Annotated in this window: 72 protein-coding genes; 47 read left to right on the forward strand and 25 right to left on the reverse strand. The window is 66.7% G+C overall.

Translation table 11 applies throughout. From position 1 onward, the window contains the following. Positions 1-246 precede the first annotated feature (246 nt). Both PHP91_RS01220 and PHP91_RS01225 read left to right on the forward strand, forming a co-directional pair. Positions 247-651, forward strand: a complete 405-nt coding sequence (locus PHP91_RS01220) for a PA2779 family protein (protein ID WP_300135718.1) — start codon at positions 247-249, stop codon at positions 649-651. Positions 652-661: 10 nt separating this feature from the next. Continuing rightward, positions 662-1603: a PA2778 family cysteine peptidase gene (locus PHP91_RS01225; RefSeq protein WP_300135720.1), complete on the forward strand. Its 942-nt coding sequence runs from the start codon at positions 662-664 to the stop codon at positions 1601-1603. 48 nt (positions 1604-1651) lie between these two features. Here the strand turns inward: PHP91_RS01225 and PHP91_RS01230 are convergent, their stop codons facing one another. The 7 genes from PHP91_RS01230 to PHP91_RS01260 form a co-directional block, all read right to left on the reverse strand. Next, positions 1652-1972, reverse strand: a complete 321-nt coding sequence (locus PHP91_RS01230; RefSeq protein WP_300135722.1) for a DUF5684 domain-containing protein — start codon at positions 1970-1972, stop codon at positions 1652-1654. Between the two features lie 89 nt (positions 1973-2061). Beyond that, the gene (locus tag PHP91_RS01235) at positions 2062-2718 is read right to left on the reverse strand and encodes a riboflavin synthase (protein WP_300135724.1); all 657 of its coding nucleotides are present in this window, start codon (positions 2716-2718) and stop codon (positions 2062-2064) included. Between the two features lie 69 nt (positions 2719-2787). Then, positions 2788-3552 (reverse strand): transporter substrate-binding domain-containing protein, encoded by a 765-nt coding sequence (locus PHP91_RS01240; protein ID WP_300135726.1) that lies wholly within the window; start codon positions 3550-3552, stop codon positions 2788-2790. A gap of 48 nt (positions 3553-3600) precedes the next feature. After that, positions 3601-4737 (reverse strand): bifunctional diaminohydroxyphosphoribosylaminopyrimidine deaminase/5-amino-6-(5-phosphoribosylamino)uracil reductase RibD, encoded by a 1137-nt coding sequence (gene ribD, locus PHP91_RS01245; protein WP_300135728.1) that lies wholly within the window; start codon positions 4735-4737, stop codon positions 3601-3603. Further along, positions 4709-5167 (reverse strand): cytidine/deoxycytidylate deaminase family protein, encoded by a 459-nt coding sequence (locus PHP91_RS01250; protein ID WP_300135730.1) that lies wholly within the window; start codon positions 5165-5167, stop codon positions 4709-4711. The genes ribD and PHP91_RS01250 overlap by 29 nt, the downstream gene beginning before the upstream one ends. Before the next feature lie 158 nt (positions 5168-5325). Continuing rightward, a complete protein-coding gene (locus PHP91_RS01255) occupies positions 5326-5538 on the reverse strand; it encodes a zinc ribbon domain-containing protein (protein WP_300135732.1) in 213 nt (70 codons plus the stop codon). Positions 5539-5668: 130 nt separating this feature from the next. Further along, complete coding sequence (locus tag PHP91_RS01260) at positions 5669-8185, reverse strand: sigma-54 dependent transcriptional regulator (protein WP_300135733.1); 2517 nt, start codon at positions 8183-8185, stop codon at positions 5669-5671. A 227-nt stretch (positions 8186-8412) separates the two neighbouring features. On the opposite strand from PHP91_RS01260, the gene PHP91_RS01265 reads away from it, so the two are divergent. Next, the gene (locus PHP91_RS01265) at positions 8413-10089 is read left to right on the forward strand and encodes an ATP-binding protein (protein WP_300135735.1); all 1677 of its coding nucleotides are present in this window, start codon (positions 8413-8415) and stop codon (positions 10087-10089) included. 4 nt (positions 10090-10093) lie between these two features. Here PHP91_RS01265 and PHP91_RS01270 read toward each other — a convergent pair whose 3' ends face one another. Then, complete coding sequence (locus tag PHP91_RS01270; RefSeq protein WP_300135737.1) at positions 10094-13141, reverse strand: hypothetical protein; 3048 nt, start codon at positions 13139-13141, stop codon at positions 10094-10096. Positions 13142-13458: 317 nt separating this feature from the next. Between PHP91_RS01270 and PHP91_RS01275 the strand changes: the two genes are divergently transcribed. The 20 genes from PHP91_RS01275 to gltX all read left to right on the forward strand — a co-directional run bounded on the left by PHP91_RS01275 (position 13459) and on the right by gltX (position 34519). Beyond that, positions 13459-13896 (forward strand): response regulator, encoded by a 438-nt coding sequence (locus PHP91_RS01275; RefSeq protein ID WP_300135739.1) that lies wholly within the window; start codon positions 13459-13461, stop codon positions 13894-13896. Positions 13897-13914: 18 nt separating this feature from the next. Further along, on the forward strand, positions 13915-14814 hold the full coding sequence (locus tag PHP91_RS01280; protein ID WP_300135741.1) for a response regulator: 900 nt from the start codon (positions 13915-13917) through the stop codon (positions 14812-14814). Between the two features lie 26 nt (positions 14815-14840). After that, positions 14841-16691: a DASS family sodium-coupled anion symporter gene (locus PHP91_RS01285; RefSeq protein WP_300135743.1), complete on the forward strand. Its 1851-nt coding sequence runs from the start codon at positions 14841-14843 to the stop codon at positions 16689-16691. 81 nt (positions 16692-16772) lie between these two features. Beyond that, positions 16773-16922: a hypothetical protein gene (locus PHP91_RS01290; protein ID WP_300135745.1), complete on the forward strand. Its 150-nt coding sequence runs from the start codon at positions 16773-16775 to the stop codon at positions 16920-16922. A gap of 19 nt (positions 16923-16941) precedes the next feature. Further along, complete coding sequence (locus tag PHP91_RS01295) at positions 16942-17490, forward strand: YIP1 family protein (protein ID WP_300135747.1); 549 nt, start codon at positions 16942-16944, stop codon at positions 17488-17490. A gap of 122 nt (positions 17491-17612) precedes the next feature. Then, entirely contained in the window at positions 17613-17996 is a 384-nt protein-coding gene (locus PHP91_RS01300) for a response regulator (protein ID WP_300135749.1), read from the forward strand. A gap of 17 nt (positions 17997-18013) precedes the next feature. Continuing rightward, positions 18014-20611: a PEP/pyruvate-binding domain-containing protein gene (locus tag PHP91_RS01305; protein ID WP_300135751.1), complete on the forward strand. Its 2598-nt coding sequence runs from the start codon at positions 18014-18016 to the stop codon at positions 20609-20611. After that, positions 20608-22293 carry a PAS domain-containing sensor histidine kinase gene (locus tag PHP91_RS01310; RefSeq protein WP_300135753.1) on the forward strand — a complete coding sequence of 562 codons (1686 nt, stop codon included), beginning with the start codon at positions 20608-20610 and terminating at the stop codon, positions 22291-22293. The genes PHP91_RS01305 and PHP91_RS01310 overlap by 4 nt, the downstream gene beginning before the upstream one ends. Further along, positions 22281-22679, forward strand: coding sequence for a response regulator (locus PHP91_RS01315; protein WP_300135755.1), 399 nt, complete (start codon positions 22281-22283; stop codon positions 22677-22679). Before PHP91_RS01310 ends, PHP91_RS01315 begins: the two co-directional genes overlap by 13 nt. Further along, positions 22676-23599, forward strand: coding sequence for an ATP-binding protein (locus PHP91_RS01320; protein WP_300135757.1), 924 nt, complete (start codon positions 22676-22678; stop codon positions 23597-23599). Before PHP91_RS01315 ends, PHP91_RS01320 begins: the two co-directional genes overlap by 4 nt. Before the next feature lie 7 nt (positions 23600-23606). Then, complete coding sequence (locus tag PHP91_RS01325) at positions 23607-24038, forward strand: response regulator (RefSeq protein ID WP_300135759.1); 432 nt, start codon at positions 23607-23609, stop codon at positions 24036-24038. Between the two features lie 36 nt (positions 24039-24074). Beyond that, positions 24075-25604 carry an ATP-binding protein gene (locus PHP91_RS01330; RefSeq protein ID WP_300135761.1) on the forward strand — a complete coding sequence of 510 codons (1530 nt, stop codon included), beginning with the start codon at positions 24075-24077 and terminating at the stop codon, positions 25602-25604. A 252-nt stretch (positions 25605-25856) separates the two neighbouring features. Then, positions 25857-26402, forward strand: a complete 546-nt coding sequence (locus PHP91_RS01335; RefSeq protein WP_300135763.1) for a Spy/CpxP family protein refolding chaperone — start codon at positions 25857-25859, stop codon at positions 26400-26402. A gap of 172 nt (positions 26403-26574) precedes the next feature. Beyond that, positions 26575-27393: a DUF4405 domain-containing protein gene (locus tag PHP91_RS01340; RefSeq protein WP_300135765.1), complete on the forward strand. Its 819-nt coding sequence runs from the start codon at positions 26575-26577 to the stop codon at positions 27391-27393. A gap of 9 nt (positions 27394-27402) precedes the next feature. Further along, positions 27403-29292 carry an ATP-binding protein gene (locus PHP91_RS01345; protein ID WP_300135767.1) on the forward strand — a complete coding sequence of 630 codons (1890 nt, stop codon included), beginning with the start codon at positions 27403-27405 and terminating at the stop codon, positions 29290-29292. After that, positions 29293-30702 carry a sigma-54 dependent transcriptional regulator gene (locus PHP91_RS01350; protein WP_300135769.1) on the forward strand — a complete coding sequence of 470 codons (1410 nt, stop codon included), beginning with the start codon at positions 29293-29295 and terminating at the stop codon, positions 30700-30702. A 173-nt stretch (positions 30703-30875) separates the two neighbouring features. Beyond that, positions 30876-31502, forward strand: coding sequence for an MBL fold metallo-hydrolase (locus PHP91_RS01355; protein ID WP_300135771.1), 627 nt, complete (start codon positions 30876-30878; stop codon positions 31500-31502). Between the two features lie 101 nt (positions 31503-31603). After that, complete coding sequence (locus tag PHP91_RS01360; protein WP_300135773.1) at positions 31604-32719, forward strand: HDOD domain-containing protein; 1116 nt, start codon at positions 31604-31606, stop codon at positions 32717-32719. Positions 32720-32778: 59 nt separating this feature from the next. Continuing rightward, entirely contained in the window at positions 32779-33000 is a 222-nt protein-coding gene (locus PHP91_RS01365) for a NifU family protein (RefSeq protein WP_300135775.1), read from the forward strand. 121 nt (positions 33001-33121) lie between these two features. Then, positions 33122-34519, forward strand: a complete 1398-nt coding sequence (gene gltX / locus PHP91_RS01370; RefSeq protein ID WP_300135777.1) for a glutamate--tRNA ligase — start codon at positions 33122-33124, stop codon at positions 34517-34519. Positions 34520-34738: 219 nt separating this feature from the next. On the opposite strand, the gene PHP91_RS01375 is transcribed toward gltX, so the two are convergent. From PHP91_RS01375 to allE, 3 genes are all read right to left on the reverse strand, one after another. Beyond that, on the reverse strand, positions 34739-36331 hold the full coding sequence (locus tag PHP91_RS01375) for a gamma-glutamyltransferase family protein (RefSeq protein ID WP_300135778.1): 1593 nt from the start codon (positions 36329-36331) through the stop codon (positions 34739-34741). A gap of 131 nt (positions 36332-36462) precedes the next feature. Continuing rightward, positions 36463-37116: a multiheme c-type cytochrome gene (locus PHP91_RS01380; protein ID WP_300135800.1), complete on the reverse strand. Its 654-nt coding sequence runs from the start codon at positions 37114-37116 to the stop codon at positions 36463-36465. A gap of 178 nt (positions 37117-37294) precedes the next feature. Continuing rightward, positions 37295-38074, reverse strand: a complete 780-nt coding sequence (allE, locus tag PHP91_RS01385) for a (S)-ureidoglycine aminohydrolase (protein ID WP_300135802.1) — start codon at positions 38072-38074, stop codon at positions 37295-37297. Positions 38075-38279: 205 nt separating this feature from the next. On the opposite strand from allE, the gene PHP91_RS01390 reads away from it, so the two are divergent. The 5 genes from PHP91_RS01390 (at position 38280) to PHP91_RS01410 (ending at position 45144) form a co-directional block, all read left to right on the forward strand. Then, positions 38280-39569: a DHH family phosphoesterase gene (locus tag PHP91_RS01390; protein WP_300135804.1), complete on the forward strand. Its 1290-nt coding sequence runs from the start codon at positions 38280-38282 to the stop codon at positions 39567-39569. Positions 39570-40221: 652 nt separating this feature from the next. Continuing rightward, a complete protein-coding gene (locus PHP91_RS01395; protein WP_300135806.1) occupies positions 40222-41151 on the forward strand; it encodes a diguanylate cyclase in 930 nt (309 codons plus the stop codon). Positions 41152-41584: 433 nt separating this feature from the next. Further along, entirely contained in the window at positions 41585-44380 is a 2796-nt protein-coding gene (locus PHP91_RS01400; protein WP_300135808.1) for a PAS domain S-box protein, read from the forward strand. Next, positions 44373-44717, forward strand: a complete 345-nt coding sequence (locus PHP91_RS01405) for an STAS domain-containing protein (RefSeq protein WP_300135810.1) — start codon at positions 44373-44375, stop codon at positions 44715-44717. The genes PHP91_RS01400 and PHP91_RS01405 overlap by 8 nt, the downstream gene beginning before the upstream one ends. A 1-nt stretch (position 44718) precedes the next feature. Further along, positions 44719-45144 (forward strand): ATP-binding protein, encoded by a 426-nt coding sequence (locus PHP91_RS01410; protein WP_300135812.1) that lies wholly within the window; start codon positions 44719-44721, stop codon positions 45142-45144. Between the two features lie 4 nt (positions 45145-45148). Here PHP91_RS01410 and PHP91_RS01415 read toward each other — a convergent pair whose 3' ends face one another. From PHP91_RS01415 to PHP91_RS01440, 6 genes are read right to left on the reverse strand one after another with little or no spacing between them, the layout of a single operon-like run. Beyond that, entirely contained in the window at positions 45149-45946 is a 798-nt protein-coding gene (locus PHP91_RS01415; protein WP_300135814.1) for a PilZ domain-containing protein, read from the reverse strand. Then, complete coding sequence (locus PHP91_RS01420) at positions 45943-46986, reverse strand: glycosyl hydrolase (protein ID WP_300135816.1); 1044 nt, start codon at positions 46984-46986, stop codon at positions 45943-45945. The genes PHP91_RS01415 and PHP91_RS01420 overlap by 4 nt, the downstream gene beginning before the upstream one ends. A 1-nt stretch (position 46987) precedes the next feature. Continuing rightward, positions 46988-48592, reverse strand: coding sequence for a glycosyltransferase family 2 protein (locus PHP91_RS01425; protein ID WP_300135818.1), 1605 nt, complete (start codon positions 48590-48592; stop codon positions 46988-46990). Positions 48593-48623: 31 nt separating this feature from the next. Next, the gene (locus tag PHP91_RS01430; protein ID WP_300135820.1) at positions 48624-51728 is read right to left on the reverse strand and encodes a tetratricopeptide repeat protein; all 3105 of its coding nucleotides are present in this window, start codon (positions 51726-51728) and stop codon (positions 48624-48626) included. Continuing rightward, the gene (locus PHP91_RS01435) at positions 51694-52308 is read right to left on the reverse strand and encodes a tetratricopeptide repeat protein (protein WP_300135822.1); all 615 of its coding nucleotides are present in this window, start codon (positions 52306-52308) and stop codon (positions 51694-51696) included. The genes PHP91_RS01430 and PHP91_RS01435 overlap by 35 nt, the downstream gene beginning before the upstream one ends. Continuing rightward, entirely contained in the window at positions 52305-53009 is a 705-nt protein-coding gene (locus tag PHP91_RS01440) for a tetratricopeptide repeat protein (RefSeq protein WP_300135824.1), read from the reverse strand. Before PHP91_RS01440 ends, PHP91_RS01435 begins: the two co-directional genes overlap by 4 nt. Positions 53010-53743: 734 nt before the next feature. Between PHP91_RS01440 and PHP91_RS01445 the strand changes: the two genes are divergently transcribed. From PHP91_RS01445 to PHP91_RS01505, 13 genes are all read left to right on the forward strand, one after another. Continuing rightward, entirely contained in the window at positions 53744-55318 is a 1575-nt protein-coding gene (locus tag PHP91_RS01445; RefSeq protein WP_300135826.1) for a BCCT family transporter, read from the forward strand. A gap of 118 nt (positions 55319-55436) precedes the next feature. Then, positions 55437-57326 (forward strand): alkaline phosphatase family protein, encoded by a 1890-nt coding sequence (locus PHP91_RS01450; RefSeq protein WP_300135827.1) that lies wholly within the window; start codon positions 55437-55439, stop codon positions 57324-57326. Positions 57327-57471: 145 nt separating this feature from the next. Then, positions 57472-57753: a DsrH/TusB family sulfur metabolism protein gene (locus tag PHP91_RS01455; protein ID WP_300135829.1), complete on the forward strand. Its 282-nt coding sequence runs from the start codon at positions 57472-57474 to the stop codon at positions 57751-57753. 12 nt (positions 57754-57765) lie between these two features. After that, positions 57766-58164: a DsrE family protein gene (locus tag PHP91_RS01460; RefSeq protein WP_300135831.1), complete on the forward strand. Its 399-nt coding sequence runs from the start codon at positions 57766-57768 to the stop codon at positions 58162-58164. Between the two features lie 12 nt (positions 58165-58176). Next, positions 58177-58509 (forward strand): DsrH/TusB family sulfur metabolism protein, encoded by a 333-nt coding sequence (locus tag PHP91_RS01465; RefSeq protein ID WP_300135833.1) that lies wholly within the window; start codon positions 58177-58179, stop codon positions 58507-58509. Positions 58510-58535: 26 nt separating this feature from the next. After that, a complete protein-coding gene (locus PHP91_RS01470) occupies positions 58536-58967 on the forward strand; it encodes an OsmC family protein (RefSeq protein WP_300135835.1) in 432 nt (143 codons plus the stop codon). Between the two features lie 66 nt (positions 58968-59033). Next, positions 59034-59615, forward strand: a complete 582-nt coding sequence (locus PHP91_RS01475) for a hypothetical protein (RefSeq protein WP_300135837.1) — start codon at positions 59034-59036, stop codon at positions 59613-59615. A gap of 107 nt (positions 59616-59722) precedes the next feature. Next, positions 59723-60736 carry a DMT family transporter gene (locus tag PHP91_RS01480; RefSeq protein WP_300135838.1) on the forward strand — a complete coding sequence of 338 codons (1014 nt, stop codon included), beginning with the start codon at positions 59723-59725 and terminating at the stop codon, positions 60734-60736. A gap of 17 nt (positions 60737-60753) precedes the next feature. After that, a complete protein-coding gene (locus tag PHP91_RS01485; RefSeq protein ID WP_300135840.1) occupies positions 60754-61020 on the forward strand; it encodes a hypothetical protein in 267 nt (88 codons plus the stop codon). Between the two features lie 96 nt (positions 61021-61116). Further along, positions 61117-62583, forward strand: coding sequence for a sigma 54-interacting transcriptional regulator (locus PHP91_RS01490; RefSeq protein ID WP_300135842.1), 1467 nt, complete (start codon positions 61117-61119; stop codon positions 62581-62583). Between the two features lie 567 nt (positions 62584-63150). Then, on the forward strand, positions 63151-64116 hold the full coding sequence (locus PHP91_RS01495; RefSeq protein ID WP_300135844.1) for a DMT family transporter: 966 nt from the start codon (positions 63151-63153) through the stop codon (positions 64114-64116). Continuing rightward, on the forward strand, positions 64088-64951 hold the full coding sequence (locus PHP91_RS01500) for a YitT family protein (RefSeq protein ID WP_300135846.1): 864 nt from the start codon (positions 64088-64090) through the stop codon (positions 64949-64951). The genes PHP91_RS01495 and PHP91_RS01500 overlap by 29 nt, the downstream gene beginning before the upstream one ends. A 25-nt stretch (positions 64952-64976) precedes the next feature. Then, entirely contained in the window at positions 64977-65294 is a 318-nt protein-coding gene (locus PHP91_RS01505; RefSeq protein WP_300135848.1) for a TIGR03905 family TSCPD domain-containing protein, read from the forward strand. Between the two features lie 256 nt (positions 65295-65550). Here the strand turns inward: PHP91_RS01505 and PHP91_RS01510 are convergent, their stop codons facing one another. Together PHP91_RS01510 and PHP91_RS01515 are read right to left on the reverse strand one after the other, a co-directional pair. Beyond that, entirely contained in the window at positions 65551-66900 is a 1350-nt protein-coding gene (locus PHP91_RS01510) for a histidine kinase (RefSeq protein ID WP_300135850.1), read from the reverse strand. Between the two features lie 2 nt (positions 66901-66902). Beyond that, a complete protein-coding gene (locus PHP91_RS01515) occupies positions 66903-67877 on the reverse strand; it encodes an ABC transporter substrate-binding protein (protein WP_300135852.1) in 975 nt (324 codons plus the stop codon). Positions 67878-68326: 449 nt separating this feature from the next. Between PHP91_RS01515 and PHP91_RS01520 the strand changes: the two genes are divergently transcribed. Next, positions 68327-68974 (forward strand): response regulator transcription factor, encoded by a 648-nt coding sequence (locus PHP91_RS01520; protein WP_300135854.1) that lies wholly within the window; start codon positions 68327-68329, stop codon positions 68972-68974. Positions 68975-69403: 429 nt separating this feature from the next. Here the strand turns inward: PHP91_RS01520 and PHP91_RS01525 are convergent, their stop codons facing one another. Further along, complete coding sequence (locus PHP91_RS01525; RefSeq protein ID WP_300135856.1) at positions 69404-72226, reverse strand: SIS domain-containing protein; 2823 nt, start codon at positions 72224-72226, stop codon at positions 69404-69406. 265 nt (positions 72227-72491) lie between these two features. Here PHP91_RS01525 and PHP91_RS01530 point away from each other — a divergent pair, with 265 nt between their 5' ends. The 3 genes from PHP91_RS01530 (at position 72492) to PHP91_RS01540 (ending at position 77585) form a co-directional block, all read left to right on the forward strand. Beyond that, positions 72492-75209: an ATP-binding protein gene (locus PHP91_RS01530; RefSeq protein ID WP_300135858.1), complete on the forward strand. Its 2718-nt coding sequence runs from the start codon at positions 72492-72494 to the stop codon at positions 75207-75209. Positions 75210-75440: 231 nt separating this feature from the next. Continuing rightward, complete coding sequence (locus tag PHP91_RS01535; RefSeq protein WP_300135860.1) at positions 75441-75821, forward strand: response regulator; 381 nt, start codon at positions 75441-75443, stop codon at positions 75819-75821. A 24-nt stretch (positions 75822-75845) separates the two neighbouring features. Further along, a complete protein-coding gene (locus tag PHP91_RS01540; protein ID WP_300135862.1) occupies positions 75846-77585 on the forward strand; it encodes an HD domain-containing phosphohydrolase in 1740 nt (579 codons plus the stop codon). Positions 77586-77614: 29 nt separating this feature from the next. Here the strand turns inward: PHP91_RS01540 and PHP91_RS01545 are convergent, their stop codons facing one another. From PHP91_RS01545 to PHP91_RS01565, 5 genes are all read right to left on the reverse strand, one after another. Further along, a complete protein-coding gene (locus tag PHP91_RS01545; RefSeq protein WP_300135864.1) occupies positions 77615-79198 on the reverse strand; it encodes a DUF885 family protein in 1584 nt (527 codons plus the stop codon). A 13-nt stretch (positions 79199-79211) separates the two neighbouring features. Further along, a complete protein-coding gene (locus PHP91_RS01550) occupies positions 79212-80174 on the reverse strand; it encodes a chemotaxis protein (protein ID WP_300135866.1) in 963 nt (320 codons plus the stop codon). A 112-nt stretch (positions 80175-80286) separates the two neighbouring features. Beyond that, a complete protein-coding gene (locus tag PHP91_RS01555) occupies positions 80287-81681 on the reverse strand; it encodes a sigma-54 dependent transcriptional regulator (RefSeq protein ID WP_300135868.1) in 1395 nt (464 codons plus the stop codon). Further along, positions 81678-83108: a HAMP domain-containing sensor histidine kinase gene (locus tag PHP91_RS01560; protein WP_300135870.1), complete on the reverse strand. Its 1431-nt coding sequence runs from the start codon at positions 83106-83108 to the stop codon at positions 81678-81680. Before PHP91_RS01560 ends, PHP91_RS01555 begins: the two co-directional genes overlap by 4 nt. An 81-nt stretch (positions 83109-83189) precedes the next feature. After that, entirely contained in the window at positions 83190-83462 is a 273-nt protein-coding gene (locus PHP91_RS01565) for an acylphosphatase (RefSeq protein ID WP_300135872.1), read from the reverse strand. A gap of 199 nt (positions 83463-83661) precedes the next feature. Here PHP91_RS01565 and PHP91_RS01570 point away from each other — a divergent pair, with 199 nt between their 5' ends. Both PHP91_RS01570 and PHP91_RS01575 read left to right on the forward strand, forming a co-directional pair. After that, complete coding sequence (locus PHP91_RS01570) at positions 83662-84216, forward strand: hypothetical protein (protein WP_300135874.1); 555 nt, start codon at positions 83662-83664, stop codon at positions 84214-84216. A 175-nt stretch (positions 84217-84391) separates the two neighbouring features. Beyond that, positions 84392-84664 (forward strand): hypothetical protein, encoded by a 273-nt coding sequence (locus PHP91_RS01575; RefSeq protein WP_300135876.1) that lies wholly within the window; start codon positions 84392-84394, stop codon positions 84662-84664. Positions 84665-84805: the final 141 nt, after the last annotated feature.

The raw sequence follows: 84805 nt of genomic DNA on the forward strand, positions 1-84805 counted from the left end.
CCTCCCGTACGGTAAGATACGGACTGCCCGGTAAAAGTCAAGCCGTTTTACCGTACGGGAAGGAACGCGGAAGCCTCCGGCCGTGCCCGCGCCGTTGTGACCCGTTGCGGCTTTGGCGCGTATATATAGGATTGGACCGTGCCTGAAAAAGTGCGGATCGGGGAAATTGCAAAAATACACGCGGGATGGCATGTTGAAAATGCGGGGGCGCTGCCCGCCCCGGCCCAAACGTGAAGGAGAAACGACGTGTACCGAGCGATAGTGAAATGGACCTGCTACGTGACCATCGTCGCCATGATGGCGCTGAACGTGTCCGTGCCCATGGCCAGGGCCGAGATGATCTCCACCGAGACCGCCGTTTCCGCCAGCCGGAACGAGCAGAACCGGGCCACGGTCCGCGCCTTCCTGGAGCGCGACGACATGCGCCAGGCCCTGGTCGAGCGCGGCGTGGACGTGAACGAGGCCCAGTCCCGGATCGACGCCCTCTCGGACCAGGAAGTGGCCGACCTGGCGGGGAAGATCGATTCCCTGCCCGCCGGCGGGAGCGCGCTGGGCATGATCCTCGGCGTGGGCCTGATCGTGTTCGTCATCCTGCTCATCACGGACATCGCCGGGGCCACGGACGTCTTCCCGTTCGTCAAGAAGCGGTAGCCCGGCCCCCATGGCGGCATTTCGGCCGCGCGGCGTCCTCCGGGGCGTCGCGGGCCTGCTTATCCTCCTGCTGTCGGCCGTCCTGGGCGGCTGCGCCCTGCATGTCGACGATCCCCTGGCCCTGCCCGATCGGGGGGCGCCCTCCGTGGCGCTCGACGTCCCGTTCTTCGCCCAGGAGGAATACCAGTGCGGCCCGGCCGCCCTGGCCATGGCCCTGGGCTGGAGCGGCGACCCGGCCACGCCGGACGGGCTGGCCCCGGAGGTCTACACCGCCTCGCAAAAGGGGAGCCTGCAACCCGCCATGGTCGCGGCCGCGCGGCGGCACGGCCGGATCGCCTATCCTCTGGCGGGCCATCGCGACCTGGCGGCCGAGCTGGAGGCGGGCAACCCGGTGGTCGTCCTGCTCAACCTCGGCCTGTCCTGGCATCCGGTCTGGCACTACGCCGTGGTCGTGGGCTATGACCGCGCCGCCGGGGAGATCCTCCTCCATTCCGGGGCGACCCGGCTCAAGCGCTATTCCCTCTCGCTCTTCCAGAACGTATGGGCCCGCGCCGACTACTGGGGGCTGCTGGTCCTGCCGCCCGACAGGCTGCCCGCCGCACCGGACGAGGCGGCCTGGCTGTCGGCGGCCGTGGGCCTGGAGCGCGCCGGCCGGACCGGGGCGGCGCTCACGGCCTATGAAACCGCGACCGGCCGCTGGCCAGCGTCCTTCGAGGCCTGGATGGGGGTGGGCAACGCGAGCTACGCCCAGGGCCTGGCCAGCGCGGCGGCCGACGCCTTCGCCCGCGCCGCCGCCATCGAGCCGGGCAACGGGATGGCCTACAACAACCTCGCCTACGCCCTGGCCCGCCTGGGCCGGAAGGCGGAAGCCGTGGCCGCCGCCGAAAAGGCCGTGGCCTGCGGCGGTCCGCTTGCGGAGAGTTTCCGCCGGACCCTGGACGAAATCCGGTAGGGCCGGTTCCCGGCCGCGCCGTTCACTTTCACTCGGCGAACGCCCCGGTCACGCCGGTCGGTAGCGCATCTCGCCGAAGCCGAGGATCAGATAGAAGATGAACGGCAGGAAGAACAGGGCGACGCCGAAGATGAACGGCTGGCCGAAGTTGCGGGCGATGCCGAGACAGAGCAGGAAGAGCACGACCAGGTTCGCCAGCGGGATGAACAGCCCCACGAACCACCACCAGGGCTTGCCCGCGATGCGCACCAGCACCCACAGGTTGTAGAAGGGGATCAGGGCCGCCCAGCCGGGCTCACCGGCCTTGGCGAACACCTTCCACATCCCCGCCAGCCAGACGATGCAGAGCAGAAGCGAAATGAATCCCATGCGGCCTCCCGCGCGTCAGGGTTTGCGATGCTTCCCTGATACAACGGATGCGCCGCCGGGGCAACGGGGCGGGAAAAGGGGGCGCGGGATCAGAATCCCAGTTCGCGCAGCCGCGCCAGGGTCAGGGACGAGTCCTGGTGCTCGTCCTTCCCGGCGGTCCAGGGCTGGACCATGCGCTCCACGTACTTGCCGATGACGTCGGTCTCGATGTTGACCTTGCGGCCCGGCGTCCATTCGGCGATGGTCGTGCCCTTCCGGGTCTCGGGGATGATGTTCACTTCCAGCCAGTCCGGGCCGCAGCCGTTGACCGTCAGGCTGATGCCGTCCAGGGCAACGGACCCCTTGGGGATGACGTAGCGGCCCTGGGCCGGGGAGAAGGTGAGCCGGTAGATGGTGGATTCGCCGGCCGGGCGCGTCTCGGCCACCTCGGCCAGGCCGTCCACATGGCCGGACACGATGTGCCCGCCGAAGCGGCCGCCCAGGGCCATGGCTCGTTCCAGGTTGACCTTGGAGCCTGCGCGCAGTCCGCCGAGGCTGCTCACCGAGAGGGTTTCGCGGCTCGCATAGGCCGTGAACCAGCCTTGGCCGAAGGTCTCCACGGTCAGGCAGACGCCGTTGACCGCGATGGATTCCCCCTGCTCGAAGTCGGGCAGGTCGAACAGCGGCCGGATGCGGAAGCGGGTTTCCGCGCCCCGGTTCTCCGCCGCCTCGATGCGGCCCAAGCCCATGACCAGTCCGGTGAACATGTGAAGCCTCCCTTGCGATGGTGCAAGGGAGTTGTAGCAGGGAGCGGGAGGCCTGTAAATCCGGCCGGGTCAGCGAAAGTAGGTGCGCAGGATGGCCCCGAAGTCCGGCGAGGCGCGCACGGCGTCCAGGGCCTGCTGGAACTGGGCCACGACGGGCTGCGGCACGTCGCGGTGGAAGGCGAAGTAGACCGGGGTCTCGCGCAGGAGGAAGACTGTCTCGAACTGGGCCGGGTCCAGGCCGATCCGGCGGATCAGGCTCGGCCAGGCGTGTTCCTCGTAGGCCACCATGTCCAACCGGTTCTCCATGAGCTTGCGGACGTTCTGGCGCATGTCGGACACGGCATCCAGGATGCACGCGGGGCTCTTGGCCTCCAGGATGGTGTGGGCCACATCGCCCCGCACGATGCCGACGGACCGGCCTGCGAGCTGGCTGAAGTTTTCGATGCGGATTTTCCTGTCCTTTTTGGCGAAGAGCATGAACCGGACTTCGAGGATGGGCCCGGCCCAGCGGAACAGGGATTCCCGCTCCGGGGTCCTGGCCATGCTGAAGAGCATGGTGCCGGGCTGCAGACGGGCGAGCTCGTAGGCTCTTGCCCAGGGCAGGACGTCGATGGGCTGCTCCTGGACCCCGAGCCTGGCCCAGACCCGGCGGAGCAGGTCCACGGAGATGCCTTGGACCTCGCCGTGGTCATTGTGCGTGAACGGGTAATATTCCTCGCTCAGGTAGGAGAGGTTCTCAAACGGACCGGCCTGGGCGGGACGGCCGAATGACGCCGCCAGGGCGGCCAGGCACAGCGCGAGCAGGAGCGGCGTATGGCGACAGGAGAGAACCATGTGTTCCTGTAGCTTGTTTTAACAGGTCTTGTCCAACCTAATGATCGATCAATCGGGCCGCATGGTCAGCAGCAGGTCCGTGCCGGACCGCTCGGTCCGGATGATGCGGAGGTCCATCGTTTCGCTCATGGGCGCGGCGCTGCGGCCCGCATAGGCGGCCGGGGCCTGGTCGTCGCCAAGGACGCGCGGGGCCACGAAGTGGAGAATCTCGTCGGCCAGCCCCTGGGCCAGACAGTGCAGGGCCAGGCGGCCGCCGCCCTCGATGAGGGTGTAGTGGCAGCCGAGGTCGTAGCGCAGCCGCTCGAAGCCCGTGGCCAGGTTCAGGCAGCCCGGGGAGCCGGGCAGGGGCCAGACCGAGGTGCCGCGCTCGCGCAGGTGGTCGGCCAGGGGCGAGCGCGCACTGTCCAGGGTGGTCAGGAACACGGTCCGCTCCGGCCTGTCGCGCAGGAGGGCGAATTGTTCGGGGCGCTCGGGCAGCCGGGAGGCGACGATGACGGCGTACGGCTGGACAAAGCCGTCGGGGAGCGGGTCCAGGCGGCAGGTCAGGCTCGGGTTGTCGGCCAGGAACGTCCCGCCGCCCACCACAACCGCGCCCACGCGGGCGCGCAGCTCCTGGACGCGGGCGAAGGATTCGGGGCAGGACACGGCCTCGGGCCGCCGGAACCGGGAGGCGATCTTGCCGTCCAGGGTGGCGGCCATCTTCAGGATGTTGAAGGGCGAGTGGGTGTCCTGCCAGAGCCGGAAGTCGGCGGTGAGGTCCAGGCACTCCTGTTCGAGCACGCCGGTGGTCACGGTGACGCCGTGCCTGGCCAGTCGCGCGGCCCCGCCCGCGGCCACGGGGTTCGGGTCCATGGCGCCGACCACCACCTCGGCCACGCCCGCCTCGATCAGGGCGTCGGTGCAGGGCGGGGTCTTGCCCGTGTGGTTGCAGGGCTCCAGGGTGACGTACATGGTCATGCCGCGCGGGTCGATTCCCTTCGCGCGCGCGTCGGCCAGGCACTCCCGCTCGGCGTGCGGCCCGCCGTAGCGCTGGTGCCAGCCCTCGGCCGCCACCTCGCCGTCGCGGACCAGGACGGCCCCCACGCAGGGATTGGGCGCGGTGGCCCCCCGTCCCCGGTAGGCCAGCTCCACGGCCCGGGCCATGAAGGTCTCGCGGCTAGGAGAAGTCGCCGTCCATGAAGACATAGTTGACCCCCGCCTCCTGGAGCATCTGCTCGGAAAGTTCGTCCGGGTAGTTCTCGGCGAAATAGATGTTCCGCACCTCGCAGTTGATGAGCATCTTGGTGCACAGGATGCACGGCTTGGTGGTGCAGTAGATGTCGCAGCCGGTCAGGTCCAGGTTGTGGGTGGCGGCCTGGATGATGACGTTCTGCTCGGCGTGCAGCCCCCGGCAAAGCTCGTGGCGCTCGCCGGACGGGATGCCGAGCTTGTCGCGGATGCAGCCCACCTCCTCGCAGTGGGCGATGCCCGAGGGCACGCCGTTGTAGCCGGTGGCGAGGATGCGTTTGCCGCGCACGGCGATGGCGCCCACGGCGCGGCGGGTGCAGGTGGAGCGCTGGGCGACCAGGTGGGCGATGCGCATGAAGTATTCGGGCCAGGGGAGTCTGTCGGGCATGGTCGTCCTCGCGGATTCTGGTGGAGATGACCGGTGCGGTGTAGCACGTCTCTCACCGAAAGTGAACGGCGCCGGCCCCGGCCGGGCCGGATGGTTCCGGCCGCCGGGGGGGCGCGTCGGCATGGAGGCCCCGGACCGGGGCCTTTGGATTACGCGCCTCAGCCGAATCCGCTGTGGCCGCCGCAGGAGCCGGCGGCGGGCATGGGGCCGGGGGAGCTCCCCTCGCCCTCGGGCCGCACGGCGCAGGCGCTCATCAGCTTCCGTGCGCCGGGGGCCCCGCAGTGGGGGCAGGCGGGTGTTTCCTCGTGGGAGAAGACCAGCTCCTCGAACTGGCTGCCGCATTTTTCGCACTGGTATTCATAGATGGGCATGGTGTCGCCTTGTGTGAGTTGAAGGTGTCTATCTATTATAGATGGGGCGCGGCGGGGGAAAGTCAAGCCGCCGGACCCGGCGTCAATGCGCGGGCCCGGCGGCGAAAGGGCGTTGGATGGGCGGCGGGGGCTAGGAAACGGCCACTTCGTAGCGGGTGGACGGGCCCTTGCCCCGCTTGACCAGCAGGCCGCGCTTCACGAAGTCCTGGAGGTCGTAGATGGCGGTGCGGGTGGGCAGGCTGCCGCCGACCATGTCCTGGTACTCCTTGCGCGTGACCTTGCCGTTGCGGAGGATGGCGGGCCAGGCCGCCTTCTGCCGTTCGTTGAGCGGCGCGTCCGGGGAGAAATCGGCGTCCGCGTTCTCGCCCGTCTCCTCGGCCTCGGCCGCGTCCGGGACGTCGGGTTGGCGCTGGGGCGCGAAGCCGGAGGGCTGGGGCGCCACGCGCGGCAGGTCGAACTCGTTCTCCAGGCGGATTTCCTCGGCCTGGATGGTGTCGGTCTCGGCCATGATGGCGGCGCGGGTGATGGAGTTTACCAGCTCTCGGACGTTGCCGGGCCAGTCGTAGGTGGTCAGCTTGGCCAGCGCGCCCTTGCTCAGCCCGAGGTTGGAACGCCCGGCCAACTGTTCGGCCTGCTGCAGGTAGTATACGGCCAGCAGGGTGATGTTCTCACGGTGCTGCCGAAGCGGCGGAGTGGAGATGGAGACCACCTTGAGGCGGTAGTAGAGGTCCTCGCGGAAGGTCTTGTCCTCGATCAGGCTCGGGAGGTCCACGTTGGTGGCGGCCACGATGCGCACGTCCACGGTCTGCTCCCGGTCGCTGCCCAGGGGTTTGATCTTGCGGGTTGCGATGGCCCGGAGCAGCGACTGTTGCACCTTGGGCGAGGCGGACTGGATCTCGTCCAGGAACAGGGTGCCGTTGTCCGCCTCGACGAACGCGCCGTTGCGGTCGTCCTTGGCGTCGGAGAACGCGCCCTTGACGTGCCCGAACAGGGCGTCGAGCAGGAGGTTCTCGTCCAGCGCGCCGCAGTTGATGGAGACGAAGGGGCCCTCCGCGCGGCTGCTGTGGTGATGGATGGCCTCGGCCACAAGCTGTTTGCCCGTGCCGGTCTCGCCGGAAATCAACACGTCCACGCCGGTCTGGGCGGCCTTGAGAATGTTCACCTTCATGCTGGAGATGGCCGGGCCCTGGCCGATGATCTCTGGAATGCGGCTGACCTCGGCCTCGGCCAGCACGGCCCGCTCCCGTCTGAGGGAGGCGCGCTCGCGGTTGTTGACGTTGAGGATGGCCTCATCGCGGACCTCGATCTCCCGAACCTGTTCCTTGACCTTGCGGATGATGTTGTTGATGGACTTCTGGAGCCGGTTGACGTCGAACCCGCTGTAGGGGAGATGGATCTCCTCCATCTCTTCCAGAGAGTCGAGCTTGGCCATCCTGTCGGCCAGGACGCGGATGGGCTTGGTGAAAACTCGGCCGAAGAGGTAGACCAGGAGCGAGACCAGCACGGCGGCTCCCAGGGTCACGAAGAACATGACGTCCATGTTTTTGTACCCTGCCACCACGGGCAACTGGCTGCGGTCCACGAAGACCACGCCGCCGAAGGTTGTGGGGTCGACGTCCTTGCCGCCCCGGAAATTGACCGGGGCGTAGCTGAAATAGAAGGAGTCGACCACCGAGTTGCCCATGCGCTCCGCAGGCACGATGCGGATGCCGTGCTTGCCCTGGTTGATGGCCTTCACCGCCTCCCAGTATCGCAGGTGGTCGGTGTTGGGCCGGAACGCCGCGCCGTGGCCCGCCTTGCCCAGGGTTCCGTTGAAGTTATCGCGGGCCAGGTAGGTGGTCAGCGCGCCATCGGGGTTCTTGAGCGCCTCGGACTGGAAGAGAATCCAGCCCTCCTGGTTGAAGAAATAGGTGAAGCGCAGCTCGTTGCTGCGCGGGAATCCCCACATGGGCGAGTCGTCCGAGGTGTAGAGGGAGAGGATGTTGCGCAGTTGGGTCGCCTCGACCGAGAGGAAGAGCAGGCCCTCGGGCTTGTTGCCGTCGCCGGGGATCGGGGTGTAGAAGCGTATGACGTGCGATTTGACCTGGAGGTTTGAGGAATGCTCGTCGGGCATGGGGTAGGTGATCTCCATGATGTCGGAGAGGGACACCTCGCCCGGCTTGAGGGACTCCAGCCGGTCCAGTTCGCCGAAGGGCGTGGGGTTGATCCTGTCGTGGCCCTCGGGGGATAGTTCGCCGATGGCGTCGCCCCTGCGGACCAGGATGACCGGCTGGCCGCCCGAGGACGGGACGTAGCACAGCTCCAGGTAGGGGATGGAGCCGGAGGCCACGCGGCGCGCGAACTGCTCGCGCAACAGGGCGCCCTGCATGGGCCCCTGGGCGAAGAAAAGCAGGTCCTTGCGGCAGTTCTCCAGGAACTGCTCCATCTCGTGGGCCACGGCCATGGTGTGCATGGTCACGGACCGTTCGATGGCGATGTTGATGAACCCTTCGGAAACCTTGTAGGAGGCGTAGCCGGTGACCAGCAGGATGACGGTCAGGGACGGCAGCAGGGTGAGCAGCAGTTTGCCCCGCAGCCCCAGGCGGGCCGCAAGCCAGGTGGGCAGGATATTGAAAGTGCGGGGATTCTTTTCCCGTCGTTCCTTCATGGCGTCCTCCGGTCGTGACATATCCGTCGGCCCCCCCTCGGGCCGTCCTTCCCTCTCCATGAGCCCTAAGGGGTTGTCGGCACTTTTGTCAACGAGGAAATGGCACGATGCTTGCTCATTTGCCAACATGCTTTTTTGCGCAAAGGCAGGTCTGGCAACAATTTATAATTGTTTGTAATAATTAGGTTTAGTTTGGCAACGTCAAGCAACGAATCAGGCGGCTCGGTATGAAAAGCGACATGTTGTTTTCCGGCGTCCACAGAATGCTGTTCGTCACCATGCTCCTTATTCCCGCGATTCCGCTCCTGGTGGCGGCCGGGGTGGGGTTCTATTCCTTTGTCAAAACCACGGAGCGTTTCGCCGTGGGCACCATTGAGCAGAGCGCGGCCGACCATCGCCAGTTGGTCAACGGGTTCCTGAACGAGCGGCGGGGCGACCTGGAATCCTTCCTGGCCCTGGCCCGGCCCGAGGCCCTGTCCGGCAAGACCGCCGAGGCGGAGATCGGTGCGTTCCGCGCCGTGGGCGGCTCCGCCTTCAGCGACATGGGCCTGATCGACCCGTCCGGCGTCCAGACGGCCTATGTCGGCCCCTATGCCCTTCAGGGCAAGGACTACCGCCAGGCGGACTGGTACGTGGAGACCCTCAAGAAGGGATATTTCATCAGCGACGTCTACCTCGGGTATCGCAACGTGCCCCATTTCGTCATAGCCGTGGCCCGGCGCATGAACGGCGGGGTCTGGGTCCTGCGGGCCACCGTGGACTCCGCCCTGTTCGGCCGCATCGTTGAGAAGGTCAGCGTCGGCGACTCCGGCGAGGCCTACATCCTCAACAACGACGGCGTGCTTCAGACCCGGCGTCGCACGGGCGGCGACCTGCTGGAAAAGGATGTCTTCGTCTATCCCGCCCAGGTCGGCGGCGTCATGGCCTTCATGGGCGACGTGGCGGGCGACGACTATCTCTTCGCTTCCGCCTCCATGAACGACGGAAAGTGGCGGCTCATCGTCCGCCAGAAGCGGGACGAGGCCTTCGAGTCCACCACAGTCGCCGTGTACACGGTCCTGGTCATCCTGCTCGTGGGCGGGGCCATCATTCTCTGGCTCGCCCTGGTGGTCAGCCGGCGGGTGGTGGACACCCTCAAGCGCCAGGCCGAGGCGATGGGCAAGCTGGAGAACCAGCTCCTCCAGGCCGCCCGCCTGGCCGAACTGGGCGAGATGTCCGCCGGGTTCGCCCACGAAATCAACAACCCGCTTCAGATCATGAAGGCCGACCTGGCCCTGCTCGACCTGGACGTCGAGGACCTGCTGGCCAAGGGGGAATCAAGCGAGCTGTGCAAGGAGATCAAGGAGGTCGCCGAACAGTTCCGGCTACAGATCGACCGCTGCGCGGGCATCACCCGCGAGATCCTCCGCTTCGGGCGGCAGGATGCGCCGCAGCTCCAGCCTATCAATCTGCTCGAATACCTGCCCAAGGTCGGGGCCATGATCCAGAACAAGGCCTCGGTCAACGGCATCGCCATGACCTGCGAGGTGGACCGGTCCGTGCCCGTCATCCAGGCCGACCCCGGCCAGATGCAGCAGGTGATGATCAACCTGCTCAACAACGCCATCTACGCCGTGGTGGATCGCCACGGGGTCAAGGGCGGCGAGATCGCCGTGGACGCCCGGGCCGACGACGCGGGCAACGCCATCATCCGCGTGCGCGACAACGGCAGCGGCATGTCGAAGGAAACCATGGAAAAGATCTTCATCCCCTTCTATACGACCAAGGCCCCGGGCCAGGGAACCGGCATGGGGCTCTCGGTCTGCTACAGCATCATCGACTCGCTCGGCGGCGAGCTCTCCGTGGAAAGCCGGAAGGGAGAGGGCACCACCTTCACCATCAAGGTTCCCGCCATGCGGAACTAGCCCGTCAGCAGACCACTTCCGGCATCGGCTCATCCTCGGGCCGGTGCCGGGAGTAGGTCGTTTCCCGATCCAGTTCATCCAGATAGTCGCGATAGCGGACCAGGTAGAAGGACAGGGCCTTGGAGAAATTCCGGCCCACCAGCCCATTGACGAAGAGCATGGCCACCTCCTTCTCCTCGGCCAGGATCTGCTGCGAGGCGAGGAAGACGTCCAGCTCGTCCTCGTTCATGGTCGCGAGCGCCAGCCGCAGGGCCTCCCGGGCGCGCGGCTTGTACATGCGGATGTAGAGCAGGTCCAGGGCGTTGGCCATGACCTCGGAGACGTGGTCCGTGCCCGACGAGCGGGAGAGCTCGATGAATTCCTCGGGCCTGGACAGGGTTTCGAGCATGTTGCGGGTGGGAAAGGCGATTTCCAGTTGGGCGAAGAGCTCGAAGACCTGGCGGATCTTTTCGGTGTAGTCCCAGTGCCGCATGGCGATGTTGTGGCCCCGGTCGGCCAGTCCTTCGATGATCCCGGCCACGCAGTCGGAGGCGAACTTGGAGATCACGGCCGCCCAGAGCTGGAGCACGGCCGCGGCGTCCGTCACGCCGTGCAGGGCCAGGGCCCAACTGACCACCATGTTGAAGGCGAAGGCCACGGGTATGGAGAACACGCTGCGGAAAAAGTTCCCCAGAGCGGCCTTGCGCGGCAGCCCCCGGACCAGGTTGTGGGTCGAGATGTACACCCCGTTGGTCAGGGCCATGATGGTATAGAGCATCAGCGGGTCCGTGGCCGTGGTGATGCCGAACCCGCGGTCCAGGACCATGGACTTGCACAGCCAGTCGAGCAGCGGCACGGAAAAGCCGGTGTAGAGCAGGGAGTCGGCGATGCGCTCCCAGTCGATGTAGTCGTGCCAGGTCAGGTAGGCGGACCGGCGCAGCCCGCCGCCGCCGAGCACGGACTGGATGATGTTGCGCACCCCGGTGATGGCGAACCAGATGACGCCGCCGAGGTAGGCCAGGACCCACCACTCCTTGGTCAGGTAGAAGGTCAGGAAGGCCGGGATGAAGCCCAGCAGGACCTTGAGCAGGTTCTTCAGGGTGGTGTTGACCCGATCGGCCGAGGGCTTCTTCCGGCCCGTCTTGAGCTCCTCGAAGAGTTGCAGGCCGTTGCCCTCGCGGCTCATGCCGCCCAGGGAGACCACGTTGCCGCACCGGCCGTCCTCTATGCGGTAGCCGGAGACGCGCCAGCGGCTGCGCTTGGCGCAGATCAGGCCGCGCACGCCCGGCAGGTGCGCCAGGGTGTTGGCCAGCCCCCGGCGGCGGCCCGGCCGGACCGTGGGCGGAACGAACTCCACGGCCGAGGCCACGTCGCAGACCACCGGGATGCAGCTCGCGCCAGCAGCGGAGCGCACCTCTCGCTGAGAGCGCAGCGGCAGGGTCTCCACAACGGCGAAGCCCATGCCGTGGGTCCGGGTGGAACGGCCGGTGGACCCGCTGCCGATGGTCCCCTTGAGAGGGTGGCGGCGGTAGCGGTCGAGCAGCCGGTGAAAGTCGGTAAGGATCTCCTCCAGCCGTTCCCGCTGCGCCAGTCCCTCGGGGGTGCCGCAGCATCCAAGCTGGTCGATGCAGTAGCTTATCATCCGCTTGAGGGTGACGGCGTTGTGCTCGTTGATGGCCTGGAGCAGCTTGCTGATGGGCAGGCGCCGGGTGACCTGGAGCTCGGTCAGGGACTTGATGTTGAAGATTTCGAAATGGGAGATGCGGCCCTCGCAGTCGTAGAGGATCTCTATGACGTCGGCCAGGTCGAGGTCGGTGAGGATCAGGGTCAGGAGGCTGGCCGGACAGGCATGGCGCAGCCGGGCCGTGAGCGCTGCCGGGTCGAGCCGGAGCAGCTCGGGCGCGTCGCCGCACCTGCCCGGGGAGTCCGGGTCCGGGATGTCCGGGTTTTCGGCGGGCACCAGGTAGCGCTCGACGATGGTCTCCGCGTCCAGGGAGTCCAGGGTCTCGATCTGCATGGCGATGGCCGCCTTGGTGTCGTAGTCGGACTCGGCGTATTGGAGGCGGAGCTCGGCCACGCGGTTCGCAAACAGGGGCATGAGCCGCTCGTGGATGTGGTTGCCCAGGTGAAAGATGGAGGGTTGGCCCGTGCCGATGACCCTGGCCACGTCCTCGTAGTTGATGGGGGGCGGCAGGATGCCGAACTCCTGCTGCATGGACTGGCGGTGCACCTCGTTGAACCGCTCGGTCACGGCGCGGACGTAGCCGGTCCGGTCGGCCTGGACCTGGCGGCCCAGGCGCATCAAGTCCTGCACCGCCTCCTGGCGGAAGAATTCATCGCGGTCGGAGTCGTCCTGCAACCCGTTGGGACTCCATACGATCTTTATCAGTTTGCCGCGGAACAAGGCGCGGTATTCGATGCCCACTCGCACCGAGATATCGAGAATGCGGGCCGAGGCGAAGAGCTCGCGGGCCACGGCGGGCTCCATGAATTCATAATAGACCACGGTCAGGTGGCGGATGCCCTTGACCCAGGCGTCCATTATCAGGTGGGTGGCGGACTTGCGCCCCTTGCTGTTGGCGTCGTGCACCCGGTCGTCGAAGGTGACCTGGTTCCACTCCTCGGGCATTTCCAGCAGATGGTACTTTTTCATCTGGCGGCGCAGGAACCCGATCTTGCCCAGGGCCGCGCGGCGGAAGTCGTGGGCCAGCTCCAACTGCTTCTCGTCGTCGCCTCTGGCCCGGATGAGTTCCTTGCCGATCTGCACCAGCACGCGGGCGCGGTTGTTGCGCATGCTGCCCCTGGCCGCGGCCAGGGTTTCGTCGCGCAGGGCGATGAGGGCCTTGATCCGGTCCGAAGACTGTTCGGAAGTCAGGGACTGGAGCAGTTGCATGATCGCATATCCGATGCGCAAACCGGGTTCGGCCGCCAGTTCCTTGATGCCGTGGGGGCGAAGGTAGGGTTCGAGAATGGTCTTGAAGTGTGAGCGATCCACTCCCCTGTTCGTAAGATCATTCAAAATTTCCAGGAGCTTGTGGTCGTTTTTGTCGTAGTAGAGGGAAGGCAGGGTCACGGCGTCTCTCCATTGTTTCAGTTACGTCCGATGGTATGCAGCAACCATGCCTTGCCACATAATCTCGCGGCGGCGGCCCCATGCCGCGCGGACATGCCCGGTATTTCCAAGCATATCGCAATTTTCGGCAAACGTCATCGGAGAATGACGCCTCGGTTGTCGGAATCGATTTTGCCAATCAAAGATCAGGCAAAATCGAATTGCGCAATAAGTTGCCAGAATAAACTCTTTAAATTCGAGTAGATACAGTTGGCATGACGGTTGCTAAGCGAGAAACAGGTAAAGTTGAATTTGCAATTAATTCGAATGGTGATGCCATGAAACAATTGAGAATCCTTCTGGTGGATGACGAGGAACGTCTCCTCAGCACGACAAAGAAGCTCTTCGAGAAGATCGGGATCGAGGCCCACACGGCCACGTCCGGACCGGAAGCGCTGGACCTGCTCACGCGGCAGGAGGTGGACGTCATCTTTCTGGACATCAAGATGCCCGGAATGGACGGCATGGAGACCTTGCAGCGCATCAAGAAGGACTATCCCCTTATCGAAGTCATCATCCTGACCGGGCACGCCACCATGGAGACGGCGGTCGAGGGCCTGAAGCTCGGCGCCCTCGATTACCTCATAAAGCCGGTCAGCATGAAGGATTTTGTCCGCAAGGCGGAAGAAGCCTTCGAGAAGGTCTCCCTACAAAAGCAAAAAATCCACTCCGCTCAAATGGCCGAATCCCCGGAAGGGCAGGGTGGGCTGCGTTAGAACACTAAGGAGGTTGCAATGGTTAACATCAAGGTCCTCATGGTAGACGATGAGGAACGCTTTCGAACCACTACCGCGAAAATACTGGCTCGCAAAGGATTCCATACGATCCTGGCCGCCAGTGGTGAGGAGGCGTTGGACAAGCTGGCCGAGAATCCCGACGTTGTCATTCTCGATGTGAAGATGGGTGGCCTGGACGGGCACGACACCCTGAAGCTCATCAAGGCGCAACTCCCGGGTCTGCCGGTCATCATGCTCACCGGGCACGGCGACGTCCCCGGCGCGAAAAAGGCCTACGAGACGGGCGCGTTCGACTATCTGGCGAAGCCCTGCGACGTGGACCTGCTGAGCGCCAAGATCAAGGACGCCTACGATTACGCCAAAAAGGTGCCCTACGTGGAGAAGCTGGCGGGCGACATCATGATCCCGCTGGAGCGCTACACGCAGATTCCGCTGAACAGCACCGTCAAGGACGCCATCAAGGCGCTGGAAAAAGCCATGCGTCACCTGATGGCCACCGACCGCCTGATGGACACCGGCCACCGCTCGGTGCTGGTCACCGGCCTGGACGGCAAGATCGCCGGTCTGCTCAGCCCGCTCGATCTCGTCGACGCCATCCGGCCGGGGTATCTGTCCGCTCCCAAGCCGTCCATGGCCGACTCCCTGCAGTACTCCGCCATGTTCTGGCAGGGTCTGTTCACCTCGCGGGTCAAGGAAATCATGAACAAGCCCGTAAGCGAGTTCATGTCCGACTCCCTGCCCACCATCGACGTCAACGCCAACCTGATGGATGTGGCCAACACCATGGTCGACGGCCCGGCCCGGCGCATGCTGGTGCAGGCCAACGGCAAGGACGTGGGCGTGGTGCGTGAGCAGGAGCTGTTCTACGAAGTCGCCAAGATCATCGCTGCCAGCTGAATCACAGAAATACCTAGAGGTTAGACATGACTCAAACTAAGAAAAAGGCGACCGGTTACGACAAGTATGTCAACTGGAAGCTATTCATTATTCCGGTGGTGCTCCTTTTCGCGCTCCTGCTGATTCCTACGCCGCAGGGCATGAAGGATGTCGGCATTCAGTATTCGGTCGGCCCCAAGGTCGTGACCGACTACCTGTGCCAGCAGCTTTTCCAGAAAAAGAGCGCGGACTGCGAGCAGTGGCAGATTCTGAGCGCCCGCATGATGGAGCAGAACATGCGCATGGGCGCGCTCTCCAAGGCGCGTTTCCTCAAGCGCGACGCCAAGTGGGTCAAGAAGTACAAGATCCCCGCTGACGGAACCAACTTCAAGCGCGCCTACGAGTACGTCAAGGAAAACATTCCCGACGAAACCTACCTGTCCATGATGAAGGGGGCCTACAACCTCCGTGTCAAGGGCATCAAGTACGACGACCTCTCCAAGAGCGACAAGAAGAGCGCGGACAAGGGCGCATGGTCCATCAAGGTCGCCATCGCCATGGTCGTGTTCGTCGTCTTCTGCTTCATGACGGAATGCATCCCGCTGCCGGGCGTGGCCTTCTGCATCGGCCTCATCCTGGTCTTTACGGGCGTCGTCACACGAAGTCAGGTGGCGGGGCTCTACTGGGATGACGCGGTATGGTTCATCATGGGTTCGCTCATGTTCGCGGCCGCCTTCGTCAAGACGGGCGTGGACAAGCGCATGTGCCTGCTCATGTTCAAGAAGCTGGCCGTGCCCAACGTCCGTTGGATCACGCTCATCTTCTTCATCGTCATCACCCCGCTGGCGGCGTTCATTTCCGACCACGCCCTGGCGGCCATGTTCCTGCCCATCGGCATGCTGCTCTACCAGAACAGCCTGACCGACGAAGTGCCCGAGGACAAGGAACTCGCCAAGATGCTGATGATCGCCATCGCCATGGCGTGCAACATCGGCGGTCCCGGCGCTCCCTCCGGCGGCGCGCGCAACGTCATCATGATGACCTACCTGAACGACATGTTCGGCATGGACATCGGCTACGCCCAGTGGATGATGTACTGCATGCCATTCATCTTCGTCATGATCCCCATCACCTGGTTCGCGTGCAACACGCTCTTCAAGCCCCGCATCACCTCCCTGGCCCCGGCCATGCGCCACCTGGAAGGCGAGATCAGCAAGATGGGCAAGTGGAACCGCGGACAGATCTGGGCGATCATCATCTTCGCCGTCATGGTCTTCGGATGGTTCACTGAGAAGGAATTCTACAACATGGGCATCTACCCCATCCGCCTCGGCATCGGCGTCATCGCGGTCGCCGGCGCGGTCGCCTACCTGCTGGCCGGCGTCGTGAACTGGCGCGACTATCAGGAGAAGGTGGACTGGGGTGTCGTGTGGTTGTACGCGGGCGCGATCATCTTCGGCCGCACCCTGGACAAGACCGGCGCCGCTTACTGGCTCGCCCAGTCCGTCGTCGACATGCTGGCCCCGCTCGGCATGAATCACGGCCTGCCGCTGATGCTCACCTCCAACGGCCTGACCGCCGTGCTGACCAACCTGATGGCCGACGGCCCGGCTGCCGCCGCGGTCGGCCCCATCACCCTGAACATGGCCAGCATCGTGCACCCGGGCACCACGTTCCTGCCCTTTATGGCCATGGCCACCGCAGTGGCGTCTTCCTTCGCCTACTGCCTGATCATCGGCACCCCGCCGAACGCCATCGTGTACGCTTCCGGTTACCTGGAGCCCAAGGACTATCTGCGTGTCGGCGTGCCCATGTGGTTTGTCGCCAACATCATGATTATCCTTCTGACGGCAGTCTACTGGAGCGGTATCGGCTTCGGCTCACTACCATCATTCTAACACCCCGTAAGGTCACTCCATAACCCCGGCGGCCCGCTCTCGGGCGGGCCGCCGGACCCAACAAAACGACGGAGGATGAAAATGAACGCAAGTGAAAACAAGGATCGCGCCTTTGTCCACGAAAACGGCGTCACCTATTTCACCAAGCGGACCGAACGCAGGGTCCTGTTCCTGCTGACCATGGCGCTGCTGGTGTGGGGCGTGGTCGAGTACGCGCAGGGACTGTTCTAAGCACAGGGAGGAAGGGGAAATGGAATCCACGTGCACTGCCGGTTCGAGAATCAGCATCAGGGAATATTTCGAGATCATCATTAACGTCATGCGCTCCCCGGTCCGCTTCTTCGAGGGTGTGGGCCAGGAGGAGGGGATGCGGCGTCCGCTGCTCTTCCTCATGATTTCCGCGCTGTTCTTCTGCTCGGTGAGCATGACCTACTTTTTTGAAAACTCGCTCATGATGGGCTTCATCATGATGCTCAACGCCATACTCATGCCCGCCTTCGGGGCGGTGATAACCTTCACGCTGCTCGGCATGACCGGGACCGGGAAGGTGCCGTTCGCCAAGGTCTTCAACATCTACGCCTATTCAAGCGGTGCGGTCATGGTCGTGTCCTGGATTCCCGGGCTGGCCATCATCATGGAGCCAGTGCGCGCGCTGCTGATCGGCATCGGCCTGGTCAAGGCCGCCGGCGTCGGCAAGATCAAGGCCGCTCTGGTCATCGTGCTGACCGCGGCCATGATCCTGATCTTCTTCTGGAGCGCCGCGCCCGTCATCGAGGAGCTGAAACCGCTGCTGCGATGACTGGGGCCGGTCCCGCCTCCGGGCGGGACGCGATTTTCCTTCCAACCCCTTCCATGTCCGGGCCGGGCGCTTGTCCCTGGCGACCGGCCCGGACACCCTGGCGGGGAAACGGGAGAACTCAGATGAAGAAGATTCGACTGCTGCTCGTCGACGACGAGACCGACTTTCTGCACGCCTATACCCGCCGCTTCATCCGCCGCAACGCGGAGATCGAGTCGGCCCAGAGCGGCGAGGAAGCCCTGGAAAAGATCGAGGGCGGCCGCTTCGACGTGGTCATCCTGGACGTGATGATGCCCGGCATGAGCGGGTTGGAGACCCTGCGCCGGATCAAGGCGCTGCACCCCGAGCTTCCGGTCATCATCCTGACCGGCCACGCCAACTCCAAGGCCCTCATCGAGGGCATGGAGAGCGGCGCCTTCGACTACCTGCTCAAGCCGGTGGGCACGGACGAGCTGTACTTCAAGGTCCTGGACGCGGTGCGGGCGCGCCGCCTGCCGTCCGACTGATCCGGGGAGACCGAGCCATGCAGACCCTCATCCGCAACATCTTCAACCTGATCCGGCGGGCGCCGGAGGACGGCGACGCGGCCGCGCGCTTCATCGCCAAGTCCGAGAACTTCCGCCTGCTGCTCACGGCCAACAACGAGGCCCTGGAGCGCATGGCCGAGATGGGCGAGGACGCCCGGTCCGGCCGGGCCTTCGGCATGTCCCACGTCCGGGCGTCGAGTCTCAAGACGGCGGCCTCGGTCCGGGGCATGATCGAGCGGCTGTGCCGTATGCACCCCGGCCGTTACGACGCGCTCAAGGACGTCTTCAACCGCATCGTCATGGACATGGAGAACGCCCTGGTGCAGCGGGCGGACCGGCCCGCGGGGCCCATGGTCCTCGGCCTGGACGCCGTGCGCGCCGACGCCATGCCCGAGACCGGGTCCAAGGTGGCCCTGCTCGGCGAGATCGCGGCGGGCCTCCGCCTGCGCATCCCGCGCGGCTTTTCCGTCACCGGCTCGGCCTTCCGCCTCTTCATGGAGCACTCCGGGCTGGACGACGAGATCAACCGGCTCATCCAGATCACGGACAGCAGTGAGCTCGACGAGCTCCGGAACCTGGAGGCGAGCATCCGCCGGGCCATCGACATGGCCGCCTTTCCGCCCGGCCTGGAGGAGGCCATCGACGCGGAGTGCGCCAGGCTCAGGGCGGACGGCAAGGGCGTCCGGCTGGCCGTGCGCAGCAGCGCGCTCGGCGAGGACTCGGAGGAGGCCAGCTTCGCGGGCCAGTTCCTGACCCTGCTCGGCGTGTTGCCCGGCGACGTGGCCGAGGCGTACCGCAGCGTGGTGGCCTCCATGTATTCGGCCACGGCCATGCTCTACCGGTTCAACCGGGGGCTCAGGGAGGACGGCGTGGTCATGTGCGTGGGCTGCATGGAGATGGTCGACGCCGTGGCCGGGGGCGTGGTCTACACGCGCAACCCCGTGGCCCCGGAGGAGGGCGTGCTGGTCTCGGCCGCGCCCGGCCTGCCGTGCACCGTGGTGGACGGCTCGGCGCTCATCGACACCTGGATCGTCAACCCCGACACCCTGGAGGTCGTCCGGGCCGAGATCGCGGACAAGCAGTGGGCGCACGGCGTGGGGCCCGGCGGCTCCATCGTGCGCGAGGAACTGGCCGAGGGGAGGGGCGCGCTGCCCGCCATCGGCGAGGACCTGGTGTCCGAACTGGCCCGGACCGGGCTCGCCATCGAGGCGTATTTCGGCCAGCCGCAGGACGTGGAGTGGGCCCTGGGCCAGGACGGCGGGGTCTATTACCTTCAATGCCGTCCCCTGGCCGTGAGCGGCCGGGAGAGCAAGCCGGAGCGCGCTCCGGAGGACGAGGACGCGCCCTTCGCCATCCTGGCCTCGGCCGTGCCCGCCAGCCCCGGTGTGGCCGGGGGCAACGTCTTCCTGGTGGAGTCGGACGAGGACATGCTCGACTTCCCGCAGGGAGCGGTGCTCCTGACGCGCAACGCGCGTCCCCAGCTTTCGGCCCTGCTGCCGCGCGCCTCGGCCCTCATCGCCGAGTTCGGCAGCCCGGCCAGCCACCTGGCCAACGTGGCCCGCGAGTTCTCCATCCCGGCGCTCATCGGCGCGCCCGGCGCGGTGGACCGCCTCTCCGGCGTCAGCGCGGTCACGGTCAACGCCCGCACCGGCACGGTCTACCTCGGCATCCGCCAGGGCCAGATCGACGCCTGGTCGGGCCGCAAGGCCCCCCTGCGGGAAAACGACGTGGTCCAGGCCCTGAAGCGGGTCCTGCCCTACGTCTCGCCCCTCAACCTGACCGACCCGGACGCCCCGGAGTTCACGCCCGAGCACTGCCGCTCCCTGCACGACATCACGCGCTACTGCCACGAGAAGGCGGTGTTCGAGATGTTCGCGGGGTCGGACCACCCCACGGCCAACGCCCGCAAGCTCATGGGCGAGACGCCCATGCAGTACTGGCTGGTGGACATCGGCGGCGGCACGGCGGAGTCGGGCGAGGAAGGCTACATCTCCCTGGACGACGTGCGTTCGCGCGTCATGCTCGCCCTGTGGCGCGGCATGACCGCCGTGCCCTGGGACGGGCCGCCGCCCCCGAGCGCCAGCGGGTTCATGTCCGTGGTCTCCCAGGCCGCGCAGAATCCGGCCCTGACCCCGGGCGTGGCCAACGACATGGGGCGGCGCAACTACTTCATCGTGGGGCGCAACTACTGCAACCTGCAATCCCGGTTCGGCTTCCACTTCTGCACCGTGGAAGGGTTCGCGGGGGACGACCCCACGGCCAACTACGCCCTCTTCCAGTACCGGGGCGGCGGGGCGGACATCGGCCGCCGCCGCGTGCGCATCAAGCTGGTGGCCGAGGTGCTGGAGCGCCACGGCTTCATCGTGGAGGCGCGCGACGACGCCCTGCACGCCCGCATCGAGGGCGTGGGCCGCGAGGCCGTGGAGCGTGGCATGGCCGTCATGGGCTACCTGCTGGTCCACACCCGGCAGATCGACATGGCCATGGCCGACCCGGCCGCCGGCGAGCGCTATCGCGCCAAGTTCGAGCGCGACATCGAAACGGTCCTGAACGGCCTCCCGGAGGCCGCCGGGACGGAGGTAACCGGGCAATGACCGACACTTCCTACACACGGTTGCGCCTGAGCCTCATGCTCCTGACACTGGGGCTCTCCCTGGTCCCGCTCTTCGCCCTCGGGTTCGTCATCGACTCCGAGTTCCGCGAGTCCTACGGCGACAAGCTGACCAGCAACCTGAAGCTGGTGGCGCACAACAAGGCCGACGCCCTGGACGTCTTCCTGACCGAGCGGGTGGTCCAGCTTGAGATGGTGGCCGGGATGAACACCCTGGACAGCCTCTCGAACCAGCAGGCCCTGGAACTGGTCTTCGACACCGTGCACGAGGCCAGTCCGTCCATCATCGATCTGGGCGTCATCGGCCAGAACGGCCGCCACGTGGCCTACAGCGGCCCCTTCGACCTGCGCGACGTCAACTACAAGGACGAGCCCTGGTTCCATCAGGCCATGCTCAAGGGGCTGTACATCAGCGACGTGTTCATGGGCTTCCGCAACTTTCCCCACTTCATCATCGCGGTGAAGCGGCGGGAGGGCGGCCGGACCTGGATACTTCGGGCCACCATCGACTCCGACATCTTCACCGGCCTGGTGCGCAACGTCCAGAGCGGAGCCTCGGGCGACGCCTACCTGGTCAACCGGGAGGGCGTGCTCCAGACCCCGTCGCGCTTCGGCGGCAAGGTGCTCGGCCAGGCGTCCCTGCCCGCATACCGGCCCTCGGGCGACGTGGACGTGGTCCGCTGGACCGAGGACGGGACCGAGCTGGTGGCCGGGATCGCCCCCCTGGCCCACACCGACTGGCGGCTGGTGGTCATCGAGAACCAGCAGGAGGAGCTCTCGCCTCTGCTGCGGGCCCAGTCCCTGATTTTCGGGCTGTTCCTGATCTGCGCCCTGATGATCGCGGCCGGGGCCTACCTGTCCGTCGGGTCCGTGGTCAAGCGGCTCCAGAAGGCGGACAAGGCGCGTGCGGCCATGGACGCCGCCGTGGTGCAGTCCAACAAGATGGCCTCGCTGGGCAAGCTGGCCGCAGGGGTGGCCCACGAGATCAACAACCCGCTGTCCATCATCCGCGAGAGCGCGGGCTGGATTCGCGACATCATCAACGACGGCGAGTTGGGCGAGTCCACGGCCGTGGACGATCTTCAGGAGGCCACGTCCGACATCGAGCGGCACGTGGAGCGGGCGCGCACGGTCACCCACCGAATGCTCGGCTTCGCCCGGCGCATGGAGCCCCTCCAGGAGGACGTGGACCTGAACATGCTGGCCCGCCAGACCGTCTCCTTCCTGGAAAACGAGATAAGGCACCGCAACATCGAGGTGGAGTGCCGCTTCGACCAGGACCTGCCGCTCATCACCACCGACGCCAACCAGATCCAGCAGGTCATTCTCAATCTGCTGGAGAACGCCATCGACGCCATCGGCCACGACGGCTGCATCGAGGTGGAGACCCGGCCCGGCGACGGCGCGGTGGTCATGGACATCGCCGACAGCGGGGAGGGCATCTCCCCGGAGAACGTCTCCAAGGTGTTCGACCCCTTCTTCACCACCAAGCCCACCGGCGAAGGCACCGGGCTCGGACTCTCCATCGTCTACAGCACGCTCAAGAAGCTCGGCGGGGGAATCGATGTGCGCAGTGAACGTGGCGTCGGGACCACCTTCACCATCACCCTGCCCCTGGTCCACGTCAGCATTCCCGGACGTCAGGAGGAGTCATGGACAGAGTAAGAGTCCTCGTCGTCGACGATGAAGCCGATTTTCTGAAGCTCATCAAGCGACGGCTCGAAAAGCGGAACGTGGAGGTGTCCGTGGCGCCCGGCGGCCGCGAGGCCCTGGACCATCTGGCCGGGCAGCCGACGGACGTGGTCATCCTGGACGTGCGTATGCCCGGCATGAGCGGCATCGACACGCTCAAGGAGATCCGCAAGCGCTACCGGGAGACCGAGGTCATCATGCTCACGGGCCACGGCTCGGTGCAGTCGGGCATCGAGGGCATCAGCCACGGGGCCTACGACTACATGCTCAAGCCCTTCAACATCGACGATCTGCTTGAACGTATCCGGGCCGCCTGCGAAAGGGCCCGTCTGAAGAAGGCGGAAAGGGAGCGTGCATGACCCTTTGCAACGTGCGGCGCCTGCTGCGGATCGGGCAGTACGTCTGCCCCGGCCTGGTGCTCCTCCTGGCCTGGCTGGCCTGGCGTCGGCCCCTTGTCCACATCGGCATCATCTTCGCGATGACCGCCGCGGCGGCGGCCATCGCCATCTGGCTGGTGCTCCACCTGGCGGTGAGGCGCGTCCAGTCCGCCTGCGACGAGCAGTCCGAACTGGGCAACCAGCTCATCCAGTCCCAGAAGATTCTGGCCCTTGGCGAGATTTCCACGGGCATCGCCCATGAGATCAACAACCCGCTGAACATCATCATGCAGGAGGCCGAGCTGGTTCGCGCAGACCTGGAGATGGACGTCAATCCCGAGGCCCTGCACGAGATCAAGGAGAGCCTGGAAGTCATCATCCGCCAGGTGGAGCGCTGCTCGGACATCACCCACAAGCTGCTGGACTTCGCGCGCAAGCGGGTGCCCATCTCCCAGCCTGCGAACCTGAACCGGCTGATGGAGGACATGCTCGACCTGCTGGAGCGCGGCGGCGGACCGGGCAACGTGGAGATCGTCAAGGCCTTCGACCCGCTCCTGCCCATGGTCAAGACCGATCCGCCCCTGCTCCGCCAGGTCTTTCTCAACCTGCTCATCAACGCGGTCCAGGCCATGGAGGAGTCCGGCGGCTTCCTCTACGTCACCACCTACGTGGACCACGCCCAGGTCTGCGTCGAGGTGCGCGACACCGGGCCGGGCATTCCCCAGGAGAACCTGGAGCGGGTCTTCAACCCGTTTTTCACCACCAAGGAGCCGGGCAAGGGCACGGGGCTCGGCCTGTCCGTGAGCGTGCGCATCGTCAGCCAGCTCGGCGGCGACATGGCGGTGCGTTCGGAAAAGGGCTCCGGAGCGGCCTTCACGGTATGCATTCCCATAACAGCCTAACGGGAGTATGAAGATGCAAACGACGGCAAGAGTGCTCGTTGTGGACGACGAGGATCGGTTCCGACAGACCATTCGGCGGCTGCTGGAAAAGGCGGGCCACACCGTGGACGAGGCCCCGGACGGGACCACAGCCCTCGGGATGCTTGAGTCCGGCGACTTCGACGTGGTCCTGCTGGACCTGAAGATGCCCGGCCTCTCGGGCGAGGACACCTTCCTGAAGATTCGCCAACTGGGCATCGACGCGGAGGTCGTCTGCCTCACCGGGCACGTCTCCGTGGCCGACGCCACCAAGCTGCTCCAGAAGGGGGCCTTCGACTATCTGCTCAAGCCCGCGTCCGTCAGCGAGATTCTGCAGTGCGTCAGCCGGGCGGCGGAGAGCAAGATGCTCCGCAACGAGAAGATCGAGGTCTCGCAGCTCCTCGGCTACGGTGACGACTAACCGGCTCCGGGGGGGCCGTATGCGCGGGATGAAAGCATGAACGACGATTTTGGTTACGAAGCGCTGGGCAACTGTTACTGGAACGGGTCCATGGGCTCGTTCGTCGTGGGGATCATCGGTTCGGGCCCGGCCTTCAAGGTTCTGCTCGACATCATCTACAACGAGGCCTTCCGGGAGTTCCTGCCCGAGATGCGCCTGGCCGCCGTGAGCGAGCTGGACCCGGCCCAGTCGGACGCCGGGCTGGTCGAGCCGGGTTGCCCCCTCTATCCCACCTGGCGCGAAATGCTCGACAACCACCCGGAGATCAACCTGGTGGTGGAGCTGGGCTGCGACGAGGAGCTGCTCCAGGCGGTCCGGGCGGCCCTGCCGGAGCACGTCTCGCTCATGGACCACCGCGAGGCGGTCTTCTTCTGCGGCATGCACGACATGGCCCTGGTCAAGGGCAACTTCATGAACCAGATGGACCACCAGCGCACCCTGATCCAGTCCATCATCGACGAAATCCGCGAGGACATCTTCCTCCTCGACAAGAGCGGCAACGTGGTGGACGTGAACCGGATCGTCTGGCAGCGAGCCGGGGTCTCGCGCAGGAGCCTGCTGGGCCTGCCGTGCTGGCACGGCGCGCGGCTGCGCGACGGCTCGGTCTTCTGCCGCCACCTGGACCCGGCCTGTCCCTTCCACAAGACCCTGCAGAGCGGCGAGAAGGAGGAGACCCTGGTCACCAGGGTCAACGGCAGCGGACTGCTCCAGTATTACCGGCTCTACGCCTATCCCATTTTCGACATGCGCGGGCACATGACCCACGTCATGGTCATGCACCGCGACATCACCGAGCGGACCCACCGCGAGAAGTATCAGCAGCAGCACGACAAGTTCGCCATCATCGGCGAGATGTCCACCTATCTGGCCCACGAGATCCGCAACCCGCTCTTCGCGGTGGGCGGATTCGCCAACTCCCTGCTCAAGTCGCCCAACCTGGGGGAAAAGGAGCGGGAAAAGGTCCAGATCATCGTCAGCGAGACCATGCGCCTCGACCGGATGCTGACCAACATGCTCAACTTCGCCCGGCCCTCGCGCGCTCCGGAGGGGAGGGTCGACATCGTGGCCGTGTGCAACGACGCGGCGGAGCTCATGGGCATCGGCTACGGCAAGCAGGGCTACCAGGTGGAGGTCCGCCAGCAGCGCACCCCGCTGCCCTCGGTGCAGGGCGACCCGGACGCCCTCAAGCAGTGCCTGGTCAACCTCATCAAGAACGCCATCGAGGCCATGCCCGACGGCGGCGTCATCGCCCTGGAGCTGACCCTGGACCAGGCCATGGTGGTTGTCCGGGTCAGGGACCAGGGCATCGGCATGGGCGAGCACGAGCTGGATCAGGTTTTCAACCCATTCTATTCCACCAAGAAGGAAGGGAGCGGCCTGGGGCTGGCCATGATCAAGAAGATCGTGGAGGAGTGCGGCGGCCGCGTCCAGTTGGCCAGCGTCCCGAACCAGGGGACCACGGTCTCGCTCTACCTTTGCCCGAGCCTCGACGTCCCGGGCGACAAGGCGCTCCCGGCGGGCAAGTAGGCCCCGCGCCCCCAGGCCGTCCGGGAGCGGCGTGCACACCGCCCGTGTCGCTTGCACTACCTGCACTTTTTGTGCAAAATAATGTGCATAAGAGTGCACTTCTGTCGCGATCACGTCACGGGATTATCCTTTTATAGTGTTTTATCTCAAGCTGTTGCGAGTTTGGCACGCCGCGTGCTTTATGTCGGGCAGGCAATGACCTTCCCCACATCAAAACATGGCAGAGATGCAACGATACAAGGAGAGATGAACATGACCAGGAAAAACGTGACCACTTTTGCGCTGGCTCTGGCGCTCGTGATGACCGTGGCGGGCTTCGCCTCGGCGGGCCCCGGCGGACAGGGATACCATGGCCGCGGCGGCTGCGGCGCGTGGAGCGGCGGGCCGGCCTGCGGCAACGGCGGCCCCGGGCTGCGAGGCATTTATTCCCAGTTGACCCCGGAGAAGAAGGCGGCCGTGGACAAGATCTTCGAGAGCTACCGCGGCAAGTTCGACGCGGTGCGCAACGAGCTGGAGACCAAGCACGCGGTGCTTGAGGCCATGGTCAACGGCGGCCAGGCCGACGAGAAGAAGATCGGCAAGGTCGTCAGCGACATGTCCGGCCTGCGAGACAAGATGGTCGACCTGCGCAAGGACCTGCGCGCCGACCTGTCCAAGGAGCTGGGCATCGAGCTGCCCGAGACCGGTTTCGGCCGCGGCTGCCCGGGCTTCGGCTCCGGCAACGGCCCTGACGACTGCCCGGGCTATGGCCCCGGCCAGGGGCGCGGAATGCGCGGCGACGGCCCCCGTTGGCAGTAACTTTCCGTTAACCGGAAAACAGGATTGCACGGGACGGTTTCTCATGGGGAGAAACCGTCCCGCTGCGTGAAAATAACCACTGCAACAGAGCGGGAAATACAGTATCATGCTCGGGAGGCGGGCCAGGGAGTGTGCGCCCCTTGACCCTCGAAACCCCCAAAGGAGACCTCCGATGCTTCGCAAGATCACTTCATTGACCGCGTTGCTTTCCTTCCTGGTCACGCTGACCACCAGCGTGGTCCTTTACATCGTGCCCCACGGCCGCGTGGCCTACTGGGCCGACTGGACCTTCCTGGGCCTGTCCAAGGACCAGTGGGACGGGACCCACATCACCGTCGGCACGCTGTTCATTGTGGCCCTCCTGCTGCACGTCTGGCTCAACTGGAAGCCGCTCATGGCCTACATGAAGAACAAGGCGCGCCAGATGGTGGTCCTGACCGGGCCCATGATCGTCAGCGTGGCCATCACCCTGTTCGTCTTCTTCGGCACCCTGCTGGGGCTGCCGCCCATGCAGCAGATTCTCGATTTCGGCGCGTCCATCAAGGACGACGCCGTCAAGACCTACGGCAACCCGCCCTTCGGCCATGCCGAGCTGAGCCCGCTGGACAAGTTCTGCGGCTACCTCGGCCTGGACGTGGAAAAGGCCGTGGCCGCCCTCAAGGCGGCCGGATACACCCTGGAGAAGGGCGCGGCCACCGAGTTGAAGGACATCGCCCGGTCCAGGGGCGTGAGCCCGCAGCATGTCTTTGAGGACATACGCGGCGGACTGGGCGGCGATCCCTTCGGCCGTCTGCCCGCCGACCCGCCCCAGGGGCTGGGCCGCATGGCCTTCTCGGAGGTCTGCGCCGGGTTCGGCCTGCCCGTGGAGGACGCCATCGCCCGGCTGAAGGCCAAGTCCGTCAACGCCACGCCGGAAATGACCATCAAGGACATCGCCGCGGGCAGCGACATGAAGCCCCGCGACGTCTACGAGATTCTCCGGGGCAACTAGCGGGGCGGCATGGAAGTACACTCCTACGACAGCATGGAGAAGGGGCCGCTGGTGGCCCTGGTCCTCGCTCTCATCGTGCTCGGGCTCGGCAGCCTGTATCTGACCTGGCGGTCCATCGCCCATCAGCGCGAGATCGTGGAGGACCACATGATAATGACCGGCTCCTCCATCCTGCGCGGGGTGGAGAACAACCTCTCGCGCTTCCGCCGGTCCGTGCGCATGAGCCCCCAGGCCGCGCCCCTGTTCCCCGCCATGGCCGAGGAGCTGTTCGCCGAACTCGCCAAGTCAGAGGACATCCAGTTCATCACCCTGCTCGGGGAGGACGGCCGTCCGCTGGTCACCTCCGAGGAGGACAAGCGCATGCCCGCCCTGGAGCTGCCGGAGACCGTGACCCGCGACATCGAGCCGGGCCGCGCCTGGCACGTCATGGCCCAGTTCGGCAAACGCGCCGTGCTCATCTCCGGCCTGATGGCCGACCCGGCCCTGTCCGCCCTGACCCGTGGGGAGTTCCCCCGGGGCGGCATGGGCCAGGGCATGGGCCAGGGTATGGGGCCGGGCATGGGCCAGGGTATGGGGCCGGGCATGGGCCAGGGTATGGGGCCGGGCATGGGCCAGGGCCAGGGGTTCGGGCAGGGGCAGGGCCAGGGGCCCGGCCTCCAGCCGGAGGAGCCGCCCGCCGAGGTCCGGCCGGTCTACCTGGTGGTGGGCCTCAATGCGGAAAAGCACCTGGCCCAGTTCCGCCAGTACCGGCGGGCGGCCATCTATCAGACCGGCTACGTCTTCCTGGCCGCCGTGGTGCTCTGGTCCCTGGCGTTCGCCTACCTGCGCCGTCGCAGCGAGGGGCGCAAGCTGGTGCGCATGGAGCGGTTCCAGAACAAGCTGCTCGACAACATGCCCGACGGTCTGGTCACCCTGGCCGAGACCGGCGAGATCCTGGCGGCGAACAGGTCGGCCAAGCGATTGCTGGCGCCCCAGGGCGAGTCCGTGCCGCCGGAGATCATCGGCGTCAACTGGGCCAGGTTCGACTTCGGCCTGGAACCGGGCCGCTCGCCCCACGCCTGGGAGCAGTTCGACTACCAGGGCCGCCAGTTGGAAATCCTGGCCCTTCCGCTCCTGGGCAGCGGCGAGGAGCCCTCGCCAGACCTGAGCCGCTACCTGGTGCTCATTCGCGACCGCACCGAGATCCGCTCCCTGGAGGAGGACCTGAACGAGGCCAAGCGGCTGGCGGCCATCGGCTCCCTGGCCGCAGGCGTGGCCCACGAGGTGCGCAACCCGCTCAGCTCCCTGCGCGGCTTCGCCCAGCTCTTCGCCACCAAGCTCAAGGGCCAGGCCCCCCTCGACCGCTACGCCTCGACCATGGTCCAGGAGGCCGACCGGCTCAATCGCGTGGTCACGGACCTGCTTTACCTGGCCCGGCCGCGCCAGCTCGACCCCCAGGACATCGACCTGGCCGAGCTCGGCGACTCCCTGTCGCAGCTCATGCGCTTCGACTTCGAGGACAAGCAGGCCGAGCCCGCGTTCGACTTCGGCGGCCGCACCGTGTACGCCGACCCGGACGCCCTGCGCCAGGTCCTGCTCAATCTCATTTCCAACAGCCTCGACGCCCTGGCCGGGTGCGGGGAATGCCCCGTGCCGGGCCACATCCGGCTCTCGGCCGAGGACGGCCCGGGCGGAACCTGGGTCGTGGTGGCCGACGACGGGCCGGGCATGAGCCCGGAGATCCGCGAGGAGGCCTTCAAGCCCTTCGTCACCGGCAAGAAGACCGGCACCGGGCTCGGCCTGGCCATCGTGCAAAACATCATGCGCGCCCACAGGGGCCGGGTGGTCATCGACTCCGAGCCCGGCGAGGGCACGCGTGTGCGGCTGTTCTTTCCCGACAAAGAGAACGAGGATTCGTAGATGGAAGAACGTACGGTAATCATTGTGGACGACGAGCCGGGGCACCGGCTGATGGTCCGGGCCGTGCTCGAGGACGACGGCTGGACCGTGCTCGACGCCGACTCCGGCGAGCGGGCGCTCACCGTCCTGGCCGAGGCGGCCGAAGCCGACGTCCGGCCGGGCGTGGCCCTGGTGGACATGAAGATGCCCGGCATGGACGGTATGCAACTGCTCAAGGAGCTCCAGATACGGCGGCCCGGCATGCCCGTGGTCCTGCTCACCGCCTTCGGCAGCGTGGGCAGCGCCGTGGACGCCATGAAAAAGGGCGCCTTCGACTACCTGACCAAGCCCGCGGACAACGACGAACTGACCGCCGTCATGGGCAAGGCCTTCGAATATCACAAGCTGGTGCGCGAGAACGCCCGGCTCAAGGCCGAGGTCTCCGGCGACGTCAAGTTCATCGGCGCGAGCCCCGGCGTGGAGCGGGTCCGCCAGCTCATGGCCCAGGCCGGGCCCACCGAGGCCACCGTGCTCATCCTGGGCCAGTCCGGCACGGGCAAGGAGCTGGTGGCCGAGGGGCTGCACCGCGCCTCCAACCGCGCGGACCGGCCGCTCATCAAGGTCAACTGCGCGGCCCTGCCCGACGACCTGCTTGAAAGCGAGCTCTTCGGCTACGAGAAGGGCGCGTTCACCGGCGCGGTCAAGGACAAGCCCGGCCGGTTCCAACTGGCGGACGGCGGCACCCTGTTCCTGGACGAGATCGGCGAGATGCCCGCCGCGCTCCAGGCCAAGCTTTTGCGCGCCCTCCAGGAGAAGACCGTGGAGCCGCTCGGCTCGGTCAAGACCGTCAAGGTGGACGTGCGCATCATCGCGGCCACCAACCGCGACCTCAAGAAGGAGGTGGCGGCCGGCCGGTTCCGCGAGGACCTCTACTACCGGCTGGCCGTGCTGGAAATCCGCATCCCGCCCCTGTGCGAGCGCAAGGAGGACCTGCCGCTCCTGGTCAGCTTCCTGCTCCGCCGCCTGGGCAACAAGAACAACAAGATCATCCGCACCGTTACCCCGGCCTTCCTGGACGCCCTGTCCGGCTACGACTGGCCGGGCAACGTCCGCGAGCTGGAGAACGTGCTGGAGCGCGCCCTGATCCTGTCCCGGTCCGACGCCCTGGGCACGGACCTGCTCCCGCCGCAGATCACCGGCGCGCGCGAGGCCAACCAGAACATGAGCCTGGACATGAACGGCGAGATGCCGGATCTGCTCACGTCGCGTTCCCAGGCGACGCCCGCGTCCCTGGAGGAGGCGGAGCGGCTGGCCATCCTGCGCGCTCTGGAGGAGAACGGCAACCACCGCGAGCGCACGGCCGAGGCCCTGGGCATCAGCCGCCGCACCCTCCAGTACAAGCTGAAGAAGTTCGGGCTTACCAGGCGTTAGCAGGCTGTTGAAAAAAACGAGATGCCTTGTTGCGGCGAAACGTTCACGAATCCGCTGTCCTGCGGATTCGTGAACGTTCCGCGCGCATCGCATCCTGGCATTCTTGAACAGTCCGCTTTCCCTGGAGAGCCTCCGGGATTGACGCCGCCGCGCCCGTGCCCCATGGTGGAGCCGTGGCGAAACTGACCGTGGAAACCTTCCTTACCGGCCCGGAAGAGGCCAACAGCTACCTGCTGCATGTGGGCGGCGACGCCGTGGTCATCGACGCGGACAGCGAGCCCGACCGGCTCGTCCGGCGCATCGGGGAGGCGGGCCTGAACCTGACGGGCGTCTACGTCACCCACTTCCACCTGGACCACTTCGGCGGGGTGCGCGAACTGCACGAGCGGTTTCACGCCCCGGTCTTCGCCAGCGCCGGGGACGCCTTCCTGCGCGACCTTCCCCTGGAGCGGGGCGGGTTCTCGGACTTCGCGGAGCTGGCGGACTTTCCCTTCGAGCCCATCGGGCCGGGGCGGCGCACGGTCCTGGGCCAGACCATGCTGGTCCTGGACACGCCGGGCCACACGCCGGGTTCGCTCTCCTATTTCTTCCCGGCCGCCGGGTGCGTGTTTACGGGCGACCTCCTCTTCATGATCGCCGTGGGCCGCACCGATCTGCCCGGCGGCGACCCGGCCGCACTGCGCGATTCCATCCTCTCGCGCATCTTCATCCTGCCCGACGACACCCGCATCTACTCCGGCCACGGCCCCATGACCACCGTGACCCACGAGAAGCGCAACAACCCGCACTTCCGGAAATAGGGCCGAGGCGGCGGCGCCGCGCCGCCCCCCCCTTTCCCTTCCACCAATTTTCATCTATACTGTAGACTCGGCATTTTCCCCCGAAACGACAGGAAGGATGTATGGTCGACGAAAGGGCCGACGGGCCGATCGCCGAAACAGTCGAGGAACCCGCCGCCGAAGCGGCGGAAGAGGAAGTCGAGGTTTCGCCCGAGACCATGGAGGCAGCCAAGCGGCTGATGGTCCGGCGGTTCAAGTTCATCCGCGACCCGGACGGGGCGCTCCGGCGGCTGGCCCGCCACGGCGCTGGCTTCGTGGCGCGCGACATGACCCTGAGCCCGGAGCGCTACGGCCCGCCGCCCGAGGTCCCGGACGCGGACTTCACGCCCCTGGACCCCCTGGACATCCTGCGCCGGGAGCACCAGTTGCCGGCCCTGCCCCAGGTCTTCCTGGAGCTGCGCGAGGCCATCGGCGCGCGCAACACCTCGGCCTCGGACCTGGCGGCCATCATCAGCCAGGACCCGAGCCTGACCGCCTTCCTCCTGCGCATGGTCAACTCCGCCTTCTACAGCCTGCCCGTCCAGATCGACACCATCTCGCGCGCCGTGACCGTGGTGGGCGTCAACCAGCTCTCCACCCTGGCCGTGGGCACCTCCATCATGTCCCTGTTCAAGGACGTGCCCGCCGAGGTCATCGACGTGGTCCAATTCTGGAAGCACTCGGTCTGTTGCGGGCTCATCGCCCGGCGGCTCTCGCGCATGACCGGCCGGGGCGACCCGGAGCGGGCCTTCGTGGCCGGGCTGCTGCACGACATCGGCCAGCTCATCCTGCTCCAGGCAGCGCCACGGCGGGCCGCCGCCGTCCTGGCCTCGGCCCGGTCGAGCGACGTGCTGCTCTGCGACCGGGAAAAGGAGCTGCTCGGCTTCGATCACGCCACCCTGGGCGGCATGCTCCTGCGCAAATGGAATTTCCCCTTCGTTCTGGTGGCCGCCGTGCTGGAGCACCACCACCCCAAGGAAAAGCAGAAGGAGGCCGAGCCAGCCCTGGTCCACTGCGCCGAGACCATCGCCACCGGTCTGGGCATCGGCTCCAGCGGCGAGTTCTTCGTCCAGCCGCCCGCCCCGGCCATCTGGGAGTCCATGCGCCTCACGCCCGAGCGCATGGACGAGATGATCGAGGACCTGGACGAGGAGCTGGACGAGGCCTTCGAGGTGCTCATCAAGGTCCGGGCCGATTGACAGGACGGGCAAAGCGCTATACTCCTGCCTCGCAAACCGAAACACACGGAGACTGCCTCATGCGCGAGAAAGTGGAATCGGTCCTGGCCAAGGTCAGGCCCATGCTGCAGGGCGACGGCGGCGACGTCGAGCTCGTGGAGGTCACGGACAACGGCGTGGTCAAGGTCCGCCTGACCGGCGCCTGCAAGGGGTGCCCCATGTCCCAGATGACCCTCAAGAACGGCATCGAACGCATCATCCTCAAGGAAATCCCGGAAGTGAAGTCCGTGGAGGCCGTCTAGCCCCACCCGGCCCATCCGGCGTCCCCGCTTTCCGGCGCGGCGGCCGACCACTCGCCCGGCGGGCGGTGGCGGCCTTTGTCCGTGGCCCGGCGGGGCACATACATTTTTAAGGAGTGATTTCATGACCAAGATCGTCTCCCGGTTCGCGCCCAGCCCGACCGGATTCCTGCACATCGGCGGCGCGCGCACCGCGCTCTTTTCCTGGCTGCTGGCCCGCGCGGCGGGCGGCGAGTTCCGCCTGCGCATCGAGGACACCGACCGCGAGCGCTCCACCCAGGAAGCCACGGACGCCATCATCGACTCCATGAAGTGGCTCGGCCTCGATCACGACGGCGAGATCGTCTTCCAGTCCACCCGCGCCGACCGCCACAACGAGGTCATCGACCAGCTCATCGCCTCGGGCCACGCCTACTACTGCCAGTGCAGCAAGGAGGACGTGGACGCCATGCGCGAGCAGGCCATGCAGCAGGGCCGCAAGCCCAAGTACGACGGCACCTGCCGCGAAAAGGGGCTGACCTCCGGCGCGGTCCGGCTCAAGGCCCCCCTGGACGGGGCCACCGGGTACGAGGACATGGTCAAGGGCTTCATCTCCGTGGAGAACGCGGAGCTGGACGACATGATCCTGCGCCGCAGCGACGGGACGCCCACCTACAACCTGGCCGTGGTGGTGGACGACCACGACATGGGCGTGACCCACGTCCTGCGCGGCGACGACCACGTCAACAACACCCCGCGCCAGATCCTGATCTACAAGGCCATGGGCTGGGACGTGCCGCGCTTCGGCCACGTGCCCATGATCCTCGGGCCGGACAAGAAGAAGCTTTCCAAGCGCCACGGCGCGCTCTCGGTCATGGAATACGAGAAGATGGGCTACCTGCCCGAGGCCGTGTGCAACTACCTGGCCCGCCTGGGCTGGTCTCACGGCGACCAGGAGCTGTTCACCATGGATGAGATGGTGCGGCTCTTCTCCACCGACAACCTGGGCAACTCCCCCTCGGTTTTCGACCTGACCAAGTTCGAGTGGGTCAACGGCCAGTACATGCAGCAGGCCGACCCCGAGCGGCTGACCGGCCTGTGCGCCGACTTCCTGGCCCGCGAGGTGGGCGAGGAGGCGGCCGCCAAGGTCGCCCGGTCCGCCATCCGCGCGGCCGTGCCGCTTCTCCAGCCCCGTGCCAAGTCCGTGGTGGACATGGTGGAGCAATTGCGCCCGTTCATCGCGGAGGTGGACGACCTGGCCTACGACGAAGCGGCGGTGCAGAAGTTCCTCACGGCCGAGACCAAGCCGCTCCTGGAGGAGATCGCCGCGCGCATCGAGGCCGAGCCCGCCTTTGACGAAGCCTCCCTGGAGGAGGTGCACCGCAAGTTCATCGAGGAGAAGGGCATCAAGTTCAAGGTGGTGGCCCAGCCCATTCGGGTGGCCATCATGGGCAAGACGCAGTCGCCCGGCCTGTTCGAGACCATGCTCGCCCTGGGGCGGGAGCAGACCCTGGCGCGGCTGCGGCGCGCCGTGTCGCTCTAGGCGGCGCAAGCACGACAAATCGAAGGGCGGCCCCTTGCGGGGCCGCCTTTTTTTTGGCCTCGCGGAGGGGGGAAAGGGGAGGACACAAGAGAAAGGCATAAGAGAAGGGAGAGGCGTAAAAACGGATAGGGAGGCCGCCGCCCCGGCATGTCCACCCTCTACCGCGAGATCGAGAAGTACGGGCTGGAACAGCCGCCCGGTCCGTCGGCCCGTTCTCCTCTAGAAGCCGAGAGCCATGCCGTCCTTGCGGCTGTCGCTGCCGCCGGTGAGGAATCCGGTTTCGGGGTCGATCCGGATGGCCTGGCTCCCGCCCATGGGGCTGTCCACGACCCGCAGCCGGTGGCCCCGCGCCGCCAGGTCCGCGCGGACCGGCTCCGGCACGCCCGGCTCCACCTGCAATTCGCCGCCGTGGGCGAAGGTGCGCGGCCGGTCCATGGCCTCCTGCAGGTCCAGCCCCTGGTCCAGGACGCCGGAGAGCAGGGCCGCCTGCCCGGCCGCCTGGTAGTGCCCGCCCATGACCCCGAAAGGCATGGCCGCGACACCGGCCTTGCACAGCATGCCCGGAATGATGGTGTGCATGGGCCGCCGGTTCGGACCGATGGCGTTGGGGTGCCCCTCCACCAGGCGGAACGAGGCCCCGCGCGAATGGAAGAGCACGCCGGTGGCCGGGTCCAGCCGCGTGGACCCGAAGGGGTCGAAGATCGAGTTGATGAAGGAAATGGCGTTGCCCTGGGCGTCAACCGCGCACAGGTAGACCGTGTCCCGGTGCTCGGGCTCGTCCCACAGGGCCGGGGGCAGGGCGCGGTCCATGCGGATGCGTCCGGCCAGCTTGTCCACCACCGGATCGGAGAGCAGGGTCTCCGCCAGCCCCTCGCACCGGGCCGGGTCGCCGATGAGCGCGTCCCGGTGAAGGTAGGCCAGCTTGGCGGCCTCGGCGTGCAAATGGATGCGGTCGGCCTCGCCCAGGCCGGGGCCGAGGTCGAACCGGGACAGAATTCGCAGGATCAGCAGGGCCGCCAGCCCCTGGCCGTTGGGCGGGCACTCGAAGACGTCGTAACCCCGGTAGTCGGCCGAAATCGGCTCCACCCAGTGGGCCTGGTAGCACCCCTCGTGAAAATCCTCGGCCGTGTGCAGCCCGCCCAGGGAGTGCAGGTGGGCGGCCATCCGGGCCCCGTTTTCGCCCCGGTAGAAGGCCTCGGCTCCCCGCGCGGCGATCTCGCGCAGCCGCTCGGCGATGAGCGGCTGCGCCATGCGCTGGCCCACGCGCGGCGCGCGCCCGTTGGGCAGGAACACCCTGGCCGCGTGCTCGTCGCCGCCGACCCGCCCCGCGTTCGCCGCCCAGTCCTGGGCCACGCGCGGGGTGACGGGGAAGCCGTTTTCGGCATAGCCCACGGCCCGGCGGAAGAGCCGGTCGAGCGGCAGGGTGGCGCAGTCCGCGTGCAGGCGGCGCCAGGCCGAGACCGCGCCGGGAATGGTCACGGCGTGGGGGCTGGTGCCGGGAATGGCGTCGGTCAGCCCGGCCGCGCGCAGGGCCGGGATGTCCGCCCCGGCCGGGGCGCGGCCCGAGCCGTTGAGCGCCCGCACGGCCCCGCCCCTCGGCGCATAGAGCGCGAAGCAGTCTCCGCCGATGCCCGTCATCAGCGGGTCCGCCACCGACTGGACGGCCACGGCGGCCAGGGCCGCGTCCACGGCGTTGCCGCCCTCGGACAGGATTTCGAGCCCGGCGGCCGTGGCAAGGGGGTGGGACGTGGCGATCATGGCCGAGGGCGCAAGGGTGCCCGGGCGTCTGGCGGAAAAGAAATCGAAGGACATGGCGATATCCTGGCGGCCGGTCGCCCGGCCCTGGTCGTGGTTGGTGCGTGAACCGGGCGGCGCGCCGCCCCTGGCCGAGGCTTATCCCAATCGGCCGCCGAGGGCCACCCCGGCGGAGAGAGGCGGGACGGCTACCTGGCGGGATGGTACGGGCCGGTGAAGCTCCGGATGGCTTCGGCGTGGTTGTTGCGGTCATTGTGGCAGCGCCGGCAGGTGTCGAGGGCCGGGCTCCCGTCGCGGCCCGGCGTCGTGATGTCGGACGGCGCTTCGCTTTCGGCGTGGCGCTTGCCCGGCCCGTGGCAGGCCTCGCAGCCCACGCCCGGCTCCGTGAACCGCTTTTCGTAGGGATTGCAGCCCGTCAAATGGCACATCCCGCACTTGCTGCGGTAGTCCGACCGGGCCCAGCCGGGCCGTTCCTTCCACTTCCCCTTGCCGAGCAGGTACTCCGCGCCCAGGACGCGCCAGTCCGCGTCCACGAACGCCACCTTGCGATGCAGGCCCACCACCACGAAGACCTTGTCCTTGTCGGCGGCCACGGGGCTCTTGCCCCATTTGCCCGGCAGCGCGCCCACGTCCTTGCGGTAGCGGACGAACCGCGCCTTCAGGGTCCCGGACCAGTGGTCGTACTGCGCCTGGTGGCACGCCTTGCAGGCGGCCGAACCCGCGTAGGCCTCGGGCGGGTCTGTGGCGATGACGCCCTCGTCGCGGATGGCCTGGGCGCGCGCGGGCGCGGCCTGGAGCAGGCAGCACAGGCAGAGCAGGAAAATCAGGCGAACCGGTTGCATGTGGTCCCTCCGTCATTCGGCGTTGTGGGCAGCGTATCCGAAAAAACGGGCGGCGGAAAGGCGTCCGGCGCGTGGAGCGGGACGGCGGTAGCGCAAAACGGGCGGGCGCCGACGGACCGTTCGCGTCCGTCGGCCCCGCCGCGTCTTGGGGAATCGCGTTGAGTTGCGACAGGGCGGGCTAGACGGGCTCGTCGCGGTGGCAGTCCTTGGAATAGATGTATTCCATGCGGTCCCGGCCGATGCCGTAGCAGGCCTGCTTGCAGAACGGGGCCATCCAGATGAAGTCGCCCGCTTCCACCGGCAGCCATTTTTCGTCCAGCAGGTAGAGGCCCTCGCCTTGGTAGATGTACATGCCGTGCTCCTGGACGTGCGTCTCCACAAAGGGGTGGCAGCCGCCGGGCAGGAAGGCCAGGGTGTGGAAGTTCATGTCGAAGGCCTCGTCCACGGGCAGCAGGTCGCGGACGAAGACGTTGTCCATGCCGTCGTAGGAGCGCTCGTCGATCCGGCGGACCGAGCCGGTGACCACCCAGGGCCGACGCATCTGCGGGTCCGGGTGGGGGATGAAGCGCTGCTTGTAGAGCAGGATGGTGACCGGGGCGTCGCCGCGCGAGGCGAAGCCGATCCCCTTGCCGGGCGGGGAATAGACGTAGCCGCCCGCGCCCAGGGTCTCGGTCCGGCCGTCGGCCGTGACGTCCAGGGTCCCCTCGCCGTCCATGACGAAGAGGAAGGTCTCGACGCCTTCGGCGCGGCCGTAGGGCAGTGTGGTCCGCCCCTCGGCGGAAACCTCGCCCACGAGCTGGACGAAGTTGGCCCCGAGCTTTTTCGAGGCCAGGATGGACAGGGCGCAGCCCCGGATGCCGGGGATGACGTTGACGACCCGGCCCTCGGCGGAGAGGACGGCGTATTTGCCGGGTTCGAACCGGGAGCGGTTGGTCAGAAAACCTTCGGGATAGGGCATGGTGGAGAACTCCTCGCTGAGATTCGGCCCGTTGGCGGGGGATGGCGCGGTTCCGGACGCCCGCCCCGCGAGGGGTATACGCCCTTTGCCGTCGGCCGCGCCAGCGATTTTCGGCCGTCCGGGGCCGGGGCGGCCGGGTTTGCAGCGCCGGGCCGGTGTGCTACACGGGTGGGGCGCACACCGCGCCGCCGGGAGACGACAGCCGATGCGAATCATCACCACCCACACCGCCACCGATTTCGACGCCCTGGCCTCCATGGTCGCCTGCACCCTGCTCTATCCGGGGTCCGTCGGGTTGCTGCCCGCCACGCTCAACCCGGAGGTGAAGCGGTTCATGGGCATCCATGGCGACATCCTGCGGGTCACGCCCCGGCGCGGCTTCGACCTGGAGCAGGCGACCTCCCTGGTCGTGGTGGACGCGGGCAACTGGCGGCGGCTGGAGGACATGGACGCCCTGGCCCGCCGAGACGGGCTGGAAGTGATCTGCTGGGACCACCACATGGAGGGCGCGGACATAAAATGCGGCGAGACCCACCGCGAGGAGGTTGGCGCGGCCGTGACCCTGCTCCTGGAGGTCCTGCGCGAGCGCGACGCCGCCATCTCGCCCATGCACGCCACCCTGTTCCTGCTCGGCATCTATTCGGACACGGGCTGCCTGCGCTACCCCTCGGTCACGGCCAGGGACGCGGCCATGATGGCCTTTCTCCTGGAAAACGGCGCGGACCTGAACGTGGTCACCGCCTACCTGGACGACGCGGTGGACGACGACCACGCCGAGGTCTTCGGCCAGCTCCTGGACGGGGGCGAGGTCCTCACCGCGGAGAACGTCAAGGTCGGGATCGCGGCCCTGAAGGTCAAGTCCGGCCTGACCTGCCTGGCCCGGCTGGTGGAGAAATACCGCCGCCTCAAGGGGCTGGACGCCGCCTTCGGCGTGTTCCAGGCGGACTCGCGGAAGTGCATGGTCATCGGGCGCGGGTCGCCCCGCTTCATCGACGTGGGCGCGATCATGCGCGCCCTGGGCGGGGGCGGGCACCCCGGCGCGGGCTCGGCCATCATCAAGCGGACCGGCCTGGACGAATCCGCCCGTCGCGTCCGCGAGCTGGTCCTGGCGGGCTGCGGGGACGAGAACGTGGTGGGCAAGGTCATGTCGCCCCCGGCCCGGTTCCTGGTGGACGAGGGCGAGACCATGGCCGGGGTCGCCGCGCGGTTCGCGGGCGGCAACCTGCCGGGCCTGCTGGTCCTCGGCGAGGCGGGGCTGCTCGGCGGCCTCTCCCGCGCCGAGTGCGCCAAGGCGGTGGAGGTCGGCCGGGGCGAGGTCCCGGTCAAGGGATTCGTCCGGCCCAACATCCCCCGGCTGGCCCCGGACACCAGTTGCCGCGAGGCCGTGGCCCTCATGGCCGATGCGCGCGAGGGCATCCTGGCGGTGCTGGACGGCGGCCGGCTGGTCGGGGTGGTGACCAAGGCCGACCTGCTCTTCCAGGTCTACGAATTCTAGCCGGTTGCGCGCCGGGCCGATGCCCGCCGTATTTCCCGGACGCCCTCAACGGGCGCTGCGGTTGCGTGCGCCGCTCCCGCCGGAATCAGTCCTCGCCCGACGCGAACCTTTCCCGGCCCGCGGGTTCTTGCGGCCGCCTCAAGGCCGCCCATTTCGGGCATCGTGATGTCCAGGAATATCAGGTCGTGCGCCTCTCCGGCTTCGAGCGTCTGCGGCAGCCTTCCGTCTCCTCGGCGCCGTGGGTCGCGCGGCCTTGCCGGTCCCGGTTGCCTTTGTCGTTGCATCTGCCCGGCGTCCCTGCCCGCCAATTATGGCGCAAGCATTGGCCAGGTTCGAACTCGATGAATCCTGCATGGCGAATGTTGCGATGGTGGAAGTGATTTCCTGTCTCGAAATCGACTGCGCGGTGGGTTGCCAACATGGTTGCCGAAGGAAGAGGCGTTCCGGCCGGGGAGGGATGTCCGGGCCCGGCGCGGCGGCCCGGTTTTTGTGCGGGGGCACGGGTGATTTGCGCAAATAATCATGTGCGTGATTCCTGCAATGGGGCAATAATGACGTCATTCGCGCGGAGGCGCGAAACGGCTGAGTGGGGATGGCGGGTGCTCGTTGCCTCCTTTCGGGTTTTTCCGAAAGGGGCGCTTTGGGAGGAATGATGTCCCGAAAGATATTGCTCGTCGACGATGACAGGAATCTCCTGGACGCCCTTGCACTGACGCTCCGGCATTTCGATGTGGACACGGAGCCCGATTCATGCCGCGCCCTTGAGCGCCTCAAGAGCGGCGACTACGCCGTGGTGGTGACCGACATGCGTATGCCGGTCATGGACGGCGTGGCCCTTCTGCGTTCCGCGATGTTCGAGTCTCCCGACACAGTCCGCCTCATGCTCACCGGCCATGGCGACCTGGAAATCGCCATGAAGGCGATCAACGCCAGCGGCGTGTATCGATTCATGGTCAAGCCCGTGGAGGCGCGGGAGCTTTGCCGTACGGTGTCGGAAGCCTTGGAGGAATATGACCGAAGGCTCCGGGAGGCGGCTCTCCGGGAATACGCGATGCGTGACGAGTTGACCGGTCTGGCCACCCGGTCGCTCCTGATCGAGCACGGTCGGGCGGCCCTGGCCCGCGCCAGGCGCTCCGGCACGACGTTCGCACTGCTCTTCATCGACCTGGACGGGTTCAAGCTCGTCAACGACACCTACGGGCACGAGGCGGGCGACAAGGTGCTGACCGAGACGGCCCGGCGCATCATGGCGCGCGTCCGGGAAAAGGACTGCGTGGCCCGTTTCGGGGGCGACGAGTTCGTCGTCATGCTGGCGGACCTGGAACGATGGCAGGACGCCCTGACCGTGGGCGAGGTGCTGGTCGGGCTTGTCGAAGGCCCCATCGAGTGGGACGGGGCGTTGCTTGAGGTGCGGGCCAGTCTCGGCGTCGGGCTGTACCCCGCCCACGGCGAGACGTTCGAAACCGTGATGCGGGTTGCCGACGAGGCCATGTATCGCGCCAAGCGCAATGGCGGCGGCCGTGTCGAACTTGCCGGAAACGGGCGGATTCCGGGCGGGAGCGGCGTGATGTCGGGGGCGTGAGGACGCCCAGGTGGGAGCATGAGGATGTCACGCAGGGTGTCGAGGAGCGCGATGGCCATGGCGCAGGACCGTTTGACCCGGACGAAGGCCGGATGCGGCCGATGCCCGGAAGAGGGAAAGTTGCGCATGGCCCGCTTCCGCCGCGTTTGATCCTGGCGTCCGGGCCAGTGTCCGGCATCCTCTCCTCCGCCCTGTCGGCAGGTCCGCTTCCGGTCCGGCCGAGGTAGTGTCCGGAGCCGGCTGGACGCGCCGATGGTCCTGGAAAGGCGCGCCCCGAGATTCGCGCCGGTCAGCTCGGCAGGGACTTGACCAGGATGCCGTCCTGGGCCGAAGGCGCGCCGCCCCTCCCTGCATTTTCTTGCGCGCAAGTGGCGACTCCCTTTGCACTATCGCTTTTTCAGTGGTATTTCACTTGAGAGGAGTGAAGTCGTCCATGTTTCAAAAGCCCCCAATGCGCATCGCCGTCAAGACGCTCGCCCTTTCTTTCCCCGTGATGATCGGTTTCGCCGTGGTGCTTCTTGTCGTGGGGCGGATTCTCTTGGGCCAGGGCCGGGCCCTGCTCGGCCAGTCCGAGAAACGTCAGATGGACGTCGAGGCCAGCCTGATCCGGGGCAAGATGGAGGCCGCCTCGGCAGACCTGCGCTACATGGCGAAGAGCGCGGCCATGGCCGAATGGCTGGACGACCCTTCGCCCGAGCAAGTCCATGAGTTGGCGTACGACTTTCTTCATCTTGCGGGGGAAAAGCCGATCTATCTCCAGATTCGTCTGATCGGGGTGGACGGCATGGAGCTGATCCGCGTCGATGTCGGGCCTGACGGACGCGCGCTCCTGTGCGACGGGGACCGGCTCCAGTCCAAGCGCAACCGGCCGTATTTCCGGGAAGCCATGAAGCTGTCGGGCGAGGAGGTCTACCTCTCGCCGTTCGACCTGAACGAGGAAAACGGCCGGGTGGAAGTGCCGTTCGTGCCGACCGTGCGCATATCCATGCCGCTGTTCGATGCGCAGGGGCGCCGGGGCGTCCTTGTCTTCAACCTGCGGGGAGACGCCCTCCTTGAAGGCCTGAAGACCATGGGCGGCGAACGCGGGGGGTGGAGCTTCCTGCTCGTCAATGAGGCGGGGTACTGGCTGGTCGGCCCCACGCCGGATCACGAATGGGGCTTCCAGATTCCGGCCAGGGCGGTCATGACGCTGCCCCACAGCTACCCACGGGCCTGGGAGACGGTGCGCTCGCGGGACTCCGGCCGGATTTGGACCGAGAACGGCCTGTTCCTGTTCACCAGCATTTTCCCCCGGCAGCTCGTTCAAAAGTCCGCCCACCGGAACGGGGAGGCGGGCCTCTCGACGGAACTGCCGAGGGAAACGCGCTGGGTCCTCGTCGCCCGCCTGTCCGAAAGCGAGGTGGGGCGATACGCATCCTCCCAACACTTTCCGTTGTATATCGCATTTGCCGTCGGCAGCCTCATCATCCTCGCCTACGCCTTTGTCCTCGCCCATGCGCACAACCGGCTGCTGCTGGCGCAGCGGAAGGAGCGCAATCAGTCCATGGCCCTGGGCGAGAGCGTCATGAACCTTCAGGAGCTCATCGAGATCAACGACCGGAACATCGCGGAGCTTCGCGAAGCCAACACCCGCCTGGAAAGCGTGCTGAACGCCGCCAGCCACGTCTCGGTCGTCGCCACGGACCTGGCGGGCGTCATCACGCTCTTCAACCGGGGGGCTGAGAACATGCTGGGCTACGTCGCCGAGGAAATGGTGGGGAAGCACACGCCCGAGGTATTCCATCTCCGGGAGGAAATTCTCCGTCGCGAGGAGGAGCTGACCGCCGAGTCCGGCCATCCCGTAACCGGTTTCGACGTGCTTGTGGAAATCGTGCGCAGGGAAGGCGCCGACTCCCGGGAATGGACCTACGTCCGCAAGGGCGGCTCCCGGATCGACGTGGAGCTGGGCTCGACCGCCATCCGGAACGACGTGGACGGCATAACGGGCTTTCTGGTGATCGCCGTGGACGTGACCGAGCGCAATCGCGCACTGCGGGAGCTCGAAGGCAACCAGGCCCGGCTGCGCAGTGTCGTGGAGACCGCGGCCGACGGCATTTTCACCGTGGGCACCGACGGGGTGATCCTGTCGGTCAACCGCGCGGGCGCGGACATCTTCGGCTATGCGCCGGAGGAGCTGGCGGGTCGGAAGGTGAACATGCTCATGGTCGAGCCGGACCGCACGCTGCACGACGGCTACATCGGGCGATTCCTGGAGACCGGCGTGGGGAGAGTGGTCGGCGTTTCCGGCCGCGAAGTGCCGGGCAGGCATCGCGACGGCCACGAGTTCCCCCTGGAGTTGGCCATCAGCGAGGTGCGCACCGGGTCGGAGCGTTTCTTCACCGGCATCCTGCGCGACATCACCGAACGGACGCGGGCCCAGGAGGCCCTGCGCCAGGCCAACGTGGCGCTGGCCAGGAAGCAGCGGGCCCTGGACGACGACCTGAGCGCCGCCGCCGTCATCCAGCGGAGCCTCCTGCCCCAGCAGCGGCCCGCAGGGTGCGGATTCGTCATGGACTGGCGATTCCTGCCGAGCACCCATGTGGGCGGCGACGTCTTCAACGTCCTGTCCCTGCCGGGCGGGCGGCTCGGGATCTACCTCATCGACGTGAGCGGGCATGGCCCGGCGGCCGCCATGGTCACCGTCTCCATTTCCCAGGTGCTGCAGGCTGGCTCGGATTTCATCGAGGAGAACAACGCCCCCCTGCCGCCCGACGAGGTTCTGCGCCGGGTGGACAGGGCCTTTCCCTTCGAACGGTTCGAACGGTTCTGCACCATGTTCTACCTGACGTACGATCCCGCCGCCCGGGTCCTCCGGTCGGCGGACGCGGGGCATCCGCCGCCGCTGCTGGTCCGGGACGGGAGGCCCGTGACGCGCCTGGACGCGGGCGGCACCGTCGTCGGCATGGGGGAGCCCGTGCCTTTTGTCTCGGCTGAGACGGCCGTGGAGCCGGGCGACGTCCTGCTCCTGTATACCGACGGCTGCACCGAGTACGAGAATGCCGCCGGGGAGCCGTACGGCATCTGTCGGTTGGAGGCGGCGCTGGCCGGGCGGATCGGCCTTGCGCCAGACAGGATTCTGGAAGAGTTGCTGGAGGAGCTGGACCGGTTCGGCGACCATGCGAAGCCGGATGACGACATCTCCCTGGTGTGCCTGAAATTTACAAATGACGGGGGGAAAACCCATGGATGAACGGATGGTTGGTGGTGTGATGGTGCTGCGTCCGCAGGCGGAACGGGTGGACGCCTCGAACGCGGGGCTGCTCAAGAGCCGCTTCGTGGACCTGGTCAATGACGGGCGGCGCGATTTCGTCATCGATTTCTCGGCCGTCGATTTCATGGATTCCACGGGACTGGCCGCACTCATGAGCTGCCTCAAGAGCCTGGGGGGCGAGGGACGGATCGTCCTGGCCTCTCTGTCGGACAAGGTCGGGAAGCTCTTCCGGCTGACCCGCCTCGACCAGGGCGTGTTCCGCATTTACGATTCCCCGGACGAAGCCCTGGCCGCCCTGGCGAAAGAAGGAAGCTGACATGCCCCGCGTCACCTTTTCCATTCCGAGCCGGGCCGAGGCCGTGCGTTGGGCGTGCCTCGCCGTCCGGGGCATTATGGAGGGGATCGATCTGGACGATGAAGGCAGGTATTACGTGGAGCTGGCCATGAGCGAGGCGGCCACCAACATCGTCCGACATGCCTACGGCAACAGTCCGGATCAGGTGATCGGCCTTGTCGTGAGCGTGGAGGAGGACCGCCTGGTGGTGGAGATGTCCGACACGGGCGTCCCCCTGGACCCGGTCCGCGTGGAGGAGGCCTCCCTCCCTCCCTGGGACGCTTTGCGGGAGGACCAGGGCGGCCGCGGCCTGTTCCTCATCCGCCAGCTCATGGACGAGGTGAAGGTCGAACGGCGGGACGGGCGCAACGTGCTGACCCTGACCAAGCGCCACCGCGGGAGGAAGTGACCGCTCAGAACGTTCCGATGTAGAGCATGACCACGGTGTTGTAGTTGGAGAACAGCTTGCCCTCCAGTTCCTTGATGGCGTGCAGGAAGAGGGAGGCTGTGTCGTCGCCCAGCGCCGCGCGGAACAGGTCGAGGTAGAGCTCCGGCTCCATCGCCTGGCGCAACTCTTCCAAGTCTATCCGTTCGAAGCTGGACCGGGACGTGTCGCAGCACGTCCGGTGCACCGTCTCAAGGTAGTCGGCATGGGTCCGGATTCGGCCCCGCACGTCGTCGATGATGGTCTCTCGGAAGCTCTGGTATTCCTCGTGCGTGTATTCGCTCAGGCGGGAGAAATAGGACGCCAGATGGCGCAGGTAGATGAGAATCCCGCGTTTGAGCAGCACCGAATCCTTGATGACCCGCGTCAGCAGCCCTTCCAGCCCGTTCCGGCCGAGGTCGAAGGAGATGTCGCGGCTGTCGGCCTCGAAGAAGACGCCGTAGACGTTGGGGCTGTTGCGGGTCAGCCGGATGCCGACGACCTGCTCCTCATTGTCCTCGTCCCAGGACTCGCGCACCACCTCGCCGATGGCCAGGATGCCTCCGTCCATGGAGAAGGGCACATGCAGGTTGACCTCGTCGCCCAGGTTGAGCCGCTCCCGGCTGGCCAGCCAGCGGGGCAGGGTGACGCCCACCCCGCCCTGGCTCATGTCCCGCAACAGGTACTGGAACGGCTGGAAGTCCGCGACGCGCGCGCCCAGGAAGGGGAGCACCACGGATTCGATGCCGATGCGCTTGAACTGTCTGGATTCGGCGGAGGGGGTCATGGCTCGCCTCCCGCCCGGGCGGGCAGCGCAAGCTCGTCCCGTCCCGCTGCGAACGCCGGTTTGAGCGACGCCAGCCGGGACGTGTCGATCCCGTACCCCAGCCGCCAGTCGCGCTCCTTGTCCGCCTGGAACCAGCACAGTCCGGCCAGGTTCCAGCGGCGGGCGGTGTCCGCCGCGTCCCGTATCCAGGCGGCCTTGTCCCCGCCCGAGGTGACAGAGGCTGTCTCGAAGACCACCAGCGGCTTCCCCGCCGACAGGGCCTGGAGCTCCCGCCGGATCGTCCCGAAGATGTCGGCGAAGGCGGTGAAGCGGCTGTCCCAGCCGTCCTTGGCCCGTGTGAAGGTGGTTCCCCAGTTGTAGCCGTCCATGCCCAGCACATCCACGGCGTCGTCGCCTGGATAGTAGGCGGCGGCGGTGTTCCAGGCCGCGCCGTCCCGAACCGGGTGGGGCAGTGACTCGGCGTTGGGGCAGAACGCGAACAGGACGTTGTCCGCCCCGGCCTGGCGGAACCGGTCGCGCACATGGCGGAACATGGCCCGGTACCGCGCCGGGCTTTCCGGCCCGAAGGCGTCGGCGTCTCCGCCCCAGTGGTAGCGGGCCAGGTTCATCTCGTGGGCGAAGCGGAGGATGATCCGTCCCCCGTTTTCGCGCGCGGCCAGGGCAAAGGCGTCGATGTACCCGTCCCACCGGCAGGAGAGGATGTCGTCCGCGTTCACGGCGTGCTCCTCTCCCCCCTCCATGGTCATGGGTTCCCAGGTGACCACCGGGACCGCGCCGGCGGCCTGGATCGCCTCCACGGTCCGGGCGGGAAAGGGGGCGGACCGGTCCTCGGACCACTGGAGAAAGAAGACCACCAGGGAAACCGGCCAGCCTATGTCCTGTCCGGCCTGGGCCAGGGCCGCGCCGGTGATCGGGCATCCCTCCACCACCAGGCCGAATCCCGGCGGCGACGCCGGGGCGGCGCAGGCGGCCAGGAGGAGGGCCGAGCCGAACAGCGGGGTCGCCAGCAGGCGGAAAAGGCGCGAACGGGAGGCGGTCATCCTACTTCTCCTCCGGGAAGTTGAACCAGAAGATGGTGGAGAGGATCAGGAAATGATAGAAGCACCACGCCGCGTTGGTGAGCAGGGCCAGGGGCGTCTCGCTTTCGTACCAGAGCCGGAGGCCGCCCCACCAGACCGCGCCGAAGCAGCAGACGGCCAGGAGGATCTGCGGCCACAGGCCGCGCATTGGCAGCGAGTTCGCCCCGGCCTTGGGCGTAATGCCGAAACTGCCCCGGAAGCCGAGGATGCCGAGCAGCGACGCCTTCATGTAGACCGGGAAGCAGATGGCCTGGAGGATGATCCCCTGGGCCAGCTCGGCAAAGGAATACCGCCGCTGGCCCATGGAGAACAGGAACAGGGACAGGGTCAGGATGATGTAGGGCACGAAGAAGAGGAAATAGATTTCCGGCCTGGCGAAGTAGCTGGGAATATTGAAGAAGAGGAAGAGCATGGGGCAGGCCATCATGATGAAGAGGACCCAGCCCACGAAATAGTGGGTGCCGGACAGGAAGTACTCCCACCACTTGGCCGCGCTCATGCCGCCGGGGTTTCGGAAAAACGCGCCGACGATGGTCCGGAACAGCCCCACCGTGCCCAGCGCCCACCGGAATTGCTGCTTGAAGTATCCGCCCAGGTCCTCGGGGCCCATGCCGAAGGCGCAGACCTTGTTGAGATAGGCCGAGGACCAGCCTTTTTCGTGGAACTTGAGGGAGGTGGCGAAATCCTCGGTGACGCTCGACTCCTCGAAACCGCCCACGTCCCACAGCGCCTTTCGGTTGAAGATGACGTTGGTGCCGCAGCAGAACATGGCGTCCTGCATGCTCTTGCCCTCGCAGATGTACTCGTAGAAGACGGCCTGTTGCAGCCCGGCCGCCCTGGCCACGCGGTTGTGCTCGAAGTTGCTGTAGTATTGCGGCGTCTGGATGAAGGCCAGCCGGGGGTTGTCCTCCATGAAGGCCACCAGGGGCTCCACGAAGTTGGGCAGGGGGTTCATGTCGGCGTCGAAGATGATGATGTACTTTTCGTCCAGCCGGGAGTGGACGTCCTCGAAATCGTTCATGGCGAACTCCGCCGGCGGCTGGCCATGCAGGTAGTGGAGAAAGTCGTTTATCATGCCCGCCTTGGCCCCGCGCCAGGGCCGCCGGAACAGGTTGACGCCGATGCGTTCGCACAGGTCGTCCACCCGGGCGCGGTATTCGGACAGGTCCTGCCCCGGCCGGTCATAGCGCGTGTCGTCCAGGAAATAGATGTGCTTGTTGGGGTAGGTCAGGTTGTAGAAGCAGGTCAGGGTGTCCTCGATCACGTCCAGCGGCTCGTGAAAGGACGAGACGATGATGGCCACGGGCGGGTAGTCCTTCAGCTCCGGCACGTCGTCCATGGAGATGCGCCGCGCCTGGTCCGGCTTGCGGGTCACGTGCAGCAGGTTCAGGAAATACCCGAACGCGTGGACCATGGTGAAGGCCTCGGCGAGGAGCAGGACCGCGGCCAGTCCCTTTTCCATCCACGAATAGTCGGCGGTGATGAAGAGCGTCGTCCTCACCATGAGGTACAGGAAGATGCAGAGCATGGTGGCGCCCAGGAGCAGGGAGAACAGGAGGGAGGTCATGGCCCCCCGTTTCTTTTTGACGGGCCGTTGCTCAGAAGCCATAGCTCACCCCGCCCCAGAAGCCGTTGGCGTCCCACTGCTGCGACCTGTGCCACAGGCCGCTGGCCTCCACGCCCCAGTGGTCGGTGATGTCGAGCACCCATTTGGCCTCGACACGGACGGCGTTGTTGCTGTCGGAGTCCGTGCCGCCGGAGACCTTGACGTCCACGAAGTGCCGCTTGGCCCCGCAGAAGAATTCCTTGGCCATGTCCTCGTTCCATTCCAGGGTGACCGTCCCCGCCGTGTAGCCCTGTGGGGTCCAGTAGGGATGGATGATGTCGGTCAGCTCGCCGCCGGTGTAGACGTCCTGGCTGGTTTTGGCGGTGTGGCGGTATTCGCCGCGCAGGATGACCTTGAGGATGCGGGGATGGTCGGTCAGGGCGTAGCCCGCCGCGAGGTGGGCCATCTCGCCTGTGTTGTCGTCGCTGTATTCGATGTGCCGGGCGCTGGCCTCCAGGTCCAGGCGGCGGGTCACCGGCGCGGCGGCGTCCAGGATGAAGTGGTCCGATTGGGTGCCCGCGAGCAGGGCGAAGCGGTTCGCCACCTCGTCCACGCGTTCGAACCCCATCCCCAGCCGCGCATGGTTGCGCAGGTTCAGCTCCACGCGGGCCCGGAACTGGTCGGTGTCCCTCGGCGCCGAGGAGGTGAACCGCTTGGCGGTCCAGGAGGCGCTCCCGGCGAGCCATTCGTTGAAGACCCCGGACAGGCCGAGGGTGCCGCCAAGGGCGTCGTAGTGGCTGCTCGGGCCCTGGGGCGACTCCAGCCAATGGTGGGCGGCCGCCTCGATGCGCAGGCCGTGGCCGACGGGGGCCGAAACCTGCATGTCGTTGCGCAGGCGGACGATGTTGGCGACGTCGCCGTGGCCTTTTTCCTGCCAGACGTTGACCCCGGCCCGCACCCGGGGGGCGCTGCGCCGCTCCCGGCGTTCCAGGGCGCGCCCGGCCAGCGTGTGCAGCGGGTCGATTTCGAGCAGCCGGGCGTAGGTCGCGGATTCCTCCCGGCACAGGCCCAGGGCGCACTGGGCCTGCCCCAGGTCGAACCACGCCTCCTCGTTGCCGGGCTGGAGCCCGGTCAGGGCGGCGAGGTCGTCCATGGCCGGGGCGAAGCGCCGGTTGTAGGCCGCGAGCTTCGCCCGCTGCTCCAGGGCCGTGGCGTGCTGGATGCGGTAGGCGGGCAGGAGGTCGATGAAAATTCCAGGGTGGCTGTCGGCCACGGCAGAGTCCGCGAGGCGGAGGTAGGCCTGGAACACCCCGCCCGAGAGGGCGCTCCGGCGCGCCTGTCCGGCCGCCCCGGCCAGGGCGGCGTCGTCCGGCTCGCGTTGGCTCGCGGCCTCCAGGCGTTCGGCCAGGAGCTCGTCCACCGGCGGCTCCAGCAACCGGCCGAAGGTGGCCGTCCCCGCCTCGGCCCGCTTGTCCCAGAACTCGGTCCGCGCCATCTCCCGCAGCGGCACGGGGTCGGCGGGGTCGTCCTCGTGCAGGGCCTCGTAGGCGGCGACTGCCTGGTCGTATCGGCGGCTCCAGGCCAGGACCCTGGCGCGGGTGAGCGCAATCTTCGAGCTGTCGGGAAAGTCCGTCGCCAGCGCTTGCAGCATGGCCAGCGACTCGTCGTAGCGGTGGTCGTAGGCCAGGTTTTCGGCCAGGGCCATGCGCGCGGGGAAGTACCCGGCGTCACGGGCCAGGGCGGCTTCGAGGCAGGCGACGGCGGCGTCGTAACGCCCGTCGCGGGAGAATAGTTCGGCCCAGGCGGTCAGCGCGGCGGGGTCCGTCTCCGTCGCGGCCAGATCCCCGGCGAGTTTCGCGGGGGTCGCGCCCGGCCGCGTGGTCGCCGCGTAATAGCGGGCCGCCGGGTCGTCCGGGGCGAGTCTTGCCGCTTCGGCAAAGGCGTCCTTCGCCGCCCCGGCGTCGCTCGCGCGCAGGAGCATACGCCCCCGCTCGACCAGCGTGGCGGGCTTGTCCGGGCCCAGCCGGGCCCAGGCGGCGGCCGCCTCGTCATAGCGCCCCAGCAGCTCCAGGCCGCGGGCGCGCAGCGCCTCCGCCTCGGCGTCCCCGGCCTTGTCGGCAAGGGGTTGCAGCACGGCCAGGGTCGCGGCCCCGTCCTTTTCCCGGACCTTGACGTCCGCCAGGAGCAGCCGCGCGGCCCGGTCCGCCGGGTCTTCCAGGAGCCGCTTGCGCAGCACGCCCTCGGCCTGCTCGTAGCGCTGGCCGTTGGCCAGGGTGTCGGCCAGGGCGAGTTCCCGGGCGCGGTTCGGGCCCTCCTTGGCGAGGAGGTCCCGGCGCAGGGCGGCGGCGCGGTGGAATGCCCCCCACTGGTTCATGAGCTGGGCCGCGCGCATCCCGGCCTCCGTCGAGGCATCCAGCGCCAGGGCCTTGAGCGCGAACCCCCGGGCGTCCCGGAGATGCCCCAGGGCCGCTTCCTGGTCCGCCAGCTCGAAGAGCAGGGCGGCGTTGTCCGGATCGGCCGCCGCCAGCCGGTCGAGGATGGCCCTGGCCCCTGCGCCGTCGCCGGTGCGCGTCAGGGCGCGGGCATAGAGCAGGGCCGCCTCGGTGTCGCCCGGATCGGCCGCGTGCAGTTCGGCCAGATACGGCAGGGCCTTTCCCGTCTGGTCCGACCAGCTCAGGGACTGGGCCAGCCGCAGCCGCAGGTCCTTGCGGTCCGAACCCGCCGCGAGAGCGCGTTCGTAGGCCTCGGCGGCCTCGGCCATCCGGCCCGAGGCGAAGAGAGCGTCGCCCAGGCCCGCCGCCACGCGCGGATCGTTCGCATCCAGGGTTCGCAGGATGGCGTCCGCGTCGGCCCGGCGTCCGAGGCGGAGGAGGACCTGGGCCAGTTCGAGGGCTGCCTCCTTGTCCGTCGGCCGGGATTGCAGGATGCGGCGGTATTCGGTTTCCGAAAGCGCGAGCGTGTCCTCCGAATATGAATAGAGCCGGGCCAGCAGGAGCCGGGCCTCGGCCTCGGACATGGTCTCCCGGCCGGAGACGAGGCTGCGGGCATGGGCGCCGACGGGCGCGCCGAACCACAGCGCCGCCAGGAGCGCCGCCGCCAGGAGGGGGAGCAGCCGGGTCGGGCTAGTCCAGCGTGCGCTTGAGCTCGCGAATGGCATCCTCGTTCCGTCCCGCCCAGGACAGGACCTGGGCATATTTGCGCCGCACCTGCACGTCGTCGGGGTGGCGTTTGAGTATCCGTTCGTATTGGTCGACGGACTCCTTCAGCTTGCCGTCCCAGGAGAGCACCTGTGCCAGCTTGAGCCGGGCGTCGTCCGCCTCGGGCCGTTGGGCCAGGACGGTTTCGAGCTGTGCGGCCGCCTTGGGGTATTCCTTGCGACCGATGTGATAGTCGGCCAGCAGCATACGATCATCCGCCGTCAGGCGGTCGCCGGGGAGCCCTGCGAAGATTCCGGCGGCTTCGCCGCCCCGTCCGGTCCAGGCCAGCACCCGCGCCAGTCCCAGTCTGGCGGCGGCGTTGCCGGGCTGCGCGGCCAGCACCTTCCTGTATTGCCCCTCGGCCTCGCCGAAGCGGCCGGTCCCGGCGAGGAGGTCGGCCAGTTCCAGCCTGGCCTGAGCCTCGGAAATGTCCTGCGCCGGGACGGGCGCGGGAGGCGTCGCGTCCTGCCCGGCCGGGGCGGGCGGGCCCGCGCACAGAATCCACGCCAGGACCAGGACGCTCGCGACACGGTATTTCATGGTTGTTCTCCCAGCAGTCGCTTGTATTCGGCCTCGGCCTCGGCCGTGTGGCCGCTCCAGTTCAGGATGCGGGCCAGGAGCAGCCGGGCCGGGCGGTTTTCCGGATCGGACCGGACCAACTCGCGGGCCAGCGGCAGGGCCGCGTCCAGGCTGCCTTGCCAGGACAGGGTCTCCACCTTGCGCAGGGCGGCCTCCGAGTCCCGGGGGGCCTTCCGGAGCAGGGCGTCGTATTCGGCCACGGCCTCCGCGTATCGCGCCCGGCGGCGCAGCAGGTCCGCCAGGTGGAGCCGCTCCTCCCGGTTGCGCCGGTCGGGACCGGTGCGCAGCAGCAGGGCGAGGGCCTCGTCCGGCAGGCCGCCGGAATCGAGCAGACCCGCCATCCGCCCGGCCAGTCCGGCGGGGATGGTCGGCATGTCGCCGAGCGCCCGGCGGAGCAGTTCGGCCGCCTGGTCCTTTCGCCCGTCTTCCAGGAGCCGCCCGGCCGCGCGCAGCACGGCGTCGGGGCGGCGCGCCCCCTCGAATACCGCGCGGATGACCAGCGCGTCGGCCTCGGCGGTCCGCCCCTCGCGCGTCAGCGCCTCGGCGCGGTGCAGCAATACCAGCGGTTTATGGAGGATCGGATACAGAATCAGCGCGGTCGCCGCCGAAAGGGCGAGAAGGGCCATATAGCCGAGGCGCTGCCGTGTTTGTGCGTGCATCATGATATTGCCCGGAAAACGGTGGAAACCCATTTGGGGATCAGTAAAACAAATAGGATATTATCTCAATAAAAGTCAAGAAAACTTGGAATAATGCGTCCCCGTCCGCCGAAGCGGGTTCCTGGAGCGCGCCTTCCCCCTCCTGAAATGTCGGCCAGTTGAACGGGGAATTCGCAAAGCGTGCCCGGGAGCCGGAGCCCGGCCGGTCCGGCAGGGGAGTGCGAGACCGCCGGAAAGGACGTTTCGCGCGCGGTCACGGGGCGTGCCCGGTTGCGCGGGGGCGCGCCCAGGGTGCTCACCTTTTCGCAGGCTTGACCCGTTTGGGGGCAAGGGTGCGGTTCGACAGCCGCGTCCGCTTGGCGTTATGACGAAAAGGGCGCGATGTTTCCGCGCGGCTCGCAAAATGACGACAGATGTCGCGCGTTTGCGCCAAAAGTGTCGCATGGGGCCGGAGCGTGCTAATCTGAACACATGAGAGGATGTCGAGCTGTGAATGCGTCAGATGTGTCGCTGCCGCCCACCTGGGCGCTTCCATTCCGTTTGCGCCGGATTTCACAATGATGGTGGGGCATTTGGCCGGTATCGGGATTTTGGCCCGTGTCTTGCTTTTGCCGGTTGCAGAACTCGTATGCATGCGAATGAGTGAAGAGCCGGCGGTGATGAGGTGGTTTGGATGTGGCACAATCATCTAGCTCCTGCGGGACGACAGGACCGCGGAGATGCGCATTGGAGGACACATGGCTGACAAGGAACAGAGAGAAGGCGTCGACCTTCGTCCAGATAAAATGATCCTGATTCCGGCAACGGTGGTGCTTATCATCATCATTGCCTGTTCAATCCTGTTTACGGCGGAAAGCGAGAAGGCTCTCAAGACGGTCTATGCGGTGTTCACCCGGACCACGGGGACCTGGTACCTCTGGGTCACTGTGGGGATGATCCTGCTTTCGGCGTTCTTTCTTTTTTCCCGTTACGGCAATCTCAAGTTCGGCGAGGCCGATGAGAAGCCCGAATTCAACAGCTACTCGTGGATTGCCATGATGTTCTGTTCCGGCGTGGCCGGAGCGGTCATGTTCTGGTCCATCGTGGAGCCCCTCTTCAATCTGGCGTTTCCCCCGCAGTTCGCCGAGCCGCTGAGCCGCCAGTCCTTCGAGTGGGCCATGTCCTATGTCCTGCTGCACTGGGGCCCGGTCACCTGGCCCTGGTACATGGTCACGGCGCTGCCCATCTGCTACATGTACTACAAGCGCAAGAAGCCCGTCCTGCGGATCAGCACCACGGCCGAGCCCATCCTGGGCGAACGGGTCAACGGCGGCATCGGCAAGGGCATCGAGGTCTTCTTCATCATCGGCCTGATGTTCTCCAACGCGGCGGTCATGGGCGTGTCCGTGCCCATCGTCAATCACGCGCTCGCCGCGGTGCTGGGCATCGAGCCGAGCTTCACCATGGAGCTGGCCATCCTGGCCGTCTCGGCGGTCATCTTCACCGCCTCGGTCTCCCTGGGCCTCAAGAAGGGCATCAAGGTCCTGTCCGACACCAACGTGATCATCGCCCTGTGCATGGTCTTCTTCTGCCTGGTGGTCGGGCCCACGGTCTTCATCGTGGACAACTTCACCAATTCCTTCGGCATGATGCTGGGCAACTTCTGGAACATGATGTTCTGGACCGACCCGTACACCCCCGGCTCCTTCCCGCAGGACTGGACCATCTTCTACGCCCTGTGGATGGCCTCCTACGCCCTGTGGATGGCCTCCTACGGCCCGTTCATGGGCCTGTTCATCGCCCGCATCTCCAAGGGCCGCACGGTCCGCCAGGTGGTGGGCATGGGCCTGTTCGGCGGCATCGCCGGGTCCTACCTGATCCACGCCGTGTTCGGCGGCTACACCATGTACGCCCAGTTGAACCATGTGGTCGACGCCGTGGGCGTCCTCAAGGCCAGCGGCGGCCCGGCCGCGCTGGTGGCGGTGTTGCAGTCGCTGCCCATGGGCCATGTGGTGCTCATCGGCTACTGCCTGTTCTCCACCATCTTCCTGGCCACTTCCGTGGACTCCTGCGCCTACGTCATCTCCTGCGCCGCCACCACCCGGCTGGCCCCGGGCGCGGAGCCGGCCCGAGGCCACCGCTTCTACTGGGCCATGATCCAGGCCGGGCTCGCCCTGTCCGCCATCACCATGGGCGGCCTCGGGCCCGTCAAGATCTTCGCCAACTTCTCGGGAGCGCTGATGCTCATTCCCATCGCGTTCGCCGTGGCCGCGTGGTTCAAGATGACCAGGCAGGACGACGCCCTGGCCAAATACTGCCGCCCCAAGGACTAACCCCAAAGCGTCAACTCGCCCCGCAAGGGAGGCTCCGGCCGGCCGACAGCCCAAGCTGCCGGAGCCTCCCCTCACGCGAAGCGAAAAAGATAACTAGCTGTAATTAAAGGAGAAAATTATGACTCATCAAGCAAAGAGGGTCGCACTGCTCGGTTTCGACTGCGCCATCCCCAAGCGCCTTGACGCCCTGATAAAGGAGGGCGCGCTGCCCAACTTCAAGCGGTTCAAGGAAGAGGGCACCTACATGACCGAGGGCTTCAACATGCCCACGGTGACGCCGCCCTCCTGGGCCACCATCTGCACGGGCGCGTATCCCCGCACCCACGGCGTCGAGGACTACTACTATTACAACGAAGGGGAGTCCCTGCACTTCTCCAAGTGCGTCCAGGCCTTCGGCTCCGACATGCTCACCGCCGAGACCATCTGGGACGCCTGGGACAAGGCGGGCAAGAAGTCCATCGTGGTCAACTACCCGACCTCCTGGCCTTCCAAGATGAAGAACGGCGTCATGGTCCAGGGCGAAGGACTCTCCGCGGCCGAGGCCCGGTGGCAGATGGAGGGCTACGAGCACCGCGAGTGCCTGTGCTCCGAGTCCTGCGTGGCCACGGACTTCTATCCCATCGGCGTCCAGGCCCGTTTCGACGAGGCCAAGGGCTGGAAGAACCTGCCCGAGGCCGTGGCCGGCCGGGAGCCCCTGGACATGGCGATCCGCATGGAGTTCGCCCACGCCATGGATCCCCTCAAGCCCCAGACCTGGTACGGCCTGACCTGGGAATCCGGGGATGACGGCTACGACATCTTCGCCCTGTGCCCGGAGAAGGACTTCTCCAAGGCCTTCTTCAAGATCCGCGTGCGCGAGTGGTCGGACGTGGTCGAGGGCGAGTTCCCCATCGCCTCCGACGGCCGCGTGGAGCGGGGCTTCTTCCGCTGCAAGCTGATGGAGCTCTCCGACGACGCCGAGGACTTCAAGCTCTACATCTCCGGCATCACCGGCACCCACGGCTACTGCTCGCCCGACGACGCCCTGAGGAACGTCGACTTCACCCGCAACATCCTGGCCAACGACATGGGCTACGTCAGCATGGCCAACGGCGTCATCGACGCCGAGACCGTGCTGGAGCTGGGCCGGTTCCACTCCGAGTGGCTGGCCGAGGTCATGACCACCCTCATCAAGGACAACCCGGACTGGGATCTGCTCTACATGCACTCCCACCTGGTGGACTGGTTCTACCACGGCTACCTGCACGCCATGGACAGCGACGACCCGGCCGTGAGCAAGCCCGCCTTCGACATGGAGCGCGCCATCTACCAGATCGAGGACCGGCTGCTCGGCACCCTGATGGAATACCTGGGCGACGACACCCTGACCTGCGTCATCTCCGACCACGGCGCGACGCCCATCGGCCCCATCCTCAACACCGCCGAGGCCCTGGCCCAGGCCGGGCTGACCGCCTACGAGCCCCGCAGCGCGGACAAGGCCGGCTCCGTGTGGGAGGAGTCCGAGGGCTTCAACTACGACCTCGTCCCCGAGAAGTCCAAGGCCGTGCCCCAGCGCTACATGTTCGTCTACGTCAACCTGAAGTCCAAGTATCCCGGCGGCATCGTCGAGGACGAGGACTACGAGAAGGTGCGCAAGGAGATCATCGACGCCCTCTACGACTACAAGCATCCCGAGACCGGCGAGCGCCCGGTCATGTGCGCCATTCCCAAGGAGGACGCCAAGGTCTTCGGCATGGGCGGAGAGCAGGCGGGCGACGTGGTCTACGTGCTCAAGCCCGAATACATGGCCGAGCACGGCTACGGCTTCCCCACCGGCGAGTCCGGATGCGGATCGCTGAAGAACGTCATGATCTGGCGCGGCCCCGGCGTGAAGAAGGACAACATCTACGACCGGCCGCGCTGGCTGGCCGACGTGGTGCCCACCTTCTGCTACGCCACCGGCAACCCGGTCCCGGCGGATACCGAAGGCGCTATCTGCTACCAGATCTTCGAGGATCACGACAGATAGATCACGAACCCCCCGGTCGGACCGGTCCACGGAACTTCGGCCCGTTGGGCCGGGCCGACCGGGGGGATGTCGCCGAACCAGCAACGGTTCCCGCGCGGCCCAGGGCGACAGGGCGCAGGCGGGAAGGAAACGAAGGGAGAGACACATGCTCTTTTTCGTGAACAAGCCGGAAGAAGGGATTCTCGACCGGATCGCCCTTATCGGCGGCGACGAGGACAAGGCCCTGCTCCTGGCGGGAGACGGCGTCGGATTCGGCGCCGCTTACTGGGAGAGTCGACTCGAAGGCCTGGGCGTGGAGGACATCTACGTCAACAAGTCTTCGCTGGAAGCCAGGAACATCGAGCTCAGCGACAGTTGCGAGGTGGTCGACTACGACGAGATCGCCGACCTGCTGCTGGGCGGCGACGAGAAGATCGTCTCTTTGTAGGAGGATGCCGACATGTCCAAGACACTGACCATCATGCTCCTCTCCGGCGCGGCCGAGAACGAGGACGCGGAATTCGCGACCAGGCTCGCCCTGGCCGTCCAGGACAAGGGCCACAAGGTCCAGATGTACCTCTTCGGCAACGCGGTGAACCTCTCCAAGAAGGAGACCCCCATCGAGGGCGACCTGCACATCCAGCCCCGCCTGGTGGACCACATCGAGCCGACCAAGAGCTTCGACCGCCTGGCCGAGATCATCCGCAGGGGCGGCGACGTCTCCACCTGCCACACCAACGAGCACGCCCGGGGCATCGAGTCCCGGGAGTACGTCGAGGGCGTCAAGTGGGGCGACGTGGGCGGTTCCTTCACCAAGTACCTCATGACCTCGGACGCGCTGCTGTCCGTGGGCCACTAAAGGAGCCGGACCATGCTGAATTCCGTCTGTTTCGTCGTGGCCAAGCCCCTTGGCGTGGAGCAGGGGACCCTCGGCATCCGCGCCGCCTGGGCCTGCCACCAGAACGGCTTCGAGGCCAAGCTCGTCTATGCCGAGGAGGGCGTCTGGTGCGCCATCGGCAACCCCGGCTACCACACTTCGCTGCTCAAGGACCTGCTCGCCGAGGACGGCGACGTCTACGTCGTGAAGGAGGACCTGGAGAAGCGCGGCATCGCGCCCGAGTCCGTCCCGGACGGCGTGGAGGTCATCCCGGCCTCGGACGTGGCCGGGATCTGCGAGGACATGGAAACCGTCAACTACTTTTAACATCGATAGCCAAGAGGAAAAGACGCATGTCTACCGTCTACTTCGAGCGCCTGGACGAGAACAGGGACAAGTTCAACGTCGGGGCCAAGGCCGTGCCCGAGATCATCATGGACTTCTCCTCCATCACCCCGGAGGAGCGCAACCAGGAGTCCATGGGCTCGCGCATGCTCTGCGTGGCGGCCCTGTCCTGCTACTGCAACACCATGGCCAACGCCTTCAAGCGCAACAACGTCGAGGTCAAGTCCCTGACCGCCTCGGCCACGGCCAGGAAGGACAAGGACGAGGTCAACCGGACCCGCTACGTCGAGCTCGATATCCACGTCGAGGTCGGCCTGGAGGAGAAGGACCGCGCCGTCTTCGAGACCGTGAAGGACAACATGCTCAACGGTTCGCTGCTGACCTACTCCCTCGAGGAGGGCATGGAGGTGGACTACAACATCGAGATGAAGGCGGTCTAGCCGCCCCGTCCCGCAACCCGGACATCCAGACACGGGCGCAATGCCCATCCAACAAGGAGAAATACAATGGCTGACAAGAAAGTTGTTCTGATCGTTTGCGGCGAGGTCGACGCCAACGCCGCCGGTTCCGTGATGCAGAAGTTCCTCAAGAAGAGCGTGTCCTTCGCCGACTTCAATCCCGAGGGAGCGGTGGCCGAGGCCGCCAAGATCGAGGGGGCGGCCGCCGTGGCCGCCGACGGCGTGGCCAAGGTCTTCGAGGACGACGGCACCTTCGCCATCGTGGACCTGGGCGCGGTGGACCCCGCCGGGCTGGAGGCCGCCATGGCCGCCGTCACCGACGCCACCGACCGCCGGACCCTGATCGCCCTGGCCGCGGGCAAGTCCCTGTACCTGGGCGGCCTGGGCATGGACAAGAAGGCCGACAGCATCGCGCGCAGCGTCCGCGCGGCCGATGTCGTGGCCACCATCTGCTACGTGGCCGACCTGGCGGTGCCCGCCGACTGCACCGGCGCGATCCTCTATCAGGCCCTCAAGGACCCGAACATGAAGCTCAAGGAGATCGCCAAGCTCAAGGAGGCCATCGGCCGCATGGAGGCCGCCCTCCAGCGCGACACCCGCGAGCCGTGGGACAAGCACGACTGCGCCTAGTCCGACCGATCCCGCCGACGCCCGGCGGTGATGCATGGAAGGGGCCGGCCGCGCGGCCGGCCCCCTCGTCCCGACCACAACCCGACATGCCGGAGAGCCGAAACCCAATGACCACCATGACCGCCCGGACCGCCTTGTCCGCCCCGGACCTCAAACTCAGGCAGGACCTGTCCTTCGCCAAGAGGGGGCTTGTTTTCGCCCTGCTCTCCGGCATCACCTGGGGCCTCGACGGCGTCATCCTGAGCCTGGCCTTCGCCTCGCCCCTGCTGCTCGACGAAGCGTGCTGGCTGCTGGCCCCGCTGACCGTGGGAGCCCTGCACGACACCTTCAGCGCCCTCTGGCTGCTGTGCTTCAACGGGGCCACCGGCCGACTCCGGGAGCTGGGGCGGACCCTGCGCTCCAAGGCGGTCCGGCCGGTCATCCTCGGCGCGCTCTTCGGCGGGCCCGTGGCCATGTCCTCGTACATGCTCGGCATAAAGTTCGCCGGCCCGGCCTATGTCATGCCCATCACCGCGCTGTACCCGGCCGTGGCCTCGGTCTTCGCGGCCGTGTTCCTCAAGGAGAAGGTGGCCCCGCGCGCCTGGTTCGGCCTGCTGCTGTGCGTGGCGGGCGGGGTGATCGTCGGCTACACGCCGCCCGAGGGGTCGCTGGGCAACGAATTCTACCTGGGCATCGCCTTCGCCCTGGTCGCCACCTTCGGGTGGGGCGTCGAGGGCGTGCTCGCCACCTCGGGCATGGACCTCCTGGACCCGGCCGTGGCCCTGAACGTCCGACAGTTGACCTCCGCCACGGTCTACCTCCTGGTGGTGGTCCCCCTGGCCGGAGGATACGCGCTCTTCGTCCCGGCCCTGACCGGGGCCATCGGCTGGGTGTTCCCGGCGGCCGCCCTGACCGGGGCCCTGTCCTACCTGTGCTGGTACCGGGCGATGAACATGACCGGGGTGAGCCGGGCCATGGCCATCAACATCACCTATTCCCTGTGGGGCATCCTCTTCTCCGCCGTGTTCACCGAGGTGGAGATCACCACGGCCATCGTGGTGGGCGCGCTGGTCATCACCACCGGAATGGTTCTGGTCGTGGGCAATCCCAAAGAGATGGCCTGCCTGCGCTGCACCAAATAGCAAGGAAAGGAGTTCGCATGAGCAAGATGCCGATGAAGATGATGGTGGCCGACTGCTTCCGCCGGGGCGAGGCCCTGAACCCCGGGGCCGTGCACGACCTCATCCGCGACCACTACGCCGGGGAGCGCTACTGCTCCATCGAGTCCGTGCGGGAGCACCTCATGTCCCTCAAGGCGGTGGGCATCCTCAACGACGAGAGTTCCTACGTGGACGGCGACGGCGGCCTGGTTCCCGTCTACCGCATCTCCGAATACGGGCTGGACCGGCTGCGCCGGGCGCGCTGAACCACCGGCCGGGACGTGGGAAAGTGCTTGCGGAGAAAAGACTGACGACATAATTGACGTGCCAGCGCCGCGTGCGCCGTCTTCCGGGGAGGTATGATGGGCGAGCCGACTTACGAGGAATTGTACCAGCAGTGCCGGTTGCTCGAATCGCAACTGGCCTCCTTCAAGGAGATCAGGAAGCAGTTGCTGGGGAGCCAGCGGCAGTTGACGCGATTGTTCAACAATCTCCCTGGGATGGCCTACCGTTGTTCCCTGGACGCCAAATTGAATCCCACCCTGGTGTTCGTCAGCCAGGGGTGCGTCGATCTCTTCGGGGTCGCCCCCGAGTTCTTCACCGACCAGAAAACCAACGTCATGGAGACGCTGGCGCATCCCGACGACCTGCCCGGCATGCGCCGGGAGGAGGACGGCGCCATCCTGGACCGCCGTCCCTACAAGATGTACTACCGCGTCCGCCTGGACGACGACACGGTCAAGTGGATCTGGGACCAGGGCGAATGCGTGTACGACGAGCATGACGCGCCCCTCTACCTGGAGGGGATCATGATCGACATCAGCGCCCAGAAGCTCCGGGAATACGAGCTGATCCAGGAGAACCAGCGGCTCCAGAACACCATGGAGGACCAGTACCGGTTCGGCAGGATCATCGGCAAGAGCCAGGAGATGCAGGAGGTCGTCAAGCTGATTTCCATGGCGGCCAAGAGCGACGCCAACGTCATCATCCTCGGCGAGACCGGCACCGGCAAAGACCTGGTGGCCCAGACCATCCACGAACTGAGCGAGCTGCGCGGCCCCTACGTGCCGGTCAACTGCGGGGCCATCCCGGCCAACCTTATGGAGAGCGAGTTCTTCGGCCACAAGAAGGGCGCGTTTTCCGGGGCCACCTGCGACCGCAAGGGCTACCTGGCCCAGGCCGACGGCGGCACCCTGTTCCTGGACGAGGTGGGCGAGATCGACCTCTCCCTGCAGGTCAAGCTGCTTCGCGCACTGGAGAGCAAGCGATTCCACCCCGTGGGCAGCAGCGAGGCCCAGGCCTCCCGGTTCCGGCTGGTGGCCGCCACCAACCGCGACCTGGCACAGATGGTCCGCGAGGGGCGCATGCGCTCCGATTTCTATTTCCGGCTGCACGTCCTGCCCCTGCGCGTGCCGCCGCTTAGGGAGCGGATGGAGGACCTGCCGCTGCTCGTCTCGGAGTTCATGTCCCGCTACCTGGGCAAGCCATCCAGCGTGTACAGCATCCCGGCCAAGGTCCGCGCGGCCTTCGAGGCCCACGACTGGCCCGGCAACATCCGCGAGCTGCAAAACGTCCTGGAGCGCTACCTCACCTTCGGCGAGGTGGTGCTCAGCGATTTCGGCATCCGGGCCGAAGCGGGCGGCGGCATGGACGAAACCCTCGCCCTGGCCAAGGATTGCGCCTCGCTTGAGGAGAGCATGGACGCCGTTGAGCGCCACATCCTGCTCAAGGCCCTCGAACGCAATCACTGGAAAAAGGGCCTGACGGCCAGCGACCTGGGCCTGAACATGCGAACCATGCAGCGAAAATTGAAAAAGCACGGCTTGTAGGCCGCCTTCCCCCGCCCGGCGACGGGCTGCGTGCGACATCCATGTCGTATGGCGACATCGGCGTCGCACACCGCCAATTCCCCTCCAGCCAACGTTTTCGGCCGCAATCGAGGCGGGGCGCGACACCAGCGTCGCGCCCCGTCAGTCTCCAATGCGGCGGCGTTTCTCTAATTATCATTAAATTATAGCATGTTAACGCTATGGCACACCCTGTGCTTCAGGGAGAACCAGTTGTGCCACGAGGCCGGGCGCGCGGCGTCGCCGCCCGCATCGGCCGAGTCTTTGGGAACCGGGGGGCGGTCCATCAGCTTCCTCCGAGACCTCGCGCACGGGATTCGCCGACCAGGCTCGGCCTGCAACCTCCTTACCCGTCAGCCTCCGGCTCCGGAGGCGATTGGTCGGCAAGCCCTCCCCCGCGCAGCCCCCCCTCCCAAAGGCCGTCCGTCTCGACGACACTTCCGGACCGACGTCCTTCGCCCGGAAAAGCTGCGTCCAGCCTTTTCCGGAGGAAGGTTGGCCTGTACGGGCTCCCGCCCGGCAGGCCCATATTTCAAGGAGATCAGCACCATGACCTTTCGCCGTTTTTCCGTGACCCAGGGGGCGGGGTACCTCTTCATCATCCTGGGCATCCTGTTCTGGAGCGGCAATTTCGTGGCCGCGCGCGGGCTGGCCCACGCCATGGCTCCGGCCACCATCAATCTGCTGCGGTGGGTGCTGGCCACGCTGATCTTCCTGCCCTTCGGCTGGCGGGCGCTGTGGCGCGAGCGGGCGGCCGTGCTACGCCACTGGAAGGTCCTGACCCTGCTCGCCCTGACCGGCATCTCCCTCTACGACACGGTCGTCTTCCTGGCCGGGCACACCACGGACACGCTGAACATGTCCCTGATCGCGACCCTGTCGCCGCTCCTGACCGCTCTGGCGGCCCAGTTCCTCTACAAGGAGCGCATCGGCCGCTGCATGTATCTCGGCATCGCCGTGAGCAGCTTCGGCGTGACCTACCTTGTCACCGGCGGCGAGCTGGAACGGCTGTTGGCCCTGCGCTTCACCCCGGGGGATCTTCTCATCCTGTCCACGGCTTGCATGTCGGCGGTCTACAACACCGCCGTGAACAAGGTGGCGGGCAAGCTCAGCCAGACCACGCTCTTTCTCGCCATCAGCCTGCTGGGCACGCTCTGCCTGGTCCCGCTCTACCTGTGGGAGACGGGCGGCCGGTTCGTCCTGCCGCCGATCTCGGAGGACGTGGCGGTCTCCCTGGTCTATCTGGCGGTGTTCGCCTCGGTCCTCTGTTTCCTGTTCTGGAACGCCGCGGTGCAGATCCTCGGCGCTCCCAAGGCCATGCTGTTCTATTACACCCTGCCGCCGGTCAGCGCGCTCGTCGCCTGGCTCGTCATCGGCGAACCGGTCAACAGGACCCAGGTCCTGAGCGGAGCATTAATCCTTGCGGGCATACTCGTTGCTCTTTATGGTGGCGCTCCCAAATCGACCGGCAAGGGAGGAGTGGAACATGAAAATGCAACTGCGGTCGTTTACTGACACCCTGGCTTGGAACCTTTTTCTTCTGACGCTGGGGTCGGTGGTGTACGTCATCGGCTACAACGGCATCGCCGTGCACCATGATTTCGTTCCCGGCGCGCTTTACGGCCTGGCCGTGGTGGGCAACAACGTCGCGCCGGAGCTCTCGCTCCCGCGCTGGTACGTTCTGCTGAACGTGCCGATGTTCGTGCTGGCCTGGAAGGGCGTGAGCCGACGCTTCTTTTTCCTGAATCTCTACTGCATGCTGACCACGGCCCTGCTGACCGCCTACGTGCAGTGCGATTTCGGCATCCGGGCGGACATATACTCGGCCATCGCGGCGGGCGCCTTCATGGGGGCCGGGGCCGGGCTGATCCTGCGCACCTACGGCGGCGGGGGAGGCCTGGACGTCCTGGCCGTGATCCTGAACCGGAAATACGGATTGCGGATCGGCGTGTTTTATTTCCTGGTCAACGCCCTGGTCATGCTCACGGCCCTCAACCGGTTCAGCCCGGACATCATCGTGGCCTCGCTGGTGATGCTGTTCATCAGCTCCGTGGTCACGGAATACGTGCTTTCGCTGTTCAACCAGCGCAAGGCCGTCCGCATCCTGACCCGGAAAGGGGAGGAGATCGCGCACAACATCACCCACGTGCGCCAGCAGCACGCCACGGTCTTTCCCGGCGCGGGCGGCTACTCCGGCATCAACGTGGACATGGTGCTCTCGATTACGGACAGGCTGCGCCTGCGTTCGCTGGAGGAGGACGTTTTCGCCATCGACCCCGACGCGATCATCGTGGTCGAGAACACCTTCAGCGTCATCGGCGGCCCGCTTGGGCTGCGCAAGGAATACTAACCTTCAACCGACGAAGAAACGACTCATGAAATCCCTCCAGCTCACTCCCACGCCCTGCGCCGCTCCCCGGGTCGAGGTCCCCGAGGACGCGGAAATCTTCGTTCCCGAAAACGTCTGCGCCAAGATGATCCGCTTTGCGGTGGAAAACGGCCGCCTGGTCTACGTCCGCTTCACGGGCGGCTGCGACGGCAACCTCAAGGCCCTGTCCGCGCTGGTCACGGGGATGCGCGTCGAGGACGTCCTGGCGAAGCTCGGCGACATCACCTGCGGCGGCAAGGGCACCTCCTGCGCGGCCCAGCTCTGCGCCGCCCTGCGCAACGCCGGGGGCGGCAACGGCCGCTAGCGGTTCGGCGCGGTGTCGAACACGCCGACCTGATTCCAGGGGCGCACCCGGACCGCGCCGGAGTCGTGCCGCCCGGGCTCGAAGGCCATGATGCGGAGCGACCCCCCATAAAGGAAGCGGCCGAGCTTGTCGCCGGGCGCACCGACGTCGCCGTTGCCGGACGCCCGGCGGCCATCCTCTGCCGGACGGACTTCCGGCGGGGCGGGCCTCGGGAACGGAGGCGGAGCGGCCAATGCCGCTGCTCTGGGAAGGGAGGCTAGCGGGCCTTGGAGCCCTTGAGCGGGAATGAGGCTATAATGCAGCACCCCTTGCCGGCCATGGCGTCGATGGACACCTCGCCGTTAAAGGCCCTGGTGCGTTCGCGGATATTGATCAACCCGTTGCCGTGCGTAATGCGGGCAGGGTCGAAACCGACGCCGTCGTCTTCGATGAAGAGATTCAGCATCCCGTCCTGGCGGGTGAGCTGAATGTGGATGGTCCGGGCCTTCCCATGGGATATTGCGTTGTGGGTGGCCTCCTGGACGATGCGGAAGATGGGGGTGCGCAAGTCCTCGGGGATGTCCTTTTCCTCAACCGCGATGTCGACGTTGATGGACAGGCCGTTTGAATACTCCTTGCCGAACCAGACCAGTGTGTCCGTCAGCCCCATGTCGTCCAGGATGGCCGGGCGGAGGTCCGAAACTATCCGTTGAATCTCTTTCTGGACCGTTTTCAGGTGGCGCTCAATCTCCGAGAACTGCTCCCTTTCCATTTTCCCGGTTGCGGCCATGGTGTTCAACTTCAACCGGATGCCGACCATGGTCTGCGAAACGCCGTCGTGCATTTCGCGGCCGATTCTCGCCCGTTCGTTTTCCGTGGCTTCGAGGATCTTCTGCCTTGATACGGTGAGATCCTGAAGGCGATCGAGCATGCCGTTGAAGGAGAGGATGAGGTTGTTCATCTCATGGCTGTTGCTTTGGGCCGGAATCCTGTGGGTCAGATCTCCGTCCCCGACCACGCCGATGGCCTCGATGAGGTTGCGGATGGGGTGCATGATGCCTCGCCACAGCGAGACGACCCAGAGCGCTGCGACCAGGCACCATGCGGCGCACACGAAGATGAGGAAGGTGTCCTTTTGGGACTGCAGCTCCAGAATCCTGCGATGATTCTCCGTCGCGATCCTGTGGGCCTTCGAGGAGAGGGCGTGCAGCAGGACCGTGAGGTGGTTCCTGCTGTAGAATTTCGCACCGGAGAAATTGCCGGTGAAGCCCTGCGTGGATTCCAGCTCGATGATCTTCTGCATCTGCTTGAATGTCGGTTCCAACTGGTCCAAATCCCGGATCATCGACGTGACGGTTTCCGAATCTCCTTCGTACTCGCCGATAGCCTTCCGCAGGGCCGACATCTTCCATTGCCACTGCCGCCGGATGCGCGGGAGGCCGCTGGAGCTGATCTCCGTGCCCAGGCGGTTGATCTGCGATACCTCGCTGACGATGTTGTAGGCCTTCTGGTTGGACCTCAGGGCTTTTTCCACGGCGACGTCGGCAATCATGGTCCCCGCAAGCGAGGCGATCAAGATGACCGCCGCGACCGAGAAGAGAATGACGAGCCGGGTTTTGATCCTCATGGCTACCGAATGATGGTCACCTTGCTTTCGTCGAGCCTTTCCAGCGGCTTGTAATCAATGAAATCAAGGTAGTTGCGAGGCTTGGTGCGGCTGACCAGGTTGTTGTCGATGGCCCACTGCTCGATTGTCTCCAGCGTCAGGAGCAGCGACTGCTCGAGGGTGACGTTGAAGTCCATTTCCTCCCTGACGCTTTGGTCCATGACTTCCACGGGATACTTCTTGGCCTTGGCGATAATTTCCACGCTTTCTTGCGTGTTGGTTCGGATGAAGCCGTTGGCCCGGATGATCGCCTTGAGGGCGCCGTCGATGGTCTTGGGAGAATGCCGGATGGTGTCTGCGGGAACGATGAGCAGGCAGCATTTCCGAATGATCGTGTTGTCCTGGAAGATGACCCAGTCGTCCCCGAGCTTTTTCTTGGCGTTTTCGATGGGCATGCCGTGCTGGCAGATTGCGTCCACCTCTCCCTTGGCGATGGCGTCGGGGAGCTCCTTCTTGGTCAGATAGACGATGTTGACCTGGGCGTCGGGGATGCCGTTGAGGACCAGGAACCTGCAAAGGTAGAAGTGCGCGGTGGTCGCCCGGACCGTGCCGATCCGCTTGCCCTTGAGGTCCGCGATCTTGGTGATGCCTGCGCTTTTCTTGGCGAGGAGCTTGGTCTGGTTGTCGGTGTAGGCCAGGTTGGCGATGAGGCGGTGCTTGGTGATGTCGAAGTCCGTGAGGATGACGTTGATGGTTCCGGTCGTTGCCGCGTCATCCTTGCCGGCGAGATACTCCTCGAAAGAGACCTGGCCGTTGTTGTACGCATCGACGCTTCCCCGAATCCCTTCCTGTTCGAAGAACCCCTTCTTTTCGGCGACGTTGACCGCCCCGGACATGGCTCCCGCGCCTGCCGAGAAGGTGAACTTGGCGGGATCGGCGTGGGCCGTCCCGGCGAGTAGGATGATGGACAATAACGCGATAATATAGCTTTTTTTCATATCAGATCTCCTATCGGTTTGATTCATAAATTTTATAATAATGAATAAGCGAGGGCAATAGAAACCCCCCTATCACGTAGCGGTCTACGTGCTAATATTACATCCTGTAATTATAAGTATAATTGCGCTCATAAGGCCCATTTGCTCCGTCATGACCCTCAATTTTTGTACGGGTGCGAAGCGTACCGTTTGCGTGCTGATTCCGTATGAAATGAACAGCCGCCTATAGTAATTTGTCCGCAGAAGGAGGTGGGGCATGCCCAGTATGAGGAAATCGGTCGTTGTCGCATGGCTGGAGGAGCAGTTCCAGGCCGCACGGATGAGCACTGCGGAGTTGAGTGAGATTCTCAATTGCTTGGAGGCGGGAAAAGATCTAAGCCCATTGATACGCGTTGCCAATCGTGTCGGCGACGCGACCCCCATAGAACTTCTTGCAGCGATTGGGAACCATGCCGACACGGATTCTTATTGTAGACGATCACGAATTGGTCCGGGAGGGGCTTAACAGCCTCATTGGAAACGACGCCGAACTCGTCGTCTGTGGCCTGGTCCCCACAGGTGAAGCCGCCATCCGGCAACTCCAGATGGACCCGCCCGATCTGTTGCTTGTCGACATGCAGATGGACGGCGTGGACGGGACCAGGGTGATCGGGGCCGCGCACTCCCTGGCCCCCGGAACCAGGGTGTTGGTGCTGTCGGCGCACTCCTCGGGATCTTACGTGCGGTCAGCCCTCCAGGCGGGGGCTCACGGCTATGTCGTGAAATCCGAGGATGGGGAAGGGATATTGCGTGCAATACGCAGCGTCCTCGCCGGGCAGTCCTATCTCAGCCCCGAGGTGACCGGGGAGGTGATGAAGGGATATGTGGAGGGGCCCGGCCAGGACATGGAGGGGCCCTTCGGCCTTCTCACCCGTCGGGAGCGGGAGCTGCTGGACCTGATGCTGGCCGGAGAGGTGAGCAACAAGGATCTGGCAAAAAGGATTTACATCAGCGAGCGGACGGTCGAGCGCCACAAGACGAACATATTCCGGAAGCTCGGGGTCGGCAGCACCAAGGAGCTTCTTTTGAAAATGGAAGGGCGCGCCCAGGGGAGCTGATCCGCTTCCGGTTGTTCCCGGCAACGCTCCCAGGCCGCCGCCATGTGACTCCTCGGCGAGGGCGTTTCCCTCGATGATGGGCGCTGTCGACGCCACCGCCATCAGGTCCGGGAAAATCGCCGCCCCGGGACGATCGCCGCCAGGGGGGGCGCCCCCCCATTGTCGGACCTGTTCGTGGCCTACTTCCCGCCGGGTCGGAGATGTTTCCGTCTCAGGTCCGGGCCTTCCCGAGTCCCGCGCATCATGTGAGAAGCATTCGGGGAAGGCCGCCATGCCTATGCGCCAAAGAACGGCCTTTGTCCGGCCCTCGCCCGGAAGTCATGGCAAAATGAGCAGGACGCCTGGACATGAAAAGCCGCTCCGGCCGCCATCCTCACGGCGGCCGGAGCGGCTTTTGTTAACAGCTTTATCACTTACCCACAAATCCGCCTAGCACTGTGGGCGGCTGATGCCGACGGTCACAGTCTTGGCCTGGTGGCGGATGGTGTCGATGGGCCGGGTCATTTCCTCGATGGCCTTGTTCAGGATGGTCAGGACGTCCGGGAGCCGCGCCTCGCCGGCGCAGACGGCCGGGGACTGGTTGACCAGCCAGAGCATGTAGTTGGCCAGGGAGGCCGAGACCCGCGCGGGCAGGGCCGAGTCCGTCGCCCCGGAGGCGATCCGGTCCACGCAGGCGTTGAGCGCCGTGAGCAGGGCCGTGCGGTCCCACCTGGCCGGGTTTTCGATCATGGCCCCGAGCAGGACGCGCGCCTTGCGGAAGGGCTCGGCGTGGCCGTCGATGGCCTTGGCCGCAGAGATGCCCCACCAGTGGCCCGCCACGGTCTCGGGCACGAAGTCCAGCCCGCCGCCCACGCGCGGCACCTTGATGGTCGCCTCGGCCACAGCGTCGAAACGGGTCTCGTCCTCGGCGCAGAAGACGATGGGCGAGCCGTTGTGCGCCTTGAAGATCGTGGTCTCCTTGACCGTGTCAGTGACCACCATCTCCGGCAGGTCCGAGGCCATGACCAGGGTCAGGGGCTCGGTGGACAGGTCGATGTGCTTCTTGTCCTCGGTGACGTCGCAGGGGATGGACTTGTAGCACAGCTCCGAGAGCTTGATGCGCACCTCCTGGGCGGCCGTGCAGTTGGCCCCGTTGCCCACCAGGGCCCAGTAGCGGTGCACCGGGGCGTATTTCTTCGCCACCTCGGCGATGGCCTCCTTGCCGGCCAGCACCGTGTCGATGGCGCCGGGCAGCCGCTCCAGGGCGTCCATGTCCAGGGCCACGGCGGACGCGTTCATGGTGCCCAGCACGTCGGCCAGCCACAGGGAGAGCAGCTTGCCCGCGGCCACCTGGGAGTAGAACGCCTTGGTGGAGGCCACGGCCATCTCCACGTCGCGGCCGTTGCTGGTGTAGATGTAGGAGTCGGACTTCTGGACCAGGGGCGAGTTGCGCCGGTTGACGATGCAGTTGACCCAGGCCCCCCGGTCGCGGCAGAGGTCCACCACCCGGTTGGTGTCCGTGGTGGTGCCGGACTGCGAGACCGGGATGAGCAGGACGTCGTCCATGGGTTCGTCGCCCATGAAGCCGATCAGCTCGCTGCCGGTGTAGGATTCGATGGAGAGCCCGCTGCCCCTCAGCGAGCGGCGGAGCAGTTGGGCCACGGCCATGGCGGCCACGGCGGCCGTTCCCTGGCCCACGCAGATGATGCGGGCGATGGGCGTCTTGCCCTGCTTGACCCGCTCGACCAGGGCCGGGCCGTTGCCGAACCCCTCGGGCAGGAAGGTCACCTCGCCGCCGCTGCGCAGGTATTTGCCGTGCAGGGTGTTGCGCACGCTTTCCGAGGCCTCGTGCACTTCCTTCTCGATGTAGTGGGCGTATTCGCCCCGGAAGATGTCGCGGGAGAATATCTCGATCTTCTCCTCCTTGAGCGGGGCCGATCCGCTGCCGTCCAGGTAGCGGGCCTCGGGCGCGGAGCCCGCCGGGTCGGTGTCGCGCAGGATGACCGAGACGCCGCCCTGGTGATGCACGGCCATGGGATAGGAGGAACGGGCCCGGGCGGCCATGCCGTAGGCCTCGCTGGCCACCAGCCAGCCGTCGTCGGTGCGGCCCACGTAGAAGGACTGGCCCGAACCCTTCTGGGCCAGAAACTGGGAGTCGAAGTCGTTCAGGTTCTGCATGACCACGGCCAGGGAGCCCTCGCAGCGCCTGAGCACGCTGCGGAAACGCTCCTCGGCGTTCTCCTGCTGGGGCGCGTCCAGGTGGAAGAGCACGGGCAGGATCTTGGCGTCCGTGGATATGACGGGCGGGATGAACGCGCCCTTGGAAAGGACGGTCTCCTCCACCAGGGTGCGGTAGTTGTCCACGTCGCCGTTGAGGACGAACATGGTCTTTTCCAGGCCGGTGGACACGTCGCCCTCCACCAGCCCGTCCACGGGGTGGCAGTTGGGCACGGAGATGATGCCGTTGGACGCCCAGCGGGTGTGGGCGATGATGTTCACGGTGGAGAGCCCCTCGGCCATGGCCCAGAGCAGGTCGTCCGAGGCGATGAAGGCGCGCAGGGCCGCGCCGTTGTCCCCGAGCTGGCCCACGAGCTGGGCCACCTTGTAGAGGAAGCGGCAGGCGGTGCGGCCGTCGTCGAGCTTGCGCACCAGGACCTGGCGGGTGTCGGCGTTGGCGATGTGGCAGCGGTCGGCCAGCTCCTGTTTCTGGGCGGCGGTCAGCCGGAGCTCCGGGTCTCCTTCCGCGGGCAGGATGAAGGCCACGGCGATGCCCGCCGAGTCCCGGCCGCGCACTTCGAGCTTGTCCAGGGATTCCAGGACCAGCTCGGTGGACCATGCCAGGAAGTGGCGGTCGCGCGCGGCCGTGTCGGCGCGCACGGCCCCGGGCATGATGGCCAGGGTGCGGTCGATGTTCCGGAGCATCTCGCGGTCGAGCTGCCAGAGGTAGTCGTCGAGGGACTCGCGCAACGCTTCGAGGGCGTCGGTGCGCGGGCCTTGCTCCAGCTTGACGGCGGCGGCGTTGCGCAGCCTGCGCAGGCTTTCGCGGATGGCGTCGAGCCGCGCCCGGACACCGGGGTCGGACACGGCGGCCATGTGCAGGCCGAACGACATGAGATCGTGGAAATGGGAGGCGAGTTCGCCCAGGGGCGCCGCCGCGTCCTCGATGTCGCCCGCAAGGGCGTCGGCAAAGGCGGATTCGAGGGGCGCGAGCCACTCGGTGTCGGCCGGCAGAACCCACTGCCGGTTGCTCAGGAAACTAGCGATGCCACACATTGAATACGTGCTCCTGATGGACGTTGCGTTCGTTGGCGAGGGCGTCGGCGACCGTCGGACGGGCCGTCCGCGCGGCCTCAGAATTACTGTAGATGCCCCCGCATTGCAAGAAAAGAGGGGGAGAGGGATTGCGCCTTGGCATACGCACTGGACAAGAATTTGCTTATGGTCTAGTTGCGTGGGATTGTCGGATTCAGGCGCCAGGGGAGGCGGCTGTACGGCGCGGCGGCATTTTAGGGCATGTCGCAGGGAGTCAGACAGGGACATGAGTCTGATCGAGCATGTATTCACCACGTGGCGGTCCATGGGTGTCGTCCGCAAGTTCGCGGCCGCCCTGGGGTCCATGCTGGCCCTCATCCTTTTCGTGGCGGCCATGGGGTTTGTCGCGCTCAGCGTCCTGGAGCAGAAGGCCGGAGACATCGTGGCCCACTCCATGCGGATGCAGCGCCTGGCCCTGGAGGTGGACTCCCGCCTGCAACTGGCCCGCCAGGCCGAGCGCGACTTCATCCTGCGCCTGGGCGATCTGGGCGTGGAGGCCGCCCGATCCGCCTATGCCGCGGAATTCACGGAACGCATCGGCGACGCCCGCCGCAACGTGGTCTGGCTCCAGGAGATGGAGCGCTTCTCGGGCGTCCGGCAGGGCCGGTCCGCCTCCACCGCCCGGCTGGCCGAGCTGCACGACGGGCTCGACCGCTATTCCACCCACTTCCGCGTCTTGGCGGACACGGTCAGCCTGACCGGGGCCGGGAGCCCGGAGGTCCGGCGCATGACCGGCGAGATGGACGCCGACTACCTCCACCTCTCCTCGCAGGTCCACCAACTGGCCATCTCCGCCGCGGACACGGCCCAAAGCGCGCACGAGGCCATTGGCCGCTACAGCCGCATGGTCAAGCACGGGCTGGTGGGGAGCGTGCTCCTCGCCCTGCTCCTGGCCGGGAGCATCATCCACGTCCTCAACCGCACCGTGGCCCGGAACGTGGTCCGGCTGAGCGACGCGGCCACGGAACTGAGCCTGGGCAACCTTGAGGCTCGGGTGCCCGTGCGCAGCCACGACGAGTTCGGCCAGCTCGGCCAGTCGCTCAACGTCATGGCCGAGCGGATGACCGCCCTGGTGGGCGAGTTGGAGGGCGCGGCCGCCGTGGCCAGCGACCGGCTCATGGAGGCCATCGACTCCATTTCCGAGGGGTTTGCCCTCTACGACCACCGGGGCCGCCTGGTGCTGGCCAACCGCCAGATGCGCGACGTGGCCGACAGGGCCTCCGTCTCCCTGCGCGAGGGAATGCGCATCGAGCAGGTGCTCCGCCTGCTGGCCGAGAGCGGGCAGTTCATCAACGCCATGGGACGCGAGGAGGAGTGGGTGACGGCGCACCTGTCCCACTTCCGCACCGCCGGGCCGCCGCTGGAGGAGCCCATGGGCGACGGGGCCTGGCTGACCGTCAACATCTACCACACCGGCCGGGGCGAGGCCGTGGTCATCATCAGCGACGTCACCGAGCACAAGAGGCACGACATGGACATGGCGTCCATGGCCTCCGACCTGGAGGACCTGGTCCGCCAGAGGACCAAGGTCCTGGTGGAGAAGGCCATGGAACTTCGGCAGGCCAACCGGCGGCTCATGGAGCTCGACAAGCTCAAATCCTCCTTCCTCTCTTCCGTCTCCCACGAGCTGCGCACCCCGCTGACCTCGCTGCTTGGCTTCTCCAAGCTGATCAAACGCGATTTTTCCCGCACCTTCATGCCCTTGGCCGGGGGGGCGGAGCAGGTCCGCCTGGGACGGCGCATCGAGGCCAACCTGGACATCATCGGCAGCGAGGGCAAGCGGCTGACCCGGTTGATCAACGACGTTCTCGACCTCTCGCGCATCGAGTCCGGCCGGGAGAAGTGGCGGTTCATGGAGGTCGACCCGTCAGAGGCGGTGGGCAGCGCCATGGAGGCGGCCAGCGGCATGTTCTCCGCCCGCCCGGAGGTCAAGCTGGTGGTCCGCCGGTTCGACCGCGTGCCAGCGGTCCACTTCGACCCGGACCGGCTTCAGCAAGTCCTCATCAACCTCCTGAGCAACGCGGCCAAGTTCACCGAGGCGGGGGAGGTGTCCCTGGACCTCTACCTGGACGAGCAGGGGCGCGTGCGCATCTGCGTCCAGGACACGGGCTGCGGCATCGACGACGACAACCTGGAACACGTCTTCGACAAGTTCCACCAGGTCCCCCAGGGGGACACCCTGACCCACAAGCCGTCGGGAACCGGCCTGGGCCTGGCCATCAGCCGCCAGATCGTCGAGCACTACGGCGGGTCCATCTGGGCCGAGTCGGACGGCCGGCGCGGCACGGCCATGCATGTGGCCCTTCCCGTGGCCGCGCCCGACGGCAAGCGCCTGGTCCTGGTGGTGGACGACGACCCCGCCATGCGCGAACACCTTTCCATGATCCTCAAGCGGGCCGGATACGGCGTGCGCACCGCGTCCGGCGGCCGGGAGGCCCTGGATCAGGCCGCCCGCCGCATCCCCGACCTCGTGACCATGGACCTGCTCATGCCGGGCATGGACGGCCGCGAGACCATGCTTCGGTTCAAGGGGGACCCGGCCCTGACCCGAATCCCGATCATCGTCATCTCGGCGCTGGGCGATAACGCCGACCTGGGCGACGCCGTGCTGCTCAAGCCCATCGACGGCGACGCCTTCGTGGACGCGGTCCGCGCCCTGCTCGGCGACGGGGGCGTCTGCCGCCCCATGCTCGTCCTGGGCGGGCCTGCCGGAGCCCGGACCGGCATCCTGGCCTGCCTGGAGGGCGATGGCGTGACCCTCTGCTCGGCGAGCGACCTGCAGGACCTGCTGGACCGGGGCTTTGCCGGCACGGTCCTGGTGCCGAGGTCCCAGGCGGGCGAGGTGGACCTGACCCACATCTGCTCCCTGCCGGGCGTGCAGGTCCTGCTGTTGCCGGACGCCCTCGCCGCCGACTCCCCGGCGCCGTCCGTCCGCCCCTCCTGAGCCGTTTTCCCGGCGGGAATATAATCGCCTTCTCATGCGAAGGGTTCGGTGCTACGGTCAACCGTACCGTGAAGCCCGGTCCCCGCGCCAGTGGACGCCGGATGGGGGGCGGTGTGATATTCCATGTGATAAGGCGTCGTTACCGTTGCGGTGTTGCCCGGTTTCATGCGATACGGATCATGCGTTGCGTCGGAACCGTGGGACGCAACGGCGCTGAATGAGGAGGAACGGATGCAAAAGAAGATTCTCATCGTGGACGACGAGGTCCACATCAAGATGCTCCTGGAACAGACCTTGGAAGAGCTGGAGGACGAGTTCGGGGTGGAGCTACTGACCGCCTCCGACGGCGAGGAGGGGCTTGAGCTCATCCAGAACGAGCGGCCGGACCTGGTCTTTCTCGACATCATGATGCCCAAGATGAACGGTTACGAGGTCTGCCGCATCGTCATGGAGGACGAGTCCCTCAAGGACGTCAAGATCATCCTGCTTACGGCCAAGGGCCAGGAGGTCGACCGCAAGCAGGGGCTGGAGCTCGGCGCCAAGATGTACATGACCAAGCCCTTTGATCCGGACGAGATCCTCAAGGTCTCGAAGGACCTGCTCGACCTCTAACCCGACTCGACGCTGACGCCTCCCATGACGCCGCTGAAGAAATTCATACGCCCGAAGGTCCTGAGCAACTTCCTGAACAAGGCGGTCCATCTCGCGGACTGCGCTTGCGCCCTGGCCATCGCCTACGAGGGCGAGGTCCTGATGGTGGAGGGCCCGGCTTCCTTTGACGGGTTCGGGGCGGAGCGGGAAGACGTGATCGGCGCGCCCCTGCGGTTCGACGCCTTGCACCGGGGCCAACTGCTGCTGCGCCTGAACGACCCGGCGGACCGCGAACGCTGCGAAAGGCTCCTTGCGTTCGCCGTCTATTCCCTCCAGGAGCTGCTGGACATGGAACAGGCCCGCCGCTCCATCGCCGACGAGGCCCTGTCCAAGTATCGCGAACTGGCCCTGCTGCACCGCTCGGTTCCGGCCATCAACACCTCGCTGAGGATGCGCGACGTGGTGGGCGCGCTCATCAACGAATGCCGCCGGGAGAACTATCCGGGCGAATACGGCATGATTTTCCTTTCCGAACCGGGCTCCAGCCAGTTCCGGCTGGCCGTGCAGTTCGGCTTTCCCTTCGGCTCCAACCTCCAGCCCGTGGCCGAAAGCCTCCTCTTCCGGGATGTGGTCGGGAGCGGCAAGGGCGAGATCGTCAACAACCTGCGCGCGGACGAGCGCTGGAAGGGCGAGCTGGCGGGCCTGGGCTCCATGGCCCTCATCCCCATAGCCTCGCCCAACCGGTGCGAGGGCATGCTCCTGCTCGCCTCGCACAACGAAGGGCTTTTCGAGGCGGCCCACAGCAAGAGCCTGTCCACCCTGGCGTCCGTGGCGGGCATCTCCGTGAGCAACGCCTTCAACTTCGAGGGCGTACAGACGCTCATGAACGCCATCCTGCGCGCCCTGGCCGAGGCCATCGACTCCAGGGACCCGTTCACGGCGGGCCACTCCGAGCGGGTGGCGCACCTGGTGGTGGCCTTCGCCTCGCTGCTGGGCGGCGACCCAGGCTTTCCGGACCTCCGTTTTTCCGACCAGGACCTGCGCGAGCTCTTCTACTCCGGCATTCTGCACGACGTCGGCAAGATCGGCATCAAGGAGGACGTGCTGACCAAGAAGACGCGGTTGCCCAAGCGGCGCATGGAGGTCATCCGCGCCCGGTTCCGCCTCCTGGGGCAGACCAGCGATTTCGACTGGCGCGAGGCCTTCGAGCGCGTCCGCAGCGTCAACCGGGCCATGGCCCCGGACAAGGCCGAGCTGGACTACGTCCGCGAGCTGGGCGGCCGGGTCTGGAAGACGGGCGACGACGTTTTCCCGCTGCTCTACGATGATGAACTGGAGGTCCTGCTCCTCGACTACGGCAACCTGACCCCGGACGAGCGCAAGGAAATCCAGCGCCACCCGGCGGAGAGCGAGCGCATCCTCCAGCACATCCCCATGCTCGAAGGGTTCACCAACATGCTGAGCATCATCCGCCAGCACCACGAGCGCATGGACGGCTCGGGCTATCCGGACGGCCTGCGCGGCGACGCCATCCTGCCCCAGAGCCGGCTGATGGCCATCGTGGACATCTATGACGCGGTGACCCAGGAGCGGCACTACAAGCCCGCCTTCACCCGCAGCGAGGCCATGAACATCCTGTCCCGCGAGGCCGCGGAGGGCAAGCTGGACAGCCACCTTGTCCACTTCTTCATGGAACATGTGGAACGGGTGGAGAGCCTGTCCGAACGGGTCAGGTCCACGCGCGTGAACCACCTCTCCGAGATCGGCAACCTCGCCGGACTCTAGCCCGTTTCGACCGCCTTGCGGCGCGTTTTTCAGGAAAGCATCCCGGCCATCTGGTCCGGGGGAAGCTGGCCGTTGGCGAAGAGCCGCCGGCAGAATTCCGGCGTGGCGAGCCCGGAGCGGTTGCGCAGGCCGTGCAGCTCGGCCAGGCCGAGCAGGGGCATGACCCGGCTGGCCGGGGAGAGGCGGATGGCCCGGACCCGGTCCAGGGCCTCCTCGCGCGAGTAGCCCGCGTCCGTGAGGATGGCCAGGCAGCGGTCCTGGTCCACGTCGCCGCGCGCAAGCCCGGCGTCGATCATGGCCAGCCCGGCCCGGCACAGTCCCCGGTGGTGGTGCACCAGCCGGTCGAGGTCCGAGCGCAGGTAGCCCAGCTCCTCCAGCAGGTCCTCGGCCAGGGCGAGCCAGCCCGCCATGAACAGCGGGTTGGTGACCTGACCCATGGGCGCGTCGCCCAGGGCGCGGCGCTGGGAGTCCAGCAGGTGGCGGCCGGGATAGGTCTGGCGGGCCGTCATGAAAAGATATTCGCGGCGCATTCGCCGCAGGCGGGCCGTGTCGTCGCGGAAGCCGCGCCCGGTGAAGAGCTGCGGGCTGACGTGGCAGCGGGACTGCTCGCCCGGCCAGGCCCCCAGGGCGGGGTCGTAGTGGATGGGCCGCAGGGTGGAGGCCAGGTGCAGGGGCAGGGGATCGACCCGCAGCCCGCTGTCCTGGAACACGCCGGGCAGGGCGGCGTCAAAGACGAAGGCGCGCAGCCGGTGCATCTCGCGCACCACGGCGTCCAGGGCGGCCATGTCCGGCTCGGCCGGGCCCTCGTAGGCGGCCAGGGCCTCCTGCCAGGGCTTGCCCAGCCCGGTCTCCAGCCGTCGGAGCTCGTCCAGGCGGCGGTGGTATTCCTCCTCGGCCACGGCGAAGATGTCGCGCGCGTGGCGCTCCTCGCCCACCATCTCCGAAACCATGCGGTCAAAGGGCGGTCCCTCGGACTCCGGCACCTCGGGCCGCGAGGCCACGAACCGGTCGTACTCGCGCAGGGCGGTCAGGGCGTCGGCCAGGTGGCGGGGGGCCTTGCCCGCCTTGCCCAGGTCGTCCTTCTCCAGGCCGGAGAGGAAACGGGCGCAGTCGCGGATCATGGTCTGGGCCGTGGCCCGGCTCAGCGGGCTGACGGCCTCGATACACTCCGGGGCGAGGGCCAGCAGGGCGGGGACGCCCCTGAGGCGCTTGAGGAAGCGCTTTTCCCTAGCGGCGGCGTCCTTGCTGGGCAGGGCCACGGCCTGCTCCAGGCCGGTGAATGCCACCTGCAGGAAGAACTCCGGCGCCTTTTCCCACGGCCGGACCAGGTCCAGCACGCTGGCGGCCCAGCCGGCGCTGATGGCCAGGGCCCGCGCCGTGGCCCGGTCCAGGGAAGAATCCGCCTTGGCCCGGGCGGCCTCGAACTCCTGCTGGAACTTGCGCAGCCGGGCGACGTGCCTGGCGATGCCGGATTTGGAGAGATCGTCGTAGCGGTCGAGCCATCGGGCGGCCTCGTTGACCGGGGGAATAAACTCGAAGGCCCCGGAGGCGGACATCACGGGGAAGTGCTTGCCCACGTAGGCGAAGAATTTACCGGCGGATTTGATCTTCATGGCGGAGGGAGGCTCAGTTTCCGGCGGCGGCCGTCTCGGCCAGGAGGGCGTGGACGCGCGGGACCAGGTCGCCGAGCTCGGCCTTGGAGATCTGGGCGTCGGCGCCTACGGAGACCCCCTTGTGGTGAAGGGTCTCGGTGATGATCGAGGAGCAGAGGACCACGGGCAGGTGCCGGAGCAGCCCGTCCTCCTTGATGTTCCGGGTCAGGGTATGGCCGTCCATGACCGGCATCTCGATGTCGGTGACCAGGATGTCCACGTAGTCGGACAGGGGGCGGCCCGCGTCGTGCGCCTTGCCGGCGTACTTGCGCAACTGGTTCAGGGCCGCCTCGCCGTTCTCCACGGACTGGACGTGGAACCCGGCCTTTTCCAGGATGCCGACGATCATCTTGCGCGCCATGGTGGAGTCGTCCGCCACCAGGACCTTGATGGCTCTGGCCTTGATCTCCTTGCGCAGCGGTTCGGGCGCTTCCACGACCGGGGCGTGGTCCGGGTCGAGGTCCATGCAGATCTTCTCCATGTCGAGGATGAAGACGATGCGGTCCGGGAATTTGACCACGCCGGTGATGGAGTTGACCGTGAGGGAGGAGACGTAGCCGGTGGGGGCCTCCACCTGCCGCCAGTTGATGCGGTGGATGCGGGTCACTCCCGAGACCAGGAAGGCGCTCTTGGTGCGATTGAACTCGGTGACGATGACCTTGGGCGGCTCCTTTTCCAGCCGCTCTTTCCTGAGCCAGAGGGCCAAATCCACCAGCGGGATGATCTCGTTGCGCAGGTTGAAGGCCCCGAGAACGGCGGGGTGCGCGGCCTCGGGCATGTCGGTCAGTTTCGGCAACTGAAGGATTTCGAGCACCTTGGCCACGTTGATTCCGTAGAATCCCCGGTAGGTGCCCTTTTCGCGCTGCTCTTCGAGGTAGAACTCGACGATTTCGAGTTCGTTGGTCCCGGATTCCAGCAGGATGTTGGTCTCAGCCATCGTCTCTCCCAATGGGGCGCGGGCGCGCCAATAACGTGCTCTTCTACATATACCATGGGATTGGCCGCTTGCAAGTCCGCGATGGGTGAAAAAACGGCAATAATTACGATTTTCACTCCTCCGGGTCGCCGATGCCGTACTTCTTAATCTTGTAATGGATGGCCCGGCGGCTGATGCCCAGGGCGTCGGCCGCCTTCTTCTTGACCCCGCCCGCCTGGCCCAGGGCGCGGACGATGGCCAGCCGTTCGCTGTCCTCCAGGGAGCGGGGAGCGTCGGCCGGGGCGGGAAATTCCGCCGGGGGCGGATCGAGCTGGAGGTCCGCCGCCTCGATGACGTCGCCCGCGCAGAAGACCAGGGCGGCCTCCAGGGCGTGCTTCAGCTCCCGGACGTTGCCCGGCCAGGGATGGGCCAGGAGCCGGGCCATGGCGCCGGGCGCGACGGCTGCGGCCGGGCGGCCCTGATCGCGGCAGAGCCCGGCCGTGAACCGGGCCGCCAGGGCCGGGATGTCCTCGGGCCGCTCGCGCAGGGGCGGGATGGTCAGGGTGACCACCTTGAGCCGGTAGTAGAGGTCCTGGCGGAACTCGCCCCGGCGGACCAGTTCCGCCAGGTCCGCGTTGGTGGCGGCCACCACGCGGCAGGAGACCCTGCGCTCGGCTGTGTCGCCCACGCGGCGGATGGTCCCCTCCTGGAGGAAGCGGAGAAGCCGCGTCTGCATCTCTTCGGAAATGTTGCCTATCTCGTCCAGGAACAGGGTGCCGCCGTCGGCCGCCTCGATCAGCCCCTGCTTGTCCTTGACCGCGTGGGTGAAGGACCCCTTGACGTGGCCGAAGAGCTCGCTTTCCAGCAGGGTGGGCGGGGTGGAGCCGCAGTCCACCACCACGAAGGGCCCACCGGCGCGCGGGCTGCGCTCGTGCAGGTAGCGGGCGGTCATCTCCTTGCCCGTGCCCGACTCGCCGAAGAGGAGCACCCCGGCCGTGGACCGGGCCACCCGGTCCAGCCGCTCCAGGAAGCGGGCCATGGCCGGGGCCTCGCCGCCGGTCAGGCCGCTCTCCGGCGCGGGAGAGCCCTTTGCGGCGGCCTTGGCCGAAGCCTCGGGGGCGGGGGCCGCCTTTGGCGCGGGGTCGGCGGCCCCGGCGGCGTCGAGCAGCCGGTGGATGCGCCGCACCAGCTCCTTGCCGTCAAAGGGCTTGGTCAGGTAGTCGGCCGCGCCGGACTGGATGGAGGCCACGGCGTCCGGGATGGTGCCGTGGGCCGTGAGCAGAATGATGGGGACGTGCGGCCAGTTGGCCAGGACCTCGCGCAGCAGGCCGTGGCCGCCCATGCCGGGCATCTTCACGTCCGAGACGATGCAGTCCACGGGCTCGTCGGCCAGCATCTCCAGGGCGGTTTCGGCCCGGTCGGCCAGCAATGGGCTCAGCCCGGAGGAGAGCAGGCGCGCCTCCAGCACCTCCAGGATGGTCTCGTCGTCGTCCACCACCAGGACGGTGGGAATGTTCGTCTTGGTCATGCCGTCTCCTTTGGTCCCGCAAGCGGCAGGAAGAGTTCGAAGAGCGCGCCCTGGCCGGGCTCGCTCTCCACCCGGATGCGGCCGCCGTGCGCCTCGGCGATGCGCCGGGCGATGGCCAGGCCGAGGCCCGCGCCGTCCACCGAGTCGCGCACCTCGTCTGCGCGGTAGTATTTCTCGAAGATGCGCTCCAGCTCCCCGGCCGCGATGCCGGGCCCGTGGTCGCGCACTCTGAACACCGCCTCGCCGCCCTCGCGCCGCACCCCGGCCTCCACCGGCCGCCCGGCCGGGGAGAACTTGACGGCGTTGCCGATGAGGTTGAGCAGGGCCTGGCGGACATGCTCGCGGTCGCAGACGCAGGTCACGGGCTCGCCCGGCGGGTCTGCCGAAAGGGTCACCCCGGCCTTGTCCGCCGAGGCGGCCAGCCGGTCCAGGGCGGAGCCGAGCAGTTCGGCGCAGTCCACGGGCCCGGGCGAGAGGGCGACGGCCTGCGACTCCAGCCTCGATACGGTCATGAGCCGGGCCAGGAGGTCGGTCAGGCGCACGGATTCCTTTTCGGCGATGCCCAGGAAATGGCGCTGCCGCTCGTTCACTTCGCCGAAGGCCCCGGAGCGGACCAGGTCCACGCCCTCGCGCACCGAGGTCAGCGGAGTGCGGATCTCGTGGCTGAGCATGGCGATGAAATCCGCGCGCATGGCCTCCTCGCGCCGGAGCCGCCCGGCCATGTCGTTGAAGGCCAGGGCCAGTTCGCCCAGCTCGTCGTCCGCCAGGACGCGCACGTCGCGCGGGGTTCCGCCCCCGCCCATGGCGGCCAGCCCGCGCCGCACCTCGGCCAGGGAGCGGTTGATGGACCAGGCCAGGGCCAGGCTGCCGCCCACGCCCAGGAACAGGCAGAGCGCCAGGCCGTAGAGGCCCATCTCCGCCGCCCGTTGCCCGGCGGCGTGCAGGCCGGTCAGGGCGACCTGCATGTCCGACTGGTTGTCCATGAGGCTCTGTTCCAGGATGCCGGTCCAATCCTGGATGGTGGCGTCCGGGGCCAAGCTGTCGCCCGCGCTGTCGCCGGGAGCCAGGGTGATGGCGAATTCGCGGGTCAGGTCGCTCCATTCCTCGGCGTACTGGGGGTAGGCGGCCATGGTCTCGCGCAGGATCTCGCCGAACCGGTTCAGGTCGGCCACGATGAACTGGACGGCGTCCTTGTTGCCGGTCAGGCGGTAGCGGAGCACGTTGTCGCGGATGGAGTAGAGCCGGTCGAGCATTCGCTGGATGGCCGAGTCCACCTTGTGGTGCACGGTGACCAGCCGGTTGGCCACCTCGGCGTCGTGGCGCACCTGGCGGAAGAGGAAGGCGGTGGCGGCGAAGAAAATGAGGATCAGCGCGCCGGACCAGAGCAGGAGCTTGGCGGCGATGCTGAGTCTAAGCGGCCTGGGCATGGGGCGCTCCGGGATTTGGCAAGGGGGGCCGCCGGATGCTCGGTCCGGCGGGCCGCCCCGAAACTTTCCGATGGGTTCCCGTTATCCCCGGATGGAGAAGTTCTTGTGTTCCTTGTCGTAGTCGATGGCGTTGCAGGAGATGCCGACCAGGTCGATGATCGGAGCCTCGGTCTTCAGCTTTTCGCGGAACGCGGCGTAGCCTTCGGCGTCGCCCTGGACCAGAATCTCGGCCTTGGCGTCGGCGATGTTGCGGACCCAGCCCGTCAGGCCGAGCTGCTGGGCCAGGTCCTGGACCCAGGACTGGAAATTGGTGCCGGCGACCTTGCCTTCCACGATGCAGGTGTAACTCCTCATTTTTGCAACCTCCCGGTGAATGTGAATTTTTGAACGCAATGCCTGAGCATACGGGAAAACCCGCGCCATGAAAAGGGCCGGGAGGGGGAAATCATGCGAAATCGGGGTTCGTTTCCCGCCCCGCGTTGCCTTCGGCCGCGGGATCGGATATGGTTCTTGTCCGCACTGGCTGCTTCGCAACCCGAAGCAGAGGTTTCCCATGCGCTTTTCCCTCGCCGCACTCCTGCTGGCGTCGGCCCTGCTCCAGCCGCTCCCGGCCGGGGCTTCCCTGCCGTTCTACAATCCCGACCTCGGGTACACCATCTGGCTGCCCGGCGAGTGGGCCGAGGCCCGGCCCGCGCTGCTCCGGCGCTACGCCGCCCTGCGCGACGGCGTGGGCCGGGACGGCGGCTGGACCGCCGGATACGCCCTGGACCGCTCGGGCGAAACCTGCCTGCTGGTCTCGGCCGTGCCCGGCCGCGTGGTCTCGCGGGCCGACATGGCCAACTTCAACCAGTTCATCATCCGGGGCATCCAGCGCGCGGAGCGGGCGGGCTGCCGCCGCCTGCGCGAGGCCAGTTTCCTGCCGGAAAAACCCATGCTCCGCCTGGTCATGGACCTGGACCCGGCGCGGACCTCGGTGGTCCACCTGGTCTACACGCGCACGGGCATGCTCAAGTTCACGGGCGTGGCGCGGCGGGGCGACGCGGACGGGGTCCTGGCCATCGACCGGGCCGTGGCCTCGCTCTACCTGGACCAGGGGCTGGTCCGCTGACGCTCCGTGTTGACACCCCGGCGAGGGGGCGGCTAGTGTCCGTGGAGAGCGGGAACGCCTGGTCCCCGCCGCGCAGTTTTCGTACGCCCGGACCGGCCGGGCCGGGAAAAACGCCCGCCGGACGGGCCCTTTCGCCCGGCACGCCCCTTGCTTGGTCCGGGGCGAGGAGCAAGCCATGAAGTCCCTGATGCTCACCCTGGCCCTGTTGCTGGCCCTGCCCGCCGTCGGCGCGGCCGGACCCGCGTGGCGCGGCCTCCATGCCTCGGCGGAGGATCGCGGCCGTCCCAAGGCGTCGGACACGGTGGTCATCACCGGGCGCGACGGGCGGGTCACCGGCGTGGAGCGCCATCCCGAGGACCGCCACGGGAACGGCGAGCGCGATCGCGACCGGGAGCGGGAGCGCGACCGGGAACGCGAGCCGTCCGGCCCCGGCGGCCGCCGCAACTGATTTTTTCAAGCACGAAAATACCATGTCGGCACTCCTGAGTTTTGCTGGTAACGACACCAGTAGAACCAAAACAAACGGGAGGCCGACATGGCGAAGCTCAAGGTATCATCAGTCCATCGGTTTGTAGAAGCTTTTCGTGGC

The sequence above is a fragment of the Pseudodesulfovibrio sp. genome (genome assembly GCF_028692895.1).
Taxonomy (GTDB): Bacteria; Desulfobacterota; Desulfovibrionia; order Desulfovibrionales; family Desulfovibrionaceae; genus Pseudodesulfovibrio.

Bases quoted from the DNA above. Each gene is read 5' to 3' on its own strand.
- PHP91_RS01225 (WP_300135720.1), top strand. From the start codon at position 662: ATGGCGGCATTTCGGCCGCGCGGCGTCCTCCGGGGCGTCGCGGGCCTG.
- PHP91_RS01230 (WP_300135722.1), bottom strand. From the start codon at position 1,972: ATGGGATTCATTTCGCTTCTGCTCTGCATCGTCTGGCTGGCGGGGATG.
- PHP91_RS01235 (WP_300135724.1), bottom strand. From the start codon at position 2,718: ATGTTCACCGGACTGGTCATGGGCTTGGGCCGCATCGAGGCGGCGGAG.
- PHP91_RS01240 (WP_300135726.1), bottom strand. From the start codon at position 3,552: ATGGTTCTCTCCTGTCGCCATACGCCGCTCCTGCTCGCGCTGTGCCTG.
- ribD (WP_300135728.1), bottom strand. From the start codon at position 4,737: ATGTCTTCATGGACGGCGACTTCTCCTAGCCGCGAGACCTTCATGGCC.
- PHP91_RS01250 (WP_300135730.1), bottom strand. From the start codon at position 5,167: ATGCCCGACAGACTCCCCTGGCCCGAATACTTCATGCGCATCGCCCAC.
- PHP91_RS01255 (WP_300135732.1), bottom strand. From the start codon at position 5,538: ATGCCCATCTATGAATACCAGTGCGAAAAATGCGGCAGCCAGTTCGAG.
- PHP91_RS01260 (WP_300135733.1), bottom strand. From the start codon at position 8,185: ATGAAGGAACGACGGGAAAAGAATCCCCGCACTTTCAATATCCTGCCC.
- PHP91_RS01265 (WP_300135735.1), top strand. From the start codon at position 8,413: ATGAAAAGCGACATGTTGTTTTCCGGCGTCCACAGAATGCTGTTCGTC.
- PHP91_RS01275 (WP_300135739.1), top strand. From the start codon at position 13,459: ATGAAACAATTGAGAATCCTTCTGGTGGATGACGAGGAACGTCTCCTC.
- PHP91_RS01280 (WP_300135741.1), top strand. From the start codon at position 13,915: ATGGTTAACATCAAGGTCCTCATGGTAGACGATGAGGAACGCTTTCGA.
- PHP91_RS01285 (WP_300135743.1), top strand. From the start codon at position 14,841: ATGACTCAAACTAAGAAAAAGGCGACCGGTTACGACAAGTATGTCAAC.
- PHP91_RS01290 (WP_300135745.1), top strand. From the start codon at position 16,773: ATGAACGCAAGTGAAAACAAGGATCGCGCCTTTGTCCACGAAAACGGC.
- PHP91_RS01295 (WP_300135747.1), top strand. From the start codon at position 16,942: ATGGAATCCACGTGCACTGCCGGTTCGAGAATCAGCATCAGGGAATAT.
- PHP91_RS01300 (WP_300135749.1), top strand. From the start codon at position 17,613: ATGAAGAAGATTCGACTGCTGCTCGTCGACGACGAGACCGACTTTCTG.
- PHP91_RS01305 (WP_300135751.1), top strand. From the start codon at position 18,014: ATGCAGACCCTCATCCGCAACATCTTCAACCTGATCCGGCGGGCGCCG.
- PHP91_RS01310 (WP_300135753.1), top strand. From the start codon at position 20,608: ATGACCGACACTTCCTACACACGGTTGCGCCTGAGCCTCATGCTCCTG.
- PHP91_RS01315 (WP_300135755.1), top strand. From the start codon at position 22,281: ATGGACAGAGTAAGAGTCCTCGTCGTCGACGATGAAGCCGATTTTCTG.
- PHP91_RS01320 (WP_300135757.1), top strand. From the start codon at position 22,676: ATGACCCTTTGCAACGTGCGGCGCCTGCTGCGGATCGGGCAGTACGTC.
- PHP91_RS01325 (WP_300135759.1), top strand. From the start codon at position 23,607: ATGAAGATGCAAACGACGGCAAGAGTGCTCGTTGTGGACGACGAGGAT.
- PHP91_RS01330 (WP_300135761.1), top strand. From the start codon at position 24,075: ATGAACGACGATTTTGGTTACGAAGCGCTGGGCAACTGTTACTGGAAC.
- PHP91_RS01335 (WP_300135763.1), top strand. From the start codon at position 25,857: ATGACCAGGAAAAACGTGACCACTTTTGCGCTGGCTCTGGCGCTCGTG.
- PHP91_RS01340 (WP_300135765.1), top strand. From the start codon at position 26,575: ATGCTTCGCAAGATCACTTCATTGACCGCGTTGCTTTCCTTCCTGGTC.
- PHP91_RS01345 (WP_300135767.1), top strand. From the start codon at position 27,403: ATGGAAGTACACTCCTACGACAGCATGGAGAAGGGGCCGCTGGTGGCC.
- PHP91_RS01350 (WP_300135769.1), top strand. From the start codon at position 29,293: ATGGAAGAACGTACGGTAATCATTGTGGACGACGAGCCGGGGCACCGG.
- PHP91_RS01360 (WP_300135773.1), top strand. From the start codon at position 31,604: ATGGTCGACGAAAGGGCCGACGGGCCGATCGCCGAAACAGTCGAGGAA.
- PHP91_RS01365 (WP_300135775.1), top strand. From the start codon at position 32,779: ATGCGCGAGAAAGTGGAATCGGTCCTGGCCAAGGTCAGGCCCATGCTG.
- gltX (WP_300135777.1), top strand. From the start codon at position 33,122: ATGACCAAGATCGTCTCCCGGTTCGCGCCCAGCCCGACCGGATTCCTG.
- PHP91_RS01375 (WP_300135778.1), bottom strand. From the start codon at position 36,331: ATGTCCTTCGATTTCTTTTCCGCCAGACGCCCGGGCACCCTTGCGCCC.
- PHP91_RS01380 (WP_300135800.1), bottom strand. From the start codon at position 37,116: ATGCAACCGGTTCGCCTGATTTTCCTGCTCTGCCTGTGCTGCCTGCTC.
- allE (WP_300135802.1), bottom strand. From the start codon at position 38,074: ATGCCCTATCCCGAAGGTTTTCTGACCAACCGCTCCCGGTTCGAACCC.
- PHP91_RS01390 (WP_300135804.1), top strand. From the start codon at position 38,280: ATGCGAATCATCACCACCCACACCGCCACCGATTTCGACGCCCTGGCC.
- PHP91_RS01395 (WP_300135806.1), top strand. From the start codon at position 40,222: ATGTCCCGAAAGATATTGCTCGTCGACGATGACAGGAATCTCCTGGAC.
- PHP91_RS01400 (WP_300135808.1), top strand. From the start codon at position 41,585: ATGTTTCAAAAGCCCCCAATGCGCATCGCCGTCAAGACGCTCGCCCTT.
- PHP91_RS01405 (WP_300135810.1), top strand. From the start codon at position 44,373: ATGGATGAACGGATGGTTGGTGGTGTGATGGTGCTGCGTCCGCAGGCG.
- PHP91_RS01410 (WP_300135812.1), top strand. From the start codon at position 44,719: ATGCCCCGCGTCACCTTTTCCATTCCGAGCCGGGCCGAGGCCGTGCGT.
- PHP91_RS01415 (WP_300135814.1), bottom strand. From the start codon at position 45,946: ATGACCCCCTCCGCCGAATCCAGACAGTTCAAGCGCATCGGCATCGAA.
- PHP91_RS01420 (WP_300135816.1), bottom strand. From the start codon at position 46,986: ATGACCGCCTCCCGTTCGCGCCTTTTCCGCCTGCTGGCGACCCCGCTG.
- PHP91_RS01425 (WP_300135818.1), bottom strand. From the start codon at position 48,592: ATGACCTCCCTCCTGTTCTCCCTGCTCCTGGGCGCCACCATGCTCTGC.
- PHP91_RS01430 (WP_300135820.1), bottom strand. From the start codon at position 51,728: ATGCCATTCGCGAGCTCAAGCGCACGCTGGACTAGCCCGACCCGGCTG.
- PHP91_RS01435 (WP_300135822.1), bottom strand. From the start codon at position 52,308: ATGAAATACCGTGTCGCGAGCGTCCTGGTCCTGGCGTGGATTCTGTGC.
- PHP91_RS01440 (WP_300135824.1), bottom strand. From the start codon at position 53,009: ATGATGCACGCACAAACACGGCAGCGCCTCGGCTATATGGCCCTTCTC.
- PHP91_RS01445 (WP_300135826.1), top strand. From the start codon at position 53,744: ATGGCTGACAAGGAACAGAGAGAAGGCGTCGACCTTCGTCCAGATAAA.
- PHP91_RS01450 (WP_300135827.1), top strand. From the start codon at position 55,437: ATGACTCATCAAGCAAAGAGGGTCGCACTGCTCGGTTTCGACTGCGCC.
- PHP91_RS01455 (WP_300135829.1), top strand. From the start codon at position 57,472: ATGCTCTTTTTCGTGAACAAGCCGGAAGAAGGGATTCTCGACCGGATC.
- PHP91_RS01460 (WP_300135831.1), top strand. From the start codon at position 57,766: ATGTCCAAGACACTGACCATCATGCTCCTCTCCGGCGCGGCCGAGAAC.
- PHP91_RS01465 (WP_300135833.1), top strand. From the start codon at position 58,177: ATGCTGAATTCCGTCTGTTTCGTCGTGGCCAAGCCCCTTGGCGTGGAG.
- PHP91_RS01470 (WP_300135835.1), top strand. From the start codon at position 58,536: ATGTCTACCGTCTACTTCGAGCGCCTGGACGAGAACAGGGACAAGTTC.
- PHP91_RS01475 (WP_300135837.1), top strand. From the start codon at position 59,034: ATGGCTGACAAGAAAGTTGTTCTGATCGTTTGCGGCGAGGTCGACGCC.
- PHP91_RS01480 (WP_300135838.1), top strand. From the start codon at position 59,723: ATGACCACCATGACCGCCCGGACCGCCTTGTCCGCCCCGGACCTCAAA.
- PHP91_RS01485 (WP_300135840.1), top strand. From the start codon at position 60,754: ATGAGCAAGATGCCGATGAAGATGATGGTGGCCGACTGCTTCCGCCGG.
- PHP91_RS01490 (WP_300135842.1), top strand. From the start codon at position 61,117: ATGGGCGAGCCGACTTACGAGGAATTGTACCAGCAGTGCCGGTTGCTC.
- PHP91_RS01495 (WP_300135844.1), top strand. From the start codon at position 63,151: ATGACCTTTCGCCGTTTTTCCGTGACCCAGGGGGCGGGGTACCTCTTC.
- PHP91_RS01500 (WP_300135846.1), top strand. From the start codon at position 64,088: ATGAAAATGCAACTGCGGTCGTTTACTGACACCCTGGCTTGGAACCTT.
- PHP91_RS01505 (WP_300135848.1), top strand. From the start codon at position 64,977: ATGAAATCCCTCCAGCTCACTCCCACGCCCTGCGCCGCTCCCCGGGTC.
- PHP91_RS01510 (WP_300135850.1), bottom strand. From the start codon at position 66,900: ATGAGGATCAAAACCCGGCTCGTCATTCTCTTCTCGGTCGCGGCGGTC.
- PHP91_RS01515 (WP_300135852.1), bottom strand. From the start codon at position 67,877: ATGAAAAAAAGCTATATTATCGCGTTATTGTCCATCATCCTACTCGCC.
- PHP91_RS01520 (WP_300135854.1), top strand. From the start codon at position 68,327: ATGCCGACACGGATTCTTATTGTAGACGATCACGAATTGGTCCGGGAG.
- PHP91_RS01525 (WP_300135856.1), bottom strand. From the start codon at position 72,226: ATGTGTGGCATCGCTAGTTTCCTGAGCAACCGGCAGTGGGTTCTGCCG.
- PHP91_RS01530 (WP_300135858.1), top strand. From the start codon at position 72,492: ATGAGTCTGATCGAGCATGTATTCACCACGTGGCGGTCCATGGGTGTC.
- PHP91_RS01535 (WP_300135860.1), top strand. From the start codon at position 75,441: ATGCAAAAGAAGATTCTCATCGTGGACGACGAGGTCCACATCAAGATG.
- PHP91_RS01540 (WP_300135862.1), top strand. From the start codon at position 75,846: ATGACGCCGCTGAAGAAATTCATACGCCCGAAGGTCCTGAGCAACTTC.
- PHP91_RS01545 (WP_300135864.1), bottom strand. From the start codon at position 79,198: ATGAAGATCAAATCCGCCGGTAAATTCTTCGCCTACGTGGGCAAGCAC.
- PHP91_RS01550 (WP_300135866.1), bottom strand. From the start codon at position 80,174: ATGGCTGAGACCAACATCCTGCTGGAATCCGGGACCAACGAACTCGAA.
- PHP91_RS01555 (WP_300135868.1), bottom strand. From the start codon at position 81,681: ATGACCAAGACGAACATTCCCACCGTCCTGGTGGTGGACGACGACGAG.
- PHP91_RS01560 (WP_300135870.1), bottom strand. From the start codon at position 83,108: ATGCCCAGGCCGCTTAGACTCAGCATCGCCGCCAAGCTCCTGCTCTGG.
- PHP91_RS01565 (WP_300135872.1), bottom strand. From the start codon at position 83,462: ATGAGGAGTTACACCTGCATCGTGGAAGGCAAGGTCGCCGGCACCAAT.
- PHP91_RS01570 (WP_300135874.1), top strand. From the start codon at position 83,662: ATGCGCTTTTCCCTCGCCGCACTCCTGCTGGCGTCGGCCCTGCTCCAG.
- PHP91_RS01575 (WP_300135876.1), top strand. From the start codon at position 84,392: ATGAAGTCCCTGATGCTCACCCTGGCCCTGTTGCTGGCCCTGCCCGCC.